The organism is Microbacterium sp. LWO13-1.2, from assembly GCF_038397725.1.
Taxonomy (GTDB): domain Bacteria; phylum Actinomycetota; class Actinomycetes; order Actinomycetales; family Microbacteriaceae; genus Microbacterium.
Genome location: NZ_CP151634.1, coordinates 680,262 through 793,334, shown reverse-complemented (window position 1 = coordinate 793,334; position 113,073 = coordinate 680,262). Strand labels below are relative to the sequence as shown.

Sequence of the window (113,073 nt, the reverse complement as noted above, 5' to 3'; positions counted from 1 at the left end):
CGAGCGGGTGTGCGAGGCCCATCAACATGATGTGGTTCGCACCCGGCTCGAGGGCCAGCTCACCCCCAGCAGGAATGACGAATCCCCCCTCGATCTGTCGCATCACCATCTCTCCGGCCTCGTTCTCGACCGTCTCGTGCAGCTCGATCATCGACGAGGAGTCGGATTCGACGGAGACGACCGTCACATCCGTGTCACCGGTGTTCTCGAGCATCCCGAAGGCGGCGGACATGCCGTCAGGGGCGGACTTCACCCACGCGTCCTCGATCGTCACGACATCACCTGCGGGTTTCGAATCCTCGGATGCCGGCGCAGCCGTTGTGGCGCAACCGGTCAGAGCGAGCAGCGAGACGGCCAGCAGTGCCGCAGCGCGAGAGAGGGTCTGGGAAGTGTTCATCGTGTAGTGCCTTTCACATATGTTCTGCCGCGTCATCGCCGGAGTCCGGCGGGGCGGCTGTCGCCTTCCGGCGACGGAGGAATCGGTAGAGGGCGAAGCTGGCTGCAGCGATCGCTGCGCCGCCTGCCCCGACGAGCAGCATCCGAACGACGCTGCTCGATTCGTCTGCGATCTGATCTGTTGTGGCGGCGTCACTGTTCGTCGCGCTGTCGCTGTTCCCGGCCGTGACCAGCGGAGCAGCGTCGCCGATCGTGAACGGGATCGCCCCCGAGATGGGATGCCCGTCCTCAGAGACGACCTGCCACCGCACCTGATAGCCCGCGACCGGCATGCCGGCTTCGAGCTGCGCGGTCACCGTGCGTCCATCGACGACGATCTCTCCCGAGACCCAGTCGCGTCCTGACGCATCGACGACCATGACCACCGCTCCCGTCATCGACGCATCGAGGACGATGAGATCGCCCGTGAACGTCATCACGACCTCGTCTGGAGCGGTCTCCAACGCTTCGCCTTCTGCCGGCGTACTGGAGGCCAATTGGTCGTGGGCGGATGCCGGTACCGCAGTCGCCAGCACGGCGATCAGGACGACCGCCAGTCCGGCACCGATTCGGCGCAATAAGGACATGAGAAAGCCTCTCGTCGGGCGCCGACAGGCGACGCCAACGGTTGTTCAGAAGCCCTGGGTGCGCACTGCGCCCGGGCGGGAACACACCGGTGTCAGATGAGAACCGGTGCGGATCAGATCGCGTGAGCCGCAGGTGGGGCGCGACCCCGAAGAGTCGCCAGTATCCGCGACTCGAGAGGGCGAGTGCGGTCCAGCGCCAGGCCGAGATCGCGCACGTCGAGGAGCTCGGGCGAGCCCAGCACAGCATCCACGCGACGGCGCACCCAGAGAACGGCCTGGACGGCGAGCTCACGAAGAGCGAACAGCATCCGCTCCCCGCGATGCGCGATGGCAACAGTGGCGATCGCGGCCAGCAGGTGACCGAACCACATCGTGCCGTCCGCGACAACGGCCTCCGTCATGCCGGCACCGCCGGACAGAACGATGGGAGCGCCGTGCACGTGACCGACTGCGATTCCGGAGGGCTCGATCATGCCGAGAACGAACAGGACGTGAAACAGGAGTTGGCTGATTGCGACGGAGATGCTCAAGCGGAGGACGGAGAGCTTCCGCCCCGCGAGCAGCACGCACACCATGAACGAGAAGATCCAGGGCACCACGATGCCCAACGGGCCGGGCATCTGCCCGCCACCCGTCACGTGACCCGCCAGTGCGGCGAATGTCGCCAGCGACGCCGCCGCGAAGCCGCGCAGAACGGCGGGCTTCCTCGACGGGGTCATGTCACCATCTTCCCATCAGCGCTGCGGTGACCCTGACTCTCCGCCTACTCGACGACAGGCGCAGCTCTCTCGTCAGACGATGCGGTCGGCCTCATTTCGGAGAGTCTTCAGGGTGCTGGTCCGAAGCCTGCCTGTCGCGATCGATGGCGTCGGCGAGCATGCTCCCGCCGCTGCGCAGCAGCGCACGTCGCCATGGCACGACGCCTTCGATCTCGATCTGGATGGAGATCGACAGGACGGTCCGGATCAGGACGATCAGGCCGAGGACCAGCGCGCTCTCGATGGATGGCTTCGACGTGATCGTGCGGATGAGGTCAGCGGCGACGAGGATCTCCAGTCCGAGCAGGATCGCTGAGCCCAGGGCGTTGCGCACCACTGCGAATGCCTTCCGGCCGCTCTCGCCGCGCCGAAGTGAGCGCACGCCGAGCACGACCGCGATCGCAAGTCCGACCACGATGGCGCCTGCGCCCAGCGCCTCGAACCCGATGGCCACAGCTGTGAAGACATCCTCGATTTGCATGCGGCCAGCTTAGAGGCGCGCTCCTCGGGCGGGACCGCTGCGGTGCGGTGGATCGAGGTGCGCGTCGAGATCGAAGGATCGACCGGATCGGTCTGATAGCACTTGTACCAGTACTCCGGTTCGCGGATCGAGCCTCGCGCCTCGCGGCCTGGTCAGGCCTTTTTCACGAGGCTCGATTTCAGCAGCATGGCTCCGAATCCATCAACCTTGCAGTCGACATCGTGCCCGTTCACAGGGTCGATGAGGCGGATGTTGCGGATTTTCGTTCCGGCCTTGATGCCCTGCGGAGAGCCTTTCACCTTGATCGAGGACGTCACCACGACTGTGTCTCCGTCGGCGAGCACGTTGCCGACCGCGTCTTTCACGACGAGGCCTTGCGGAGCAGTCTCGTTGTCTGACGGCGTGGACGCGGCCCATTCGAATCCGCACAGCGGGCAGACGTAGAGCGTGCTCATTTCGTAGGTGTGCTCACCGGAGCAGGAAGGGCAGAGAGGAAGCGCGTCGACCATGCTCTCCACGATACCGCGGCATGATGAACTCATCACACCGCAGGGCGGGTGAGGTCAGCCGAGCATGTGGCGGGGGAGCCATCCTTCGCGCCCGTCACGGGTGCGGCACCAGGATTGCCCGGTGTGCGGGTCGTCGACGACGACGGTGACGCGGTCGCCCTCGGTGGCATCGAGTTCGCTGGTGTCGTAGGCGAAGCGGATGACGGCCGTGGGGCGGTCGTTCGTGAGGTGGCGTGCGGGTACCCATCCGTGCCCGTCGGCGGTGAGGACGAACTCGAATCCTTGGCGTGGGTGATCGGGGGAGCCGACGTGGACATGGGCCCCGCGGCGGAGCTGGATAGGTTTCCCAGTCGGTGACTGATATGTGCAGGTCAGGGTGGCGCGGCGCACGTGCGGAAGCTCGCGGTGCAGTGTGGTGGGGTTAGCGTCGTTCACGGGAGGGAAGGATGAGCAGGGGGATCATCCAGGCCAGGGCAATGCAGAGCAGGCCGCCGATGAAGACAAGTGCCTGCCCGGTTGCGGCGGAGAACGCGGTGCCGAGGAGCCAGATCCCGAACAGCAGCAACCCTAGTGTGAGGGTGAGAGCGAAGGCGTTCTTCATCGCAAGTCCAATCGGTGCAGCGGTGCGAACAAGGAATGTGTATTTCCATCATATGATGGATTCATCAAACTGGAGGTGTTCTTGTGGCGGAGACGTGGGGTGCGCAGCGTCCGTTGTACGAAGTGAAGGCGAACCTGTTCAAGGGGCTCTCGCATCCGGTGCGGGTGCGGGTGCTGGAGGTGCTGTCTTCACAACCGGAGACCTCGGTGGCCGACCTGCTGGCTGATACGGGGCTGGAGGCGTCGCATCTGTCGCAGCACCTGTCGGTGCTCCGTAAGCATCATCTTGTTTCAGCCGAACGTCGAGGAAGCCTGGTGTTCTACCGGGTGGCGCATCCACAGGTCGTGGATCTTCTCGGCGCGGCCCGCGCCTTGCTGACCGAGGTGCTGTACTCGACTCAGCAGCAGCTGGTATCCGCCGCGTCGCTTCCCGACATTTCGCGCCCCGGCACGGCGTAACAGATCCCAGGGTCGCACCGATGACTCGAGGACTGGTCGGGCTGCTGCCCCGATGGGCGGACTACCGGGAGGTCCCGCGGTCGTGGCGGCGAGATCTGCTCGCCGGCGTGACGGTCGGCGTCGTGGCGCTGCCTCTCGCTCTGGCATTCGGGGTGTCCTCGGGTGCAGGCGCCGCCTCCGGTCTGGTGACCGCAATCATCGCCGGGGTCATTGCGGCCGTCTTCGGTGGGTCCAACGTGCAGGTCTCCGGCCCCACTGGGGCGATGGTCGTCGTTCTCGGCCCGGTGATCGCAACTCACGGGATCACCGTTCTCCCCTTGGTGTGCGTGATGGCCGGGGCTATCGTGCTCCTCGCGGGGATGCTGCGCCTGGGGAACGGGGTGACCTTCATCCCGTGGCCTGTCATCGAGGGCTTCACGCTGGGGATCGCGATCATCATCTTCCTGCAGCAGATCCCAGCTGCTCTCGGGGTGGTCGCCGGCCACAGCAGTAGCGCCGCTATCGCAGCCATCGAAGCAGCCGGGACGGTCGATCTGGGCCCGATGTGGTGGTCGCTGGCCGTCGCAGCTGGCGTCGCGGCGATCATGGTGCTGGCCCCGAAACTGCACCGGGCGCTCCCCGGCTCGATCATCGCGATCATCGTGGTCACCGTGCTGGTTGTGGTGTTCCGGGTTCCGGTGCCGACGATCGGGGAACTCCCCACATCGCTGCCCGCCCCGATCCTCCCGATCGGGGATCCAGCGACGGTGCTGGCGCTGGTGGGGCCGGCGTTCACGATCGCGGCGCTCGCGGCGATCGAGTCGCTTCTGTCCGCACGAGTCGCCGCCTCGATCTCCGACACCGGCCCGTACGACGCCGACCGGGAACTCGTCGGCCAGGGCCTCGCCTCCCTCGGATCCGGACTGTTCGGGGGGATGCCTGCGACGGGCGCGATCGCTCGCACGGCGGTGAACATCCGCTCCGGCGGCCGCACCCGCCTCGCGGCCATCGTCCACTCCTTGATCCTGTTGATCGTCGTCTACGTCGCCAGCACCGTTGTCTCGATCATTCCCCTTGCTGCCCTGTCGGGGGTGCTGATGGTGACCGCAATCCGGATGATCTCCCTCACCACCGTCCGCACGATCCTCCGCTCCACCCGCTCCGACGCGGCTGTATTCGTGATCACCGCGGTGATCACCGTAAGCGTCGACCTCATCTACGCCGTTGGGATCGGCATCCTCGCCGCTGCGTTCTTCACCTTGCGCCGCCTCGCGAACTCCGCTGGCGTCCACCGGGAAGAGCTTCCCCCGCCCGCGGAGCCCGGGGATGAACGCATCGCTGTGTTCCGCCTCGACGGGGCCCTGTTTTTCGGCGCAGCCGAGCGCATCGTCACCGGCATCGGAGCCATCCAGAACGTGTCCGTGGTGATCCTGCGCCTCTCCGGCCTGCAGGTCCTCGATGCCACGGGCGCCCAGGTCCTCACCGAACTCGTCCACACCCTCGAGCGCCGCGGGATCACAGTCCTCATCAAAGGGATCCCGCCCGAACATCTGCAGCTCGCCACCCGCATCGGCGTGATCGCGTCCCTCCGTCACCACAACCACCTCTACACCGACCTCGCGCCCGCGATCGCCCACGCCCGCAGCCACATCCACCGCGCCATAGGTACCGACTCCAAGCCTGCCTGACGTCACGGACGGAAATGAGACGTGCGGCGGCGCGGAGGCGTCCCTAGATTGGGGGTTCCGCGACGAAGGAGTGCCCCGTGCCCGAGATCCAGACCACGACCGCCGGCGATCAGCCGCGTCGCTCGTCCTGTCTCGGCCAGCGCGCGGAGGCCGGCTCCTCTTTGGTGAGCGCCGCCTGTCGATGTCGGCGAGTGAGCTGAGAGCCGCCCGCCATGATCGACGACGGCACGCGCACAGCCCAGCATCCATTCGACTCCCGGACCCGGTTCCACCTCGACCGGCCGGAGAGCCGTAAGTGGAGTCTGCACCCCGGACGCATCGGCGCCTGGGTGGCGGAGATGGACTTCGGCGTCGCCGCCGAGATCGCCGCGGCCATGCATCGCGCGATCGACGAGGAGAACCTCGGCTACCTCTCGCCCCCGGTGGCGGCGGAGCTCGGTGTCGCGACGTCGGACTGGATGCGCGACGAGTACGGCTGGGCGGTTGATCCCGAGCGTGTGCATCCCGTCTCCGATGTGATGGCGGTGCTCCGGGTGGCCGTCGAGGAGTACGCGCCGGCCGGGTCGCCGGTGATCGTGCCGACGCCGGCGTACATGCCGTTCCTCTCGTACCTGCCCGCGATCGGGCATCCGGTGATCGAGGTTCCTGGTGTCGAGGTCGACGGTCGCTGGCAGCACGATCTGCAGCGCATCGATGACGCGTTCGCCGCCGGTGCGCGCACCCTCGTGCTGTGCAACCCGCACAACCCCACCGGCACGGTAGCTTCACGGGCCGAGTTGGAAGCCATCGCTGAGATCGTCGAACGGCACGGCGGGCGGGTGTTCGCCGATGAGATCCACGCGCCGCTGCGCTTCGACGGGCGGCCGTTCATCCCGTACGCGTCGGTGTCGGATGCGACGGCCGCGCACACCGTGACCGGCACGAGCGCGTCGAAGGCGTGGAACATACCGGGGCTCAAGACCGCGCAGCTGATCACCTCGAACGACGCCGACCAGGAGCTCTACCGCGGGTTCGGGTTCTCGGTGCAGCACGGCGCGGCGACGCTGGGTGTGGTGGCGTCGACCGCCGCATACCGACTGGGGAAGCCGTGGCTCGACGGGGTTCTCGCGTATCTGGATGGATCGCGGTCGCTGCTCGGATCGCTGGTTTCGGAGCATCTGCCTGGTGCGGTGTATCGGGCGCCGGAGGCGACCTATATCGGGTGGATCGATACGAAGGCGCTGGGGATTGATGGACCGCCGGCGGAGTTCTTCCGCGAGCAGGCGGGGGTCGTGCTCACCGAGGGGCGGTTGCTCGGGCGCGGGTATGAGGACTATGTGAGGGTCGTGTTCGCTACGCCGCGGCCGATTCTGGACGAGGCGGTTGCGGCTATGGGGGCGGTGCTGGGGCGGGGCTGAGTTGGATGCCTCCGGCTGCGGATGCTGCGGCAGCCCCGGTGCACGTAGGAGTAGATCGTCCCGCGGCTCACTCAGTCGTTCGCGAAGGGGTCTCCGTCCCAGCCCTGGACCCGCGTCGCCTCTAGTACTGGCCCTTTGTGTGCGACGGAACACTGTTCAGACGGGATCAAGAGGTTGTGCGCTACTGCCGCTCTCTGCAAGAGGAGGCTGCAGGATCTGTTCGCGGTTGTTCGAATCGGCACGACACCGTTCACTAGTGTCAGTAGTGCTTGAGGATGTACCTCCAGGCAGATTCCATGGGTTCCCCCGTTCGCGGCAGCGCGTACTTCTTAAATAGCGCATTAAGCTCGCGCTTGACAGCCTTCATGGATGATTCCTTGGTAGTCCACTTCTCGTGCACCGCATGGCGCACGAGCGCGTCGACCTCTGCGGCAATCTGGCTGACCATCACAGTCATCCCGTCGGGGGTGTGCTCCTCGAAGATGCGGGTGAGCATCCCGACATTTGGGTCCGGCAAGTCGACGAGCACGCCGTCCTCGTCGGCCTCCTCGGCGGTCTTCAGGTCTGCGGCCACCTCGAACAGCTTCGTTAGCCACGCGATCGAATCATCCGCATCCGAGATCACCCTTTGCCGCAGTTGGTCCAGGCGTTCGGCGATCGAACTGTACGTTGCCGTGTTCGTTCCGTTACCTTCGAGCTTCTTGCGTATCCGGGCGGTAAGGCCGTCGACGATCTCCTGCGCGGATCTGCCCTCGTACTCAATCAGAACCGGCGGCAACTGACCGGAATCAGTCATCTTTCGGATCGTCTCGGCGTCCGCGATCACGACGGCGATGTTGCGGTCGTCGACGCTGAGGTTGCGCATGTGCTCGTGCACGAGCTGGCGGGTCTTCGGTCCCAACCGCTCCCAGAGGATGTCGTCCTCGTCCGCTTCGCTGGGGATGGCTGCGTAGACCTGGGCGTACCAGCGGTAGTCGGACTCCCAGGCTGTGAGCTGCTCGTCGGGTGCGATCGTCTCCCACAGCCCCTGCGCGTAGAGATACTCAGCTCGATACTCGGAGCGGTCTTCGCTGTTCTGGGGCAGACGCTCCAGAGCCGACTGCAGCGAATTCATTGAACCGTCCCGGTCGATCCCAACAAACCGGCGCCGCATCTCGCGCAATGCTGCCTCCAGGCTTGTCAGTAGGCCGTCCGTCTCGATTTGCCGTTGCGCGTGCTCGGGGTTGCTGGGAGCGATCGCGCGCGCGAACGCTCCGCCGAGGCCGACGTAGTCCACGATGGTGCCGTATCTCTTGACGAAGCCGGTCTGCGGGTTGCGCCATGGCCTGTTTGTGCGGGTGATGGTCTGGAACAGTGTGTGCAGCTTCATCGGTTTGTCCAAGTACAGGACGCCCTCGATGGGGGCGTTGAAACCGGTACCGAGCTTCGCCGTCACTATGAGGAATTTCAGCGAGTCATTAACGTCACGGAACCGGTCCAGCAGCGCCTCCTCCTCGCCGTCGGAGAGCTTGAAGGACTCGAACTCGGTCTTACCTGTGGCGGAGATCACCACGGCAACCTGGTCGTCGCGTCCAGTCTCGGCCAGTGTCTCCCGCAGAGCATGTTCGTACAGGATGCAGAGCTCTTGGTCCGCGACCACGACCTGCGCCTTCATGCCGTGCGGATCCATCGACGCGTAGAAATGGGCGACGATGTTGGAGGCGACCTTCTTGATCCGGTCGGGGTTGTGGAAGATCGCGCGAGCGTTGGCGACCCGGCGGGAGAAAGCTTCCTTCTGCTGGTCGCTGAGCTCTTCCTCTTCCGCGAGAGCATCGAACGCTGCGTCGAGCTCCTCCTTAGCTACCTCGAACCGGACGGGTCTGGGGATAACCCTCATCGGCACAGTTGTGCCATCGGCGATCGATCGATCAGAGTCATACGTGTCTAGCGCCCAGCCGGGATCTTGCTCGTCGCCGAACAACTGATACGTGTTGCGATCCAGGTCTGCAATTGGGGTGCCGGTGAACCCGAATCGGTGAGCGTTCGGCAGCGCCGCCCGCATGTCGGAGCCGAGTGAACCTTCTTGGGTGCGGTGGGCCTCATCCACCAGCAGAACGACGTTCTCCCGGTCGGTCAGGGCGCCAGCGCCGGCGAACTTGTGCACCGTGGTGGCAATGATGCCCCGCTCTCCCGTCCGCAGGGCCATCTGCAAGGCCGAAGTACTCTGAGCCCTGACTGGCTCGGGGATACCAACCGAGGTGAATTGGGAGAACGTCTGGGTGACCAGCTGCGTGCGGTCGGCGACCGCGACGATCGTCGGGTTGTGCATACGCGGATCGAAGTAGAGCCGGGTGGCCACCCACGACATGGTGAGCGTCTTTCCGGATCCCTGCGTGTGATAGATCAGGCCCCGAGAGCCGGCGTTGCACGTGGCACGCGCGACGATCTTCTCCACGGACTCGTATTGGAAGTACCGCGGCAGCAGCTTGACGGTGCGCACAGCGCCGTCATCGGACTGCCGATCGTACATCGCGTAGTGCTCGATGAGGTTCAGCACGACCTGGGGAGTTAGCAGACCTGCCACGCTCATCTCGACGCGGTCCCAACCCTCGATCGTAGCGGGCACCGCGCTCGATCCCCACCGCTGCCAGTGATCCAGCGGCGTCCGCACCCCCGCGTACCGGAAGTCCTTGCCTTCGGTGGCGAATGAGAGCAGATTGGGCGTGAAGAAGGCCGGCTGGTGCTCTTCGTATGCGACGTAGATGTCCTTCGCGCCGTCCTTCCAGCTCTTGATCATCGAGACCGGAGTCTTGGTCTCGCCGACCACGACTGGGATCCCGTTCACCCACAGCACCACGTCGAACCGAGCGCCCTGATAGGGAACTTCGTCCGACACAAGCAAAGAGTTTCTCGCTGGGTGCTCGAAGTCGATCAGCCGGAAGGGCTCGTCGTGATTGGTGTCGGGCATGAGCACCGTACCTCCGCCGCGAAGGAGCTTTGTGAACTCCTCGTTGGCGACCATGAGACCTTCAGATGATGCCGACAGAGCCACCTGGCGCACCTTCGCCAGGACCGCATCAGCCCTGCCAACCAGCCCCGGGTTCAGCCGCTCGACAGCCTCCCGGAGGTCGGCCTCGATGAAGACTTGCTGCGTTGTACGTGGGAGGTCCTTGCCTGCGATATACGTCCAGCCGGCGTCTCTCAACAGATCGACGAGCGCGGCCTGGACCGTACCCTTCTCGGTAAAACTGATCATGCCGCAGCCTCCTCGTTGAGGGTCAGGAATTTGTCGTAACTCGAGGGGATCTCGTGCTCACCAGACAGGAGCGCCGTGAGCAGGTTCGATCGCAGGGTGCGAAGGGCATCGGCGGTCGCGCGGGCTGCGTTGGCTGCTTCGTCGAGAGCCCAGGCCGACTGAAGCAGACTAGGGAGCCCATCGGATTCCCTGCTTCGAAGCAGCATTCGGCGAGCATTTCCCACACCGATGTTCAGAAGCTCGGTGCCTGTTGGGCGCCAGCGGCCCGCCTCGTAGCACCATTTTGCCCACATCGATGCGTACTGGGATGAGTACCTGTGGTTCTTCGATCGAACTCGGAGAACGTGGTTCTGGAAGATCACCGGAGAGGGGAGCTCGTTCCTCCATACTGCCGTTTTCCCGTATCCGAAACCGCCCTCGACGATGAGGACATCGCCCTCCAACAGCGAAAGCTTCTCCACATCTCGATCGGTGGCGTACATCACGTTGACATCGCTGACGTCGACCTGATTCGCGGAGAGATTCGCAGCTCGGATATACGGCACCCGATCACCGATTTGGACCGATCTCTGAAGCTGCTTGCCAGCGGCAATATCGTACGCTTCGCCGGCCAAGATCGTTTGCTCGTCCGCGCCAAACCACACCTCCCGCAAGCCTGCCGCAGCCGCGGAAGAAGCCGTGGCCTCCTCATTCGCCGTCTCGATGGCATCATCGACGGCCGCGATCAGATCCACGATCCGGCGTTGCTCCACGAGTGACGGGAAGGAGAACCGATACTCGTTGAACTGTGACTCCTTCCAGCGACGGCGACTCTTCGTCGTGCCTGTTGCCTGCGCCGCGATACCGGCCCATACCGACGGTTGCTGGAAATGAAGGCTCAAGTACTCGGGTAACATGACCGCGCAGTTCACATCGAACAGCGGGAACTCGTTGGAAACAACTCCGTCGGCATGGTCAGCGGCGACGAGCGCGAACGAGCCCTCAGTGACGAACATTCTGTTGTACACGAACTGGCCCGGCTTGACCCTGTAGAGACGTGTAGCCTTCATGTCAGCGCCGCGTTTCGGCTCGCGCTGGAACGTACCGCCGGCGTACCATTGCACGCCGAGGTTCGTATAGAACGCCTCGGGTTCCACGCTGATCGGTTCAACGTACTGAGTTGCCACATCCCCGAGCCGAACCTCGCGCCATCCCTCACGCATCGAAGCCAGCTTCCTTCAGCCGCAGGTCTAGCGCAGCGCGAGCCGCGTCTAGTGCTTCCTGCGACTCACGCAGCGACGCCAGTGCCGCGTCGACGTCAGCCTCTGCACGCGTCTCCGTCGGGATGTAGCGACCGATGTTCAGGTTATATGCGTGCTGGCGGATCTCGTCGCGGTGCACGAGCTCGAGGGAGAGTCCGATTTCGTCGTCGACGTCCTCGCCACGCTTGTAAGCCGCGTCGATCGCGTCGACATCGTCATCGCCGAGAGTGTTCTGGTTCTTGGCGGATTTGAATCGTGCGCGAGCATCGATGAAGAGCACATGATTCTTGCGCGCTGCACTCTTGTTGGCACGGAAGATCAGTAGGCACACCGGGATTGATGTGGAGTAGAAGAGGTTGTTCGGCAGGCCGATCACGGCCTCGAGCGCATCATTGTCGACGACCCACTGACGCATCTCAGCCTCGCGGCCGCCGCGGAACAGCACGCCGTGCGGCATTACGACTCCGACGCGCCCGACGATCGGGTCCATCACCGACAGCATGTGCTGGATCCACGCCCAATCACCGTTCTTCGCTGGCGGCACGATACTGCCCAGGGCGCGCTTGTGCGGGTCCTTCGCCCAGGTCTGCGACGGCCAGCTATCCAGTGAGAACGGTGGATTGGCGATGACGACGTTGAACTTCCGAAGCTTGCCCGACTCGTCCAGGAGCTTGGGCTCGCGGAATGTATCGCCGCGTTTGATCTCGAAGTCCTCCACCCCGTGCAAGTAGAGGTTCATGCGGGCGATGCCTGCGGTGGTGAGGTTCTGTTCCTGGCCGTAGAGGTTGATCGACCGCGGATTGCCACCGGCGAGCTTCACCGCCTCGACGGTCTCGACGAGCATGCCCGCGGAGCCACAGGCGGGATCGCATACCGAATCGCCGGGCTGCGGGTCGAGGATCTTGACTAGCAGGTGCACGACATGACGAGGCGTGAAAAACTCGCCCGCCTTCTTGCCCGAGGCTTCAGCGAACTCCCGCAGCAGGTATTCGTATGCGGACCCGAGCATGTCGCCGGAGACGTGTGCGGGGTCGAGGGTCAGCCTTTCGAACACCTGCATGAGCGACCGCAGCGCTTGTTGCGGGATGCGCTCTTGGTTGGACCAGTTCACGTCACCGAATACGCCGGCGAGCTTGCCGGGGTTGGCTTCCTGGATGGCGACGAGCGCCTTGTTTAGGTTCGTCCCGGTATTCTTCGTGACGTCGTACGTGTCGTCCCAGTGCGCACCTTCGGGGATGATGAAGGTCTGGTACTCCTCGTCTTCCTGAGCCTGTGACCAGTCTTCGCCGAGGTCGTCGACGGCTTCAATGTGGCGGTAGTCGTAAACGTCGCTTATCCATTTGTAGAACAGCACCGGGAATACGTAGGCCTTAAAGTCACCAGGATCCACCGGCCCGCGCAGCGCGTTCGCCGCACTCCACAGAGACTGTTCCAGTTGACGCTGCGTGAGGTGATCGGGATTGGCTGGCGCAAGCGTCATCGGTTCTCTCCTAGTTGCATCGGCGGGGTCGTGTCGGGCTCATCCCGCCGCACGATCCCACCGTAGTAGCCGCCACCGACCAGTAGGTGCCGCAATTGAGTCTCGCGCGACGGAACTGCACGCTCCCAACCAACGACATGTCGGCGATCGGACCCGGAGATGTCGGAATCAATACCGTCGAGCGATCAGCGGTCACTCGACAAAGGATCGGGCGTGATCTCGACTGGGCCGTGCGACGGGCACAACCAGGTCAACGAAAAGCGATTCGTCGGTGCGTCCAGGCTCGAGAGGTAATCCGCATGACGGGCAATCTTTCCCAACTGGAAGGCCGTCGGATCCTATGCCGTCAAAGCTCCAGGTCAACTGAGATCCGATCAGTGGTTGTCTATCGGTCGATTCGATGAGGTACACCCCTTCGCAGGCGCATCGCAGCGAGGTGGCGGTAGTCCGACGCGCACGTGCCCGCGATGCCCCGCGCGCACAGTCTTCAACGCATCGGACGCTTCCTAAACGCCTCGCGGCCCGGCAGAGATCATCGTCACTGCCACACCCATATAGCCAGCCCCACCCCTAACCCGGTAGCCAGCCGGCTGCTACGAACTCCCCGCAGTTCGTAGCGTCGAACTATGAGCAGAGCACCCCCGCGTGCAGGTCGAGAAACCCGCCGATGAAGCCGGACTCATCGATACGAACTCGCCTCACCTGCCCGTTGCAGAATGCACCAAAAGAAGGACTCACCTTGTCTGGAATCACCTCAGTTCGCCGCATCGTCGCCCGCTCGGCGGTCGCCGTCATCGCCGGCGCAGCCTGTTGCCTCGCCCTCACGGCCGCCAGCCTCCCCGGCGGCGTGAGCGCTGACCGTGGCGGGGTCAAGTCGATCATCAACGGCTCCCAGCCCACCGAGAAGTACCCGTTCATGGCCAGCATCCCGATCGAGGCTCCGCTCGCCGGCCTCAAGGACGGCAACTGCGGCGCAGCGCTGATCGACGCGGAATGGGTCGTGACCGCTGCACACTGCCTCGACGGGGAGATCGGATCGTTCGCCGAAGGGACCGTCCGCATCGGAAGCGAAAAGCGCACCTCCGGCGGAACCGTCCGCGACATCGCTCAGGTGTTCATGTCGCCGGACTACGCGCAGGGCCAGCCCAACCAGAACGACATCGCGCTCGTCAGGCTCGACCGCCCGGTCAAGAACAAGCCGATCGCGATCGCCGAGGCCGCAGGCGCTCCGGGAACAGACACGCGCATCCTCGGCTTCGGCATCACCAAGACCAACGAAGATCCTTCGAAGTGGAAGATGTCGAAGAAGCTCCGTGAGCTCGACACCGTCCGCGGCGACGTCGCCGACTGCGGGCCCGGCTACGCGGGAGATACCCGCCTGTGCACACTCAGCGAGACCCCCGACGCGATGGCCTGCAACGGCGACTCGGGTGGGCCGCAGATTCAGCGCGGCAGCGGCGGCCGCTGGGAGCTGATCGGCGTCACCTCCGGGCCCGGCGTGCAGAGCCCCTCGTGCGAGAAGGGCCCCGGCCTGTACACCGATGTGACTGCTTTCGGCAGCTGGATCACCGAGACCATCGCCGCCAACAAGTAATCACGGAACGGCCGGCGAGGATGCTCTCGTCGGCCGTTCACGCCTTCCCGGATTCGGTCATGCTCGCGATGCCGTCGAGGATGCGGTCGAGGCCGAACCGCCATGCGTGCCGGGCGTCGTAGGCGGCGTTGTGCTCAGCGCCGGCCGCGCTGCCGATCGCGTCGGCGAGGGGGAAACGCTCCGGTGTCACATGCTCGGCAAGCGCGGGGCCGGCGACCTGCCACCACCCGGGATCCGGCGCCACGGCCGCCGCGAGGTCGGCGGCGGATGAGCGAGCGAACCCGATGATGAGGCTGAGGCTCGCATCGGTGTCGACCGCAGAGAGGCCCAGCGGCATGATCGCCGCGAGCTCTCGTTCGTACTTGCCAATGACGCCCGGGCCGAGCGGCGGCGTCTCGGCGCGGATCGTGCCGAGCCAGGGATGGGCGAGATGCAGATCCAGGTTGTCGTGCGCGAGGCGGTCGAGCCGCGCGCGCCAATCCGGGTCGTCATAGTCGCCGTGGCGCATCGCCGCGGTGACTTGATCCGCCATGAGCGCGATCAGCGCGGACTTGTCGGGGACGTACGAGTAGAGCGACATCGCCGAACTCCCCAGCGCCGTCGCCACGCCGCGCATCGAGACGGCATCCGCCCCCTCGGCATCCGCGAGTTCGATCGCGGCCGAAACCAGTCTGTCGACCGTGAACCGGGGCTTCGGCCCTCGTCTCGGCGACGCCGTGCGCTCATGCCGCCAGAGCAGGGCGATCAAGCCGGGAATATCTTCGGTCATGTTCTCATTGTACCTAATTACGTACAGCGTACGTAATATATGAGAGGATGCTTCCCATGAACATCACCGAATCCGCAATCTCCCTCAACGTCGCCGACCCGGAGGCGTCCGGCGCCTTCCTGACCGAGCACTTCGGCTTCGAGATCGCCATGGCGGCCGACGGTTTCGTCTCGCTGCGGCGCGACGACGCCGGGTTCAACGTCATCTATCTGCGCACCGGGCTTGCGACCTTCAAGCCCGAGACGCACGCCGCCGCTGCGGGCGCCGGCCTGCTCGTCGTGTTCGTCGTCGACGACATCGACGCGGAGTGGGAGCGCCTGCAGAACCTCGTGCCCGTCGCGACCCCTATCGAGACGGAGCCGTGGGGCGAGCGCTACTTCCAGGTGCTCGACCCGAACGGCGTGCTGATCCAGCTCGTGCAGTGGGTCTGAGTCGGATGGCGTGACCCAACCGGCAGAACCCGATGCGGGGTCTCGGCAGCAGCCGGGGCCCCGCGTCTTCGTTTCGCTGTCTACTGGACGCCCGTCGGTGTGCCCAGGTACTGTGCGGAAGCAACGACTCTGAAGGCGGGTTCATGAGCATTGCATTCCTGATCACCACTCTCGTGGTCGTCGCCACTCCCGGCACCGGCGCCGTCTATTCGATCGCCGCGGGTCTCTCGCGCGGCACGAAGGCGGGCATCGTCGCTGCATTCGGTTGCACGCTCGGAGTAATCCCGCACATGATCGCCGCGATCACGGGTCTCGCCGCGATCCTGAACGCATCCGCCGTCGCATTCGAGACCATCAAATGGCTCGGCGTCGCGTACCTGCTGTTCCTCGCCTGGCAGACGCTGCGCGACAAGTCGGCGATCCAGGTCGACGAGGATGCTGCTCCGGTCTCGTTCTGGCGAGTCATCCGCACCGCTGTGCTCATCAACCTGCTGAACCCGAAGCTGACGATCTTCTTCTTCGCGTTCCTGCCCCAGTTCGTGCCGGCCGGTGCCGCGAACGGAACCTGGCAGATGGTCGGACTCAGCCTCGTGTTCATGGCGCTCACCTTCATCGTGTTCGCCATCTACGGAGTGTTCGCCGCGACGATGCGCGCCCAGGTCATCAGCCGCCCCAAGGTGATGACGTGGCTTCGTCGCACCTTCGCCGCGACCTACGTTCTTCTTGCGGGCCGCCTTGCGATCGAGAGCCGCTGACCGCGCACGCTCTCCTAGGCTCGAGACATGAGCGATGACGTCCGCAATGTAGAGACCGCCCTGTCCACGATCTCCGAGCACTGGCAGCCGCACCGCCTCACCAGCGTCAACGACTACGACGTCAAGGTGGTGAAACTGCAGGGAGAGTTCGTCTGGCACGCCCACCCCGACACCGACGAACTGTTCATGGTGATCCGCGGCGAGCTGACGATCCAGCTCCGTGATCGCGACGTCGTGCTCGGCCCGAACGACATCTTCGTCGTTCCGAAGGGCGTCGAGCACTGTCCGAAGGCGGCCGAAGAGGTGCACGCGATCCTGTTCGAGCCGAAGGGCACCGTCAACACCGGCGATGTCGGCGGCGACATGACGGCGCAGCTCCGCGAGTTCGACGAAGACGGGTCGGAAATGCCGTGACATACAATCGCGGAAACGACGGGCGCTAGGCCGGAATCCGGCCCGAGTGCTGAGGGAGGGGTCACGATGATCGGCAAGATGTTCAGCGGGATGTTTGACAAGTTGTTCGACTCGGTCAACAAGGACAGCGGTCTGATGGAGCAGCTCAGGCCCGACCTGAGTCGGGACTCGCTCGGCGTCGGGCCCGACTTCCCGGGCGTCACCCCGAATCCCGTCATGAGCAGCGATGCCCGCGCGCGCAATGCCGAACTGCGCGCGGGGACGCTTGCGCTCGGTGTTCTCGTCGACTGGCGAGAGGTCAACAGCAACCCGCGCCTGGTCCTGATGCTCGACGTCGAGACCGCCGACGGCCTCTCATTCCGCGGTATCGCAGACGAAGCCTTCACGATCACCGAGCTCACCCGACTCGCTCCGGGGCAGACGATGCCCGTGCGCTATCGGCCGGCCGTCATGGACCACTACGTCGCCCTTGCCCGCGACGCGGATCCGGCCGAGGTGCAGTTGCTCGCCGACAGGATCGCGAGCCGCAAGCGGGCCTGACCCGAAGCGCGGTGATACGGACCTCGGCGCAGGCATCCGCCCGGTTCTAGAGTGGTGCCATGAACCGTGCAGCGACGCTCGAATGGACGCAGGTCGACCTGGCCCGTCGCAGCGAGGTGACGGCGCAGCGGGTGACTGCGATCCTCGTGGCGCTGTTGGGTATCGGCGGGTTCGCACTGACTGTCCGGATGATCTTCGACTGGTGGGGGGTCGTGCTGGTGTTGCTCGGCTGCCTGATCATCGTGGCGCTCGGCGTCGGTCTCTGGCTCAACGCAGACGTCAACGCCGTGGCGGCCGCGAAGCTCAAAGAGGTCGGAACCACGGTCTCGTTGCCCGTGGTCGCGGCGTACGAGACGACCGATGAGAGCATCCGCTACCAACTTCAACTGCGGGTGCCGTCTGATGAGTTCGTCACGCACGCCTGCGGCCAGCCCGGGTGCGTCGCCGCCGCGCGCACCGCCCCGGACTCGTCGGTGCCCGTGCTGCTGAACGAGTCGACGAAGACCTGGGGAGTCATTCACGGCTCGCTCGAGCCGTGAATCACTTCGACAGATCAGCACCCTCCGCCGCCCCCACGATCCGCGCCGCCATCCCCGCGAAGATGAACCCGTGGAACGGCAGTACCGCGAGCCAGTAGAGGCGGCCGCCCAACCCGCGCGGAAAGAAGACCGCGCGCTGCTCATACCGAGCGCCGCCACCGTCGGGCACCGCACGCAGCTCGAGCCACGCTGATCCGGGCACCTTCATCTCGGCGCGCAGCCGCAGCAGCCCGCCGCGTCGCTCTTCGGCCGTCGGCCCGGTTCCCGGAACCTCCACGGCTTCGACGCGCCAGAAGTCGATTGCATCGCCGACCCGCGCCATCGCCCGGCTGCGGCGTCCGCGCTGCAATCCGACCCCGCCGACGAGCCGGTCCATCCAGCCACGCACCGCCCACAGCAGCGGCGATGAGTACCAGCCGTTCTCGCCGCCGATCCCGACGATCACCCGCCACAGATCCTCAACGGATGCCTCCGTCTTCACCGACCGCACATCGGTGAAGACCGTGCGCCCTGCCCAGTCCGGATCGCTCGGCAGCGGGTCGCTCGGAGCGCCGGACACTTCGGAATCCTGCCAGCTCGTCTCCACACTGTCGGCGCCCACGCGTCCGAGCGCGAGCGACACCGCCCGACGGTAGGGGGTGAGGCCCCCGGAAGGCGGCGGGATCAACTCGTCGACGGCGCGATCCTTCACGACGCACTCGTTCTGCAGCGACGCGACGAGCGGGCGCGCGATCGATCGCGGCACCGGCGTCACCAGGTTCACCCAGTGCGATGCGAGCCCCGGCGTCAGCACGGGCAGTGCGGCGATGGCGCGCTGGGGGAGCCCGGCCTCGACCGCATAGCCGTTCATCATCTGGCCGTAGCGCAGCACGTCGGGCCCACCGATGTCGACGGCGCGATTCACCTCGGGATCGACACGGGCGGCGCCGAGCAGATAGTGCAGCACGTCGCGCACGGCGATCGGCTGGATGCGGTTGCGCACCCACTTCGGCGCCGGCATGTACGGCAGCACATCGGTGAGGTGCCGGATCATCTCGAACGACGCCGACCCAGACCCGATCACGACGCCGGCCTGGAGCACGAGCGTCGGCACTCCCGACTCGAGGAAGATCTCGCCCACGCGCACGCGTGACTGCAGGTGCGGCGACAGCTTCACGTCGTCGGGATGCAGGCCGCCGAGGTACACGATCCGGCCCACGCCCGCCTCGGCCGCCGCCGTCGCGATCGTATGCGCGGCGAGATCGTCAGCCTCCTCGAACCCCTTGCCGGCGCTCATCGAGTGGATCAGATAGAAGACGACGTCGACATCGGCCATGGCTGTCGCGACAGCATCCGCGTCGGCGGCCTCGCCTTCGACCACCTCGCACTCGGCGCCCCACGGGAATGACGCCACGCGCGCCGCGTCTCGTGCCAGTACGCGCACGCGGTATCCGGCAGCCAGCAGGCGGGGCGTGAGCCGCCCGCCGATGTAGCCGGTCGCTCCCAGCACGAGTGCGCGCGGAGCGGATCCGTCTGGTCGGGGTGCAGCGCGAAGGGCGGGTTCGTGGCCGGTGGGCTGTGTGAGCTCGGTCATGCCCCGAGCGTATGAGGGATCTTCTCCCGCGCCAGGTCCCTTGCGGATAGGCGTGCTTGCGGGTACGGAGCCGCAACCCGGTGCAACTTGATGGTTGCAATAAGAAGGATGTTGTGCAACTCTGGAGTTGCAGATGGCCGACCGGCCGTCAAACACTCGCACGTAACGCTCGAAAGGATCCATCATGGTGAACATGACTGAAAACGAGGCATCCGTCGTCGATGAGAGCACCTTCTCGGTGCGCCGGACGATCCGCATCGCCGCCACCCCCGACAAGGTGTGGCAGGCCGTGACCGAGCCGGAGTACATCTCTCGCTGGTTCGGCCAGGCCGTGCTCGACGGTGCCGGCGTCGGCGCCACCGGAACGCTGACGTTCCCCGAGTACGGTTCGATCCCGCTGCGGATCGAGGCCCGCGAAGAGCCGAACCTCATCGCCTACCGCTGGGGCAACGACGATGCACTCGGCGGCCCGACCGCCGACCTCGAGGGCGGCTCGACCGTCTTCACCTTCACGCTCGAAGCGGTCGAGGGCGGCACGCAGCTCACCGTCGTCGAGACCGGCTTCGACCGCACCTCCGACCCGATCGCGAACCTCGAGAGCCACCGCACCGGATGGGACGAAGAGCTCGACAAGCTCGTCGCCCTGCTCGAAGGTGCCTCGTGACCACAGGCACCCTGGTTCCGATGTTCGCGGCACTCGGCGACGAGACCCGGTGGAGCATCCTGGCGGCGCTCGGCGAGGGGGATGCTTCGGCATCCGCCCTTGCCGGGCGCCTCCCGGTCACCCGCCAGGCCATCGCGAAGCACCTCGCAGTGCTGCAGGAAGTCGGTCTGGTCGAGCCCGTTCGCGTCGGCCGGGAGGTGCGGTTCCGGGTGATCGGCGCTGAACTCAGCGCCACCGCGCAGCGGCTCGACATGATCGGCCGCGACTGGGACCGCCGTCTCGCCGTGATCAAGGAGATCGCGGAAGGGCTGTAGTTTTCGGCGCAGGACGGGGCGGGGCTCTCGAGCTCGATCCTGGAACTACTCTCATCGGTTTCCGAGAACCGCGTAATGAACGCGATCCATCAGTGTCTCTCTCAGTGCAGGGGATTGTCCCCCGCCTGGTCATCCATACCCTGAGCCGGGGTTGATGATCGGGCGCCGCGATTGCGGTGTTGACGCAGGGACGCGTGTTTTCACACGTGTCCCTTTTTGTTGTTCTCTGGGGAGAATTTGATGTCTGAGTACATCGCGCCGCACTCGCGCGCGCGCACTTTCATGCACTGGTTGGCCGGAATCCTGGTCGCTTTGCTCGCTGTTGGCGGCCTCAGCACCCCGGCGTTTGCCGCGGGTGGCAAGGTCACCGTGATCCCGGTCGAATCCGGTAGCAGTCACAATGGCTCGCCCGTCCTCACCGAGGGAGGGACCTACGCGTTCCAGGTGGGCTACGGCAGCATGGATGACGGTGCCGTGGCCACCATCACGCTTCCGGAGGGGATCACGATCCCCGACGCCGCGCTGGTCGTGTCGGGCGGCAACACCGCCGTCGAATCACTCGTGGTCAACGATGCGGGTCAGCTCATCGTCACCTTCAAGGACCCGTTCCCCACCGATGTGAACCAGGGCGTCCTCGACCTGAGCTTCACCGTCGACGAGGTGGAGAACTCCGAGGTGCGCGACCTGGTCTGGAACGTGGATGGCGAAACCACCACTCAGCGCGTCATCGTGACCGAGCCGGGCAACACCCCGCAGGAGACCGGCACCTGGTCGAACAAGACGGTCGGCTGGGCCTCTATCCCGCACACGGTCGTCAACGGCGAGGTCGTCATCGACCCGAGCGTGCTCGACATCGAACTCGCCTACACAGTCACCGTGTCGAGCAAGGATGCCCGCGACGTCACCGTCAGCGACACACTCGGCGCGAACCTCGCGTTCGTCGACGGCTCGCTCACCGGCACCAAGGTCGTGCGCGATGCCGACGATCTCAACCCGGTCGGTACCGCCCTCGACGGCCTCCCGGTGATCTCGGGCACGAGCTTCACTCACTCGTTCGCAGCCGAGGCGAACTCTGTCTACGTCTTCACCTACAAGGCCACTATCGCGGATGCCGCGGCACTCGACGATGTGCGCGCCCAGCTGCAGCAGGCCTACGACGGCGTCGACAAGGTCAACGGCGGAGGCTACTCCGTCTCGCTCACCAACCAGGTCGACGTCAACGGCCAGGATCACTCGACGACCACGACGATCCGGGGCAACGTTCAGGGGCAGCAGCGCCCGGGCACCGGAACCGCGTTCGGCAAGAGCGTCGACCCGTCATCCGTGGCGCTCGACAAGCCCCTCGCAGCCGGGGCCACCCTCGGTGAGGGCATCGCGGTCACCTACACGCTTCGCGCCGACCTGACCGTCTTCGCCGACTTCGCCGACGGCCCGTTCGCGCTGTCGCGCAACGTCGTCATCCTTGACGCGCTGCCGGCCGAGGCATCCTGGAACACCGACGCCGAGAACTTCCTCGTCGTCACCGACCAGAACGGCGACGAGATCACCCTGACTCCGGCAGACGGACTCTCCGGCGACATCAGGACCACGATCGCCGCAGACGAGTACGTGCACACCTACGTCATCGATGGGCAGAACCTGTTCATCAACGTCGGCCAGGATGTCACCAAGACGTACACGCTGAAGGCCGAAGCGACCATCGACTCGCTGCCGCAGAACGTCAGCCACGAGTCGCAGTACGAGACCCAGTACCGCGTCGACAACAGTGCCTTCTTCGAGTACGCCGACGGGCGGTACGAGTGGAAGGGTGCATCCACGACGATCACCGCCCCCAAAGACACCACAGGGGGCGTCGACGACCCGCAGCGGTTCGACAAGTCCACCGCAGGCGGCGCCATCACGGTGACGAGCGGCACGTCCACCACCGTCCCGTACACGTTCACGATCGGGCGGGATGTCGGAGACGCGGCGTCCTCGCGCATCATCGACGTCGTCGACCACTCCGTCTTCGATGTGACCGAGGAGACGCTGCCGGCGATCCGGGCATCCATCACCGGGATGTACGAGTGGAACTACCCGCTCGACGGCGACACCTTCGACCTGTCGCTCGATGCCGACGGCAATCTCGTGATCGCCCCGAATGCGGCGTTCCCGAAGGATGCCGCGTGGGGCACCTCTGCTGCAGAGCCTCTGACGGGCACATGGACGATCACGCTCAAGCTGCCGACGCGCGTGCTGCAGGGCAAGCAGACCATCGAGATCGCCAATACCGCGCGCTACGAGGGCGAGGGGCAGGAGATCGTCTACACATCGAGCTCCAGCACGAAGGCCACCAGCTTCGGTAACGAGATGGAGGTCCGCAAGCGCGTCTACGACGCCGCGAACGACGCCTTCACCGGAAACCTGCGGGTCAAGACGGATGCGGAGGGAAACCTCGCACAGAGCGAGTTCGTCTACCGCGTCGAGCTGATGCCGCACGGCACGTTCACCAACATGGTCGAAGACGTCGTCGACTTCCTGCCTGCGGGTGTGGAGTTCGTCGGATTCGTCGCACCGGGTGACATCGCATCCGGCCAGACCGTCGACGGCACGAGCTACACGGTCCCCGGCTCGGCCATCACGGCCGTCTATGACGCGGATGCGGACACCGTCACCGTCGAGAAGGGTCGACTGGTCAGCGGTGAGACGCTCGCGGTCTACTTCAAGGTTCGACTCGTCGACTACAAGGCGAACGTCGGTATCACCAACATGATCGGCGCCGTCGGTGCCACGATCACTCCGACCAACGACTACCCGCTGAGCCTGCTCAAGCGCGACAGCACGGATGCCACCAAGCTGATCACCGACTCCGGCGCGCGGTTCTCCGTGTTGGCGGACGACCAGCAGTCCGTGGTGCTGAGTGACCTGCGCGTCGTCGACGGCAAGATCGTGACCGCCGAGGGGAAGACGCCGGTCGTCGCCGAGACCGGAACCTACTGGCTGCGCGAGGATGTCGCTCCGACCGGCTACGAGAAGACCGACCAGTTGAGCCCCATCACGGTCGAGGTGAGCGGAGCGTCCGAGGACGTCGTGCTCTTCAACACCCCGGGCGAGACCGTTGAACCGGACAAGACGTATGCCATCGGCGACGTCGTCTGGATCGACGCGGACAAGGACGGCCGGCAGGATGATTCCGAGCAGGTGCTGCCAGGTGTCACGGTCGAGCTGATCAAGGACGGCGAGGTCATCGCGACCACGACGACCGACGATCGCGGCCGCTACGTGTTCGACGAGCTGCCTGCAGGTGAGTACGAGGTCACGTTCACGCTGACCGAGACGCAGCAGAAGGTCTACGTCTTCACGCAGCAGGATGCCGGCTCGGACGACGCGATCGATTCGGACGCCGACCCGTCGACCGGAATCACTCAGACGATCGTGCTCGGGGAGGACAACATCCACCTCACGCACGACTACGAATGGTTCGACATCCGCGCGACCGAGGGCATCGATCCCACGTGGGATGCAGGTGTGATCGTTCGCGAGCCGGTGAAGCCGGTTGACCCGGTCGACCCGGTGGTGCCCGTTGACCCGGCTCATCCTGGCACTCCGGGTGTGAATGAGCTGCCGCAGACCGGTGGCGCGCTTCCGCTCGGCATTGCAGGGGTCGCGCTGCTTCTGATGCTGTCTGGCGCCGCGATGTTCGCCTGGCGCCGCCGCACCGCCTAGCAACCGCACCGAGAGGGCGCGGGTCGGATTCGCTCCGACCCGCGCCCTTTCGCGTACTTCGGCCTGAAATGCAGAATGACAATTTAAGCCTTGTGGTCTTGATCAAAATGTGAAGAACAATGCGAGCAGGAGTGTGCACATTTCTGTATGATTTGTCCCGTGGCCTCGCAACGCAGGATACTCATCGCACACCGATGAGTACACTTGCCCCCTCCCTCGCGCCCGCAACGACCGTCGCCGTCCTCGGCGCCGGTCGCCTCGGCGGCGTACTCGCTCGGGCTCTCCGCGCGGCGGGCATCGAGGTGCACGGGCCGATCCGGCGCACGGAGTCGATCCCCGACGTCGACATCGCCCTGCTCTGTGTTCCAGACTCGGCGATCGCTGACGCCGCTCTCGCGGCGCGGCCGCACGCCCGTCTCATCGGCCATGTCTCCGGAGCGACGCCGCTCGACGACGTGGACTTCAGCCTGCACCCGCTGCAGACCTTCACCGGCGCCGAGACGCCGGATGTGTTCCGCGGCATCGGCTGCGCTGTCGACGGGCGCACCGAGGACGCGCTCGCCGCGGCCATCGCGCTTGCAGAGATGCTCGGCGCCCGTCCGGTCCGTGTCGAGGACAGCGGACGTGCGGGCTACCACGCCTCCGCGTCTCTCGCCTCGAACCTCGTGCTCGCCGTGCTCGACGCCGCCGAGCAGGTTGCGAACGCATCCGGCATCCCGGCGAGCGACGCCAGGATGCTGCTCGCTCCGCTCGTCCGCCGCACCGTCGAGAACTGGGTCGATGCCGGCGCAGCGACGGCCCTCACCGGCCCGATCGCCCGGGGCGACGAGGCGACCGTGGATCGCCAACGCGCCGCCATCGCCGAGACGCAGCCCGAGTTGCTCGCGCTGTTCGACGAACTGTGTGACCGCACTCGCGTCATCGCCGCCAGCCGAGACGACGTCGCCGTCCGTGAAGAGGAGCACCGGGCATGAGGATCATCCGCACGATCGCCGAGATACGCGACGCCGTCCGCGCCGCGCGCGACACCGGCGCATCCGTCGGGCTGGTGCCGACCATGGGCGCGTTCCACGAGGGGCACCTCTCGCTCATGCGGCGTGCGCGCGAAGCATCCGACCTCGTTGTCGTCTCGCTCTTCGTGAACCCGACCCAGTTCGGTGCCAACGAAGACCTCGGCGCCTACCCGCGCGACGAAGCAGGCGACGCCGCTCTCGCTGAGGCGGAGGGCGCCGACATCCTCTTCGCTCCTGCCGTCGAAGAGGTCTATCCCGACGGCTTCGCCACGACGATCCACGTCGCGGGCCTCACCGAGGTGCTCGACGGCGCCAGCCGTGGAACGCACCACTTCGACGGTGTCGCCACGGTCGTCACGAAGCTGTTCGGCATCGTGCGGCCCGACGTCGCCTACTTCGGGCAGAAGGATGCGCAGCAGGTGCTCGTCGTGCGTCGTGTCGTGCGTGACCTCGACCTCGACGTGCGCATCGAAGCGTGCCCGATCGTGCGGGAAGCCGACGGGCTCGCCATGAGCTCGCGCAACGTCTACCTCGACCCGGCCTCGCGGCAGCAGGCGGCTGCACTGAATCGGGCGCTCGATGCGGCATCCGCTCTGCACCAGCACGGCGAGCGCGACAGCGAGCCGATTCTGGATGCCGCCCGCCGTGTGCTCGCAGACGCCGGCATCACCGCCGAGTACCTCGAGCTGCGAGACGCCGACGATCTGCACGAGATCACCCGCGTCGAGAACGACGCTCTGCTCGCCGTCGCCGCCCGTGTCGGCGCCGCTCGACTGATCGACAACCACATCCTGAGAGGGGACGCCTGATGCGTCGCGTCATGCTGAAGTCGAAGATCCACCGCGCCACGATCACCGGCAGCGACCTGAACTACGTCGGCTCGATCACGATCGACCCCGACCTGCTCGAGGCCGCCGACATCCTCGAGCACGAGCAGGTCCATGTGCTCGACGTCGACAACGGTGCCCGCTTCGAGACGTACACGATCGCCGGCGCGCGCGGCTCGGGCGTGATGCAGGTCAACGGTGCCGCGGCCCGGCTCGTGCACTCCGGCGACACGATCATCGTCGTCTCCTACGGCGACTACTCGCCGGAAGATCTCGAGACCTATGAGCCCGTCGTCGTGCACGTGGACCGCGGCAACGCGATCATCCAGGTCGACGCCGCGGTCGATCAGCTCCTGACGGCCGGCCGGGCATGAGCGCCCACGCCGCTCCCAAGAAGCGCATCACCCTCGGCGACCTCGCGGCGAAGAAGGCCGCGGGCGAGCCGATCGTGATGGTCACTGCCTACGACTACCCGAGTGCGCAGATCGTCGATGCCGCCGGCGTCGACGTCGTGCTCGTCGGCGACTCGGCCGCGATGACCGTACTCGGATACGACAGCACCGTGCCGGTCACGGTCGACGAGATGATCATGCTGACCGCCGCGGTGCGGCGCGGCTTGCAGGCGCCGTTGCTCATCGCGGATCTTCCCTTCGGGTCGTACGAGGCCTCTGATGCCATCGCCGTCGCGACAGCCCAGCGCTTCGTCAAGGAGACCGGGTGCGACCTGGTGAAGATCGAGCGCGGCGGCACCTCGGTCGATCGGGCCAGGGCGATCGTCGCCGCCGGCATCCCCGTCGTCGGACACGTCGGCCTGACGCCGCAGACCGCCACCTCGCTCGGCGGCTATCGCGCACAGGGCCGCACCGCCGAGGAGGCGCTGCGCCTGCGAGACAGCGCCGTCGCGCTGCAGGAAGCCGGATGCTCCGCGATCGTCCTCGAGGCGATTCCGAGTGACGTGACCGCGGCGATCATGCCGCTCATGGAGATCCCGGTGATCGGGATCGGCGCCGGTGCCGCCACCGACGGCCAGGTGCTCGTGTTCCACGACCTGCTTGGCATCTACGACGGCGGAGCGGCTCGCTTTGTAAAGCGATATGCCGACCTGCGCACCGCCGCGATCGCCGGCGTCGAGCAGTACGCCGCAGAGGTGCGCGAGGGTGTGTACCCGGCACCGGAGCACGGGTACGGGATGCCGGCGGCCGAGGCCGAACGGCTGCAGGACCTGTTGGCGGGGCGGTAGTCGGCAGCATCCGTGCGCCGGCCGAGCCGTGCGCCTGGCTCGGCCTTGTGCGCTTGCCTCGGCCGTATTCCCGGATTCTGGCCGAGGGAGGCGTACTTCTCCGAGGCAGGCGCACGCGGCCGTGTGACCTCCCCTCCCGATCGACCGCGGAGATTCAAAGCCCACCCCCAGGCTGAGCGATATATCGTTGAGTATCGTTCGAACCACTCACGGGAGGTCACCATGAACAACTCATTCCCCTCGAACCCGTTCGGCGGGTCCGGATTCGGCGGCGCCGGCGGTCCGGCATCCGCTCTCTTCGAAGCCATGGATCAGCTGCGGAAGACATTCGATCAGCGGCCAGGCGGCGGCTCCCGCATGGCGCGCGGCGACGTGCGCACAGCCGTGCTCACGCTTCTCGCCGAGAAGCCGATGCACGGCTACCAGATCATCAACGAGATCGCCGAGCGCAGCGGTGGATCGTGGAAGCCCAGCGCCGGCTCGGTCTACCCGACGCTGCAGCTGCTCGCTGATGAGGGACTCATCGAGGCGGAGGAGCAGAACGGTCGCAAGACCTACTCGCTCACCGAAGCCGGCCGCGCGGTCGCGGATGAGTCGAGCGACACCCCGGCACCCTGGGTGTCGTCGGCGGAGAAGGACGGCGGTCGCGACAGCGCGCGCTTCAGCGCACTGCCCAAGGCCGGTGTCGATCTCGCCGCTGCCGCCGCGCAGATCGGCCGAAGCGGAAGCCCGGAGCAGGTGCAGCAGGCCATCGAGGTGCTCGACGAGGCTCGCCGTAGGCTGTACTCGATCCTCGCTCAGGACTGATCGGGGTGGCGGAGTCAGGTTCCCGCGTTGAGGACCGGCGAGCAGGGGGTGGGTCGATGACGGATGCCGCAGGTATGCCCGAGCCTTCCCAGTCGCTGAGCGAGCAGGTCCCCGGCGGCCGGGACGACGCCCGGCTTCCGGCGGGGGAGGCGCATCCGGCCCCCGCGGCCGCCGATCCGCCTCGTTCGATTCCCGGTATGCCGGCGCCTCGCCGCTCTGCCGCCGGCTCGCTGCCACCGGCATCCGCCCACCGCGCCCGCTACCGCCGCATCCTCTCATTCGCGGCCCGCGAGTTCATCAAGATCTGGTGGTTCGAGCTCGTGCTGCCGCGCTTCGGCCTGAGCTCGGTGTCGGAGCGCACCCGCCCGGCGCGGATGCAGCGCTTTGCGCGGCGCTTCCACACGCTCGCCGTGAGTCTCGGCGGCCTGATGATCAAGGTCGGGCAGTTCATGTCCTCCCGGCTCGATGTGCTCCCGCCGGAGATCACCGCCGAGCTCGAGGGTCTGCAGGACGAGGTGCCCGCGGTGCCGTTCGCGGCCATCAAGCAGCTCGCTGAGGCCGAGCTGGGCGTGCCGCTGGAGCGTGCCTACGCCTGGTTCGATGAGGTGCCGGTCGCTGCGGCATCCCTCGGTCAGGTGCACCGCGCCCGGCTCTCCGCCCTCGACGCCGCCGACACCGGGCTCGGGAATGTCGTCGTAAAGGTGCAGCGGCCCGGCATCGACGAGATCGTCGCGGTCGACCTCGCGGCGCTCCGCCGGGTGGCCGGCTGGCTGCGGCGGGTGCGCATCGTCGCCGACCGGGTCGACGCCCCCGCCCTCGTCGAGGAGTTCGCGCAGACGAGCCGCGAAGAGATCGACTACCTGCACGAGGCGGCCAACGCCGAGCGGTTCGCCGCGAACTTCGCCGACGATCCGCGAGTCGACACTCCCCAGCTCGTCTGGGAGCGGATCACCCGCCGGGTGCTCACGCTGTCGGATGTCACGGCGATCAAGATCAACGACAAGACGGCACTGCGTGCGGCCGGCATCGACCCGTCCGAGGTGGCCGACGTGTTCGCCGAGGTCATGTTCGATCAGGTGTTCACGCACAGCTTCGTGCACGCCGATCCGCACCCGGGGAACATCTTCGTGACACCGGTCCCCGAGGCCACCCCGGGCGTCCAGAACTTCCGTCTGACGTTCATCGATTTCGGCATGATGGCCGAGGTCGCACCGAACCTGCGCGACGGCCTGCGCACCCTTCTCATCGCGGTCGCTGGACGCGACAGCAAGGGGCTCGTCGTAGCCGCCCGCGAGATCGGCGTGCTGCTGCCGTCGGCCGACACGGTCGAGCTTGAGCGCGCCCTCACCGCCTTGTTCGCGCGCTTCGGCGGCATGGGATTCGCCGAGCTGAGCAAGGTGGATCCGCGTGAGTTCAGCGACTTCGCCGACGAGTTCGGCGACATGGTGCGCTCGCTCCCGCTGCAGCTTCCGGAGAACATGCTGCTGCTCATCCGTGCGGTGTCGCTGACGTCGGGCATGTGCAGTGGCCTCAATCCGGCGTTCAACGTCTGGGATGCGGCCGAGCCGTACGCCGGGCGACTGCTGCGCGACGAGAGCGGCAACCTGGCCATGACGCTCGCGCAACAGGCGATGGAGACCGTCGCCGTCACGATGCGCCTCCCGAAGCGGATCGACGATGTCATCACGCGCATCGACGACGGCACGGTCACGTTCGACACGTCGCGGCTCGAACGACGGCTGGATTCGCTCGTGCGCATCGGGCGTCGTGCTGTCGCGGCCGTGCTCTTCGCCGGGATGCTGGTCGGTGGCGGAGTCCTGCTCACACCGAATCCCGTTCTCGGTACGGTGCTCATCGCGGCCTCCGCAGTGCCGCTGCTGTACGCGATGTTCGCCGGCATCGGGCGGCGCTGAGGGGCGGATGCTCGCGTCGGCAGTCATCCGCTTCCCATGGGAGCAATCCGCTCGCGTAGTCTGACCGGACGGTTGACGGATGAGAGGCCTCCATGGAACTCCGAGATCTTCTGGACGCGCTGAACGCGGGTGAGTCCATCCTGGGCGATTCGCCTCTGCATGCGGTGATGCTCCAGACGAGTCAGAATGCGATGCGCATCACGGGTGAGCTGAACAGCGGCTACCACGAGCCCGCTCGGGTGCGCGAACTGCTTTCCGAGCTGACGGGGCGCCCGGTCGACGAGACAGTCACCGTGTTCCCGCCGTTCACGGCCGACTTCGGCAAGAACATCGCCTTCGGCAGGCGCATCTTCATCAATGCGGGCTGCACCTTCCAGGATCAGGGCGGCGTGACGATCGGTGATGACTCCCTGATCGGCCACAACGTCGTCATCGCCACGCTCAACCACGACCTCGCGCCGAACAGACGTGGCGACATGCATCCGCATCCGGTGGTGATCGGCCGCAATGTCTGGGTCGGCTCCAATGCCACGATCCTGCCGGGCGTGACGATCGGCGATGACGCGGTCATCGGAGCGGCATCCGTCGTGACCAAGGACGTTCCCGCCGGGTCGATCGCCGTCGGGTCGCCGGCCCGGGTGGTGCGCTCGGTTACAGAGTGACGCGAATCGGGCGGATGCTCGCGGCGTGAGATGACGATCGGTCGCCTGCGCGCCACATTCCGTTCATTCACGCCCGGTATCTCTATCCCTCGGCCCGAACGTCCGCGGCCCTGCTCATCGGAGATCGCCGTGATTCCACAGTCCCACCCGCCCCGCTCACGAACGATCGCCTCCGCGGCCGTCGCACTCGGTGTCGTCGCCGCGCTCGCCCTCGCCGTTCCCGCGCACGCCGAGGAGCAGCCCTCCGACGACGGCTTCTACAGCAGCAAGCAGCCCTACATCGCTCCGACGCAGGCCGACATCGATGCCTATCAGGCCGCTCCCGCCGGGTACGCGCCGATCGCCACGGAATCCGTCGCGCGGCACGGATCGCGCGGACTCTCGGGCTACAAGTACGACGCGCTCCTGCACCTCGTCGCTGCGACCGCGCAGGCGGAGAACGGGTTCCTCACGCCCGAGATCGGCGCACAGTTCGTCGCAAACCTCGATGCCATCACCGCCGCGAACGTCGAGAACGGCTACGGCATGCTGACCGGCCAGGGGGAGACTCAGCACCAGGGCATCGGTTCGCGTGCCTTCGAGCGCAACACGGGCCTCTTCACGGACGCCGCTGCCGGCGGCGATCGCATCATCGCGGAGACCTCGGGCGAAGCGCGGGCGACCGAGTCGGGCGAGAACTTCCTGCTCGGCTTCGGCGACGCGGTGACGGATGCCGGAGCATCCGCCCCTGACCTCGCCGTGCCGCTGGAACCGCGCCCCGACCTGCTCTACTTCCACAAGGTCGAGAACCCCGACGGCACGGACAAGGCGGAGGGCAGCCCCGAGCGCGAGCGCGCGGAGGCGTACGAGGCGTACATCGAAGCCCAGACCGATGACGGCGGCACCATCGCCGCTGCGACGGACTACATCGAAGACCTGCCGCGCTCGGTGGAGGTCGCCGAAGACCTGCTGTCCGGAATCTTCACGCCCGAGTTCATCACCGCGATCGGCACGGATGATGCGCACATCTGGTTCAACACCGTGGATGGCACAGAACACGGTGCCGTCGCCTGCGCACCCGGCGCGGACCCGGCGGCCGACCCCGACGCCTGCGGCGACCCGGAGAAGTCGATCGAGAGCACCGTCGACGCGGCGATGACGCTGTACAACCTGTACATCATCGCCGTCGACATGGCCGAGGAGAACGTCGAGCCCCACACTTTCGACTTCAACGCCTACTTCGAGGGCCACGAGGCGGATGCCGAATGGTTCGCCTATCTCCTCGACTCCGAGGACTTCTACGAGAAGGGTCCGAGCCTCGCCGGCCACACCGAGACCTTCGCCATCGCCCAGCCGCTGCTCGACGACTTCTTCGCGATGATCGACGCGCGCGTCGCAGGTGGCGACGTGGCCGCGACCTTCCGCTTCGCACATGCCGAGACGATCGTTCCCTTCGCTGCCCTGCTGGGGCTGCCCGGCTCGACCGTCGCCGCGCCCGACAATGCCGCACCGGCTTCCGCCGCCGACATCTACGACTACGCGACGAACCCGTGGCGCGGTGCCGAGGTGACGCCGATGGGAGCGAACGTGCAGTGGGATGTCGTGGCCCGCGAGGGTATCGATCCGGCGACGGGGACCGCCTTCACCCCGCTCGTGCGGATGCTCTACAACGAGCGCGAGATCGCTTTCGCCGAGGGCTGCCGTCCGGTCGCCGACGGCTCGCACTGGGTCAAGCTCACCGAGCTCAAGCGCTGCCTCACGGGGGCGGCGATGGCCGAGAGCCCGCTGATCGGGGACACGACTCCGATCGATGACACCGTGCCGGGGTCGGAGCTCGCCGCGACGGGTGTCGAAATGGATGCGTTCACCGGGGGGATCGGTGTGCTTCTGCTCACCGCCGGTGCCGCTGCGCTGGTGGTCGCGCGCCGGAAAGTGGCTCGGGCGTAGCCGGGATCATCGGAGACACACGCTGGGCCGGTCGAGAACGACCGGGCCCAGCGTGTTCTGCGGTGAGCCGTTGGCTCAGTCCAGGCCGCTCATGAGCCGATCGCGTGAGCGTTCGATGTGCGTCCGCATCGACGTGGACGCTTTCTTGGTGTCGCCCGCAATGATGGCCGCGACCACGGCGGAATGCTCCGCGACGGTGTCGGCGACGTACGACCCGGTGTAGGCGAGACGGAACGTGTGCAGGTGGCAGTGCGTGCGCGAATACGCCTGCCGGACGGTCTCGTTGTGCGCCGCGCGGAACACGAGATCGTGCAGGCGGACGTCGTGCTGGGATAGCAGGCGGTACGCGTCATCCTCATCGATGGCGATGCGCCCCGCCTCGACTTCCTGCTCGAGGCCTTCGGCTTCGGCAGCGGAGCGTCGTGCGGCGGCACTGGCTGCGGTCTCGGGCTCGAGCAGCAGACGCAACTCGAAGAGCTCGCCGAGTTGCTGTCTATCCAAGAGGTCCGTTGTCCGATATCCGCGCAGCGGGAGCTTCTCCACGAGTCCATCCGACTCGAGTCGGGCGAGGGCTTCGCGCACGGGCGTGGGGGAGACGTCGAATCGTCGAGCGAGCTCTCCGGCGTTGATGCGCGCATCCGGCGGGACCGTGCCGTCGAGGATCGATTGCTGCAGCGCGAAATACACCTCGTCGCCCAGCATGGTCCGGGCTCCCACGCTGAAGGCGGGTAATTGATCCAGCGCAGACATCCGACCTCCTGCTTGACAAAGTGGCGACTCTCCCCGCATCCTATCCTTTGAAAGATCAAATACGATCTTTTACATTTAATTCTTCCCTGGAGGCTCAAAGATGCGCACCACACAGCACCTGCGGCTCGGCGCCGCCGTCGCGGCGGCCGCGGCACTCACTCTCGCTCTCGCGGCCTGCACCCCGCAGAATTCCGACTCGTCCGCTGGCGGCGGAGACGGCGCGAGCGACATGGCAGACGTTCGCGTCGCCCTGGTCCCGGGTGGCGCGCACCCGTACTTCCAGCCATGGATCGCGGCCGGCGAGAAGGCCGCAGAGGACTTCGGCCTGGGCGAGGTCACCTTCAACGAGACGGCGGAGTGGGACCAGACGAAGCAGAACGACGTCATCAACTCGCTCGTCGCCAACGGCTACAACGCGTTCGGGATCTTCGGTGTCTCGCCCACTGACATCAACTCCACCTTCAAGAAGCTGGCAGATGCAGGCATCGCGGTCGGCTCGATCGCCTCGTGTCCTGCCGGCGACGAGAACCTTGCTGCATTCTGTCTGTCGACGGACACCGAGGAAGCCGCCTACCAGGCGGCGGTCGCCGCCATCGAGGCGATCGGCGGCTCGGGTGCGATCGTGCACATGACCGGAAACAACGTCGATTCCAACACTCAGCGGCGCATCGCCGGTGTCGAACGCGCCATCGAAGAGACCGACGGCGCGGTGACGCTCCTGCAGAACATCACCGACGTCGACACCGACCTCGCGACGGCGCAGAAGGCGGCATCCGACCTCCTCGCCGCCAGCGGCTCCAAGATCAACGCGATCGTCACGACCGCGTACAACCCCGCTGTGGCGAGCGCCGAGGCGATCTCGGAATCCGGCCTCGACATCCAGCTCGTCGCGATCGACGATGACGCCACGATTCTCGACGGCATCCGCGACGGCTCGATCTACGGAACAGTCGCGCAGAACCCCACCGGACAGGCATATGTCGGCAGTTGGGTCCTCGCCCAGCTCGCGAGCGGAGCCTGTGAGATGGCAGACCCCGGCGTCGTGGTGGACTCCGGATCGTTCGTCGTCACGAAGGACAACGTGGAGACCTACGGTGACGAGCAGAAGGCGTTCGCCGACAAGGTGCAGAAGAAGTTCGAAGACGAACTGCTCACCTGCAAGTGATCTGCTGACACAGACCTGGAGATACCGATGGCCAGCACAATCACCGATGCCCGCGCGTTCCTCGTCGACGTCGCCGTCGAGAACGAACGCACGGATGCGGTGCAGAGATTCGTCTCCCAAGAGACGATCTTCGTCGAACTCGCGACGAGCGACGGCCTGCACGGCCTCGGGTACTCCTACACGATCGGCACAGGAGGTCGCGCGGTGCTCTCGATGCTGCGCGACCACCTGCTGCCGATCCTTGTCGGCCAGGAGGCTGACCGCATCGAGGCCGTCTGGTATCGCTTGTTCGCCTCGACTCGCGCGACGACGACCGGAGCGATCACGTCGCTGGCGCTCGCGGCCGTCGACACGGCGCTGTGGGACATCGCCGCACGCCGCGCATCGTTGCCGCTGTGGCGCCTGGCAGGAGGGTTCCGTCAGGACATCCCGCTCTACGACACCGAGGGCGGATGGTTGCACCTCGGCGTCGACGAGCTCGTGGAGGGGGCGCTCGCCTCGCAGCGCGCCGGGCTCAAGGGTGTCAAGGTGAAGATCGGCAAGCCGAACGGCCAGGAGGATCGCGAGCGCCTCATCGCCGTGCGGGAGGCCGTCGGATCGCATTTCGACATCATGGTCGACGCCAACCAGTCGATGACGAGCGCCGAGGCGATCCGTCGCGCCCGACTCTTCGATGGTCTCGACCTCGGGTGGATCGAAGAGCCGCTGCCGGCCGATGACATCGAGGGTCATGCACGGCTCGCGGCCGCGACGTCCACGCCGATCGCGGTCGGCGAGTCCATGTACTCGATCGCGCAGTTCCGCGAGTACCTCGATCGAGGAGCCGCCGGCATCGTCCAGGTCGACGTGGCGCGCATCGGTGGCATCACGCCCTGGCTCAAGGTGGCGCACCTCGCCGAGGCGTTCAACGTGCACGTCTGCCCGCACTTCCTCATGGAGCTGCACGTGAGCCTGGTGGCCGCGATCCCGAACGGCCGCTACGTCGAACACATCCCGCAGCTGCGTGCGATCACCAGGACCGGCATGACCATCGAAGACGGTCGGGCGCTGGCACCGGAGGTCGTCGGCCTCGGCATCGACTGGGACCGTAACGCGATGGATGACAGGACTGTGCTCTGATGTCGCGTCTCCGCGCCGCCGTCCGCGCCGAGTTGCGCTCGCCGCGTGCGCTGCTGCTGGTGCTCATCGTGGTGCTCTTCGTCGCCTTCGCCTCGCTGAAGCCCGCCTTCCTCAACGGCCCGTTCGTCATCGCGCCTCTTCTCACATCGATCGCGATCTTCACCGTGGTGGGGCTCTCACAGATGGTCGTGCTCTCCGTCGGACACATGAACCTGGCGGTGGGCCAGCTGGCGGGGGTCGGAGCGCTGGTCGCCGGTGCGTGCCTGGAGAACCTGGGGATGCCGCTGCTCGCAGGCCTGGCCGTCGGGGCGCTGGCGAGCACTGTGCTCGGAGGTCTCGCCGGATGGATCATCGCCAAGACTGGCGTGAACTCCTTCATCGTGACGCTCGCGATGAGCTTCACACTGCTCGGGCTGATCCCCACCTTGTATGAGCGTTGGAGCACCGGACAGGCCTTCACCACGCTCCCCGACGCCTTCCAGGCGGTCGGTCGCGGGACGTTCGCCGACGTCTGCCTTCTCGGATACTGCGGATCCGAGGCCATTCCGCTCATGATCCTTCCTGCGCTGGTCTGCATGGCCGCGATCTGGTACTTCTACACCTGCACCCAGGGCGGTCGCGAGGTGCTGATGACCGGGAGCAGCCTGCGGGCGGCGGAGCTCTCCGGCGTGCCGACCGCGCGTCGGATGATCCTGGTCCATGCGCTCTCCGGCCTGCTGGCCGCGATCGCCGGCATCCTGCTCGCAGCCAGCACCGGCTCGTTCACCCCGGCGATCGGCGGGGAGTTCATGCTCTCCTCGTTCCTGGGGCCGATCCTCGGCGGTACGTTGCTCGCCGGCGGCCTGGTCTCGATCGTCGGAACAGCGCTCGGCATCACGCTCACCTCCGTCATCCGCAAGGGCCTCGAGCTTTACGGCGTCGGTCTTGAGACCCTCAATGTGCTTCTGGGCTGCATCCTGCTGGCCGCGCTCGCGACGGACCGACTGCGCCTGATCTTCGCCCGGCGTCGTCCATCCATGAAGAACGAATCGGTCGCGACGCTGGCCGTCGAACTGGACGAGGCGGAGGCCATCCGATGAAACGCGTCATCAGTGCGAACAACCTGCTGCTGGTCGGCATCGTCGTTGCGGGAGCCGTGATCCTCGGGATCGCGACCTCGGGCCAGTTCTTCGGCCCGGTGTCGATGACGAGCTTCTTCCGCTTCGTCAGCGTTCCGATCCTGATCGGACTGGCGCAGATGATCACGCTCTGCGTGGGTCAGCTCAATCTCGCCGTCGGCGCCATCGGCGGAGTGTCCGCGTGCGTGACCGGGGTCATCGTCACCTCGTGGGGCGTGCCCCCGTGGATCGGCGCCCTCGTCGCGGTGCTCGCCGGTGCGCTCCTCGGGCTGGCGAACGGCCTGATCGTGGTCGGAACCCGCATCAACGGCTTCATCGTCACTCTCGCCATGTCGCAGATCCTGATCGGATTGCAGTACGCCCTCGTGGGCACCCGCACCATCGGACGTGACGCCTGGCCGGAGCTCGCCGCGTTCGGTCGCTCCGACATCCTGGGCATCCCGACGATCTTCCTCCTCACCCTTCTCGTCGCGGTCATCGTGGCCCTGTACTTCGCGCAGACCGTGTCGGGGCGCACTCTGCTCGCGAGCGGCGGCAACGCCTCTGCGGCGCAGCTCGCGGGGATATCGGCCGACCGCGCTGTCGTCGTCGCCCACACCCTGTCCGGCCTTCTGTGCGGCGTCGCTGCGCTGGTCAGCATCTCGTTCCTGCCCGGTGTCAACACCACCGTCGGCGGCGACTGGCTGCTGCCGAGCTTCGCGGCCCCCATCATCGGCGGGGTCGCGCTGGCGGGCGGCACGGTCGCCGTGCTCGGCACCGTGCTGGCGGCGATGGTCGTCCGGCTCGTGGATGCCGCGAGCCCGATCTTCCGCTTCGATGCCGAGGTCGTCAACTTCGTCGTCGGAGCAGTCGTCCTCGGCACGGTCGCGCTCGGCAAGCTGCGCGAGGTGCAGGCGTCACGGCACGCCAGCCGGATCAGATCGTTGCGCGCTGAGGCGGCGCTGGCGGAAACCCCTTTCGCGGAGGTGAAGCGATGAGCATCGCACTGGAGATCAAGAACCTGCGTAAGACGTTCCCCGGCGTCACGGCGCTCGCCGATGCGAATCTCGTCGTCGAGGCCGGTTCGGTGCACGCGTTGATGGGGGAGAACGGCGCCGGGAAGTCCACGCTCATCAAGATCGTCACGGGCGTGCAGGGCGCCGACTCCGGGGAGCTTCTCCTCGGCGGGGAGCCGGTGTCGTTCGCGAATCCGCTCGAAGCCCTGTCTGCTGGCATCGGCGTGGTGCACCAGGAGCGCAACGTCGTGCGGGAATTCACCGTCGGAGAGAACATCGCGCTCTCCGCGATGCCGCGTCGAGGCGGAATCGTCGACTGGCGCCGGGTCTGGCGAGAGGCGAAGCGCTGCCTGGACATGCTCGACCTCGAAATCGATCCGCGCACGCCGATGCGAGAGCTCTCCGCGGCGCAGATCCAACTCGTCGAGATCGCCCGTGGGCTCTATCGCAGCGCGAAGGTGCTTCTGCTCGACGAACCGACGGCGTCGCTCAGCAATGACGAGGCGGAACGCCTCTACCGCGTCGTCGGACAGCTCAGTTCCGAGGGCACCGCGATCGTGCTCGTGAGCCACAAACTCGACGAGGTGTTCGCGCATTGCGACGCGATCACCGTGCTCCGCGACGGAAGCACGGTGATGCCGTCGCAGCCGATCGCCACGACATCCCACGACGATGTCGTGGCGAAGATGGTCGGTCGCACGCTCGCGAACCTCGAGGTCGACGCGCGCCCGGTGGACCGTACTGCGACCCCCGCGCTCGAGCTCCTCGAGGTGAGCACGGCCGCCGGGCACCGCAAGATCTCGCTCGCCGTACATCCCGGCGAGGTGCTCGGCATGTACGGACTCGTCGGCGCCGGACGCACCGAACTCGCCCGCGCCATCCTCGGCCTCGACCGGGTCACCGGCGGCGAGGTGCGCGTGGAGGGCAAGGCGGTGCGGATCCGCTCGGTGCGCGATGCGCTCCGGCGCTTCCGCATCGGGTACGTCACCGAGAACCGCAAGGAGGAGGGCGTCTTCCTCCTGCAGTCCATCACCCGCAACATCGCGGTCACGATCTGGTCCGATCTCTCGAAAGTTCTCGGATTCGTGTCCGGACGTCGGGAGCGCGAGGCCGTGAGCGACTATGTGGATGCTCTCGACATCAAGATCTCGTCACAGGATCAGCTCGCCGGTCAGCTGTCCGGGGGCAATCAGCAGAAGGTGTCGCTCGCGAAGTGGCTCGCCGCCCGCACACGCGTCCTCATCGTCGACGAGCCGACGGTCGGCATCGACGTGCGCACGAAACGGGCGTTCTACGAGCTGTTGTGGCGTCTCGCAGACGACGGGATGGCCATCCTGCTGATCTCGAGCGACCTCGCCGAGATGGTCACGCTCGCCGACCGGATCGTCGTCATGGATCAGTTCATCGTCCGCGGCGCCGTGGAGAACACGCACGACTACTCAACGATGAGCGCCGAGGTCATGGCGCACATCCACGGGTCTGCTGTCGCCCGATGAACGCGATGCGGAACCAGCGAATGCGTGAACTCGGCACACTCGGCATGGGATGCGCCCAGATCGGAAACCTGTGGCACGCGGTCTCGGACGAGGAGGCGGAGGAGACGATTCGCGCCGCGTGGGATGCCGGCATCCGATACTTCGACACCGCCCCGCACTATGGGCTGGGACTCTCGGAACGCCGCCTCGGTCGCGCGCTCGCCGCGTACCCTCGCGACGAGTACGTCGTGTCGACGAAGGTCGGGCGTGTGCTCGTCCCGAGCCCGGAGACCGCGCACGAGCGGGATGCCGCGAACTTCTTCGACGTGCCTGCCGACCAACGGCGGGTGTACGACCTGAGCCGTGACGGCGTACTGCGCTCGCTCGAGGCGAGTCTCGAACGGCTCGGAATGGATCGCATCGACGTCGTCTTCATGCATGATCCGGATGACCACTGGGAGAGTGCGTCGACGACCGGGGCACGGACATTGGCCGGGCTCCGCGATGAAGGAGTGATCCGCGGCTTCGGAGCCGGGATGAATCAGGCGGAGATGCTCGCAGACTTCATCGAGCGGACCGACGTCGACATCGTCATGTGCGCAGGACGATTCACCCTCCTCGAGCAGGGGAGTGCGAGCAGGATGCTCGCGCTCGCGCACGAGCGCGGAGTGGACGTCGTCGCCGCTGCCGTCTACAACTCGGGACTCCTCAGCCGGGAGAGCGTGCCAGACGATGCGAGCTACGACTACGCCGAGGCTTCGCCGGAAATCCTGCGCAGGGCTCGCGACCTGGAACGCATCTGCCGCGAGCATGAGGCCTCCCTCCCGGCGGCGGCGCTGCAGTTCGCGTTGCGCTGGCCACAGGTCGTTTCCGTGGTCGTCGGAATGCGCGGCGCTCAGCAGGCGGAGGAAGCGGCTTCACGGATGGCCGCGTCGCTCCCGGAAGAGCTGTGGATCGCGCTGGAGAATGCGGGTCACATCACACTGTCACCGCCGTCTGTTTCCTAGGAGGAGAGAATGCGGATCGCCCTGCACTCCGTCATCGTGGATGGATCCATCGACCAGTACCGCTCGCGTCATGCCCGGATCCCCGACGATCTGCGCGCTCTGTTTGCCGAGGCCGGTATCCACGATTGGACCATCTGGCGGTCAGGCAGGAATCTCTTCCACGTGGTCGACTGCGCGGATTTCGATCGGGCGATGAGCGTCGTCGAGTCCGCACCGGCGAACGCCGCCTGGCAGAAGGACATCGGGCGCTTCGTCGAGGGCTTTTACGGGCCGGATGGAGAGGTCGGTTTTCTCCCGATCGAGCGGGTGTGGTCGCTGGAGGAGCAGAACAGGACGGCGCCCTGAAACGGACACTGGGCCCGGTCGAGAACGACCGGGCCCAGTGGTTTCTGCGGTGAGTCGTGTCAGCCGCCGTAGAGGCTGACGACGCCGGTGCGGTCGGCGCTCGTCATCGACAGGTCGTCGGACGTGCCGTTGCACTGCGGGTAGTGCATGATCGACGACGAGTCGTACGGCGTCAGCGGACGCCAGTTGGTGTCCTCGAAGCACGTGCCCGATTCGGGGCGGGTGTGCTCGTGGCGGAAGCCGAGAACGTGGCCGAGCTCGTGGCCGAGGATGTTCGTCGGCGTCCACGAGCCGGAGGACCAGATCGAGTCGTCGATGAGCACGTTCTGCTGACGGTCCGCGGTGCTCGGGAAGAACGCGCGAGCGATGTACTGCGACGTCTGCACCGGCTCGACCGAGAACAGGACCGACTTGTTGCGCGTGGTGCAGTTGCCGTCAGCGCTGCCGACGTACACGAAGTTGATCCTCGGGGATGCGGACTCCCAGAGCGCTGCACCGCTGGCCATCGCGCTCACGACATCGGCGTGACGCGTGCCGAATTTCGTACTGACGCAATAGGTGAGATTGCTCACCTGCGAGGCCGACCACTTGTCGTCGATGCCGCCCACCGTGTTGACGATGAGGCCGTCGGTCGGTGTCTCGGGGCCGATGAGAAGGTCGTAGAACTCCCGCAACTCCCCCCGATCCGAGAGGACTTCGTCGCCGTTGACGATGTAGCTGCCGTCGATGTCCCGGTAGGTCGACGCCGCGAACTCCTGGAAGGAGGGAACGTCGGAGTCGTCATCGACCGAGGTCGCGCCGGCAGCGGGGATGACCGCGCCGAGGGTGAGTACGGCTGCCGCAGTGGCGGCGAGCGCGAGTTTTCTCGTGAGTCGCATACAGTGATCCTTTTGATCTGAGCGATATCTGCTCGCCGGGTTGGTGAGCAGGCTGTGGAATGTCGAGGTCGGCTTCTTTGCTTCATCGACGGGTCCAAGCTCGCTCACGGTATTGGCGTCGCTTCGGCGAGGTCAAGACTCCTCGTGGCGCGCCGAGCACTTTCTGCACTCAGGTCAGAATTGTGTGAGGTGCGGGCTGGCCGAAGGTGTCTGTCCTGCCTCGACGAACGTCAGACTGTCGCCAGCGAGGCGAGTGACGTCATCGCCGCCGTCTCGATTGCTTCGATGTCTCGGAGCACTTCGGCTGCCTCAGTCAGGTGGTCCGCATCCCCCGTGCTGCCGGCGCGGGCGATCGATTCTGAGACGCGCGTCCAGAGCAGTGCGGATTCCGCGAACCGGGCTGCGCCCTCACCGATGATGTCCGCGTGGGATCTGCGTTCGACGCGTTCCGCGCTCTCGGTCAGGAAGTCCCGATACAGATTGCGGAACAGCGCCCCTCCTGTGCCCGCCCGCTCCATCAGCATCGCGATGACCGCGAGATCGCGAGCAGGGTCAGCGACCCGATCGAACCACAGGGGAATGCGCTTCGCCGTCGTGAGGATGCCCCGGTTGCCGATGTTGGCAATCGGGGGCGCGAGGAATTCCCTCGCGCAAGCCGTGATCGCAGGAGCGATCGATTCGCGGATCCGCTCAGGCCGTGTCGCTGCGACGGGCACGTCAACGGTGAAGGCGCGGTGGTGCGCAGACATCGGCCCGCGTGCTGCTCGAGCCCGCGCCAGGCTCTCCACGCTCGTCGAGACCTCGCCGCCCTGCTGAGCCGTGTCGACGAGGTATGCCCGCTCATCGTCGTACCCGTACATGGCGACGACGTGGCCGGCGAAATGCACGCGGGAGCCGAAATACTCCAGGTCGTGGCTGTCGAGCTGCAGGCCGACGGGGGTGCCATGGTCGATCGTCGTGCGCAGCCGATCCCACGCCTTCCGCGCCGAAGTCGTCTCCTCCGCACGCAGGGTTACTCCCAGGCGGGATGTCAGGGCTTGGGTGAGCGCGAACGGCTTGACCCGTCCGCCGAGGAATGGCAGGGCCTGCTGCTTGGAATCCCAATAGATGAACGACAGTCCTGCGCCCAGGCCGAACAGCATCGGCTCGGACAGTGAGAGTCCGGCGTGCGTCAGGAGAACGCCGAGTGCCGTTGTCTCGCAATGCAATCCGCCGGAGGTGGGGATGCCGTCGATGACCTGCCTGGCACTGCTCGTTCGAGGCGCTGATTCATTCATGAGGCACCTGGACCCGCGTCGCGAGCCACGACCTTTCTGCTTCGAGGAGGGTCAGTGAATACGAGAAGACTTCGCGGGCGGCGTGAGGCAGAGGGGCCTGGGAGTGCTCGGCAGCGATGACGGCGCTGATCCGCGCATCGATCCAGGCCAGGCGTCGTCGCAGTGCGTCGTGGTAGTCCTCGTCGGAGATCAGCGGCAGGTTGGCGAGCCCGACGAGCATGGGATGCGCAACGGTCCGCTGGTCGGCGATGCAGGCGACGGCGCCTTCTTCGGCGGCCTTTAGCCCGGCGGCGGTGGCGTGGAACACCCGCTTGGACTTGGCGCTGGTCTGCGTGTCGTTCGACGCGATGAGTCCGCGACCTTCGAGCTTCGTGAGCACGTAGTAGATCGACGAGAAACCGATCTCGGCCCAGCGGCGGATCCCGCGCTGTTCGATCACCTGTTCGAGGTCATAGCCGTGCCGCGGCTGCTCGGCGATGAGACCGAGGATCGTCAGTTCGGTCGGGGTCATGAGGGCTATTCTAGCGCTAGAATAAAACGCATGACCGGCCGACCTGTGAGGCGAGGGGCGAAGAGATCTCGCGGCGGGAGCTGACGCGACGAACTATGTCGTGCGCTTCTTCGGTCGCGAGATGAGCCAATCGATGAGCTTGTAGGCCGAACCCACCGCGAGGAGGAGGGCGACGATCCCGACACCGTTAATCAGCACGGTGGGGAAGCCCAAGACGTCGATGTTGACGAACGGGTACGGGTAGAAGCCCGTGACGGCGCCTTGCACGACCGTGACGATGATGAATGCGCCTGGCCAGATGAGTGCGAGGAACAACGCTTTCCAGCTCACGCGGGGGTGAGGGCCAAACAAGATCCAGCCGACGATGGCAAATATGGGCACGACGTAGTGCAGGCCGATGTTCGATGCTGAGGCGACGCCGGTGAAGTTCGCGAGCGGCGATAGGACGAAGTGGTACATGAGCAACGTCACCGTAATGCCGAACATCGCGGCGATGCGGAGGACGCGGAAGTACGCTCCGTCGCGATCCGGTCGTGCCGCGAGGAGGCCGGCGGCGATGCCGACGAAGATGTTCGACTGCACGGTGAAGTAACTGAAGAACTCGAACAGGCGCTGCCCCAGCGGAGCGTTCGAGGGACCGAAGCCGATGTTCACGTCGCCGATCACGAGCGCGAGCTGTGTGCCGACGGCGAGCAGGACGGTCAGGGCTGTGAGCGCGTGCCAGATGCGAGCGCCGGTCCGGCTGGGCACGATTCCGATCATGCGCTCAGCATATGGGTCGCCGGTTCGCCCTTTTTCGCCGAACTGTCGGTTCACCGGGGATGATCGCGTTTATCGATCATCCAATCTGCACCTCAGCGGCGGAACGCAGCACTGCCGAACCCCGCGGCGAAAGAAGTCCCATGAGAACTGTCGGAATCGCGGCGGGTTGACACTAGGTGTCACGCTGCAGGGCTACTGCCGGCGCCTCCCAGCCCGCTTTGTCATGACATTTTCTTGATCGGCACGCCTCCTGTGGCCAAGGTCGATCTCGACTGCGGTCTGTGGAGGCGGTACCCAACGGGTCAACCAAACCGTCAGAAGCCCTCGGCGATGGATATCGCTTCAGCAAAGTCGGATGTGGGCGATACAGTCGGCACAACAGGTGACGAGGGACGTCTGAACGGGGCGTTCTGGGATGATGTCAACGTGGAGTATCTGTCCAGAGCGCCCGGTCCGCCGCTCGACGGGCTGGTTGACGACCTCTACTACTTAGAGGGAACCCCGCCGTACTCTCGGTTGATGCTGCCGGCCGCGCCCGCGCCTCTGCTCATCGTCAACCTCGGAGCGCCGTTTTTCATCCGCGCCGGCGCCGAAGTAGAGGCCGTGGAATACGCTGACGGCTGCGCGGTCACCACGCCCACCCGTGCGTGGGAGTTCGGCTACCCGACTCCGACCCGGTCTGTGGGAGTCCACTTCAAGCCGTGGGGGCTGGCGCCGTTCCTTCCGATGTCCGCGGCTGAATTGTGCGACCGACCGGCGACCGTGGGGCAGCTCTGGGGCCAGTCCGCCACCGCCGAGTTGCGACACCGACTGACCTCGGCGGACTCGCCGCACGAAATGCTGAGGGTGCTCGAAGACGAACTGGTGCGAAGGCTGCGCCCGATCGACGGCCTGGACATCATCCGCCACATGAGCAGCGCCATCGAGGAAACCGGCGGTGCGGTGCCGATCAGCGAACTCGGCATGGCAGCCCGCGCCAGCAGCACCTACCTTGCGAAGCGGTTCAAGGAGGTCATCGGCGTCACGCCGAAGCGGCTGGCACGCAGCTACCGTTTCACCTCCACCGTGTTGGCGATCGACATCGATGCAGTGATCGACTGGGGCGACGTTGCGGCCCGCGCGGGCTACTTCGACCAGGCCCACTTCGTCCACGAGTTCCGGGGGTACACCGGGCTCACTCCGACCCGGTATGTCGAAGCCCGGCAACGCTTCCTGCGCGAGCATCCAGGCCACGCGCTGGAGGGTTGGCCGGTGCCGGCCGATTGATTTCTTACAAGAGCGACCTCCCACGGCACACGAGACTTGGGACTCCACACAGAGGAGCAACCAATGGGGAAAGTAGTCATGAATGCGTCGGTCTCGGTGGATGGCTTCATCGCGGCTGAGAACGACGATCCCGGCGCACTGTTCGAATGGCTGGTCAGCGGTGACGTGCCGCTGGACGACAGCGGCGTACTGAACGTGTCGCAAGCGTCCTACGACCACATCCGGCCGTACTGGGACCAGATCGGGGTGACGATCGCCGGACGCCACGTCTTCGACTTGACGGACGGTTGGGACGGCATCCCGCCGAGCGGTGTCGACCACGTGGTCGTCGTGACGCACCGGCCGCCGCCCGATGGGTGGGACCCCAACGCGCCGTTCCACTTCGTCGACGACATCGAGGCGGCCGTGACCAAGGCGAAGGAGCTCGCAGGTGACCGCACCGTCGAGGTCGCTGCCGGCGACGTCGGTGGCCAGTTGCTCGCAGCAGGCCTGATCAACGAGGTACGCATGGACGTCGCACCCGTCGTGCTCGGGTTCGGCAAACGCTACTTCGGCTCCGTCGACTCGCAGCACCTGCTGGAAGACCCAGACGTCGTTGTTCAGGGCAACCGGGTGCTTCACCTGCGCTATCGGGTGCGCCGTCCCGTGGAGGTCTCGATAAGTAGACGAGGTCGTGACATCGACGACGTCTAGGAACGCGCGCATTGAAGAATCGATGACTGACGGCGCCTTGTGAAACCATTCAATGGCCGCCAATATGGTTTCGTTGCACGCCGCAGCGCAGTTGCCGCCGCGGATTTGATCGGTGGCCTGCACGGGCTGGCCGTCTGCGGTCCGCTCGACGAGGAGAACTCATTGACCATCACCACGGATGACTTCGCGGAGGCGTTCTCCCCTGTGCGGCGGCTCTTCGCCGACTACATCGCGGGTGAACCCGGGTACAGCGCCCAGGCTCGTCTCGCACGCGAGTGCGCCATCACAGCAGAGCGAGCAGCATGACGACTGCAGGAGCGACAAAGACGAAGGCGGCATGGTGACCACTTCCCAGGACCCTCTTGAGGGCGCGGCATTCATCGCAGCGGTCGCTCCGGAGGGGGTGGCTCCGCGCTTCAGTCTCGAGGTCGCGCTGGAACGCCCGCGAAGTGAGGTGAGCGGAGCCCGGCTCCTCGCCACGGCGCACGGCGTGTACGAGGCATCCGTGGACGGCGTCGGCGTCACCGCTTCGGTGCTCAACCCCGGATGGACATCGTACGAGTGGCGTCTCGCGTATCAGGAGTACGACGTCACGGAACTGATCGGCCGAGGCTCCGGAAGCGTCCGTCTCGACCTGTTACTGGGCAACGGGTGGTATCGCGGGCGTCTCGGGTTCGCCAACGCCGACGCGAACTACGGAGAAGAGATCAGCGTCGCTGCCGTTCTGGAAGTCCGGTACGCAGACGGATCGACGCAGCGGATCGTCACCTCGGATGACTGGGTCGCCGAGGCATCGGACATCACGCGAAATTCGCTGTACAACGGCCAGACGATCGACGCGCGGCTTCGGGGCGGCGGTGAAACGCTCGACGTGCATACGGTCGATGTGGACCGCGCGGCCCTGATACCGCAGAGCTCCCCGCTGATCATTCGGAACGAGTCCGTCGCCCCGATAGGGATCTCGACATCGCCTTCGGGTCGCAGGCTCGTGGATTTCGGCCAGAATCTGGTCGGCTGGGTGCGATTCTCAGTCGTCGGAGAACGAGGCATCCGCATCCGCATCCGTCATGCCGAGGTCCTGGAGGACGGAGAACTCGGTGTCCGCGCGCTGCGCGCGGCGGAGGCGACGGACGAGTTCATCCTGTCGGGCGAGGTCGACTACTTCGAGCCGACGTTCACCTTCCACGGCTTCCGCTACATCGAGGTCGAGGGGTGGCCGGGTGACCTCGAGCTGGACGGTCTCGAGGCCGTTGTCGTGCACTCCGAGATGGAGCGGACCGGGTACTTCACCTGCTCGGAGCCACTCGTGAATCAACTCGTCCATAACTCTGTCTGGAGCCAGAAGGGGAACTTCTTGAGCGTTCCGACCGACTGCCCGCAGCGCGACGAGCGACTCGGGTGGACCGGGGACATCTCGGCCTACGCCGCATCGGCGAACTTCCAGTTCGACACCGCGGACTTCCTCGACGGATGGCTGCGGGACCTGCTGGAGGAGACACGTCATGCCGCCGGTCAGATCGTCCCGCTCATCGTTCCGGAGGTGCTGAAGTATGCGCATTTCCCGGAAGGGTTCTCGCTGCCCTGGCACCGCGCGACCGCTGTGTGGGGTGATTCGGCGGTCTGGGTTCCGCAAGCGCTCTGGTGGTCGTACGGCGACGCGGAACGACTTGCGGACTACTATCCGGCCATCGTCATGCACCTTGACTCCGTCGAGCAGGACGTATCGGAGACCGGGCTGTGGGATCGTGGCAACCAGCTCGGGGATTGGCTCGATCCGGATGCTCCGCCGGAGGACCCGGCTGCGGCGAAGGCTGACCCCTCGGTCGTCGCGACCTCCTGCCTGTATCGCTCCGCATCCTTCGCGGCGGACGCCGCCGACGTGCTCGGCAAGCACAAGGATGCGGAGCGCTGGCGTGCAATGGCTGAGCGCACCCGGGCGGCCTTCGTCGAGCACTACGTCGATGCCGAAGGCATCGTCCGATCCGACTGCGCCACGGTCTACGCCCTCGCGATCTCGTTCGGGGTGCTGAGCGGCGACCTCCGCGATGCGGCGGGACGTCGTCTTGCCGAACTGGTTCGGGCATCGGGGTACCGCGTGACGACCGGCTTCGCGGGCACACCGTTCGTCACATGGGCGCTGTCCGAGACCGGCCACCTGGAGGATGCCTACCGTCTGCTACTCGAGCGGCAGAGTCCGTCGTGGATGTATCCCGTCGCGATGGGAGCCACTACGGTCTGGGAGCGCTGGGACTCGATGCTCCCCGACGGGACGATCAACACGGGCGAGATGACGAGCTTCAACCACTACGCGCTGGGTGCAGTCGTCGACTGGGTGTACCAGGTCGTCGGCGGCATCCGCCCGGCCTCTCCTGGGTACGCGTCGGTGCGTATCCAGCCTCAGCCGGGACCTGGGATCAACTGGGCCGAGACCTCCTACCGCACCCCCCTTGGAGAAGTGTCCTGCTCTTGGCGTGTCGAAGGCGACCAGATGTTCGTCGACGTTGCCCTCCCGGAGCTGACACGTGCAGAAGTCGTTCTACCGGATGGTATCCGGCACGATGTGCAGGGAGGATCGCATCAATTCATCGGGTTGGTCGACCCACGGCACGTATGACTCAGGTTCCTCTCGCAGAGGTGACATTGAATGTCACTCCCCAGGCGTCTGATCAGCGGGGTTCCGCCTCGCTTGCCGTGACACTTTCCTGAATCATCACGCGTTCGTGTCGTCGTCGTGGCGACCGTTCCCCATCGGGTGCTTCCGCGCCGTCAACGAGTGACGTACTCCGAGAGCCGCTTGAGTGGAGGCTGCGATGCAGGATGCGCAACGGCTGCCGCGCCGACCGAGCATGCGGATTGGAGTGCGGCGGTCGGCGTCATGCCTGAGTGGATTGCGATGACGAGGGCGGCGCAGAAGGCGTCGCCGGCGCCGACGGTGTTGACAGCGGTCGTTGCGACGCCCGCAGCGCGCGAGACCTCCTTGCCTTGCGCGAGCAGGGCGGCTCCGTCCGCGCCATAGGTGACGGCGACCAGGCGCGCGTTGTCGAGTTCTGGCATGAGGGCGTATTCGCTCTCGTTGACGATGAACAGGTCGACGCGGTCGATGAGGCCAGCAGGCAGGGGCTGGGCGGGTGCGGCATTGACCGCGAGGTAGTTCGATGACGATGCAGCGAGGTGCTCAACGACGGCGAGGGAGATCTCCAGTTGCGCGAGAATCACCTCGTCAGGCTCGAGGGATAGGTCATCGGCCCGAACGCGAGCGTTCGCGCCGGGGCAGACGACGATCTGGTTCTCGGCATGCTTGTCCACAACGATGAGTGCGGTGCCGCTGGGATCGGGGACCTCTTTCACTTCTGATGTGTCGACTCCGGCTGCGGTGAGCTGGTCGCGAAGCCATCGTCCGTCCGCGTCCTCTCCGACCGCTCCGATCATGCGGACGGCGGCGCCGAGCTTCGCCGCGGCGGCTGCCTGGTTCGCGCCCTTGCCGCCGATCTCGCGGCTGAGGGTGCCACCTGCGATGGTCTCGCCAGGGGAGGGGAGCCTTTCGACACGACTGGTGATGTCGACGTTGATGCTTCCGACGACGGTGACGCGGGGGGAGGTCTGGGTGGTCATTGGGAGCCTTCTCAACTGGCGGTGGACTGGACGATGGACAGGCTGCCTACCTCGGGGGAGACGATGAACTTCGCGAGGTAGAGCGGGGTGCCCTCGTATTCTGCGGTCTGTGTGAGCACGAGGACGGGTGTCGACGGCTTCAGGCCGAGTTGGCCGCCTCGCGTCTCGCCCGCGACGTTGGCCGCCAGAGTGCAGACCCCACTGCTGAAGATGGAACCGAACCGGTCGATGATGGCGGCGAGCAGGGTCTTCGACTCGCCGGCCAGCGATTCGAGGCTTGTGGCGATCCCAGGGTGGATGTCGCTCAGGTACTTGCCTGCGGGCAGATGCTCCTGGGCGATGGCGATCGGTGTTCCGTCGCTGAGTATGACCGCCTCGCGGAACCAGGTGTTCGCGGCGGCGTCGAGGGAGAGCTTGTTGGAGGTGAAGTCAGTGGTCGACTGGATGCCGAACTCGAGTTGGCGCACCTCGATGCTCCGGCCCGATTCGGTGAGCGCGTGCTCGAGCGGCTGCAGCTCTTCCAGGCCGATGTGCGGGAGTTTGTCGACGACGAAGCGCCCGACGCCTCGACGGGTGACGATGAGTCCGTCCTCCTCGAGGAGCATCAGCGCCTCACGAACGACGGTGCGGCTCACGCCGATCGCAGTCGCGAGCTCCGTCTCCCGCGGGAGGGCCTGACCCAGCGGGAAGACGTTCGAACGGATTCCTTCCGCCAGTCGGGAGTACACGGCTACGCGCAACGGCTGCCCGACGGCTGTCGTCAACTGGTGGGCGAAGAACTGTTCGATCGTGCTCAAGGCGGATGCTCCTTTGCTCGCGAGGCGTTTGCTCCATCATCGCGCAGATGTCAGTCTTGCACATGTTCTACCTAAGAGGTATAACTTCATACAACCCGATTCAACGTAGTGCTACGACGAAGGAGTCTCACCGTGCACGCACAACCCCCCACCGCCGCGATCCGAACGGAACCCGGCGCTGACATCACTCTCGTGCGGGGTGGCCGCGCGGTCGCACTTGTTGTGACGCTCGTCCTTGGCGTGCTGTCCTACCAGTTGAACGCCAGCATGCTCACGCCGGCGCTCCCGCACATGGCGACAGAACTCGGCGTCGATGTCGGCGCCATCTCCCAGGTCTCCTCGCTGTTCTTCCTCGCCGGCGCGATCGGCGGAATCGTGCTGTCACGGTGGAGTGACTACATCGGCCGCCGACGCGCGCTGTTCATCGTGCTCGGGATCCTGGCCGTCGGCACTCTGCTGTGCCTCTTCGCTCCGAACCTGCCGCTCCTCCTGGTCGGCCGCGCGCTTCAGGGCGCATCGAGTGCGGCGTTCCAGCTCGCGTACATCATCCTCAGCGAGTCGTTGAGCGCCAAGGTGTTCGGTATGACCCTCGGCATCATCACCGCCGTGAACGGCGGTGTCGGCGGTGTCGACGGCTATATCGGTGGGCTGCTTGTCGAGAATTACGGATACCGATCGATCTTCGCGGTCATCTTCGTCGTTGGCATCCTCGCAGTCTTCTGCGTGATCGTCACTGTCCCGAAGGATGGCCCGGTGGTGACCACGGGAAAGATGGACTGGTGGGGAGCCGCCGCTCTGTCCATCGCTCTCATCTGCCTCACCTACTTCGTCTCCCAGGGGGGAAGTGCCGGATGGCTGGACCCGCTCGCCCTGGCGTACCTTGCAGGCGCGATCGTGGCCTTCGTCGTGTTCTGGTTCGTCGAAAAGCGGCGTCGTTCGCCGCTCATCGCCGTGCACCATCTCAAGTCCCGTCAGGTGTGGCCGGTCATCGCCACGACCGTGCTCACCCTCTCGAGCGTCTTCGCCGTCATCAACTTCACGGTGGTCGTGCTGAGCCAGACACCTGAGATCGGGTTCGGGCTCGACGCCCCCACTGCGGCAGCGCTGTTCCTCGTTCCGCCGGCCCTCATCGGCGTCGCGGCTGCGCCGCTGTCCGGCTGGCTGGCCGGGAAGCTCGGCTGGATACTGCTGCTGCGCGTCGGCCTCGTGGTCAGTCTCGCGGCCGTGGCTCTGATCGCCCTGTTCCCGCAGAACATGGGGGTCGTGATCACAGCGATCGCGATTCTCGGCATCACCTACAACGGTCTGGTCCTCACCACGGTCAACGGCTTGGGCGTGCTTCTCTCGCCCGAGGATGCACCGGCCGCTCTGCCGGGCCTCAACGGCGCCGCGTTCGGCATCGGTGCCGGCCTCGGCATCGGCATCGTGGCTCCGTTCGTCACGCAGATCACGACCGCCGGATTCGCCACCGCGCTGTGGATCTCGGCAGGGATCGTCGCCCTCGCCCTGATCGCCAGCCTGCTGATCGCTGCCCGCCCCGGGCAGCGGATGTGAGAGGACACAACATGACCATCGAAACCGCCGAGTCCGACCGCATCCCCGTCTACCTGGACTGCGACACCGGCATCGACGACGCCCTCGCGCTCACCTACCTCGCGACTTCTCCGGCCGTCCGACTCGTCGGAATCGGGACCGTCAGCGGCAACACGAGTGCCGAGCAGGCGGCGCGGAACTCCCTCGATCTGCTCGGGCTGATCGGCGCAACCGACGTGCAGGTGAGCCTCGGCGCTCGCGATCACCTCGCCAAGGCGTTCGACGGCGGTGTGCCCGAGATCCACGGCGCGAACGGGATCGGGGGCGTCGCGCTTCCGCGGTCGCTCCGCGAACCGGGAGCCGACAGCGCGGCAGACCTGCTCATCCGGCTGTCCCACGACCATCGCGGCGAACTCCGCATCGTCACCGTCGGGCCACTGACGAACGTCGCCCTCGCGCTGCGACAGGATCCGACCCTTCCGCAGCGGGTGCACAGCCTCACGGCCATGGGCGGCGCGGCGCTCGTGTCGGGGAACGTCACGCCCGTGGCGGAAGCGAACATCTGGAACGACCCCGAGGCAGCGGCCGAGGTATTCGCGGCGGACTGGGACATCACCCTCGTGCCGCTCGACGTCACGCTCGAGAACACCCTGGACGAGGACGATCGGGTCCGACTCCTCGAAGCCGAGAACCCGGCCGCGCGAGCACTCGGGGAGATGCTCGATCACTACTTCGAGTTCTACCTGCCCCTCTACGGCAAGCGCAGCTGCGCGCTGCACGACCCCCTCGCAGCCGCCGTCGCCGTGGGTGGCGTGACGCCCACACGGGCGCCCCGCGTTCCGATCACCGTCGACACGAGTGGAGGGCCTGGTCGTGGCCAGGTGATCGCGGACCTCCGGAACCAGCGGCTGGGACCGGTCGATCATCCGACAGCCCGGACCCGTATCGTCCTCGCCACCGATCGCCCGCTCGGGGCTCACCTCATCGAGACGGTCACCGTCGGGGCGCCACGTACGGAGGCTGCAGAATGCTGATCAACCTGCACACACACCTCGAGGGACGCGTGCGCCCCGCAACCGCTTTCGAACTCGCGCGCACGCTCAAGCTCCCGGGCGCCGACCGCGACTGGGAACACGCACTGCAGCTCGACGCCCCTGCCGACCTGACCGTGTACCTCGAGAAGGTGTCCTCGACGTACCCGTTCTTCGCAGACTACGAGTCATTGGCTCGGATCGCCCGCGAGGCCGTCGAGGATGCGGCCGCTGATGGCCAGAACTATCTCGAACTGCGCTTCGGCCCCGCCACGCATGTGAGCCCGAAGCTCTCCCTCGACGACGTCATCGCCGCGGTCTGCGAAGGCGTCTCCCAAGGAACGAAGAACAGCGGTATGCCCGCCGGCGTCGTCGTCGCCGCGCTCCGCCTGCACGGCGCCGAGCGCAATGAGCAGGTCGCCACCGCATCCGCTCGGTTTGCCGGACGCGGTGTCGTCGGATTCGACCTCGCCGGTGACGAGCTCCGCTTCCCGGACCTCGAACCCTACGTCAACGCGTTCGCCATCGCCCGCGCCGCAGGGCTCGGGCTCACCTGCCACGCCGCGGAAGCCGCGCCCGCCCACGCAGCGCTCGACGCGGTCGATCTCTTCGGCGTCACCAGGATCGGCCATGGCGCGCACCTCGCCGACGATCCTTCGGCGTTGCGGCGGATAGCGGACCAAGGCATCTACATCGAGATCTGCCCGACATCGAACCTCTACACCGGCGCCATCTCGACACGCCGCCAGCATCCCGCCCCCGAATTCCGTGAGGCGGGAGTCGCGCTCGTCCTCGGAGATGACAACCCCCGGCAGACCCAGTCCCCGCTGTCTGCCGAGCGAGCTGTCCTGCGCGACGAACTCGGATTCGATGCCGTCGCGCTCGATCGATTGGATGCAGACAGTGTCGAGGCTGCATTCGTCGACGACTCAGTCCGTGCTTTGTGGAGGAGTCGCCTTTTGAGTCCTCGTTGAACGACACGCTTTTTCCGAGTCGGCGAGGGCTGTGCCGATGATCGGTCGGGGTAGTGCGCCGCATAGGTTCGTCTCGACCGGGTACGTCGGCGAGCTGAGAAACCGAGCGCCCGCCCGTCGCAACCTTTGCAGGATTGTGAATTGGGTGGCGCGGGGTGGAGTCCGCTTGCGAACGCCCAGCGCACCGGCTTCGGGGGTGAAGTGGACGTTCGAGACCAGTAGGTGGGATGACGGGTGGAGACCATCGGTTGTAACGAAACGCTACGTACAGTACACTAGGCCAGGACTACTGAAGGAGTTGCCATGACAGATCAACGAGTCCGGGAGTACGGCGCATTCATCGATGGTGAGTTCCGCGCGCTCGGCCCGGTGTGGTTCGAGGCTCGCGAAGCGGCGACGGGCCAGTTGCTCGCGCGCTTGACACGCTCCGGTCCATCGGAGGTTGACGATGCTGTCGAGGCCGCCGACCGAGCTTTCCCGGCATGGGCCGCCTTCCCCGCAGAGCATCGAGCGGGCCTGCTCATGAAGTTCGCCGCGGCAGTCGAGGCGAACGCGGAGCGGCTCGCACGCCTCGAATCGGTCGACACGGGGCGCCATATCCGCGAGATGCGCGAAGACTATGCTGCGACCGTGACGCAACTGCGCTACTTCGCGTCAGTCGTTCTTGCGCACGAGGGATTCGGGCGTCAGCTCGCGTCGGGATACCTTGTGGCAAAGCGCGTTCCGCTGGGCGTGTGCGGACAGATCATCCCCTGGAACGACCCCGCGGTCATGATGGCGTTCAAGATCGCCCCCGCTCTCGCAGCAGGCAACACGGTGGTCCTGAAGCCGGATCGCAATGCGTCGGTGTCGGTGATGGAGATCACCCGCCTCGCCGCGGAGATCTTCCCTCCTGGTGTCCTGAACGTCGTCCCCGGGTACGGGACCGAGGTCGGGTCGGCGCTGACGGCGCATCCGAAGGTCCGCAAGCTCGCCTTCACCGGCAGCACCGAGACCGGTCGAACGGTGGCCAAGGCCGGGTCGTCACGGCTCGTCTCGTCGATTCTTGAACTGGGTGGGAAGAGCCCGAGCATCGTATTCCCCGACATTGAGGACATCGATGCTGTCGTGGCGAACGCGACCTTCGGTGTTCTCATGTGCAACGGTCAGTCCTGCCTCGCGGGAACGCGGCTCTTCGTCCACGCGGAGATCTATGACCGCTTCATGGAGAAGCTCGTCGCACGTTTCCGGTCGCTGCGGGTGGGACCGCCCCTCGACGAAGACACCGACCTGAGCGGCATGATCCACGCCGCGCATGCGGACAAGGTCATGTCGATGATCGAGGCGGGAATCGAAGAAGGAGCCAGGCTCGTGACGGGCGGGCACCGCGCCCATGTGGCCGGCTACGAGAGCGGCAATTTCATCGAGCCCACCATCCTTGAGGTTACGAATTCCATGACAGTCGCGCGGGAGGAGATCTTCGGACCGGTTCTCTGCGTCATCAAGTGGGATGACTACGAGACGATGATCTCGGAGGCCAATGACACGCCCTACGGATTGGCATCGGGGATCTACACCTCGAACCTGAAGAACGCGATGGAGACCGCTGACCGACTCGAAGCCGGAAGCGTATGGATCAATCAGTACTTCAACCTCTCCGGCGGCGTACCCTTCGGCGGATTCAAGGACAGCGGCCTCGGTCGTGAGTTCTGTTTCGAGACGCTGAACGAGTACACCCAGCTGAAGTCCATCACCGTCGCGACGTCGACACCGCCCTCCACCTAAACCCACGGTCGGGCGCCGCGCCCGAGCAGGGAGCCGTGACTACTTGACGGCTCCCTGCTCTTCGTGTGCCTTCCCTGGAGTAATCACATGACCGGTAATGATTCGGCACCTCCATCCGACGGATCCCCGATCGGCCCGATCCATTCCGGGCGATGGAAGTCATTCGCGCTCATTGCGCTCGGGGTCACGTCTCTGGCGCTCCGCCCCTCGCTGACCGCGATCGGTGCGCTGACGCCGGCGATGCTGGCCGGCGGGGAACTGTCCGTGGCGCAACTGGGCTTCCTGGGATCGGTTCCCCTCATCGTCTTCGCGATGTTCTCCTCGATGGTCCCCGCGCTGCTGCATCGGGTGCGGATCACCACGGCGCTGACTGTGGCGATGTCGGCTGTGGTGGTGGGGAGCCTGCTTCGCGTGGCACCCGGTGCTGCGCTTCTCTACGGGGGCACAGCTCTCATCGCTGCCGGGTTGTGCGTCGGGAACGTCCTCCTTCCAGTGGCAGCACGAGCGTTCTTCCCTCACCGCGTCGGCCGTGTGACGGGCATCTGCACGGCGTTGATCTCGGCCGGTGGTGGCGCAGGCGTCGCGCTTGCGCTTCCCCTCGCTGATGGGCTTCGGGCCGGATGGCGAGTGGCGCTCGCTATCACCGCAGCGACCGCGGCCGTCGCTGCGGTCGCCTGGCTGATGCCTGTCCTGCGTGTATACGAGGCCGGCAGGCCTCGTATACACCTTCCTTCTTCATCGACGAAGACGAAGGCGGACGCGAGCACCGTGGTGATGGCAGGTGCTTTTTTCGGCGCGCAGGCGTCGTTCTTCTACCTTGCGGCCTCGTGGCTGCTCCCGCTGCTCATGGAGAAGTCGAATCGCATCGAGCAGGCGACCTTCGGGGTCGGCGCGTTCAGCTTCGCCGGAGTCCTCACATGCCTCGTCGCGCCCTCGTTGGCGCTCGGGAAGGTGGGGCTGCGGGGGATGATCCTCGTCGTCTCGACTCTCCAGATCGTCGGCGCGACGGGCGTGTTCTGCGGAACCGGATTCGTCGCGCTCGGCGGAGCCGTCGTGCTGGCCGTCGGGGTGACCGCGGCGTTTTCTCTCAGCATCGTGATCTTCAGCATCGCTGCCGGATCCGCCCACGCGACGGTCGCTTTGTCGGGGCGAGCCCAGAGCCTTGGCTACACAATCGCCGCGGTCTTCCCCTTTGTCGCCGGCCTCGTGCGCATGCAGACCGGCTCGTGGCTGGTTGTGGAAGCGAGCATGCTCGTATTGGCGGCAGTGACCCTCATCAGCGGCCTCCTTCTCACGACCCGGCAGCGAGGTCTTGGGCGCCGAGACCTGTGAGAGCGTCCGCGTGCCGGAACGCGTCACGCAAACGGACGAGGCCGGTGCATGATGCACCGACCTCGTCCGAGAGTCGCGAGCTCGCGCCCGCGTGGTTGACGCCACGCGTCAGCTGAGCATCGCGAGCATCTCGTCGTAGTTGCCGTTCGCCTCCGCGTTCCGCAACCCCGAAGCGGCCTCGACGATGATCTCCTTGGCCTGCGGGTTCGCCTTCAGCAGAGCGATGACCTCATCGACGAAGGCATCCAGAGGCATAGCGGCCTCCGAGTTCTCCTGGCCCATCAGCGACGTACGGACCCCGGGAGGAGCGATTTCGATGACCTGGATCGAGGTGTCTGCCAACTGCACCCGCATGCTCTCCGTGAAGGAGTGAATCGCCGCCTTCGACGCGTTGTACGTCGGGGTCATCGGAAGCGGGACGAAGGCCAGTGCCGATGTGACCGTCACGATGGTGGCGGATTCCTTCTCGCTCAGGAACGGAATGAACTGCGAAGCGAGTCGGATGGTGCCCAGGATGTTCGTCGTCACCGTTCGCTCGGCGACCTGCAGAGAGTCCGCCGACTTCAGGTCCTCCGGGTACATGATGCCGGACATCGTCACGAGCACGTTGAGCTCCGGGTATGACGACGTGACCTTCTCGAATGCACGCGTGATGGATGCCATGTCGTCGACATCGATTTCGACCGCTCCGAGCTCGGGATGTGCTGCTGTGATCTCATCGAGGCGGTCGCGTCGGCGGCCGCCGACGATGACCTTGTTGCCTTCGGCCGAGAGGCGAATCGCCAGTTCGAGTCCGATTCCGGAGGTTCCGCCGGCGATGAAGATCGTGTTGTCAGAGATTCTCATTTGTCTGTTTCCTTGCTGTTGTGAAGAGAGAAGTGGCTAGTGGGGCTGGATGGTTTCGGGGGGCGGAGACCCTCCCGGGATGATGACCGCTAATGAAGGCCGCCGCCGATGACGATGGTCTCCCCGGTGAGCCAGGACGACTCGTCGGAAATCAGGAAGCAGGCCGCGCCGGCCAGATCGGCAGGAACGCCGATGCGGCCGAGTGGCGTCCGTGCTTCGATCTCGCGCGTGAACGCTTCGGCGGAGAACTCGCTTCGCCGCATGCCGGGGGTCGAAGTGAGTCCGGGATTGATCGAGTTGACCCGGATCCCGCGGGGACCGAGTTCGTTGGCGAGGGTGCGTGTGATCGCGTCCACAGCTCCCTTACTCGCGTTGTAGACCACCGAGCCGGCGGGAGTGAAGGAGGAGACGCTCGACCCGATGTTGACGACACTCGCACCAGCCGTGGAGAAGATCGCGACCGCCTCTCTGATCGCGTGCGTCAAACCGAAGACGTTGAGCGCGAAGTGGTACGCGAATGAATCGTCGGTGACCTCCTCGAGCGGAGCGGTCGCGAAGACCCCGGCTGAGTTGACGAGCGCGTCGATCGTGCCGACATGCGTCGTTACTCGATCGAACAGGTCGTGCACGCCTTCCTCGGTGGCGAGATCGGCCTGGAACGCCGCCGCGCCCGGGGTCAGCGCCTCCAATTCGCCCAACGTGGATGCCGCTGCTGCATGATCTCCGCCGAATGCGATCAGCGTCCTGGCTCCGCGGGCGGCCGACGCGCGAGCGATCTCCTGACCTATGCCCTTGTTTCCCCCGGTGATGAGTATGGTCTTGCCCTCAAGGCTCGTCATTTCTCGCCTCCTTTTGTCGATGTCTGACTTCAACTGTACTGTACGTAGTGTTCACATACAAACGGGAAGGCGCCACGCCATGGGTCGGCGGTCGGCGATACTTGACTCGAGGCCCACGAGGGCGCCAAGCGCGAGGAGAATCCATGGGGCATCAGACTCCCGCCGATGTCAGGGCTGAAGTTTCACGCCTTCCCCAGGGAGCTCGGAGTGCCGCCGTCCACCAGAAGGCATTGAACGCAGCTGCCGATCTGCTCGTCTCCGGTGGTTTGAAGGCGGCGACGGTCGAGGCAGTCTCGGACGTTTCCGGGGTGAGCAAGGTCACGTTGTATCGGCACTGGCCGTCGCGTCAGGCCATCGCCGCCGAAGCTTTCGGTCAACTCATGAGAGAGCACCTCGTGGTGCCGAGGACGGACGATCCGCCCGCCGATCTCGTCTCCTATCTTGTGGATATCGGCGCCTTCTACCGCGGGCCACTGGGCGTCACCTTCGCCGAGCTGGTCGGTGCGTGCGCGAACGATCCGACGACCGCGGCATACTTTCGCACCTTCTTCCTGGACGAGCGTCGCAAGGGGTTCGCCACCTTGGTCGAGCGCTGCGTCGAGTCGGGGTACTTTCGAGCCGATGCCGATATCGACGAGGTGATCGATCTGTTCTTCGGTCCCCTCGTTTATCGCACCCTCGTCGGGCATGCGAGCGTTGATGACAGGGCCGTGAACTCGATCATCAACCATGCGATCCGAGGGCTCAGGGCCGACCCGGGGCCGGCGTGATCCAGTAGCTCCGTGTGGCTTCAGAGAATGCTCGAAAGATCGAGGGCGACGGGCTCTCGCGCGTGACGCGTCGGGGTTGATCGAATCGACGGCGAGCCGTACCCGGCCTCAGCGGTGAGCGCATCGACTCGATGTCCGCATTCCAGTCGAGGGCGGAGCCGCACTGTGCGGCGTGTCCGTGATCGCGCCACCCGGGTTGGTCGTGCTCCAGGTTTCCGATCGCTTCGGGCTGTGTGGGCGTTCGCGCGCGTCCAGCGCAGTGACGCCTTCGGAATGCAGGTCATCCGGAGTCCTCGCGCCGCCAAAGAACCTCTTGACACGGCATCCGCCCCGTCGTAACCTACAACCAAATGGTTGTACAAAGAGAACTCAGCGAAGCGGAGATCGACCGTGTGTTCCACGCATTGGCGGCCTCGACCCGACGGGACATCCTCCGCCGGACGATCGAGCGAGAGCAGTCGGTGTCGACCCTCGCGGTCGACTACGAGATGTCGTTCGCGGCGGTGCAGAAGCACGTGGCTGTGCTCGAAGCCGCGAATCTCATCGTCAAGCGCGCCGAAGGACGCGAGCGGCTCGTCCGCGCGAATCCCGAGATGATCGCCCGCGCCAAAGCGCTCCTCGCCCGCTACGAAGAGCTCTGGCGGGCACGTATCGCCCGCCTCGACGATCTGCTGGCCGAACCGCCGGCATCCCCCACCGCACGAACCGAACAAGGAGAGTGAAATGCCTGTCACCGATGTCACCACCGACACCGAGAACCTGACCATGACGGTCACCGCGGATTTCGCAGCACCCGTCGAGCGGGTCTGGAGCGCCTACAGCGACCCGCGCCAGCTCGAGCGCTTCTGGGGTCCTCCCGGATGGCCGGCGACGTTCACCTCCTGGGACCACACCGTCGGCGGCCGCGCGAACTACACGATGAACGGGCCGCGGGGCGAGCGCTCCTCTGCGTCGTGGGAGTTCCTCGCGATCGAGGCACCGAGCCGTTTCGAGGTGATCGACACTTTCGCCGATGAAGACGGCAAGCCGCTCGCGGACTTCCCCGCAACGCGCATGACGTTCGACTTCGAGCCGACCGCCGAGGGCACCCGCATGGTCTCGACGAGCCACTTCCCCTCCGTCGAAGCGATCGAACAGCTCGTCGGAATGGGCATGGTCGAGGGTCTGAAGATGTCGATGGCCCAGCTCGACACCGTCCTGCAGGACCTCCGCGACTACGCGCAGGGCAAGGGCACCCGGGTCGAGCTGCTCGACGACACCCACGTGCGCATCACGCGTCTCGTCGACGGTCCGCGCGAGTTGGTCTGGCGCGCGTTCAACGAGGAGGAGCTGATGCGCCGGTGGATGCTCGGGCCGGACGGATGGGAGATGACCGAGTGCGTCATCGGCACCGAACCGGGCCAGAGCTACCGCAATTCCTGGGTACCCGTGGGCGACACCGAGGGGCAGCCCTTCGGGTTCGAAGGCGAAGTACTGCTCATCGATGCCCCGCGCCGGGCCGTCACCACCGAGCGGATGCAGGGCATGGCGAGCCCCGAGACGCTGAACGACCTCAACCTCTACGAGGAGGACGGCGCGACGCTCATCACCGCCCTCATCGAGTACCCCGACAAGGAGACGCGCGACATGATCCTCGCCACCGGCATGGCCGACGGCATGGAGGCCTCGTACGCTCGCCTCGAGCGGGAGCTGCTCACGGTCTGACCGTTCACAACTCCTCAGAATCCGGCCGGTTCCCTCGGGAATCGGCCGGATTTCTGCGTCTACCGCCAGATTCGTGAGGACCCGGAGTGCACCCTGCCCGGATACTCTCGGCGCCGCTTCCGCCGAAAGACGCAACCGCGCCCTCCACCGATCCCAAACCCGTGCATCTTCAGAGCCGACGGTGCCGCCCTGGGGCGACCGGGTTCCATCTCACGCCGGAAGTCCGGCCCCCTCGCCGATTCGTAGCTTCGAGTCGCGGCACCAAAGACGGTCCGCGAAACCAACGATCGGAGATTCACATGGGTTGGCTCAAATGGGCGAAGAAGATCTACGAGCTGGTCAAGTACATCGGTGGCAAGGTCGGTTCGTGGGGCGCTGCCAAGACCAAGAAGATGATCGCCTGGGTCTGGGACAACAAGGGCACCATCTACAAGTGGCTTGAGCGCGGCTCGACGATCGCCTGGATCGCCGGCGAGATCTACCGCCGCCTGTTCGGCTGAGCATGTCGACTCGGTGCGGCCGGTTGCAACTCACCGGCCGCACCGAATCATCCTTACGACGGTAGAACGACGACGAGCAAGGACGAATGATGGTACTCATGACGACGGACCGGATGACAGACGCGGATGCCGCGGTGCGACACCGCATTCCTGGACCGCAGAGCCACGGCACACACCGCCTCGCACCCGCAGCATTGCGCTACCAGAACACGTCCGACATCATCCTCGCCGCCGTCGGCACCCCGCTTCTCGCGGCGGCCACGCTGCTCATCCCCGACCTGACCTGGCGCCTGTGGATCCTCATCGGTCTGGGCCTCTTCACCGTCGTCGGACTCGTGATCGACATCCCGTTCGTGAACAGGTGGGAAGTGCGCAACACCTCATACACGGTCACACCAGAGGTTGTCTTCATCCGCCGCGGACTCCTCGTGCGCCGCACCACCACCCTCTCCACCGCGCAGATCCTCAACGTCGAGATCGTGCAGGGGCCGCTGCTGCGGGCGTTCGACCTCGTCAAGGTGCGCTTCACCTGCATTGCCGATGTCGAGGGCGTCACCGGTGTCACCGAAGACGCCGCCCGCGAGATCCGAGACACCATCCTCGCTTCGCAGAACGGCACCGACCGTGTCTGAACGACCTTCCGCCCCGACCGAGGCGTCCGAGCGGCTGCCGCTGTCCTACCTCGGCGCTTCGTATCTCGCTCATGCTGTCACCACGATCGGCACGGTCGTCGCCATCACCGTGTTCCTCCTGAACCCGGATATCTGGCCGGGGCAGTGGGCCATCGCCGTCTTCGGCGCCATCTTCCTGTTCCGGATGATCGACCCCATCTACGAATGGGGCACGACCCGCATTCGCCTGTCGGCGGACGAACTGACCGTGACGAACGGCTTGATCAACCGCCGCACTCGCAGCATTCCTTGGCACGCGGTCCGCACGGTCGAGAGCACAGCGCCGTGGGCGCACCGCCTCTTCAGCCTCGTGCGGGTGCGCATCGCGCAGGGTGGCGATCTCAGCACCCAGGTCACGCTCGCCGGAATCACCCGCGAACTGCGTGACACGATCCTCGAGTACTCGCCTGTGCCTGACACCGGCGCCGTCGAACCCGAAGCGGATGCCGACGACGATCGGCCGGAACGCGAGTTCTCCGCGCAGAACGCCGCTGCGGCCCTGAACGCCGCTGCCGCCGCTCGAACGGTTCGCGACGAGGCGACGCGTCGGCCCGCGAGCGTCACCGGCACCCCAGACACCGTGCTCTACCGAGCGACGCTCCTCGATCTCGTGGTCGCCAGCATCCTCTTCGGCCGCTTCGCCTTCATCGGCGTCGCGATCGCCTTCGCTCTCTACGAGCAACTCGAAAGGTTCGGCCTCCTGGGCATCCTGACGTTCTTCCAGGGTGGTGGAGCGATCGGATTCGCGGTGTTCGTGGCACTCGTGATCATCGGGATCGGCATCACCGCCAGCGTCGTCCGCTACGCACGCCTGGAGGTACGTCGTGTCTCCGATGGCGCCATCATCGTCACGTACGGACTCGTCGAGACGCACGAGCGCGTCATCGATACCGCCGCCATCACCGGAGTCGTGCTGCAGCGGAACATTCTCGAGATGCTCCTCGGGCGGGTCCGGTTGGCTCTGCTTACCACCGACACCAGTCAGCAGTTCGGCGCGAATCTCCTGCTGCCCTCGCTGCCCCGCGCCACCGTCGCGCGTATCCTCGCCGCCGGGTTCGGCGACCGGGTGCCGGAGAGCAACCTTGCCACTCGTCGCCGACTGCCACTGCTGCCCGCACTCGTGTTCGCAGTCGTCACTGCTCTCGCGTCTGCTCTCGGCTGGTGGCTGCACAGCACCGGCGTGGCTCTCGGGCTCGCGATCGTCGCGGGTCTGATCGGCTGGGCCGTTCTCGTCGTCTTCGCGAGACCTCTCGTCACGCGGCTCGATTACGACACATCCCGCGGCACGGTCGCGCTGCGGGCGTTGTTCATCGTGGACCGCGAGACCTACCTCGATGCGCTCGCCATTCATCTCGTCAACAGCACGGTCTTCGGCGGACGCACCCGATACGTCACCGTGCACTACTACGCGGGAGAGGCCCGTCAGCGCGGGAGCGTGTGGTTCTCCGAGCAGGAGATCGACGCGCTGCAGAACCGACTCGGCGATCGCGAGCAGCGCGCGGAGCGCATCCGCCGGGCGCGCGAGAACGCTGCTGCACGGCGGGAGGCGCTGAGCGAGATCGACGCGCTGGTCGGCGCCAAGGAGTGAGCGGCGACGTCAGGAGATGTCGACGAGGCCGGCCTTGGCGGCCTTGACGAGCACCTGCACGCGATCGCGCACGTTCCATTTCGTCATGATGCGACGCAGGTGCGACTTGACCGTCGCCTCCGACAGGAAGAGCTGCTGGGCGATCTCGGCGTTGGACATGCCGTCTGCGAGCAGTTGGATGACATTCTGCTCGCGCTGCGAGACCGTTTCCGAGGCGCTCAGTGGAAGCGACGCCCGCACCGCGGCGTGCTTCGATACGGAGCGAACCAGCTCCTGCGCGACAGAGGGCGAGAGCACGTAGCCACCCTCTTGGGCGTTCCGGATCGCCGACACGATCTGGTCGGGCTCGGTGTCCTTGACGAGGAAACCGACGGCGCCGGCGTTCAGCGCCTCGATCACCGCGTCATCCGAGCTGTACGTGGTCACGGCGATCACTCGTGTCCCCGGTACCTGCTCGCCGAGCTGCCGGATAGCGGTCAAGCCGTCTCCTCCCGGCATCCGGAGGTCCATCAGCACCACATCCGGCTGCAGTTCGAGGCACCGGGCGACGGCGGACGGTCCGTCCTGCGCCTCGCCGACCACGTGCATGCTCGGGGCAGTGTCGACGAAGATCGTGAGCGCGCGACGGACGAGAGCTTCGTCATCGACGATGAGTACACGGACGTCACGCACGTGCACAGTTTAGGCAACGGGTTGACGAGAACATATGGGGAGAAGTCCCCAGGGGCCGACCGGGCGCCGCAGCGGACCGGTCGCGGGCGAGAATGCGTCGAAAGGATGAATCGGGCGGCGCCGGCTCCATGCCAGGATCATGCATGGCGGACCGGACCGGTCGGCTATCGGAACACCCGAAGGAGCGTGCCGTGATCTTCATCGTCCCCGCCAAGAACCAGATGTGGCCAGTCATCTGCCAGTGGCTGCGGATCTGCTACTGAGCGAAGACCGCCCGGTCGCGTTGCTGCGACCGGGAACGGCGCTCCGCGTCGACTTCTGGAGGTTCGTCCCGCTGGCACGCTCGGTGCGGGTCGTGCTGGTCATCCTCGTCGCGGTGACTGCGGCGATCGAGGCGTTGCTGCGCGCGTCGGGGGAGCTGGGTGGAGGGGCGCTGTCGTTCACGTCGTCGTTGCTGGTCACATTCAGTCTGCTGCTGATGGCGTGGTGTCCGCCGGTCTCGGCAGCTGCCCTTCTCCTCTCCGGCTTCGTGGCCGTGGCAGCGGGGGAAGGCGGGAGCTATCTCACGGCGCTCTCAGCCGGCGTCGGACTCGTTCTCTTCACCTGCAGCGTCGGACTCTCGTTCGCGTTCTGCGCGACAGGTCTGGCCTGGATCGTCGCCGTTGCAGTGATACCCCCAGGGCTCCGCACGGGTGGCGTGCTCACGGTGTTCGTCATCGCCCTGTCGTCGGCGGTTATCGGCCGGGGCATCCGGATGGTCGTCGACCGCAACTACTCCCTGCGACGGGAGCTCGACTCGCAGGCCGAGCGGCTCGCTCTCGAGCTGCAGGCCGAGCGAAATCGCATCGCCGACGAACTGCACGACGTCATCGCTCACGACATCGCCATCGTCGCCATGCACGCCCGGGTGCTCGAGCGCTCGGACGACGCTTCGGTGCGTTCCGCCTCGCAGCGGGCGATCTCGGATGCCGCCGGGCAGGCCCTCGCCGACACCAGGCGCATCCTCCATCTGATCCACGGCAGTACCGATGTCCCGGAACCCTCCCGCGCCGCGACGGCCGATATCCGCACGGTTCTCGGGGAACTGGAAGGAGAGCTGCGCGCCCTCGGCGACGACGTCGTGGTCGAGATCAACGATGGGCCCGCGCTCGCGAAGAGCATCGACGCAGCACTGGCGCGGGTGGCGCGGGAAGCAGTCCTGAACATCGTCAAGCATTCGGCGTCGCCGCGCACCGTCGCGCTGCTGCTGACGTTCCCCCGCGACGCCGTGACGTTGCGCGTCGTGAACAGTCCGCACCGCCCGGGCACGCCCTCCCTCTCGTCGTCCGGGTTCGGGCTCGCGCGACTCAGGGAACGTGCGGCGCTCCTCGGGGGGAGCTTCCATGCCGGCGCCGCCGAGGGAGTCTGGTCCGTGGTCGCGACCCTGCCGCAGCGCTGAGGTCGAGCGGTTCGCGCGGCCGGCCGGATTCGGTCAGCCCGGCAGGATCTCGCGGATCTGCACCGCGATCTCTTCGACGATCTCATCGATCGAACGCTCGGCGTTGACGGTCGCAGCCATGCTGACGAACATGATCGCCGAGACGACATGAGCGAGCGTGCGAGCCGCTTCGGGGGTCACCCGTCCGTCACGCACGATGACCTCGGCGAGGAGCTCCTCGGTCTGGTACGTGAGGCTGAGGGCCGTGCTGTGGTGCGGCTCCTCCGGATCGCCGAAGATCATCTCGCGGAGGTAGGTGCGTCCATTGTCGATCTGCTTGCGGTTGCACTCGACGACCGGACGGATGACGGCCAGGGCGCCGTCATGCACGGTCTGCGTGGCCGCGGCATCGGTGCGACCCTGCTCGAGCGCCGCGGCGTACATCGAGTTCTGCACGAGCAGCAGGAGCTCGCCCTTCGTCTTCGCGTAGAGGAAGAGCGTTCCGGTGCCGATGTCGGCGCGGTCGGCGATCTCCTGCGTCGTGACATCGTCGACCCCGCGGTCTGCGAAGAGTTCGCTCGCCGCCGCGGTGATGCGCTCGAGCTTGTCGAGCTTGTTGCGCTCGCGCCGACCCAAAGCGGGGGTGTCGACAGTCATTGGTGTCCTCGAGAACGGTATCGATAGCGTCTGACGATTCTCCCACGGCGGTCGAGCGGGCCGAACTCGGCTCTCGCGTCGTGGGATGCGCGAGTCATCGGGTGAGGAACTCGACTGCTGTCGGCGCGAACTGCTCGTGGTGCTGGAAGATGCCGCCGTGGCCGGAATTCGGGTAGATGACGAGTTCGGAACCGGCGATGCGCCGATGCAGATCCTCGGACAGCACCGAGGGGACCATCCGGTCGTTGTCGCCGTTGGCGATGAGCGTCGGCTGCGTGATCCGCGACAGATCGGATGGAGCCGAGCGACCGAAACGCTGGATCGCCTTGAGCTGAGTCTGGAACGCCTTCGTGCCGATCGCCGCATCCCGATCCACCGTGCGCTCGGAGAGACGCCGGATGAACGCCTTGCCGGCACGCTTGCCCGAGGCATCCCGGTTGAAGAAGAGGAACTCCTTCGGATCCGAGCGGGTCAGCGTCGCCCGGACGATATCCCCGTACGTTGTGCGGGCGACCTTGTCCATGTCCTTGCCACCCCGAGGGCCGGTGCCGGTCAGGATCAGCCTTCGCACCAGATTCGGATGCTTGATGACGAGATCCTGAGCGATCATGCCACCCATCGAGAACGAGAACACGTCGATCGTGTCGTAGCCCAACGCCGTGATGAACGCGTACGCGTCGTCGGCTGCCGCCTCCAGCGTGCTCGGCACCGTGCCGCTCGAGGCGCCGACGCCGCGCTGGTCGAAGGTGATGACGTGCCGGTGCTCGGCGATGGGGTCGATGATCCGGGGATCCCAGTTATCGAGCGTCGCGGCGAGGTGGACGAAGAACACGACCGGGATGCCGCCCTTCGGGCCGAGCTCGCGGTAGGCGTAGGTGACGCCTCCGGCGGTGATGGTCTTGGCCGGTGCCTGGGCGTACGACGTGATGACAGGTTTGTTCGAGGTGCTGTTCATGATGGTGCTCCTTGCTCGTGGGATGGTGTGGGGTGCGGGCGCTGCAGAGGTACGATCAGGGGTTGCTGATCACGGCCTTGCCGCGGATGCCGCCGGCCGTCAAAGACTCGAGGGCCTGGACGGTCTCGTCGAAGGGGAAGACGCGTCCGACGACGGGACGGATGGCGCCGCCGTCGATGAGCGCCGTGATCTCGCGCAGCTGTTCGCCGCTCGCGCGCATGAACAGGAACTGATAGCTGACGCCGAGTCGCTTCGCCTGCTTCCGGATCTTGCTGCTCAATCCGGCGACGGCGATCCGCAGCAGCGGGTTGAGTCCGGATGCTCTGGCGAACTCGGGTGTGGGCGGCCCGGCGATGCTGATGGCCTTTCCGCCGGGGCGCAGGACGCGGAGCGACTTCTCGAGGTTCTCGCCGCCGAGGCTGTCGATGACGAGGTCATAGCCGCTGAGTGCCTGCTCGAAGTCCTCACTGCGATAGTCGATGACCCGGTCGGCGCCGAGTTCCCGGACGAACGACGCGTTCGACGCGCTGGCCGTGGTCGCCACGTACGCACCCAGATGCTTCGCGAGCTGGATCGCGATGGAACCGACGCCGCCTGCCCCGGCGTGCACGAGCACCTTCTGGCCGGCGTGCACGTCGCCGATTTCGACCAGTGCCTGCCACGCCGTCAGTGCGACGAGCGGCAGCGAACCGGCCTCGTCCATGATGATCGATGCCGGCTTGAGCGCGGCATCGTCTTCGTGGATGGCGATCCGTTCGGCGAAGCCTCCGATGCGTCCGTCGTGGGTCCTCGCATAGACCTCATCGCCGGGCGTGAACCGGCGGACGGCGGCACCCACTCGAATGACGACGCCGGCCACGTCGTGGCCGAGAGTGATCGGCAGCCGGTAGGGCAGGATCGCCGTGAACTCACCCAGGCGGATCTTCTCGTCGAGCGGGTTGAGCCCGGCGGCCTGCACTCGAACGAGAATGTCGTGCTCGCCGACGACGGGTTCCGGCACATCCGCCTCGTGCAGTGGGGTCTTGTACTTCGAGAGGATGAACGCTCTCATGGCTGATGCTCCTTCGGCTCCGCGGATGCGGGTTCGATCAAGATAACGAGTGAACTCAATTATGAGTAAACTCAGTTATCTTGTCAAGAAGGGCCGCCTGCCCATCGGATGCCGTCGGCTTTCCGGGCGCGCCGAAGGGGTCGCCGACGGTGCCCGTGGTGACGAGGGTGTGCTCGGGGTGAACCCGAGGCTCAGATCAAGCGGCGCAGTGCCTCTTCGAGGGAGACGCCCTGGGCGGCAGCGCGATCCTGCAGGCGGGCGTGCTCGGGGCCGGAAAGTGTGAGGCGCAACTCGATCGGATCCGCCAGGGGGGCATCGAGGCCGTCGAGGAGATCGGACATCTCCGCCCAGAGCGGTGCTGCTGCCGCAACGGATGCGGATGCGGATGCTGCGGGGTGCTGCCCGGAGGCGGCGCCGCGATCGGCCGAAGTCTCGGCATCCGCTCGTGCGGTGGCTGCCCCGGCCGCGACGGGCGCCGATGCCGCGACCGCGGCACCCGCGCCTCCGGCGCCGACGAACCCGGGTCCGCGGCGGGGTTCCTGCTTCTGCTGGTACGCCTTCGCGGCGGCGTTCGCCCGCTCATCGGCGGCCTCGTTCAGCGGGTGCCCGGCGTGCCCCTTCACCCACTCGAAACGGATGTCGCGTCCGCGCATCGCCTCGTCGATACCCTCGATCAGCTCGCGGTTGAGCACCGGCCCACCATCGGCCTTGCGCCATCCGCGGCGCTTCCAACCCGGCATCCACTTGGTCACCGAGTCGATCACGTAGCGGCTGTCGCACTCGATCACGAGCTTCTCGTCACTGCCGGCTGTCGCCCGAAGCAGTTCGAGCACGGCCTGCAGCTCGCCCTGATTGTTCGTGCCGTGCGGCGATCCGCCGGCCGCCCAGTTCGCGTCGTCGATGTACCAAGCCCAGCCGTTCGGGCCCGGATTGCCCAGGGCGGAGCCGTCTGCGGCGGCGGTGATCGTCATCCCTCCACCGTAACGGTGGCCGGGTGGGTGCTCCGGCGCGTCCGGGCGTGCGCTTCCCACGGAGAATCGCACCTACTTCGCAGGAATTCCTCGGATTCGTGCGAAGAAGGCGCAGAAGTCCGGCAGAGCGCAGAGCGCGCCGCGGGCTCAGTCCTCGGGGTCCTTCGGCTCGGCATCCTCGATCACGACCGCCTCCGGTGCGGGCGGCGCGACGGGGAACACGATCGAGCTGACCGAGGCGCCGAGCCCCACGGTCAGCGGGTCGACCGACGAGGTCGAGAGCGTGTCGACCTGGTCCTCGTCGCCGCGCGGCTCCGCGGGCAGGCCGGCCCACACGTTCTCTTGTTCTTCCGGTCGGTTCTGGAACAGTCCCATGAGTCCATTGTGCGCCGTCAGCGGCGTTGCGGGCCGAACTCCCGCGCCGGCGCCGTGAGGGGACGCACCTGGTCGCATCGTTCGCCCAGTGGTGACCATCTGCGACCCTCGTGTGGAGGGTGCGCGCCGTGAGGGGACGTACTTGGTCGCGTCGGCGGTCGAGAGGCGACCATCTGCGACCCGCGCATGGAGGAAGCGCACCGGGAGAGGACGTACTTGGTCGCATCATTCGCCGAGAGACGACCATCTGCGACCGTCGCTGCGCCGGCCGCTGACTCAGAGCAGTTCGTAGATGGTGGCGTTGGCCATGCCGCCGCCCTCGCACATCGTTTGCAGTCCGTAGCGGATGCCGTTCGCGCGCATGTGGTGCAGCAGCGTCGTGGTGAGTCGTGCGCCGGATGCTCCGAGCGGATGCCCCAGTGCGATCGCACCGCCGCGCGGATTGACCTTCGCCGGGTCCGCGCCGGTTTCCTGCAGCCAGGCGCCGAGCACGGACGCGAACGCCTCGTTCACCTCGAACGCTCCGATGTCGTCGACCGAGAGCCCGGCCCGTTGCAGCACCTTCGCGGTCGCCGCGATCGGACCGGTCAGCATCATGATCGGGTCCGATCCGACCACGGCGACGCTGTGCACCCGGGCGATCGGCGTCAGTCCCAGAGACGCGGCCTTCGCGCTCGTCATCATGAGCACGGCCGCCGCACCGTCGGAGATCTGCGAGGCGTTGCCCGCCGTCACGAGCCCGTTCTCGACGAACGGGCTCGGCAACGTCGCCAGCTTCTCGAGCGTGCTCCCGGGGCGGATGCCCTGATCCGTGACCACGTCACCGACGGGAACGATCTCCTCTGCGAAGAGTCCGCGCTGCACGGCATCCGCCGCCCGCGCATGCGACTCGACCGCGATGCTGTCGAGATCGGTGCGGCTGAGACCCCACTTCGCGGCGATCAGCTCGGCGCCGACGCCCTGATTCCCCAGGTTCGGGTACCGCTCGTGCATGAGCGTGCCGAAGGGGTCGAGGCCTCCGGTGCTGGAGAACATCGGCGTACGAGACATCACCTCGACGCCGCCGGCGATCACGACGTCGGCGTATCCGGCGATGAGCGATGCCGCGGCATCCTGGATCGCCTGCTGTGAGGACCCGCACTGTCGATCGACCGTCCGGCCCGGCACTGACTCCGGAAGCCCGGCCGCGAGCACGGCGTTGCGCCCGACGTTGAAGGACTGCTCGCCGACCTGCGACACGCACCCCCAGATGACGTCGTCGATCAGTGCCGGATCGATCCCGGTCTCGGCGAGGACGGCGCGGATCGGGTAGGTGGAGAGATCGACCGAATGGATGCCGGACAGAGCGCCCTTCTCGGGCTTGCCGACGCCGACCGCGGTACGTTTCGCGGCGACGATGACCGCGTCATTCGTGCTCATGGGGGCGAGCCTACTCGCCCGTTCAGAGTCCGAGGCCGCGCGCGATCAGCATCAGCTGGACCTCGGTCGTGCCCTCGCCGATCTCGAGGATCTTCGAGTCGCGGTAGTGCCGAGCGACCGGGTACTCGTTCATGAAACCGTTGCCGCCGAAGATCTGCGTCGCGTCGCGGGAGTTGTCCATCGCAGCCTCGCTCGCGACGAGCTTCGCGATCGCCGCCTCCTGCTTGAACGGCTTGCCGGCCAGCAGCAGAGCAGCCGCCTGGTAGTAGGCACGTCGGGCGACGTGGGCGCGCGCCTCCATCCGAGCGATCTTGAAGGCGATCGCCTGGTGACTGCCGATGTTCGTGCCGAAGGCGTGGCGCTCCTTCGCATAGCGGACGCTCTCGTCGACGCATCCCTGCGCCGCACCGACCGCGAGCGCGGCGATCGCGATGCGCCCCTCGTCGAGGATGCGCAGGAAGTTCGCGTAGCCGCGGCCGCGCTCGCCGAGGAGGTTCTCGCTCGGGATCCGCAGGTCGTCGAAGGCGAGGCCATGCGTGTCGGAGGCGTTCCAGCCGACCTTGTCGTAGGGCGGAGCGACCGTCAGCCCCGGGGTGCCGGCGGGAACCAGGAACGTGGAGATCTCCTTACCCTTGGCGGTCTCGCCGGTGACCGCGGTGAGCGTGATGAGAGAGGTGATGTCGGTGCCGGAGTTCGTGATGAACTGCTTGCTGCCGTTGATCACCCACTCGTCGCCGTCTTGCTTCGCGGTGGTGCGGGTGCCGCTGGCGTCGCTGCCGGCATCCGGTTCGGTCAGGCCGAAGGCCCCGAGCGCCTCACCCGAGGCGAGCTGGGGGAGCCACTGCTGCTTCTGCTCCTCGGTGCCGAAGCGGTACACCGGCATCGCACCGAGCGAGACGCCGGCCTCGAGGGTGATCGCCACGCTCTGGTCGACCTTCGCGATCTCTTCGAGGGCGAGGCAGAGGGCGAAGTAGTCGCCGCCCATGCCGCCGTACTCCTCGGGGAACGGCAGGCCGAACAGGCCCATCTCGGCCATCCCGGCCACGACCTCGTAGGGGAACGAGTGCTCCCGGTCGTGCTTCGCAGAGACGGGAGCGACGACCTCGTTCGTGAAGTCGCGCACGGCCGCCGACAGCTGGCGGTACTCGTCGGGAAGCTCGGACTGCAGCGACTCGGACATGGGGACCCACTTTCCCTCGGGCACGCTTGGTAAACGATCGATAACTGAAATATAGGTTATCGACCGTTTACCGGAATGTCCAGGGGGCGGTAGCATCGGGACGTGATGGCAACGGCGCGAGCAACGGGGAAGGCGCGGACGCGCCGGCGGTTCCTCGACGCCGCCGCGCGGCTCTTCGCTGAGCGCGGATTCCACGCCGTCTCCATCGGTGAACTCGGGGCGGCGATCGGCGTCAGCGGACCGGCGCTCTACCGGCACTTCCCGAGCAAGGAGGCGATGCTCGAGGAGATCCTGCTCGGCATCAGCGAGTACCTCCTGCAGGGGGGCAAGGACATCGTCGAGAAGCCGCACGATTCCGACGAGGCGCTGCTGCGCGACCTGGTCGACTTCCACCTCGAGTTCGCGCTCGCGCATCGCGACATCATCCGCGTGCAGGATCGAGAGCTCGGTACTCTCCCCGACGAGGCGAACCGGCGCGTGCGGATGCTGCAGCGCCAGTACCTCAACCTCTGGGTTGACGTCGTCAGCCGCATCCGCCCCGCCGTGCCGACCGCGCACCTGCAGATCGTCATGCACGCGGTCTTCGGCCTGCTCAACTCGACCTCGCACAATCCCGACAACGCCGAGTCTGATGACGTGCGCGACATCCTCGCGTCGTCGGCTCTCCGGGTGCTCGCCGCGTCCTGAGGTCTCTGGGCTCTCTCTCCTCGGGAGGGGTCGCGTATTGCCGCCTCACGCGACCGGAAGCGGCAATCTGCGTCCCCTGTTGGCTTCGGGTGCGACACGAACTTCGCAGATCTGCGCGAACTTCGCAGAGATTCGGCGGATGCCTGCGAGATTGCTGCTGTTCTGCGAGATTGCAGGCAGGCAGGTGAGCGCGGGACTAACGCCCGAGGATGGCGCGGGCCTGGCGCAGCACGGGCTCGTCGACCATCTTCCCCTCGAAGCGGAACACCCCGGGCTGCACGGCGGCCTCGGCGAGCACGCGCTCGGCCCATGCGGCCTCTTCCGGCGTCGCGGCGAATCCGTCGCGGATGACGGCGGCCTGCGACGGGTGGATGCAGGCCGTGGCGTCGAAGCCGCTGGCGGCGGCATCCGACACCTCGTCCTGAAGACCGGAGGTGTCCGCGATGTCGACGTGCACTGCGTCGATGGCGAGCTTCCCGGCGGCCTTCGCGGCGATGAGCACCCGCGAACGCGCGTAGCGGGCGACGTCGCGGTAGCGGCCGTCGTCGTATCGACTCGAGCGCCCGCCCATGCTCGCGATCAGATCTTCCGCACCCCACATCAGGCCGATCACGGCCGGATGCGCAGCGATCTCGCCCGCGCGCTCGACGCCGGTCGCCGTCTCGCAGAGCGCGAGCACCCGGTAGCCGCCGGCGTGCAGAGCATCGAGGTCGGTGGTGCTCTCGGTCTTGGCGAGCATCACGGTGCGGTACTCGGTGCGAGCCAGCGTCTCGAGGTCGAGCGGATGCTCGGCGGTGGTCGCCGGATTCACCCGCACGATCACGCGGGCGGGATCGAGAGCGGATGCCGCCACCTGCTCCCGCGCGGCGGGCTTGTCGTCGGGCGCCACGGCGTCTTCGAGGTCGAGGATGACCGAGTCGGCCGCTGCGAGCGCCTTCTCGTACCGGTCGCCGCGGTCGCCGGGGCAGAACAGGAGAGCGGGACCGTTCATCAGGACTCCTCGGATGCCGGCTCGGCGTCGGATGCCGGCTCGGCCTCGGATGTCGCAGGCAGGCACTGCATCAGCGTCGACCTGGTCGCGACCGCGACGACCGTGCCGTCCTGGTTGCGCATGGTGTGCTCGAACTGCACGATGCCCTGGGTGGGCCGCGACGACGAGCGCCGCTTCGACACGATCAGCGTCTCGGCGTACAGGGTGTCGCCGACGCGGACGGGCGCGGGGAACGACACGTCGCTGAAGCCGAGGTTCGCGACGATCGTGCCCATGGTCAGCTGCGACACCGAGAGTCCGACCAGGGTCGACAGGGTGAACATGCTGTTCACCAGCCGCTCGCCGAACTCGGTGCCGGCGCTCCACGCGGCATCCAGATGCAGCGCCTGCGTGTTCATCGTGAGCGTCGTGAAGAGAACGTTGTCGGCCTCGGTGACCGTGCGGCCAGGGCGGTGCAGGTACACCGAACCCTCTTCGAACTCCTCGAAGTAGAGTCCGCGCTGCTCGATGCGCTGGCCACTCATCGCTGCTCCCTCTCGTCACTGTCGTCGGCGTCACCGGCATCGGCGGATGCCGCGGGGGTGATGACGGCGAGCGTCTGCCCTCGCGACACGGTATCGCCCTGAGCGGCGCGCAACGACACGGTGCCGGAGACGCCGGCGCGCAGCACGTGCTCCATCTTCATGGCCTCGACGACGATCACCGGGTCGCCCTCCTCGACATGCGCGCCGTTCTCGACCGACACCAGCACGACCGTGCCCGGCATCGGCGAATCGAGCTGGGGGACGCTGGCCGCATCCTCGCCGGCGCCGTGCGCGAGGCGCTCGACGGCGACGTCGAAGACCGCGCCGCCGTGTGCGACCGCGACCCGGCCGGTCGACGTCATCGCAGAGATCGTGCGCGCCTCGCCGGCGATGTCGATCGTGTATCGGTGGTCGCCGCGGGGGCGGACGGATGCCGCGACAGGGGCGGCGTCCGCCGTAGGCTCGTCGCCGACCGGCTCGACCCGCACCGAGAGTCCGGTGCCCGATCCGGACACGAAGGCCACGCGACGGTGCACGCCGGAGTGCAGCGCATAGCGCCGCGGCGCAGCATCCCCGAGGCGCCAGCCGTCATGCCGCCGCCACGGGTCACCGCCGACCGGTGCCGCAGAGTCGAGCAGTAGTGCCGCCTCGGCGAAGACCCGGTCGCCGGCCTCGGCGAACGCGATGTCGTCGAGCCGTCGGGCGATCAGGCCGGTGTCGAGATCGCCGGCGACCACCTCGGGCAGCTCGAGCAGCAGGCGCATGAACTCCACGTTCACCGGGAACCCGAAGACAGCGGTCTCATCGAGCGCGCGCACCAGGCGACGACGGGCCTCGTCGCGGGTCGCGCCCCATGCGATGACCTTGGCGAGCATCGGGTCGTAGTCGATCGAGACGTCGAGTCCGGTGTCGATGGCGGTGTCCACCCGGATGCCGGGCCCGGCCGGATGCGAGACCAGGTCGACGTGACCGCCGGTGGGCAGGAAGCCCGCCGGCGGGTCCTCCGCGTAGACGCGCGCCTCGATGCTGTGGCCGTTCAGCACGACATCGTCCTGGGCGATGGCGAGGACCTCGCCCGCTGCGATGCGCAGCTGCTGCTCGACGAGATCGATGCCGGTGATCTGCTCGGTGACCGGATGCTCCACCTGCAGCCGCGTGTTCATCTCCATGAAGAAGAACTCGTCCGGCCGAGTCGCCTCGACGATGAACTCGACCGTGCCGGCGCCCTCGTAGGCGACACTGCGGGCGGTCTCGCAGGCGGCGAGACCGATCGCGGCGCGGGTCGTCGCGTCGAGCAGCGGCGACGGCGCCTCTTCGATGACCTTCTGATGGCGTCGCTGCAGCGAGCACTCGCGCTCGCCGAGGTGGATCACATTGCCGTGCCGGTCGGCGAGCACCTGCACCTCGATGTGCCGGGGCGTCGTGAGGTAGCGCTCCAGGAACAGCGAGTCGTCGCCGAAACTGGCCTGTGCCTCACGGCGCGCGGCGGCGATCGCCGCCGCCAGTTCTCCGGCTTCGGAGACGACGTGCATGCCCTTGCCGCCGCCGCCGGCAGAAGGCTTGATGAGCAGTGGGTAGCCGATGCCCGGCGCCGCGTCGATGAGGTCGGCGTCCGCCAGCCCGACGCGCGCGATGCCGGGGACTGTCGGTACATCGCGGGCGGAGACCGTGTTCTTCGCGGTGATCTTGTCGCCCATCGTGCGGATCGCCTCGGGCGTGGGCCCGATGAAGACGATGCCGGCGTCGGCGCACGACTGCGCGAACTCGGCGTTCTCGGCGAGGAAACCGTAGCCCGGATGGATCGCCTGCGCCCCGGTCTCGCGGGCGGCGGCGATCACGGCGTCGATGCTCAGGTAGCTCTGCGCCGCAGGAGCCGGACCGATCCGGATGGCGACATCGGCCAGCGCGACATGGCGAGCACCGGCATCCGCGTCGCTGTAGACGGCGACCGAGCGGATGCCGAGACGCCGCAGCGTCGCGATGATGCGGCAGGCGATCTCGCCGCGATTGGCGATGAGGACGGTATCGAACACTTCACTCACATCCTGAAGACGCCGTAGCCCGGCTGGTCGAAGGGGGCCCGCATGATGACGTCGAGCGCGAGGCCGAGCACGTCTCTGGTCTGGTCCGGCTCGATGATGCCGTCATCCCACAGGCGAGCGGTGGAGTAGTACGGGCTGCCCTGCGTGTCGTAGGCGGCGCGGATCGGAGCCTGGAAGTCGGCCTCGTCTTCGGCCGACCAGGTGCGGCCGGCGGCCTCGATCTGGTCGCGACGGACGGTCGACAGCACGGATGCCGCCTGCGGTCCGCCCATCACCGAGACGCGCGCGCCGGGCCAGAGCCAGAGGAAACGCGGCGAGTAGGCGCGGCCGCACATCGAGTACGTGCCGGCGCCGAAGGAGCCGCCCACGACGACGGTGAGCTTCGGCACGGTGGCGCAGGCGACGGCGTTGACCATCTTGGCGCCGTGCTTGGCGATGCCGCCGGCCTCGTACTCGCGGCCGACCATGAAGCCGGTGATGTTCTGCAGGAACACCAGCGGGGTGCGGCGCTGGTCGCACAGCTGGATGAAGTGCGCGCCCTTCTCGGCCGATTCGCCGAAGAGCACGCCGTTGTTCGCGATGATGCCGACCCGGTGCCCGTGGATCCGTGCGAACGCCGTGATCAGCGTCGTGCCGTACTCGCGCTTGAACTCGGCGAACTCGCCGCCGTCGACGACTGCGCGGATGATCTCGCGGGCGTCGTAAGGGACGGTCAGCTCGACCGGGACCACATCGAGTAGGTCGACGGACGCCGGTGCGGCGACCTCTTCTTCGGGGGCGACGACGTAGGCGGGCGACGGCGGGAGCGTCGCAACGATGTCGCGGACGATCTGCAGCGCATGGGCGTCGTTCTCGGCGAGGTGATCGGCGACACCGGAGACGCGGGTGTGCACCTCGCCTCCGCCGAGTTCTTCCGCCGTGACGACCTCACCGGTCGCGGCCTTCACCAGGGGCGGTCCGCCGAGGAAGATCGTGCCCTGGCCGCGGACGATCACTGTCTCGTCGCTCATCGCGGGGACGTAGGCGCCGCCGGCGGTGCTCGAGCCGAGGACGGCCGCGATCTGCGGGATGCCGTCGCGGGACATCCGCGCCTGGTTGTAGAAGATGCGCCCGAAGTGATCGCGGTCGGGGAAGACCTCGTCCTGCATCGGCAGGAAGGCGCCGCCGGAATCGACCAGGTAGACGCAGGGGAGCCGGTTCTCGGCGGCGATCTCCTGCGCGCGCAGGTGCTTCTTGACCGTGATCGGGTAGTAGGTGCCGCCCTTCACCGTGGCGTCGTTGGCGACGACCATCACGTGCAGGCCGTGGATCAGTCCGACGCCGGCGACCACGCCGCCGGATGGGCAGTCGCCACCGTAGAGGTCGTAGCCGGCGAGCGGGGCGACTTCGAGGAAGGGGCTGCCGACGTCGAGGAGCTGGTCGACGCGGTCGCGCGCGAGCAGTTTGCCGCGGGCGACATGCTTCTCGCGGGACTTCGCGGGCCCGCCGAGGCGGGCGGTGGCCGTCCGTTCGCGGAGCTCGTCGACGAGCTCACGGTAGGCAGACGCGTTCGGCACGGTGATCCTCCATCGGCAATGATCGGACGGAATTTAGATTACTGATCATTAACCGAAATGTCTACGTGCGCAGAAGAGGGCCGCAGCGCCGGGGTCGGCGACGGCGGCGTCAGACCCGGCGGAAGGTGAAGTAGCCCGCCACGGCGCCGTGGTTGACGACACCCGTTCCGGTGCTCAGCATCCGGGCCGAGGTCGTGGCTCCTGCTTCGACGAAGGTGTATCCGGTGTGCTCGAGACGCCAGCCGATTCCCTCGACCTGGCTGAGGAAGTAGCCGATGCTCTCGTTGCTCGCGAGGGCGTTCTCGGCGGAGCCCCACGACGACGCCTCGCCGGTGAGGCGGCTGACCTCGACCTGCAGGTGGAGGAGCAGATCGCCTCGGGTGCGGGCGTCTGTCGCATGCTGAAGGAGGCGGGTGGCTTCGTCGGCGGTGAGCATTCGATCTCTCTTTCCTGGTCCGTCACGGATTCCAGGAACAGCGTAGGCCGCTCAGCCCTTCGCCTTGCGCACCGCATCGACGAGCTCGCGCCACGGGCCGGAGAGCTCCGAATCCGGGACGTCCTGCTCCCTGCGCTCTGACGGCGTCCTGGCGCGGATGCTCCAGACGAATCGGTCGGCGCCGGGCTGGTCGTTCAAGGTCTGATCCCAGGGGCACTGGTCGATGAGCGCGATCCACTGGGGGGCCTCGGCGGGCTCGGCTTCGACCTGCCAACGACGAGAGATGCCCGCGATGCCGCCCATGCGCACGACCGCGATGACGACCGTGCCGCCCTGGCCGGAGGGCTTCCGTCCGCGCGCCGGTCCGAGGTCGTCCGGTTCCCGCTCCGCTGCGGGCTGGCGCTCCTCTGCGGGCTCGCGCTCCGCAGTCGGCTCGCGCTCCTCACCGAGTGGAGGGGACTCGCTCATCCTCATAGACTCCCACGGCGCGCCACGCGCGTCGAGCGGCATCCGCGGTCTTCGCCCGTCCGGCGGGATCGCTCCCGTGCGCAGAATCGAGCGCGGAGGCGGCCGCGACCGTGGCGTCGGCGAACTCCGTGAAGGTCGCCGTGCTCGACAATCCTCCGGTCAACGCGCGGTACCAGACGGTTCCGGCCCGCTCCCAGGCGTTGCCGCCGAGGTCGCGCGCGAACAGGGCGAAGGCGCGATTCGGGATGCCGGAGTTGATGTGCACGCCGCCGTTGTCTTCGGTGGTCTGCACGAAGTCGCTCATATGCGCCGGCTGCGGATCCTTGCCGAGCTCATCGTCGTCGTAGGCGGTGCCCGGCTCGAGCATGGAACGCAGTGCCTTGCCCTCGACGGCGTCGGTGAAGATCTCGGCGCCGATCAGCCATGTCGCCGCATCAGCCGTCTGGTCGAGGAGGAACTGCTCGGTCAGCGCGCCGAGGACGTCGGCGATCGACTCGTTCAGAGCGCCGGGCTGGCCCTGATACTCGAGGTTCGCGGTGTGCTGGATGACGCCGTGCGCCAGCTCGTGCCCGATGACCGTGATTGAACCGGTGAACCCGCGGAACACCTCGCCGTCGCCATCGCCGAAGACCATGCGCTCGCCGTCCCAGAAGGCGTTGTCGTAGTCGACGCCGTAGTGCACCGCGGCATCGAGAGGGGCTCCGGCGTCGTTGAGCGAGTTGCGGCCGAAGGCCGAGAGCAACAGCTCGAAGGTCGCACCGAGGCCGTCGAACGCCTCGTTCACGGAGGTGTCGGCCACCGGCGGATCGTCTTCGTTGCGCACCACGGCGCCCGGAAGCTGCTGCGTGTTCCCGGCATCGCTGATCGTGCGGTTCGGGGCGTCGGAGAGCTGTGCGACGAGGTCGCCGTTCTCGTCGATCGAGAGGTCGATGCGTGCCCGGAAAGGAGGGCGTCCGCTGGTCAGCGTCTGTCGCGCTGCGGCGGCGGCGCGGGGGAACCGGCCGGATTCGGCGAGACGCGCGAGCAGGTAGGACGGGACGACCCCGTGACGTTCTGCAGATGCTGAGCTGCTCATGCTCCGACCCTACGCCGGGCCTCCGACTTCGCCGCTCGGTCATCCGCGAGTCGTCGGGTCGGCGGTCGAAAGCGACGACGCCACCCTCACCGAATTGATATTGATAACCCTTCTCAATAAGGTGGGCATTCTATGCATCGCATCGCTCACCGCCGCCTCGTTCTCCTGCCCGCCGCGCTCCTCACGGCGTTCGCCGTCTCGGCGTGTGCGCCGTCTGCTGCACCGACGCCCGACGCCGCGCCGCGCACCAGTGACATCGAAGGGGTCGGCGAGATCGCAGAGCCGGCACGTGCCCTGGTCGTCGGCGACGAGAACGGCGAACTGACTCTCATCGACCTGGCGACTCAGGACCGTTCGGTGCTCGCGAAGGCTCGAGCAGGCGTCGCGAGCGTCCAGGGCGATGGGCGCTTCATCGCCGTCACCCGCCAGGACGGCGCGCGCACTGCCGTCGACGTCGTCGACACCGGTCGCTGGACCATGCCTCACGGAGACCACTCGCACTCGTTCCAGACCGAGGCGCGCACCCTCGGGGCGATCGACGGCGCAGGCGCGGTCACCGTCGGCATGGGGGACCGTCGTATCGTCGCGTTGTTCGGCGAAGACGGAGACCTCGTCGATCTCACCCACGACGACCTCGACGGTGATCTCGTCGACCCGCCGCGCAGCGCTGCCCCGCTCGCACCCGCTGGCCCGGTTCTTCCCTTCGCCGGACATCTGCTCGTGGCATCCGATTCCGACACGGTCGAGGTCGTCGACGACTCCGGTGCCCTCCAGCCGGATCGGGGGATGCCGTGCCCGGGAGTGACGGATGCCGACACCACCCGTGTGGGCGCGGTCTTCGCCTGCACCACCGGCGCCGTGCTCTTCACTCGCGAGACCGGTGGCGAGGTCGTCGCTGAAGGCATCCCGTACCCCGAGGGGGCGACCCCGGTCACCGAGCTGTCCGGCCGCCCCGATCGGCCCGATCTCGCCGGCGTCGCCGGTACGCAAGGCGCCTGGCTCCTGGACGTGCGGCAGCGCACCTGGACGCTGCTTCCCTCGGACGAACCTCTGGTGCGCGCCGTGGCCATCGGCGACGACGCCGATCGGACGGTCGTGGTCGACGCCGGCGGACGCGTACGCGTGCTCGCCGCCGACGGCACCGTGCTCGCCCGCACCGAACCGCTGGTCGCCGCATCCGTCAGCGACCCCGCCCTTCGCGAACGCGTGCGACTGATCGTCGATGCCGACCACGCCTACCTCACCGACCCCGCTGCGGGAGCGGTCCATGAGATCGATCACCGCGACGGCGCGGTCGTCGCCCGCACCTTCACCGACCTGCAGCCCTGGTTCCTCCAGCAGGTCGGCTGAGACGCCGCGCCTCCACACCACAGAAGAAAGAGAGAACACCATGTTCCGACCTGCCCGCACCCGCTTCGCGGCCGGGGCCGTCGCGGCCTTCGCCGTCGTCGCGCTCGCCGGATGCGCGACTCCGGCGCCATCGGCATCCGGCGATCCCGACGCCTCCGCCGAGCACCAGCACGAAGGCGACACCCGCGTCGCGGTCTCCTTTGACGGCGGCATCCTCGTGCTCGACGGCGAGACCCTCGAAACCGTCGGCGGCGTGGAACGCGATGGATTCCTTCGCGTCAACAGCGCCGGCGACCACGACGGACACGTCTTCGTCACGGCGGAGGACGGTTTCCATGTGCTCGGCACCGGCCTCGCCTCCGGAGAGGTGGAGTTCACCGGAGAGGTGTTCGATGCCATCGCGGCCGGCCACGTCGTTCCGCACGCCGGCCGCACGGCGCTCTTCGACGACGGCACCGGCGAGGTGCGCATCTTCGACACCGACGACATCGGCGGCGGCACGCTGCCTGAGATCGACACGCTCTCCTCGGAAGCCGCTCACCACGGCGTCGCGATCGAGCTCTCCGACGGCACCGTGCTCTCAACGATCGGAACGCCCGATACCCGCAGCGGTGTGCGCCACCTCGCCGCGGACGGCTCCGAACTCTCCCGCAACGAGCAGTGCCCGTCCGTGCACGGCGAAGGTGCGCTGAAGGGTGAGGTCATCATGCTCGGCTGCGAGGACGGCGTGCTGCTCTTCGCCGACGGCGCGTTCACGAAGCTCGACGCGCCCGATGAGTTCGGCCGCACCGGCAACGCCTACGTCACCGAGACGAGCTCCGTCGCGGTCGGCGACTACAAGTCCGATCCCGACCAGGAGGGATACCTGCTCTCCGAACTCGCCATCGTCGACACGAAGGCGAACGCGCTGTCCGTCGTCGAGCTGCCCGAGGGAGTCGAGTACACCTGGCGCGGTGTCGGCCGCGACGGCCATGACAACATCGTCGTGCTGGGCGCGGACGGTTCGCTGTACCTGCTCGACGAAACCGGCGCGGTTCAGGATTCGTGGAGCGTCATCGAGCCCTGGGAGAGCCCGAAGGAGTGGCAGCAGCCGCACCCCGGCCTGCGCGTGGTCGGCGACATCGCGTACGTGACCGAACCGGCGGCGAAGAAGATCCACGCGATCGACCTGCACACCGGTGAGTCCGTGGCCACGGCCGATCTGGACGTCGTGCCGAACGAGTTCGTCGTGGTCGGCGGTGCCGGTCACTGAGGTCGACGCTGAATCGAGAGGGCGGGCGCCGGGGAACCGGGCCCGCCCTTTTGGGTGCTCGGGTGAACCGTCGTCAGTCCCGCTCGATCCTCACGACGGTGGTCCGGATCACGCCGCCATCGGCCGGAGCCTCGTAGCGCACCGGCATCCCCGGGTGCGCGATCGAGAACCAGAACGTCTCCGGCTCAGCGTCCGGCGCATCGCGCGTGACGTAGCGCAGGCACTCCACTCGACCGATCGGCAACTCCAGGGTCTCGGTCGACAGGGTGGTGCGCTCGGCGGAGAAAGCAGCGTGGGCCTGGAGCTCGACCCACGTGACGCGCCCCGAGGCGACGTCATCCGGTGTTTCGCTGTTCCAGCGGTCGAGCGTCGCGCCCTCGGCATCCGTCTCCCGAAACCGGTTCACCCGCTCGAAAGACGATCCGTCCGGCAGTTCGACGCGCAGTCTGATCGTCTTTTCCGCGCCGGTGGCGTCGCGGATCGCGGCGGCGGTGAAGGGGGTCGGAAGCAGGCCGGGGCCGATCACGTGCGAGTCGGGTGTGCTCATGGAGACATTCTGCGTCAGCGTCCGCGGGTGAGCCAGAGCGGGTCTGCTGCTCGTTGCCGAGCACGGCTTGGCTGATCGCCACAGCCGCCCGGCTGACTACGAATGGGCGGCTTCCGTCGATGGTCGAGATTGCTGCCACGGCGGTGCGACGCCCCAACCCCACCGTGGCACCGGGGCGCGGCGGGGTGGCGTCGCGTCCGGCTGTGAGTTCGCGAGAGCGATACGGGTGCCCCATTCGATGTAGCCGGCGAACGCGGCACGGAACTCGGGGTCGTCGGGCAGCCCGACTTCGTCTGCGGTATCGAAAAGCAGCATCGCCCAGCGGCGCCGTTGCTCAGGCGTGATCGCCTTCCCCACGTGGTGGGCGAGCATGTTCGGGTATCCGCCACGCTGCTCCGTGTACAGGGCGGGGCCGCCGAAGACCTCGCCGAGCCACAACGAAACGTGGTGGGCGTGCCGTGAATCCATGGAGGCGAACATCGGCGCGAGGACGTCGTCGCCCGCAACTTTTTCGTAGAAGCGGGAGAAGAGTCGCTCGAACGCTTCCGGCCCGCCGGCCCATTCGTACAGCGTGGGAGGCGCGGGCTTTCCGCCGCCGTCGCCGACGACGTCGGCCACCTCGTAGTGACGCATTTCCTCGATGGCGGAGACAAAGGGCTTCACGAAGGAGAAGAACTTCTGGAACTGTGAGCTCTGGCGGAAGCCCGAGAGGTGCCCTTGCGGCGAGTCCCACTCGATGCGCAGAGTGAACAGCTCGGGCTCTTCGGTGTTAGCCGCCAGCTCATAGTTCAGGCAGTGCGGTGACTCGCGCAGAGCCTCGGCAGCTTGACGATAGGCCGCACGGAACTCGTCCGCTTTCTCGGCCTGGATGCGGTACCGAACGTACTCGACGATCATCCTCCACCTCTCGACGCGGGGAACTATACCCCCATAAGAAGTACAAATCCCTCCTCCCCAACGGGCGAGCATCCAGAAGGCACCTCTTGACAACCTCTGCGTTTTGTATACAGAATACGAGTGCATCCTGAAACGGATGAGAGTTCTGCCCGAACAGGCTCTTCCAAAGACGAAAGAGGTAGCGAGATGGTACGTGCGAACGCGACGCGGTATCTGGCTCTGGGCGCTGCCGGTGCCCTGGCGCTGGGGCTGGCCGGATGCAGTGGCGGCGGCGGTGGGGCCGCGGACGATGGCACTGCCACAGTCGTCTGGTCGACGTGGGGCAGCGCCGATGAACTCAAGCGCTATGACGCGTTCAACAAGGAGTTCATGGAGCGTCACCCCGAGATCACCGTCAAGATGCAGCCGGTCGCCGGCTACGGCGACTACCACCCGAAGCTGCTCGCGCAGTTGGCCGCCAACAAGGCGCCGGATGTCTTCTACATCGGCGACGATCAGATCGGTCAGTTCATCGACTCGGGCCGCCTCATGCCGATGAAGGAGCTCATGGAGTCGGACGCGAGCGACACAGCTCCCGACGATTTCTTCCCCGGCCTGTTCGGCGCGGCCGAGAAGGACGGCGACTACTACGGCGCCCCGAACGACTCCAACCCCGACGTCCTCTGGTACGACAAGTCGACTCTCCAGGCGGCCGGCATCACCGAGGATCCCGCGACCCTGGCCGAGAACGGCGAGTGGACCACCGAGAAGTTCCTCGAGATGAACGACAAGCTCGCAGCCTCCGGCATCGGCGGGACGATCTTTTGGAACTACTGGGCTACGCACTGGAGCTGGCTGGCTTCCCAGGGCGCGGCGGCGCCGTACGACAAGTCCGGCGCGTTCGTCGCGAACGACGACGCCGAGTCCGTCGAGCTGATCCAGGAACTGGGCGACCGCGTCCAGGACGGCCAGTTCATCGTCGCCGACACCCTCCCCGACGGTGCAGGTGCCGACAGCCTGTTCGTCACCGGCAAGGCCGGATTCTTCATCCAGGGCCGTTACACGATCAGCACGGTCGAGGAAGCCGGCACGGCCGACAACGTCGACGTCGTGCGCTGGCCTACCCCGGATGGCGCTGAGGCGCCGACCGGTGTCGCCGTGTCATACCTCGCGATCAACAACGCGACGAAGGCGAAGGATGCCGCGTTCACGTTCTGGACGGAGTTCCTGAGCGCGGAAGGCCAGATCTCTCGTCTCTCCGGCGGTGGTAACGCTGTTCCGTCGATCGCGGGAGCCGACGAGGTCGTGCTCGAAGAGGACTACCCGGCCCACGCGCAGACCATGCTCGACATGCGCGACATCGGCTTCGTCGACTACGCCGCCGAGGCGAAGGTGCCCAACCTGCCCACCGACATCGCCGAGATCTTCCTCAAGCTCTATGAGGGCAAGCAGGACGCGCAGGCCACGCTCGATGAGGTCGCCGATCTGGTCGCGGAGAAGACGGGCGAATGACGACGTCCGGCATCGAGGGGGCGGTCGCTGAGGCGGTCGCCCCCTCGGGGGCGCGCCCCGAGCCGCCTCGGAGGGCGGAGTCGACCTGGCGGCGCCGCGATCGCCGCTGGGGCTGGCTTTTCGTCGGCCCCCAGCTCATCGGCATGGGCGTTTTCGTGGTCCTGCCGTTCTTCGCGAGCCTCGTACTCGCCTTCGCATCATGGAACGGGCTCACCGAGCTGGAGTGGGTCGGATTCGACAACTTCGCCGACCAGTTCCAGGACGAGCTGCTCTGGCGCTCCATTGCCAACACGCTCTTCATCGCCATCGTCACGGTGCCGATCGGCCTCGGGCTGGCCGTGGTCATCGCTGTCGCGTTGGAGAAGCTCAAGACCCGCACCCTGTACCTCGTACTGTTCTTCGCCCCCGTGATGACCTCGACGGTCGCCGTGGCGATGATCTGGCAGCAGATGTTCCGGGCCGACGGCATCATGTCGGCGGCGATCTCGAAAGTGTTCGGCATCGCGCCCCCGGACTGGCTGGGCGACCCGAAGCTCGCACTCATCGCCGTGTGCATCGTGACGATCTGGGCATCGCTCGGACTCAACGTCGTCATCTTTCTCGCCGGTCTTCAGAACATCTCGCCCGGGATCATCGAGGCAGCCCGCATCGACGGTGCCGGCGCCTGGCGGATCTTTTGGAGCATCCGTCTGCCGCTGCTGTCGCCCATCATCTTCTTCTCCAGTGTCGTCGCGTTCATCTCGTCGCTGCAGACCTTCGACACCGTCTACGTGCTCGTGCAGGATGCCGGACCGGACAACGCCACGCGCACGATCGTCTACCACATCTTTGATCTCGGCTTCCGGCGGTTCGAATTCGGGCCGTCGAGCGCGGCATCGATCATCCTGCTCGTGATCACCCTGATCATCACCGCGATCCAGTTCGGTGCGCAGAAGAAGTTCGTGCACTACGAGGAGGACGCCGCGTGAGCATCCCCGTCACCCGTCTCACCGACGGCACCCAGCCGGCCGCTACCGGCTCCACGGTGGCCATCGTCGCCCCCGGTCGTCGCCAGCGCAACGCGCCGGTGCGGGATCGCGCCAAGCGGCGGATGAACTCCACCCTGCTGCACGTGCTCCTCGTCGTCGGCGCCATCGGCATGGTGTTCCCGTTCGTGTGGATGCTGCTGACGTCGTTCAAGACGCTGCCTCAGCTGCTCAAGGACCCGCTGTCGATCCTCCCGAGCCCGTGGACCGTCGACAATTACACCGAGGCCTGGAACTCGGTGCCGTTCGGACAGGCGTACATCAACAGCATCTACATCGCGGTGCTGGTCGTGATCGGCACGCTGATCACCGCTTCGATGGCGGGCTACGCCTTCGCCCGCATCCCGTTCCGGGGGAGCAAGGTGATCTTCATCGTGTTCCTGGCGACCCAGATGATCCCCGCGCAGGTCACGCTGATCCCGTTCTATCTGCTGATGTCGCAGTTCGGCTGGGTCGACTCCCACCTCGCATTGATCGTGCCCGGGCTGATGGCCAACCCCTTCGCGGTGTTCCTCATGCGCCAGTTCGTGCTGTCGCTCCCGAGAGAGCTCGAGGAGGCGGCGATCATCGATGGAGCAGGCCGCTGGCGCATCTTCTGGAGCGTCATCCTGCCGAACCTGAAGCCGGGCCTCGCCGCACTCAGCATCATCGTGTCGCTCGGCGTGTGGAACGCCTTCCTGTTCCCGCTCGTGCTGCTGAATACGCCAGATCTCTTCACCGTGCCGCTGCTGCTGACCGCGTTCCAGGGGCAGTTCGGGTCCGTCAACTACGGTCTCGTGACCGCGGCGTCGGCGATCTCTACCATTCCGATGCTGATCGTGTTCGTGATCGGGCAGCGCAAGATCCTGAACAGCATGGCCGCCTCGGGACTGGGAGGGCGGTGACGGTGACGGATGCTGCTGCGCTCGCCGCGCTCGCCGGGCGCCACCTCGACCTGATCTCGGCACCGTTCACGCTTCCGCGCTCGCGCGTGCTGGTGTTCCGCTCTGAGGACGGCGTGCGCGTGCACACTTCGGAGTATGAGCGCCGGCTCTCGGATTGCCGGGTGCTCGATTCGCTCGTGGTGATGGATGCCGAGGGCGAGGAGCTGCCGGTGGCCGACGTGCTGCCGGGGAAGGTGACGTTCGGCCGGACGGAAGGGCGCGATTCGTCTCGCTTCGCTCGCTCAACGACCAGTGGGGATTCCCGGTCGTTGAGCGAGCGAAGCGACGAGACGAAACGCGTGGATCCGCCGTCGACGTCCGAGGCGGAGGTGACGCTGACCTTCGCCGATCCTTCGACGCTGAGCCTCGGAGGTCCTGCCGGGTCGCGGGTGCGGCTGCAGCATCCGGACGGGCGGGCCGAGGAGCATCCGCTCGAGCGCGGCATCCGGCTGCACGTCGCCGCCGACCGCTCCGTTTCCGTCGAACCTGGCGACCACACCGCGGCGCTCGCCGCCACCGACCGGATCTGGAGCGACTGGTTCGCGAAGTGCCCGCTGGTGCGTGACGACCTGCAGGAGATGGCCGCGTTCTGCTGGTGGGTGCTCGGCGCGAACATCGTCGAACTCCCGTCGCTGGGCGACGCGCGGGCCATCGTCCCGTCGAAGATCGGGTACGTCGGTCTCTGGCAGTGGGACGCCTACTTCATCGCCGTCGGGCTTCGCCACGGCGACCCCGAGCTCGCCCGCGAGCAGCTCGAGATCGCGTTCCGGTTCCCCGGCGCGGATGGGCAGCTGCCCGACGTCGTGCACGAACTCGGCGTGCTGGCCACGAGCGACGACCTGCCGGAGAGCGACCGCGCCAACCTGCGTCGGGCCGGCTCGCAGATCGCCGATCCGAGCGCCCCGGTGCCGCTGACCAAACCGCCGCTCGCCGCCTGGGCGCTGCGCAAGGTGCTCGAGGCCGAGGATGCTCCGGACTGGGCGCGCGAGCAGCTCGCCCGCGTCATCCGCTCCCAGGAATGGTGGTTCTCCGGCAGCGACCTCGATCACGACGGTATGCCGGAGTACGGGCATCCGTACTCCTCGGGTCTCGACGACAGTCCGATCTTCGACGGTCAGCTTCCGACGGCTGCGCCCGACCTCGGCGCATACCTGGTGCGTCAGGATCTCGAGATCGCCGCGCTCCTGGAGCAGTACGAACCCGGTGCCGACGTGACACGGTTCCGCGAGCGCGCCGCCGTCACGCAGGACCTGCTGCTGCAGATGTGGTCTTCCGATCGGGAGCGATTCCTCGCCTACGGCGGTGGGGAGCCGCAGCTCAGCGACACGATCGTGGGACTGATGCCGCTGCTCACCGGGACGCTGCCGGGCACGATCGCTTCCGCATTGCATGCGGCCATCGACGACCCATCCCGGTACGCGCTGGCGTGGGGGCTGCCGACGGTCGCAGCATCCGATCCGGACTTCTCGGCCGAGCGCATGTGGCGCGGCCCGATCTGGGTGAACACCAACACCCTGATCGCCGAGGGGCTGGAGGCATCCGGGTACCCCGAGCGGGCCCGCGAGCTGCGCGAGCAGACCGTGGCGCTTGTCGTCCACGGCGGCGGTCCGCACGAGTACTTCAATCCGCGCACCGGCCAGAAGGCCGACCGTGCGACCACCGCCTTCGGCTGGTCGGCCGCGCTGTTCATCGACCTCGCTGTGGGGCTGTCGCGGTAGCCGCCCTCCCGCGTTCACAGAGCGCAAAGGGCTCGATTTTGCTCCGGAATCGAACCCTTTGCGCTCTTTGAACGGGGCGGATGCCGAGACGGATGCCGGGGCAGAGTCCGGGATGCCTATATATAGCAGGACGATTTACTAAAACGGGCCCTCGGGTCCCAGGCCTCTGCTTAGATGATCGGGTGCAGAAGATGGATGAGACCCGGAGCGCGGGTGTCGGGGCGTTGCTGTGGTTGGCCGTGGCGACCTTCTCGATGGGGATCGACGGGTATGTGCTCGCCGGGCTCCTGCCGCAGATCGCCGACGACTTCGAGGTCACCGAGGCGGCTGCCGGGCAGCTCATGACGGTGTTCGCGTTCACCGGTGCCGTCGCCGGACCTCTGCTCGGCGCGCTGACCGGGCGCTGGGAGCGCAAGGCCACCATCATCGGTTCGCTGGCCGTGTTCGTCGTCGGCAACCTCATCGTCGCCCTCGCGCCTTCCTACGCGTGGGCGATGACCGGTCGCGTGATCTCCGCCCTGGGCGGCGGGCTGCTGAACGCCGTGATCGCCGCCTACGTGATCGCGAAGGCGCGGCCCGAGCGCCGCGGGCGCGCGTTGTCGCTCGTCATGGGCGGATGGCTGGCGGCGACCGCGCTGGGTGTGCCGATCGGGCTCGTGGTCGGCCAGCAGGACTGGCGCGTTCCATTGTTCATGGTCGTGGGTGCCGGAACCGCAGCACTCGTCGGGATCATCCTGAGAGTGCCGCGCCTGCACCTTCCGCCGCTGAAGTTGCGGGAATCCCTTCGGCCGTTGACGCAGGGGAACATTCTCTTCGCCCTGCTGATTCCGGCTGGCCTCATGTGCGCGAGCTACTTCTGCTTCACCTACGCGACGCTGATCTTCGTCCCCCGGGTGGGAGACGGATTCGGGATGATCGCCGTGATGTTCGGGTACGGGATCGTGAGCCTGGCCGGCAACATCATCTCGGGGCACCTCACCGACCGCATCTCGCCGACCCGCGTGATCACCCTGATCATCGGCTCGCTCATCGTCGCGGCGCTCCTGGGCGCGGCCGGACTCCTCCTTCCTGGTGTGCTCGGAGCGACCGCCGCGGTGCTGTGGTTCGTCGCCTGCGCGTTCTTCAACGGCGGATCCGGGGTGCCGCTGCAGGCGCGTCTGGGCGCGATGGCGCCCGAATCGGCGGCGTTCGTGCTCGCGCTCAACGGCAGCGCGATGTCGATGGGCAGCGCATTGGGCAGTGCCCTCGGCGGGCTGGCGCTGACCGTCGGAGTCGCCGCCGACCGGCTGCCGCTGCTGTCTGCCGGAATCGTCGCGCTGACCCTGGTGCTGCACCTGATCAGCGTCCGGTCCGTGGCGCGGGCCGATGCGCGTGACGTCAGTCCGCTCGGCGCGTCGGTCTGAGTCTTCCTCGGGGGCGGGGCGTGAGCCCGCTCAGCGCGTCGGTGCGAACTACGCCGTGAAGTAGGAGCTCGTGGCGTTGTCGAGGATGCGCTTCATGCCGTGCATCCAGTTCACCTTCAGCGCCTCCACGGCGGCCGGAACGTCGCCGGCGGCGAGGTGCTTCGCGATCGCGGCGTGCTCGGCGGCGACGCGCTCGACCTTGACGTCTTCCGGCACGAGCAGCGACTCATAACGATGGAACGAGCTGCGCACGCTCTCGATCACCGCGAGCAATCGTGAGTTCGGGCAGGCCGAGAGCATGACCGAGTGCCACTCGTCGTCCTTGGTGATCACGAGCTGATGCTCGACGAGTTCGTCGGCGAATGAGGCAGCGAGCTCTTCCAGCTGCTTCCCGATCCGGCGCAGGTCGTCGGGCGGGGTGAGCTCGAGGGCGAGGCTCTCCAGCGCAGCCATCACCGGCGCGAGGTCTTGGAACTCCGAGGCGCTCAGCGGTACGAAGCGGAAGCCCTTGCCGTTCTCGCTCTCGATCTGTCCTTCGGACTCCAGAGCGATGAGCGCTTCACGCAGAGGGGTGCGGCTGACGCCGAGCTCCGTGGCGAGCTGGACCTCGTTGATGCCCTCGCCCGGCTGGACGAGCCCCGACCTCATGCGGGCCAAGAGCTCTTCGCGAACCTGCGAGCGCAGGTTCTTGCGTTCGATGGCCATGGCATCCCTTCTGCGTCATGCCTGCCGTCAGCCTATGGGTTGACGACCCTGGGGTGACGATCTAGTGTGGTGTATACAGAATACAGCGGCCTCGACGAATGCGCCAGAGCAATGTCGGAGCGGCGAAAGACTCAGAGAGGAGCCGTCGTGGCCGAACCCAGCGGTGACCAGTCGATCCGGCGCGTGCGACTGAACGCTCTTGCCTACGGCGGTGACTACAACCCCGACCAGTGGTCGGAGGAGACCTGGCACGAAGACATCCGTCTGATGCGCGAAGCCGGCGTCAACATGGTGAGCCTGCCGATCTTCAGCTGGCCGCAGCTCGAGCCCGAGCCCGGCGTCTACGACTGGGAGTGGCTCGACCGCATCATCGATCTGCTCTGGGATGCCGGAATCGCGATCGACCTCGCCACGGCCACCGCCACGCCGCCGTCCTGGCTGCTTCGGGCGCACCCGGAAATGGCGCCCTGGGATGCCGACGGGCACCGACTGGAGTTCGGCTCGCGCCAGACCTACTGCCCCTCGTCGCCGATCTGGCGCGAGAACGTCGCCCGCATGACGCGGGCCATGGCCGAGCGCTACGGCAAGCATCCGGGACTTGCCATGTGGCACATCTCGAACGAGTACGGCGACCACACCTCCCGCTGCTGGTGCCCCGAAACGGCGAAGCACTTCCGCCGCTGGGTGGAGAACCGTTACGGCGACCTCGACGGGCTCAACGAAGCCTGGGGCGTGAACGTATGGGGTCAGCGATACACCTCGTGGGAGCACATCGAGACGCCGAAGAAGGCGCCGGGGCCGATCAACCCCACCCAGCTGCTCGACTTCGAACGGTTCAGCTCGGATGCTCTGCTCGAGCTGTTCCAGATCGAGATCGACGTGCTGCGCGAAGTCACCCCCGACATCGCCGTCACCACGAACTTCATGAGCATGTTCCGCGACCTGGACTACTGGGACTTCGCCGCCGTCGAAGACGTCGTCACCGACGACGCCTACCCCGAACCCGCCGACCCGACCTCGCACGTCGGCGCCGCCCTCAACTACGGCCTGATGCGCTCGCTCAAGGGCGGGCAGCCGTGGCTGCTGCTGGAGTCCTCGGCGAGCGCGACGAGTTGGCGCGATGTCAACGTTCCGAAGGCGCCGGGCAAGATCCGCGTCGAGAGCCTGCAGGCCGTCGCGCACGGGTCGGACGCCGTGATGTTCTTCCAGTGGCGCCAGGCCAAGTACGGCCAGGAGAAGTTCCACTCCTCGATGCTCGGCCACCGCGGCGAGAAGTCCCGCAGTTTCCAGGAGACCAAGGCGCTGGGCGCCGAGTTGAAGCTGCTGGAGCCCGTCCGCGGCACCCGGGTGCGCTCCCGCGTCGCGCTCGTGGTCGACTGGGACTCGTGGTGGGGCTCCAGTGCCACCGAGTCGCTGCCCTCGCAGCGGTTGCAGTGGGCGCGCCAGGCGAGGGAGTGGCACCGGGCGCTCTACACGCTCGGGCAGCCGGTGGATGCTGTCCGTGCCGTCGGCCCGTTCGACGCCTACGACGTGGTCGTGGTGCCGAACCTCTACATCGTCGAGCAGCCGCAGGCCGATGCGCTCCGCACCTTCGTCGAACGCGGCGGGCACCTCGTGGTCGGTCCGTTCTCGGGCGTGGCGGACGCCACCGAGAAGGTGCACGACGGTGGTGCTCCCGGTCTGCTGCGCGATCTTCTCGGCATCGAGGTCGACGAGCAGTGGCCGATCGCCGACGGCCTCACCGAGCAGATCGACTACGCCGGCGAGACCCTCACCGTTCCGAGCTGGAGCGAGTGGATCGAGGCGGATGCCGACGTCGAGGTGCGCGGTCGCTACACGAGCGGCGAGCTGGACGGCCTCCCCGCGGTGACCCGACGCCCGGTGGGGAACGGCTCTGCCTGGTACCTCAGCGCGATGGTCGACCCGGACGGGATGCTCCCGCTCTTCCGCGACGTGCTGCGCACCGCCGGCATCCCGGCCCGTGATGCGACCGACGTGGACATCGAAGTCGTCACCCGTGCCGACGACACCACCGACTACACGTTCGTCCTGAACCACGGACGCAACCCGGTGACGTTCCACCTCGACATGCCCGGCACCGACCTGCTCACAGGCATCCGTCATGAGGACCGTCTCGAGCTCGGCCGCTTCGGCGTCGTCGTGCTCGCCGCGCCGCGCTCCGCGGCCATCCCCTTTCCGACCCTCATCTGCACACCCGTGAAGGAGGACGCATGACGACTGAAGCTTTCGTGCATCCGTACATCCCCAACACCGCCCCCGACGTCAAGCAGGCGATGCTCGACGCCGTGGGTGCGGCATCCGTCGAGGACTTCTACGCCGACGTCCCGGAGAAGCTGCGTCTACGCCGGCTGCTCGATGTTCCGGCTCCACTTCCGGCCGAGCAGGATCTCGCGCGCCATGTGCGCGGCATCCTCGCGAAGAACCGCTCGACCGAGGAGCGACTGAGCTTCCTCGGCGCGGGGACGTACAACCACTACGTGCCCGCCGTGGTCGACGAGGTGATTCGGCGGAGCGAGTTCCTGACCGCATACGCGGGCGAGCCGTATGAAGACCACGGGCGATTCCAAGCGCTCTTCGAATACCAGTCGCTGATGGCTGAGCTGCTCGCGATGGATGTCGTGAACGTGCCGACGTACGACGGCTATCAGGCCACCGCCACCGGACTCGCGATGGCCGGCCGGCTGACCGGCCGCCGCCGGGTGCTCGCGCTCAGCGACGTGCTGCCGGAGAAGCTCTCGAAGGCGCACGACTACACCCGCACGGGCCTCGACATCGAACTGATCCCCACGGCAGACGGCACCGCCGACCTCGTGGCGCTGCGGAGCCGTCTGGATGACGAGGTCGCCGCCGTCTGGATCGAGACGCCGAGCGCGACCGGCGCCGTCGAGACGCAGCTGAGTGTGATCGCGGAGGCCGCGCATGCGGTGGGCGCGATCGTCGTCGTCGGCACCGACCCGATCGGGTACGGCGTGCTGACCCCGCCCGCGATGCAGGGTGCCGACATCGTCACCGGCGACATCCAGTCCCTCGGCCTGCACCAGTGGTTCGGCGGCGCTCACGCCGGATTCATCGCCGTGCACGACGACCCGCGTTTCGTGATGGAGATGCCGTCACGACTGTTCGGTTTGGAATCCACTGACGTGCCGGGTGAGTACGGCTTCGGCGACGTCGCCTACGAGCGCACCTCGTTCGCCCAGCGCGAGGAGGGCAAGGAATGGGTCGGCACCGCAGCGGCACTGTGGGGGATCGCCACCGGCGTATACCTCGCGCTGATGGGCCCCGCCGGCATGGCCGAGCTCGGTGAGCTGCTTCTGGCGCGCACCCGCTACGCGCAGCAGAAGCTCGCCGCGATCCCCGGTGTGACACTCGGCGACACCGCGCTGCACCTGCGCGAGTTCACGGTGCGGTTCGCCCGCGTTCGCGCCGCCGACATCGTCACCGCGCTGCGGGCGCAGGGCATCGAACCGGGCGTCGTCGTCGACGAGCAGACGCTGCTCGTGTGCGTGACCGACGCGACCTCTGCCGCCGACATCGATCGCCTCGCGGCAGCACTCACGGACGCGCTCGATACCCACGGCACCACTGACACCTCGAAGGAGCACGGCGCATGAGCCTTCCCGTCGCACCCAAAACCAGCCCGCGCCGATTCCAGCAGGCCAGCTGGGACGAGCCGATCGTGTTCGAGCTGTCCACCCCCGGCGAGCGCGGCATCGCGATCACGCCCGTGGAATCCGCCGTGCGCGACGCGGTCGGTGATGTCGTGGCATCCCTGCCCGAAGGGATGCGCCGCCCGGCGCCGCCCGCGCTGCCCGAGATCGCGCAGATGCGGGTGCTCAAGCACTACCTGCGCTTGTCGCAGGAGAACCTCGGGTCCGACCTGAACGTCGACATCGGCCAGGGCACCTGCACCATCAAGTACTCCCCGAAGATCAACGATCAGCTCATTGAGGTGCCGCAGCTGCGTGCGCTGCATCCGGAGCAGGACCCCGCCGACACCCAGGGCGCGCTGGAGATGATCTGGCGCCTTGAGCGGTTGATGGCGGAGATCTCCGGGATGGATGCCGTCTCACTGGCCTCCCCCGGCGGATCGGCCGGGATCTGGACCAACATCGCGATGATCCGCGCGTACCACGAGTCGCGTGGCGAAGGCGATCAGCGCGACGAGGTCATCACGACGATCTTCAGCCACCCCTCCAATGCGGCGGCCGCGAAGGTGGCGGGGTACAAGATCATCACGATCTACCCCGACGCCGACGGCTACCCCGATCTGGACGCGCTGAAGGCCGCCCTGTCCGAGCGCACCGCGGCGATCATGGTGACCAACCCCGAGGACACCGGCATCTATAACCCGGCCATCACCGAGTGGGTCGATGCCGCGCACGCCGTCGGAGCCCTCGCCTCCTACGATCAGGCCAATGCCGCCGGCATCCTCGGCATCACCCGCGCGCGCGACGCGGGCTTCGACGTGTGCCAGTTCAACCTGCACAAGACGTTCTCGGCGCCGCACGGAAGCGGCGGACCGGGCGCGGCGGCCAACGCCGTCACGGCCGAGCTCGCGCCCTTCCTGCCCGGCCCGCGCGTCGAGCAGGTAGACGGCCGCTTCGTGGTCCGCGAGCCCGGCGACCTGTCGATCGGGCACGTCGCTCCGGCGCACGGCGTCATCCTGCATGTGGTGCGCGCCTACGCCTGGATCATGGCGCTCGGGGCGGAGGGCATGCTGACCGCCTCGCAGATCGCCGTCCTGAACAACAACTACCTGCTGAAGAAGGTGCTCGAGATCCCGGGTGCATCCGCGCCCTACGCGACCGGACGCCGCCGCATCGAGCAGGTTCGCTACTCATGGCAGGAGCTGTTCGAGGACACCGGCATCACGTCGGAGGAGATCGGCATCCGCATGGCCGACTACGGCTTCCACTACTGGACGAGCCACCACCCCTACGTCGTGCCGCAGCCGTTCACCCTGGAGCCCACCGAGTGCTACTCGAAGGCGGAGATGGACGAGTACGTCGCCGCCCTCGCCCGCGTCGCCCAGGAAGCGCGGGAGAACCCGGAGCTCGTGCGCACGGCCCCGCACAACCAGACCGTGCATCACACCCATCACGACGATCTCGACGACCCGGAACGATGGGCGGTCACCTGGCGCGCCTACCGTCGCAAGTACTTCGGCGAAGTGCGGGCGGATGCCGTGGTGCAGCCGATCCCCGAGGGCGTCGGCGTCGCGTGATCGGACTGGTCGTCAATCCTGTCGCCGGAGTCGGCGGGCCTGCGGGCCTCGCCGGCTCCGACGGCGCGGATGTGCAGCGCCTTGCGGCAACGCGAGGTGCGCATTCGCGCGCGCAGGAGCGGACGGCCACGGCGCTGGCGGTTCTTCGGGCGCAGCATCCCGGGCTCGTCATCCTGACGGCCGCCGGCGCGATGGGGGCGGATGCCGTGCGCGTTGCCGGCCTCGTGCCGCGGGTCGTGTACGCGGCAGGCTCTACGACCGCGGGCGCAGCCGCCCTGCCGACCGATGCTGCCGACACGACGGCTGCGGTCGCCGCCGTCGCCGCCTCCGGGGCCGACCTGGTGCTCGTCGTCGGTGGCGATGGGACGCTGCGCGATGCCGCGGCAGCACTCGTCCGGCCGCGGCTTTCGGGTGCGGATGCGACGGCCGCCCCGTTCATAACTCAGGAAGAATCGCCCGAGCTGGACCGTTCTCGGGCTGATTCGGCCGATTCCGGCACGTCTTTCCGGAGTCATGAACACCCGGCAACGGAAGCCTTTTCCTGGTCGTTGAGCGAGGGAGCCCTCGGCGACCGAGACGAAACGCGTCATTCAGCGTCGGACGCCGATCCGTCGCCTTCCGACGTGTACCACGTGCAGGACGAAAGAACAGATGCAGGACGAAACGCCGAAGGATCGTCCGACATCCGTGCATCCGTCCTGCAAGTGGCACAGGAGGCCGGGATGCCGGCGGCGACCGGGATCGTCCCGGCGGCCGGTATCGTCCCGGCGACCGGTATCGTCGCGCCGGCGGTCCTCGGCATCCCTGCCGGGGTGAAGATGTACTCGCCGGTGTTCGCTGTCAGCCCCTCGGCGGCCGGAGCGATCGCGGCCGATTGGGTCTCGCAGGGCGGCCTGCCCACCGCCGATCAGGAGGTGCTCGACATCGACGAGGCGGCGATGCGTCGTGCCCGGGTCGAACCCGTTCTGCACGGGATGCTCCGGGTACCGTTCCGCAGCGGTCGCACACAGGCACGCAAGGCCGCGACTCCCACGAGCGAAGCCGCCTCCGTGGCGGCGGCCGCCCGCGGAGTCGTCGGACTGATGCGACCGGGCATCCGTTACCTGCTCGGCCCCGGCGGCACCACCGCCGAGGTCGCCAGACAGCTCGGCATCGAGGGCACCCCGCTCGGCGTGGACGTGGTCCTCGACGGCGTGATCGTCTGTGCGGGCGCCAGTGAGAACGAGCTCCTCGACGAGATCGCTCGGGGGCCGGCGCAGGCCGTGATCACGGTCATCGGCGGCCAGGGCTTCCTCCTCGGCCGAGGCAACCAGCAGCTCTCGGCATCCGTGCTCTCCCGGCTCGGCGATGACCCGCTTGTCGTGGTCGCACCCGAGCAGAAGCTCATCGACCTGCACGGTCGGCCTCTCATCGTCGACACCGGCGACCTCGACCTCGATGCGCGGCTGTCCGGACACATCCGCATCGTCACGGGCGTCGGCACCAGCAGTCTGTACCCCGTCATCGCGCCGGAGCTGCAACTCGCGGCATCCGCGCTGAACCACTGAACCCCTGAAAGGAACCATCATGCGTCTGGAGAACAAGAAGGCCATCGTCACCGGCGGAGCCGGCGGCATCGGTCGCGCCACCTGTCTCGCGCTCGCCGCGGAGGGCGCATCCGTCGCCGTCGTCGATCTCAATGCCGAGGCCGCCGAGGCCGTTGCGGCCGAGATCCGCGCCGCAGGCGGAACGGCGATCGCCATTGCCGCCGACGTCTCCAGCGAGGCCGACATCGAGCGCGTCGTGGCCGCCTCCGTCGCCGAGTTGGGCGGCGTGAACGTCGTCTTCAACAACGCCGGCATCATCCGTCGCACCACCGCGGTCGAGACCACCGTCGAGGAGTGGGACCGCGTGTTCGGCGTCAACGTGCGCTCGATCTTCCTGATGTGCAAGCACATCGTGCCGATCATGGAGGCTGCGGGCGGCGGCTCGATCATCAACACGGGTTCCGGATGGGGGCTCAAGGGCGGCGGCCAGGCGATCTCGTACTGCGCATCCAAGGGCGCCGTCGTGAACATGACCCGCGCCCTGGCGATCGACCACGGTCCGGCCGGCATCCGCGTCAACTCGGTCAACCCCGGCGATGTGAACACCGGAATGCTCAGTGAGGAGGCCCGTCAGCTGGGGCAGGACCCGACCTCATTCCTCGCCGAGGCCGCCGACCGTCCGCTGCGCCGGATGGGCGAGCCGGGCGAGGTCGCCCAGGCCGTGGTCTGGCTCGCGAGCGACGAGTCCTCGTACGTCACCGGATCGGCTCTGGTCGTCGACGGCGGCGGGATCGCCTAGCGACCATTCCCGTGCTCGTTCCCGTCGCAGTTCGTGCGGGTGTGCGGCCGGCCGGGCGACGTCAAGGGCGACCGGAGCGGGGCGCGGCGGATGCGGTGGGGATGCGCGGGCGGGCCGGATCCGTGACATTACTCCAGTCTTATGAGTATCTTTGTTTGATCAACGGAACAAGATGATTCGAGGACACCGTGACCCCGGCGACACAGACCCTGCATTCCGAGGGCGAGCTCTTTCGGCTGGTGCGCACCGGCCGTGCCCAATCCCGCGCTGATCTGGCGCGCCTGACCGGACTGTCGGCGTCGACGGTCGCGCTCCGGGTCGAGGAGCTCATCTCCCACGGCTTCATCGAGGAGAACGGCCAGGGCGAATCCCGGGGAGGGCGTCGTCCGCGAGTGCTGGCAGTGAAGGGCGGCGGCAGCGTCGTCGCCGGCGTCGACCTCGGTGAGCGCCACGCGACGATCGCACTCCTCGACCGCCGGGCGGACATCGTCGCATCCACCGTCGTGCAGGTCTCGCTGTTCGACGGTGTCGAGAGCGTCGTCAGCCAGGTCTGGGAGTTCGCGCAGCAGTTGGCGGCGGAGCACGATGGCCTGCGCATCGAGGGGATCGCGATGAGCCTGCCCGGTCCCGTGGATTCGCGCACCTCGCGGCTGCTCGCCCCCACCCGGATGCCGGGTTGGAACGGTGTCGACGTGGGCGAGGTCCTCGGATCCGTCACCGGTCTGCCGTACCTCATCGACAACGACGCCAACGCCATGGCCGTCGGCGAGTACATCGAGCGGGGCGGCGACGAGAAGCAGCTGGTCTTCGTCAAAGCCGGCAGCGGAATCGGCTGCGGGATCATTCTCGATGGCGCGGTGTACCGGGGGTTCCGCGGGGTCGCCGGCGACATCAGCCACGTGGCGTTGCACAACGCCCCACCGATCATCTGCTCCTGCGGTCGGGTGGGCTGCCTCGACGTGGTCGCGAGCGGAGCGGCGATCGTCGATGCGTTGAAGGAAGCGGGCGTGTCGGTGGAGACGCTCGACGACGTCCTCGCCCTCGCGCAGGACGCGCACCCCAAGGCCACGTCGCTGCTGCGAGAGGCCGGCGCTCGAACGGGCGAGGTGCTCGCCACCATTATCAACTTCTTCAACCCGCAGGCGCTGGCGCTCGGCGGACGGCTCGCCACGGCCGACGCCTTCGTCGCGGGAGTCCGGCAGGCGCTGTTCACGCTCTGCCTGCCGATGTCGACCGATTCGCTCGAGATCGGCGTGAGCCGAGCCGGTGCACTTGCCGGCGCGCGCGGCGTCGGCTGGGAGCTGTTGGAGCGGATGCTCGACCCGGCGCGAATCGATGAGGAACTGCGCACACCGGCATAAAGTGCGGCAATCGATCTAAGTTTTCGCGGATTCGGATCAAGTATTGCGTTTGGCTTCGAGTGGAGCCCTAAACTCGTAGGCATGACGGAAACCCCCTCGCGCCCCCGCATCGCGATCGCCGGCATGGCGATCGAGTCCAGCACCTTCTCGCCGCATCGAGCCGGCGAACGGGACTTCCAGCGCGTCGAGGGCGACGATCTGGTGAATCGCTACGACGCCCTGCGCGACGGTGAGCTCACGGACCGTGCCGATTGGCTGCCCGTCTACTACGCGCGATCGATTCCCGGCGGTGCGGTGCTCCGCGAGGTCTACGACAGCATCAAGGCGCGGATCTGCGACGGTCTTGCCGAACTCGTCGCCGACGGTGCGACGCTCGACGGATTGTTCTTCGACATCCACGGCGCGATGAGCGTCGTCGGGATGGATGACGCCGAGGGCGACCTCATCAGCGCCATCCGCGCGGTGATCGGACCCGACGTCGTCGTCTCCGCATCGATGGACCTGCACGGCAATGTTTCGCGGACCCTCGTCGAGAACGTCGACATCATCACCTGCTACCGCCTCGCCCCGCATGAGGACACCTGGGAGACCCGCGACCGCGCGATCCGAAACCTCGTCCACGCTCTGGAGGACGGCGTCACGCCGCACCGAGCCTGGGTGCGTGTGCCGATCCTGCTTCCCGGCGAGAAGACCAGCACTCGCGTCGAGCCGGCCAAGAGCCTGTACGCCCGCATCCCGGAGATCGAGGCGCGTCCCGGCATCACGGATGCCGCGATCTGGATCGGCTACGCCTGGGCGGACGAGCCGCGCTGCCACGCCACCGTGGTGGTCACCGGCGACGACGAGGCGGCGACCGCGAGTGCTGCCGAGGAACTCGGGCGGGCGTTCTGGGATGTACGCGACGACTTCGAGTTCGTCGGCCCTCCGGGAACCCTCGATGAGGGAGTGGCCGCGGGGCTGGCGGCATCCGACACTCCGTACTTCATCAGCGACTCGGGCGACAACCCCGGCGCCGGCGGCACCGGCGACGTCACCTGGACGCTCGCGCAGCTGCTGCAGAAGCCGGAGCTCACCTCTGACGATGCGCCGGTGACGCTCTGCGCATCGGTGTTCGACAAGGGCGCCATCGACGTCCTGCGCGCCCATGGGATCGGGGATCGGGTCTCGGTCGAAGTCGGCGCGCGCATCGACAGCGGGCCGCATGGTCCCGTGGTCGTCGACGGGATCCTGCACAGTCTGCAGGAGGGGGACGTGGATGCCGGTGGCATCGCCGTGATCCGGGTGGGCGGCCTCCACGTGATCGTGACGGAGTTCCGCAAGGCGTACCACGACGTCTCGGACTTCACGTCGATCGGACTCGACCCGGCATCCGCGCAGATCGTGGTGACGAAGATCGGCTACCTCGAGCCCGAGCTCTACGCCATCATGCGCGGCTGGACGCTGGCGCTCACCCCCGGTGGCGTCGATCAGGATCTGGATCGACTCGGTCATCACCGGATCGAGCGGCCGATGCACCCCTTCGATGCTTTCGCGGAGTCTCCGGACCTGAAGGCCGAGATCGTTCGCTGAGCGAAGCCGTCGAGTTTCTTCGATTGCGAACTAAGTAAGTTACTCAAACGTAACAAGGCTGACCATTTTCCCGTACTTACTTCGGGCATGATGCAAAGTACGTCACATTTCGGACGAACGTCTCCCCGGTGAGGCGTTGAACAAGGAGGTTTCTATGCGAACTCAGTCGCTGCGTCGCCGGTTGCTCGCCCCGCTGGGCGCGCTTGCCGTCGCGACCCTCGCCCTGACCGCCTGTCAGGCGGGCACGCAGGGCGGCAACGGAGCAGAGTCCGAGAAGGACTCGGTCAGCTTCGCGCTCCAGGTGGGCACCGGACCGAACTGGATCCTGCCGATCTCGTCGCCCGACAAGATGGCCACGCACAACAGCGCCATCAAGGCGACGATGTGGCCGCGCCTGTTCGAATACAACGGCGTCGACGGAGAGATGGGCTGGGACGAGCTCGCCTCCGCCGCGAAGTCCTACGAGTTCTCCGAGGACCAGAAGACCATCACCATCACGCTCAACGACCTCGACTGGTCTGACGGCGAGCCCGTCACCTCTCGTGACGTGGAGTTCTGGTACAACCTCGTGCGCTTCAACGGCGAGCGGACCGGCGGTTACTCGGCCGGTCTCATGCCTGACAACATCGTCGCGTTCACGACCATCGACGAGAAGACCTTCTCGCTGACGATGGACAAGGTCTACAACGAGGAGTTCCTCCTCGGCAACCAGCTCAGCCTCATCTACCCGATGCCGCAGCACGTCTGGGACAAGACGAGCGCCGACGGCGAGATCGGTGACCACGACCGCGACGCCGCCGGTTCGACGCAGGTGCTCGACTACCTCTTCTCCGAGGCCGAGGACATGAAGACCTACGCCACCAACGAGCTGTGGAAGACCGTCGCCGGCCCCTACACGGTGAAGAGCTGGTCGGACTCCGGCCTCGTCGAGCTCACCGCGAACAAGAAGTACACGGGTGAAGACAAGCCCAGCATCGAGAACGTGGAGTTCCTGCCGTTCACCTCGGCAGACGCCGAGATGAACGTCGTGCGTTCCGGCGATGTCGACTACGGCTACGTCACCAGCTCGCAGCTGACGAACGAGAAGCAGTTCACAGACCTGGGTTACAGCATCGAGCCGTGGGCCGGTTGGTCGATCACGTACATGCCGTACAACTTCGCCAACCCGACCAAGGGCGCCTTCTACAAGCAGCTCTACGTGCGTCAGGCGCTGCAGCAGGCCATCGACCAGGAGACCATCTCCGAGGTCGTGTGGCACGGTGCGGCCACCCCCGACTACGGTCCCATCCCGCAGACGGCGGACTCCATCGGTCTGTCCGACGTGCAGAAGAACAACCCGTACCCCTTCGATGTGAAGGCGGCCGCGAAGCTCTTCACGGACAACGGCTGGAAGAAGAACTCCGAAGGCACCCTCGAGTGCGTGGATGCCGGAGCCGGCGCCGGACAGTGCGGCGAGGGCATCGCTGCCGGTGAGAAGGCGGAGATCGTCGTCACCACCCAGAGCGGCTCGCAGGAGACCGACAACATGATGGCGGAGATCCAGTCCTCGCTCGGCAAGGTCGGCGTCAAGATGACGATCGACTCGAAGCCGCTGGACAGCGTTCTCACCCAGGCCCAGGAGTGCAAGACCGGCACCACCTGCACGTGGGAGCTCGTCTTCTTCGGCACGGCAGGCAGCTGGTACTTCCCGCCCTACGCCACTGGTGAGCGCGTCTTCGCGAAGGACACCAAGTGGAACGCGGGACAGTACGACAACGCCGAGGCCGAGGAGCTCGTCCAGGCGATGGCGTTCTCGACCGACCCCGAGATCGCCAAGAAGTACTCGGAGTTCCTCGCCACCGACCTTCCGGTCATGTGGATGCCGAACCCGGTCTACCAGGTCTCGGTCGTCCGCGACGGACTCGACATCGCCCACCAGGACCCGGGTGCGTCGTTCCTGCCGCAGCGCTGGTCCTGGACCAAGTAACAGGTAGGTGACATGAGCGTGGTGGAAGCAGCGCCGAGCGCGCAGAAGAAGGAGAGGGCCGGCGGCTCTCGGTTCTGGTGGTACCTGTTGCGACGGGTCGGCCAGGGCGGGATCGTCATCCTCATCGTGACGCTGATTGTGTTCGCGCTGCTCCACCTCGCCATGCCGCAAGGGCCTGCGGCCGGCATCCTCGGGATGCAGGCGTCGCAGGAGCAGATCGACGCGTTCAATCGTGAGAACGGGTTCGACCTGCCTCTCTGGCAGCAGTACTTCAACTTCCTCGGGCAGCTGGTCCAGGGCGATCTCGGCGATTCGTTCAAGCTCAATCGCCCGGTGGCGGATGCCATCGGCCAGCGGCTCCCGAAGACGCTGATCCTCGCCCTCATCTCGATGCTGGTCGCGCTCATCGTCGCGATCCCGATGGGCATCTTCCAGGCGGTTCGCCGCGGCAAGACCGCGGACTACGTGCTGACGACCTGGAACTTCATCGTCTACTCGACGCCGTCGTTCTTCCTCGGGTTGATCCTCGTGATCGTGTTCGCGCAGTGGCTGCGGCTCGTGCCCGCGCAGGCGCCGCAGGGAGAGACCATCGGCGACGTGCTGGCGAATCCGGCCGGTCTGGTGCTTCCGGTGCTCACCGCCGCGCTCGGCATCATCGCCACGTTCTCGCGGTACATGCGATCGGCCACGATCGACAACCTCTCCGAGGACTACGTCCGCACAGCGCGGGCGAAGGGCACCTCGGTGCGCGTCGTGATCACCCGTCACGTCGTCCGCAACTCGCTGACGCCGGTGATCGCGATGCTGGGCTATTACCTGCCCGTGATGTTCGGCGGCATGATCGTCGTCGAGTCGCTCTTCAACTACCCCGGCATGGGTCTGCTGTTCTGGACATCGGCCCAGACATCCGACTACCCCGTCCTGCTCGGCTGCATCCTGGTCATCGCGCTCGCGACGGTCATCGGCTCGCTGCTCGCCGACATCATCCAGGCGCTGCTCGACCCGCGCACCCGTGAGGAGCTCTCGTGAGCACGACGACCATCCTGACCCGCACGCTGACCCCGCGTCAGCGCGGCATGCGGCGCTTCCTGCAGAACAAGCTCGCGGTCTTCGGCATCGTGACCATCGTGCTGTTCCTGCTCTTCTGCTTCCTGGGCCCGCTCGTGCACCCGACCGATCAGATCCACACGGACCTGCGCAGCACGATGCTTCCTCCCGGAACGGCCGGTCACCCGCTGGGCACCGACGATGTCGGCTACGACGTGCTCGGTCGCCTGATGATGGGCGGGCAGGTGTCGATCCTCATCGGTCTCGCCGCCGGTGTGCTCGCCACGGTCATCGGAACGCTGTGGGGAGCCATCGCCGGATACGTCGGCGGTGCGGTCGACACCGTGATGATGCGCGTCGTCGACGCCGGCATCGCGATCCCGGCGACGTTTCTGCTGCTCATCCTCTCCGCGATCCTGCGGCCGAGCGTGCCGCTGATGATCTGCGTCATCGGACTCGTCTCCTGGCTCGTGCCTGCGCGCCTCGTGCGTGCAGAGTCGATCTCGCTGAAGTCGCGGGAGTACGTGCTGGCCTTGCGCGCGATGGGCGGCACCCACCCCCGTGCGGTTCTCAAGCACATCGTGCCGAACACGGTCGGCACGATCGTCGTCAATGCGACGTTCCAGGTCGCCGACGCCATCCTGCTCGTCGCGTACATCTCGTTCCTCGGCATGGGCCTGCAGAAGCCGGCCACCGACTGGGGTGCCATGCTCACCAGCGGCATCACGTACACCTACGCCGGCGCGTGGTGGCTGATCTTCCCCGCCGGTTTCTGCATCGTCCTCACCGTGTGCGCGTTCAACAGCATCGGTGACGGGCTCCGTGACTTCTTCGACGTGAAGGGGCGTGCCGCATGAGCGACGCACTGCTGTCGATCACCGACCTCGAGGTCACCTTCCGCACTGAGGACGGTCCCGTCCAGGCCGTGAAGGGGATCGACCTCGAGGTTCATCCGGGCGAGGTCCTCGCTCTCGTCGGCGAGTCGGGTTCCGGCAAGTCGGTCACGGCCATGGCGGTGCTGAAGCTGCTGCCGCGCTCGGCCACCGTCACCGGTTCGATCCGCCTCGGCGGGCGCGAACTGCTGCCTCTCGGCGAGTCCGAGATGAACGCCGTGCGCGGCGCCGAGATCTCGATGGTGTTCCAGGAGCCGATGACCGCGCTGAATCCCAGCATGCGGATCGGTGACCAGATCACCGAGGCGATCCTCAACCACAGTCCCGTCTCGAAGGCCGCCGCGTGGGAGAGCGCCGTCGAGCTCCTGCAGCGGGTCGGAATCCCCGAGCCGGTCCGTCGGGCCAAGAGCTACCCGCATGAGCTGTCCGGGGGACAGCGTCAGCGCGTCGTCATCGCGATCGCCCTCGCGTGCGAGCCCCAGTTGATCATCGCCGACGAACCGACGACCGCGCTCGACGTCACCGTGCAGGCCGAGATCCTCGACCTCATCCGGCGCCTCGCGGCGGAATCGGGAACGGCGTTCCTGCTCGTCACGCACAACATGGGCGTCGTCGCCGACATCGCCGATCGCGTCGCCGTGATGTTCCGCGGCACGATGGTCGAGGTGGGCGACACCCGCACTGTCCTCACTGCGCCACGCGAGGAGTACACGAAGAAGCTGTTGAGCGCCGTGCCGTCGCTTCCCGATCTCGCCTCCGTCGTCGAGCGGAGCGTCGAAGTCCCCCAGACGGCGGCCGTGCTCGAGCTGGTCGACGCGAGCGTGACGTATCGCCGCGCCGGACGCCCGTTCCTCGCGCTCGACGGCGTGAGCCTGCGCATCCAACCGGGAGAGATCCTCGGACTCGTCGGTGAATCCGGGTCCGGTAAATCGACGCTCGGACGCGCTGCCCTCGGCCTGCTGCCGCTGTCCGGTGGCGAGATCACGCTGTTCGGCGAGAAGGTCGGCCGCGGCGGAGCATCGCGTCGCCGCGAGCGCGAGCTCCGCGGACGCGTCGGTGCGATCTTCCAGGACCCCGGTTCGAGCCTGGACCCGCGGATGACCGTCGGCGAAGCGATCGCGGAGCCGATGCTGGTGCAGCGACGGAAGTTCCCCACGACGGCCGCGCAGCGCCGAATCCGGGTGGCCGAGCTGCTCGACGCGGTCGAGCTGCCGACGAACTACGCGACCCGGTACCCGCATGAACTCTCCGGCGGCCAGCGTCAGCGCATCGGCCTCGCCAGGGCGATCGCGCTGGAGCCGGAGCTCATCATCGCCGACGAACCGACCTCGGCCCTCGACGTCTCCGTGCAGGCGGCGGTGCTCGAGGTCCTGCGCACGCTGCAGGAGAAGATGCACTTCGCCTGCCTCTTCATCAGCCATGACCTCGCCGTCGTGCACGAGATCTCCGATCGCGTCGCCGTGATGCTGAAGGGAGAGATCGTCGAGACCGGCTCTGCCGACGACGTGCTCCTCGCGCCGCAGCATCCGTACAGCCGTCGACTGCTGGCATCCGTCCCCGTTCCCGACCCGGACAAACAAGCGCTGCGGCGGGAGGCCCGGGCCGCAGCCCGGGCGATGGCGTCGTGATCGGCGCTGCCACCGACGCGACGAAGGGCCCGGAGGGACGAACGGCCGCCGAGCACGGCGGGTCCGCCGTGCTCGGCATCGACGTCGGCGGATCGAGCGTCAAGCATCTGCTCGCCAGGGCGGATGCTTCGATCGCCGAGCCTCCCGTACCGCTGGCCCGTGGACGGAACGCGACGCCGAAGCGGGCGCCGGTGGACGGGCTCGCCGCGATCGCCGAGGCGGTGCGAGGCGAACGGACGCTGACCCGGCTCGTCCTCTCGATCCCGGGGATCGTCGACGAACGCAACGGCGTCGTCGTGCGGTCCACGAACATCCCCGCCCTCGACGGGTGCGCCCTCGGCGAGCGGCTCGGAGCAGAACTCGGAATCCCGGTGGATGTGATCAACGACGGCCATGCCGCCGCCATCGCCGAAGCGTCATGGGGTGCGGGGAAGGGCGTCGAGGATATCTTCGTGCTCGCGCTCGGCACCGGTATCGCCGGTGCGCACGTGGTCGACGGCCGGGTCGTGCCCGGCGCTCACGGGTCAGCCGGCGAACTCGGGCACATCACGATCGACCCGGCCGGAAGCATGTGCTCGTGCGGAAGGCTCGGCTGCCTGGAGACGATCATCGGTGCGCCGGCGCTGCATGCCGCCTGGACGGCAGCCGGCGGCTCGGGCGGAACGGAATCGCTCTTCGCCGCGTTCGGTGCGGGCGACAGGGCTGCGACGACGATCGTGCAGCATGCTTCGTCGGCGCTCGCCGAGGCGATCCTCACGCTGTGCGCTCTCGTGGACCCGGGAGGCATCGTCATCGGTGGCGGTCTCGCTCAGGCGCCGCACCACCTGGTCACGCTGGCGGAACGGTACGTCGCGGAGCGTGCGACGTTCCACCGCGTGCCGCCGATCATCCCGGCATCCCTCGGGGAGTGGGCCGGCGTGAACGGGACCGTCCTCACCGCGCTTCGTCGGCAGCGCGCGCTGGGCTGAGCGGGCCCGCGGCGCGCTGCGCGTTCTTCGCAGGTCTGCACGTTCTTCGGACGAATTCGGCCACATCGTGCGAAGAAGCTGCTGATCTCCGAGATCCGCGCTGGCAGGCGGCGCTCTCGGACGGACCGAACGCCCAGCTCAGTCGCGTAAAATCGGCACAATGACCGACGCCCCGACTGCTCCCGCTGACGACGGCGCCGGCATCGACCCCGAAGACCTCGCCACCGCGTTGCGCGTCCTCACGCAGATGGACCAGCTCGACGAGGAGCATCCGGACTTCGTCACCATGCGCCGCGCGACAGCCGCGATGTTCAAGGCCGTCAAGCGCGTCCGGCGCAAGCAGATCCGGGATGCCATCGCCGAGGCCGACAAGGCCGTGGTCGCGCGCACCGCGACCGGCGCTCCGGACCGCATCGACGACGAGACGCGCGGCAACGACCTCGCGACCAGTGTCATCGACGCACCGATCGCCGGCGAGCTGCTGAAGCCCCGCAACTGCTACATCTGCAAGCAGCCGTACACGCTCGTCGACGCCTTCTACCACCAGCTGTGCCCCGATTGCGCGCGCTTCAGCCACGGCAAGCGCAACGCCCACGCCGACCTGACCGGCAAGCGCGCGCTGCTCACCGGCGGCCGCGCGAAGATCGGCATGCACATCGCGCTGCGGCTGCTCCGCGACGGCGCGCACACCACGATCACGACGCGCTTCCCGCGCGACGCCGTCCGTCGATTCTCGGCGCTGCCCGATTCGGGTGAGTGGCTGCACCGCCTGCGCGTCGTGGGCATCGACCTGCGCGATCCCGCTCAGGTGATCGGCCTCGCCGACTCCGTCGCCGCCCAGGGGCCGCTCGACATCCTCATCAACAACGCGGCGCAGACCGTGCGGCGCTCGCCCGGTTCCTACTCGCTGCTGGCGGATGCCGAGCTGCAGCCGCTTCCCGACGGTCCCCTGCCCGAGATGGAGACCTTCGGGCACACGAACGATCAGCATCCTCAGGCGCTGCAGGCGTCCGTCGATGCGCATCCGCTACTGTCTGTCGCCGCCCTCGGCGGCACCGTCGCCGAGCAGGGCGGCCAGTCGCTCACCGCCGAGGACCTCGCGCGGCTCGCGATGGCTCCTGGGTCGTCGTCGCTGGCGAAGCACGCGGACGGCACAGCGATCGACGCGGGCGGACTCGTTCCCGACGTGAACCGCGTGAACAGCTGGGTGCAGTCGATCGACCAGGTCGATCCGCTCGAGATGCTCGAGGTGCAGCTCTGCAACACCACGGCGCCGTTCCTGCTGATCAGCCGACTGCGGCCCTCGATGGCAGCATCCGCTGCGCACCGGAAGTACGTCGTCAACGTCTCGGCGATGGAGGGGCAGTTCTCGCGCCGCTACAAGGGCCCGGGGCATCCGCACACGAACATGGCGAAGGCCGCGCTGAACATGCTCACCCGCACCAGCGCCGGCGAGATGCTCGAGACCGACGGCATCCTGATGACCGCCGTCGACACCGGTTGGATCACCGACGAGCGTCCGCACTACACGAAGGTCCGCCTCGCCGAGGAGGGTTTCCACGCCCCGCTCGACCTCGTCGACGGCGCGGCTCGGGTGTACGACCCGATCGTGCGCGGCGAGGCCGGCGAAGACATCCACGGCGTGTTCCTGAAGGACTACGAGCCCAGTCCCTGGTGAGTGTCGCTGCTTCGGGCGCGATTCGTCGGCGAACACCGCAAGAATCGTCAAACCAAGGCGGGCAGGCTGAAGCCATGACAATCACACAGGAGCAGTTCACCGTCGTCGGCCTTCCCCTGCGCACGAACAACCGGGAGGCCGCGGCGACGATCCCGCCGCACTGGGCGGCATTCGTGCAGGCGGATGTCGCGGGCAGGACGGATGCCGGAGGAGACGTCTACGCCGTGTACGCCGATCACGAGCACGCGGGTGTCGACAACCTCGGGGACTACACGCTCATCATCGGCCACCGTGTCGCCGATGGGGCCGCCGTTCCGGAGGGGCTGGCCTCCGTGGTGGTGCCGCGATCCGAACGCGAGGTCGTCGAGCTGGAAGCAGGCCGCCCCGATCTCGTCGGCGAGGCATGGCAACGGATCTGGGCACGAGAAGACCTGGATCTCAGCTATCTCGCCGACTACGAGCGGTACGCGGCTGATGGCGGCATCGAGATCTCGCTGGGTCTACGCTCGGCATCGTGAGAGCCACGCAGTACCACCAGCAACTCGATGAGGTGACCGCGTACATCTACGAGCATCTCGATGACGATCTGGACCTCGAGATCCTCGCGGAGGTGGCGAGGTTCTCGCCGTATCACTGGCATCGCGTCTACCGTGCGGTGCGTGGAGAGACCGCGGCTCAAGCCGTGCAGCGGCTTCGGCTCGAACGTGCAGCCTCAATGCTGGTCGAGACGGACCTGTCGATCCCGCGGATCGCCCGTCGGGCCGGCTTCTCGGGGGTGGAGACGTTCACCCGTGCGCTGTCGCGCGGTTACGGCATGCCGCCCGGTCGCTTTCGCGAAGACGGTGCGCACGCGGTCTTCCGGACAGCCCAGGCGGAGCGCCTCGATGCGCATCCGTTGGAGATCCGCGAGACGGAGGAGCTCGTTCTCGCCGTCTCCCCGCATCGAGGGGCGTACATCGACATCGGCCAGGCGTTCGCGCGCGTGCGGGACCGGATGGGTGACAGTCGACGGATGATCGCGATCTACGAGGATGATCCCGAGGCCGTTCCCGTCTCCGCACTGCGTTCGGCGGCGGGAGTCGTCCTCACCGAGGATGCCGCAGTTCCGGCGCCCCTGGAACGAAGGACGATCCCGGCCGGGCGCCACGCGGTCATGCGCTATGTCGGGCCGTACGCGTCGATGCACCGGGCCTACCTCTGGCTGTACGGTCAGTGGCTGCCCGCATCGGGCGAAGAGCCTCGCGATCATCCGGTGTTCGAGGCGTACCTCACCGACCCGGCGGTCACCGCGCCGAATGACGCTGTCACCGAGATCCTGCTCCCGCTGGTCGGCTGATGATCTCGTGCCACTTGTCGGACCATGTTGCGATTGTCGGACCGATCTCGACGAATCGTCCTGCAGGTGCAACGTGGTCCGACAAGTGGCGCAGATCACTGTGTCGGCGAGGCTCAGCGGAGTTCGCGAATAAACGCTCGCACGTCGGACACGAGCATCTCGGGCTCCTCGAGAGCGGCGAAGTGTCCGCCGCGCCCTTCGACGTCGGTCCAGCGGACGATGTTGTTCGTCTTCTCCTCGGCGAAGCGCAGACCGACGTCGTGCGCGAAGACGATGACGGCGGTGGGGACACCCGAGCTCTCGGGCTGCGCGCCCCACTCGGCATCCTGCGCATAGCCGACATAGGCGGACGTGCCGCCTGAGGATGTGAACCAGTACAGCGAGGCGTTCTCGAACAGGAAGCGCTCGCCGACGATCTCGGCCGCGGGCTTCTCGGCCGGATGCGTCCACTCCTGGAACTTGTCGAGAATCCAGGCGAACTGCGCGACCGGACTGTCGGCGAGCATCGCGCCGATCAGGCCAGGGCGCGTCGACTGGATCGCGATGTAGCCGAACTCCTTCTGCATGAACTCGGAGACCCGGCGCAGGCGGTCGTGTTCCACGGGCTTCAGCGATGCGGCGGTCTCCTCGTCGAGTTCGCCCAGGAACGTTCCGAGCGAGCCGTTCGCGTGCACCCCGATCACCCGTTCCGGAGCGAGGCGCGCCATCTCCGGAGCGACACCCGCACCCACGTCGCCGCCCTGCACCGCGAAGCGCTCGTATCCGAGTCTGGTCATCAGCTCGAGCATCACGACGGCGATGTCGCCGCGCCCCCAGTCCGTGCCGACCAGGGGCATCGAGAACCCGAACCCCGGATGCGACGGGATCACGACGTCGAAGGCGTCGGAGGCGTCTGCGCCATGGGCGACCGGATCGGTGAGCGGGCCGATGAGTCCTTCGAACTCCAGGAAGGATCCCGGCCAGCCGTGCATCAGCAGCAGGGGTGTCGCATCGGGGTGCGGAGATTTCACGTGTACGGCGTGGATGTTCTGGCCGTCGATGTTCGTGATGATCTGCGGCAGCGCGTTCAGCCGCTCCTCGGTCGCGCGCCAGTCGTGCTGCGCCCATCGAGTCACGAGGTCACGCAGTTCGGTGGAGGGGATACCGGTGCTCCCGTTATCCACCGGGAGCGGGTCGGCGAAGCGCGCGTTCTGCAGCCGCGAGCGGAGGTCGTCGACCCCCGTCTCGGGGATCTCGATGTGGAAGGGGCGGATGCGGCTGTCGGTCTGGTTCGTGTTCATGTCTCCAGAATCTCGCCATAACCGGCCATAATATGTCCTGATAGCGAAAGAGACTCGGAGCATGACACGGACGACCGGACGCACTCTCGAACTGCTCTCGCTTCTGCAGGCACGACGGGAATGGAGCGGGGCG

The 113,073-nt window shown here is 66.9% G+C and carries 107 protein-coding genes (2 of these 107 running past the window's edge); 67 read left to right on the top strand and 40 right to left on the bottom strand.

What is annotated here, in order from left to right; genetic code table 11:
* The 7 genes from MRBLWO13_RS03715 to MRBLWO13_RS03685 all read right to left on the bottom strand — a co-directional run.
* Positions 1–397, bottom strand: partial view of a copper chaperone PCu(A)C gene (locus MRBLWO13_RS03715; RefSeq protein WP_341976447.1) — the 5' portion only. The gene continues 137 nt to the left of window position 1, outside the view; only the first 397 of its 534 coding nucleotides appear in the window; the start codon lies at positions 395–397; its stop codon lies beyond the left edge, outside the window.
* Positions 398–410: 13 nt separating this feature from the next.
* Positions 411–1,022, bottom strand: coding sequence for a copper resistance CopC family protein (locus tag MRBLWO13_RS03710; protein WP_341976446.1), 612 nt, complete (start codon positions 1,020–1,022; stop codon positions 411–413).
* Positions 1,023–1,135: 113 nt separating this feature from the next.
* On the bottom strand, positions 1,136–1,741 hold the full coding sequence (locus MRBLWO13_RS03705; protein ID WP_341976445.1) for a hypothetical protein: 606 nt from the start codon (positions 1,739–1,741) through the stop codon (positions 1,136–1,138).
* Positions 1,742–1,832: 91 nt separating this feature from the next.
* Positions 1,833–2,261: a DUF1622 domain-containing protein gene (locus MRBLWO13_RS03700; RefSeq protein ID WP_341976444.1), complete on the bottom strand. Its 429-nt coding sequence runs from the start codon at positions 2,259–2,261 to the stop codon at positions 1,833–1,835.
* 152 nt (positions 2,262–2,413) lie between these two features.
* Complete coding sequence (locus MRBLWO13_RS03695; RefSeq protein ID WP_341976443.1) at positions 2,414–2,770, bottom strand: zinc ribbon domain-containing protein YjdM; 357 nt, start codon at positions 2,768–2,770, stop codon at positions 2,414–2,416.
* 54 nt (positions 2,771–2,824) lie between these two features.
* Positions 2,825–3,205, bottom strand: coding sequence for a hypothetical protein (locus MRBLWO13_RS03690; protein WP_341976442.1), 381 nt, complete (start codon positions 3,203–3,205; stop codon positions 2,825–2,827).
* Positions 3,192–3,371, bottom strand: coding sequence for a hypothetical protein (locus MRBLWO13_RS03685; RefSeq protein ID WP_341976441.1), 180 nt, complete (start codon positions 3,369–3,371; stop codon positions 3,192–3,194). Before MRBLWO13_RS03685 ends, MRBLWO13_RS03690 begins: the two co-directional genes overlap by 14 nt.
* A gap of 113 nt (positions 3,372–3,484) precedes the next feature.
* Here MRBLWO13_RS03685 and MRBLWO13_RS03680 point away from each other — a divergent pair, with 113 nt between their 5' ends.
* The 3 genes from MRBLWO13_RS03680 (at position 3,485) to MRBLWO13_RS03670 (ending at position 6,893) form a co-directional block, all read left to right on the top strand.
* Positions 3,485–3,829: a metalloregulator ArsR/SmtB family transcription factor gene (locus MRBLWO13_RS03680; protein ID WP_341976440.1), complete on the top strand. Its 345-nt coding sequence runs from the start codon at positions 3,485–3,487 to the stop codon at positions 3,827–3,829.
* A gap of 20 nt (positions 3,830–3,849) precedes the next feature.
* Positions 3,850–5,496, top strand: coding sequence for a SulP family inorganic anion transporter (locus tag MRBLWO13_RS03675; RefSeq protein ID WP_341976439.1), 1,647 nt, complete (start codon positions 3,850–3,852; stop codon positions 5,494–5,496).
* Positions 5,497–5,708: 212 nt separating this feature from the next.
* On the top strand, positions 5,709–6,893 hold the full coding sequence (locus MRBLWO13_RS03670; protein ID WP_341976438.1) for an aminotransferase class I/II-fold pyridoxal phosphate-dependent enzyme: 1,185 nt from the start codon (positions 5,709–5,711) through the stop codon (positions 6,891–6,893).
* Between the two features lie 259 nt (positions 6,894–7,152).
* Here the strand turns inward: MRBLWO13_RS03670 and MRBLWO13_RS03665 are convergent, their stop codons facing one another.
* Genes MRBLWO13_RS03665 through MRBLWO13_RS03655 form a run of 3 tightly spaced genes read right to left on the bottom strand, consistent with a single transcriptional unit; the run spans position 7,153 to position 12,849 of the window.
* Entirely contained in the window at positions 7,153–10,128 is a 2,976-nt protein-coding gene (locus tag MRBLWO13_RS03665; RefSeq protein ID WP_341976437.1) for an HsdR family type I site-specific deoxyribonuclease, read from the bottom strand.
* Positions 10,125–11,294, bottom strand: coding sequence for a hypothetical protein (locus MRBLWO13_RS03660; protein ID WP_341976436.1), 1,170 nt, complete (start codon positions 11,292–11,294; stop codon positions 10,125–10,127). Before MRBLWO13_RS03660 ends, MRBLWO13_RS03665 begins: the two co-directional genes overlap by 4 nt.
* A 28-nt stretch (positions 11,295–11,322) precedes the next feature.
* Positions 11,323–12,849 carry a class I SAM-dependent DNA methyltransferase gene (locus MRBLWO13_RS03655; protein ID WP_341976435.1) on the bottom strand — a complete coding sequence of 509 codons (1,527 nt, stop codon included), beginning with the start codon at positions 12,847–12,849 and terminating at the stop codon, positions 11,323–11,325.
* Positions 12,850–13,588: 739 nt separating this feature from the next.
* On the opposite strand from MRBLWO13_RS03655, the gene MRBLWO13_RS03650 reads away from it, so the two are divergent.
* Positions 13,589–14,443, top strand: a complete 855-nt coding sequence (locus tag MRBLWO13_RS03650) for a serine protease (protein WP_341976434.1) — start codon at positions 13,589–13,591, stop codon at positions 14,441–14,443.
* 37 nt (positions 14,444–14,480) lie between these two features.
* Here the strand turns inward: MRBLWO13_RS03650 and MRBLWO13_RS03645 are convergent, their stop codons facing one another.
* On the bottom strand, positions 14,481–15,212 hold the full coding sequence (locus MRBLWO13_RS03645; protein ID WP_341976433.1) for a TetR/AcrR family transcriptional regulator: 732 nt from the start codon (positions 15,210–15,212) through the stop codon (positions 14,481–14,483).
* Positions 15,213–15,268: 56 nt separating this feature from the next.
* Here MRBLWO13_RS03645 and MRBLWO13_RS03640 point away from each other — a divergent pair, with 56 nt between their 5' ends.
* From MRBLWO13_RS03640 to MRBLWO13_RS03620, 5 genes are all read left to right on the top strand, one after another.
* Entirely contained in the window at positions 15,269–15,643 is a 375-nt protein-coding gene (locus MRBLWO13_RS03640) for a VOC family protein (RefSeq protein WP_341976432.1), read from the top strand.
* 143 nt (positions 15,644–15,786) lie between these two features.
* On the top strand, positions 15,787–16,398 hold the full coding sequence (locus MRBLWO13_RS03635; RefSeq protein ID WP_341976431.1) for a LysE family translocator: 612 nt from the start codon (positions 15,787–15,789) through the stop codon (positions 16,396–16,398).
* 27 nt (positions 16,399–16,425) lie between these two features.
* Entirely contained in the window at positions 16,426–16,812 is a 387-nt protein-coding gene (locus MRBLWO13_RS03630; RefSeq protein WP_341976430.1) for a cupin domain-containing protein, read from the top strand.
* 90 nt (positions 16,813–16,902) lie between these two features.
* Positions 16,903–17,352, top strand: a complete 450-nt coding sequence (locus MRBLWO13_RS03625) for a hypothetical protein (RefSeq protein WP_341976429.1) — start codon at positions 16,903–16,905, stop codon at positions 17,350–17,352.
* 59 nt (positions 17,353–17,411) lie between these two features.
* Entirely contained in the window at positions 17,412–17,891 is a 480-nt protein-coding gene (locus MRBLWO13_RS03620; protein ID WP_341976428.1) for a hypothetical protein, read from the top strand.
* Between the two features lies 1 nt (position 17,892).
* On the opposite strand, the gene MRBLWO13_RS03615 is transcribed toward MRBLWO13_RS03620, so the two are convergent.
* The gene (locus MRBLWO13_RS03615; protein ID WP_341976427.1) at positions 17,893–19,464 is read right to left on the bottom strand and encodes an SDR family oxidoreductase; all 1,572 of its coding nucleotides are present in this window, start codon (positions 19,462–19,464) and stop codon (positions 17,893–17,895) included.
* Between the two features lie 193 nt (positions 19,465–19,657).
* Between MRBLWO13_RS03615 and MRBLWO13_RS03610 the strand changes: the two genes are divergently transcribed.
* The 11 genes from MRBLWO13_RS03610 (at position 19,658) to MRBLWO13_RS03560 (ending at position 32,535) form a co-directional block, all read left to right on the top strand.
* Positions 19,658–20,128, top strand: coding sequence for an SRPBCC domain-containing protein (locus MRBLWO13_RS03610; RefSeq protein ID WP_341976426.1), 471 nt, complete (start codon positions 19,658–19,660; stop codon positions 20,126–20,128).
* Positions 20,125–20,442: a metalloregulator ArsR/SmtB family transcription factor gene (locus MRBLWO13_RS03605; RefSeq protein ID WP_341976425.1), complete on the top strand. Its 318-nt coding sequence runs from the start codon at positions 20,125–20,127 to the stop codon at positions 20,440–20,442. Before MRBLWO13_RS03610 ends, MRBLWO13_RS03605 begins: the two co-directional genes overlap by 4 nt.
* A 240-nt stretch (positions 20,443–20,682) precedes the next feature.
* Positions 20,683–24,147, top strand: coding sequence for an SdrD B-like domain-containing protein (locus tag MRBLWO13_RS03600; RefSeq protein WP_341976424.1), 3,465 nt, complete (start codon positions 20,683–20,685; stop codon positions 24,145–24,147).
* 194 nt (positions 24,148–24,341) lie between these two features.
* Complete coding sequence (locus MRBLWO13_RS03595; protein ID WP_341976423.1) at positions 24,342–25,121, top strand: Rossmann-like and DUF2520 domain-containing protein; 780 nt, start codon at positions 24,342–24,344, stop codon at positions 25,119–25,121.
* Positions 25,118–25,969 (top strand): pantoate--beta-alanine ligase, encoded by an 852-nt coding sequence (panC, locus tag MRBLWO13_RS03590; RefSeq protein ID WP_341976422.1) that lies wholly within the window; start codon positions 25,118–25,120, stop codon positions 25,967–25,969. The genes MRBLWO13_RS03595 and panC overlap by 4 nt, the downstream gene beginning before the upstream one ends.
* Entirely contained in the window at positions 25,969–26,361 is a 393-nt protein-coding gene (gene panD / locus MRBLWO13_RS03585; protein WP_341976421.1) for an aspartate 1-decarboxylase, read from the top strand. The genes panC and panD overlap by 1 nt, the downstream gene beginning before the upstream one ends.
* Positions 26,358–27,227, top strand: a complete 870-nt coding sequence (gene panB, locus MRBLWO13_RS03580) for a 3-methyl-2-oxobutanoate hydroxymethyltransferase (RefSeq protein ID WP_341976420.1) — start codon at positions 26,358–26,360, stop codon at positions 27,225–27,227. Before panD ends, panB begins: the two co-directional genes overlap by 4 nt.
* A gap of 222 nt (positions 27,228–27,449) precedes the next feature.
* A complete protein-coding gene (locus MRBLWO13_RS03575) occupies positions 27,450–28,034 on the top strand; it encodes a PadR family transcriptional regulator (protein ID WP_341976419.1) in 585 nt (194 codons plus the stop codon).
* 197 nt (positions 28,035–28,231) lie between these two features.
* Positions 28,232–29,947: an AarF/UbiB family protein gene (locus MRBLWO13_RS03570; protein ID WP_341978270.1), complete on the top strand. Its 1,716-nt coding sequence runs from the start codon at positions 28,232–28,234 to the stop codon at positions 29,945–29,947.
* A 92-nt stretch (positions 29,948–30,039) separates the two neighbouring features.
* Complete coding sequence (locus MRBLWO13_RS03565) at positions 30,040–30,609, top strand: sugar O-acetyltransferase (RefSeq protein ID WP_341976418.1); 570 nt, start codon at positions 30,040–30,042, stop codon at positions 30,607–30,609.
* A gap of 129 nt (positions 30,610–30,738) precedes the next feature.
* A complete protein-coding gene (locus MRBLWO13_RS03560) occupies positions 30,739–32,535 on the top strand; it encodes a histidine acid phosphatase (RefSeq protein ID WP_341976417.1) in 1,797 nt (598 codons plus the stop codon).
* A gap of 75 nt (positions 32,536–32,610) precedes the next feature.
* Here MRBLWO13_RS03560 and MRBLWO13_RS03555 read toward each other — a convergent pair whose 3' ends face one another.
* Entirely contained in the window at positions 32,611–33,285 is a 675-nt protein-coding gene (locus MRBLWO13_RS03555) for a GntR family transcriptional regulator (RefSeq protein WP_341976416.1), read from the bottom strand.
* A gap of 100 nt (positions 33,286–33,385) precedes the next feature.
* Here MRBLWO13_RS03555 and MRBLWO13_RS03550 point away from each other — a divergent pair, with 100 nt between their 5' ends.
* Genes MRBLWO13_RS03550 through MRBLWO13_RS03520 form a run of 7 tightly spaced genes read left to right on the top strand, consistent with a single transcriptional unit; the run spans position 33,386 to position 40,509 of the window.
* Positions 33,386–34,450, top strand: a complete 1,065-nt coding sequence (locus MRBLWO13_RS03550; RefSeq protein WP_341976415.1) for a substrate-binding domain-containing protein — start codon at positions 33,386–33,388, stop codon at positions 34,448–34,450.
* A 27-nt stretch (positions 34,451–34,477) separates the two neighbouring features.
* Complete coding sequence (locus MRBLWO13_RS03545; protein ID WP_341976414.1) at positions 34,478–35,569, top strand: mandelate racemase/muconate lactonizing enzyme family protein; 1,092 nt, start codon at positions 34,478–34,480, stop codon at positions 35,567–35,569.
* Positions 35,569–36,648, top strand: a complete 1,080-nt coding sequence (locus MRBLWO13_RS03540) for an ABC transporter permease (RefSeq protein WP_341976413.1) — start codon at positions 35,569–35,571, stop codon at positions 36,646–36,648. The genes MRBLWO13_RS03545 and MRBLWO13_RS03540 overlap by 1 nt, the downstream gene beginning before the upstream one ends.
* Positions 36,645–37,664, top strand: coding sequence for an ABC transporter permease (locus tag MRBLWO13_RS03535; RefSeq protein ID WP_341976412.1), 1,020 nt, complete (start codon positions 36,645–36,647; stop codon positions 37,662–37,664). The genes MRBLWO13_RS03540 and MRBLWO13_RS03535 overlap by 4 nt, the downstream gene beginning before the upstream one ends.
* Positions 37,661–39,178 carry a sugar ABC transporter ATP-binding protein gene (locus MRBLWO13_RS03530; protein ID WP_341976411.1) on the top strand — a complete coding sequence of 506 codons (1,518 nt, stop codon included), beginning with the start codon at positions 37,661–37,663 and terminating at the stop codon, positions 39,176–39,178. Before MRBLWO13_RS03535 ends, MRBLWO13_RS03530 begins: the two co-directional genes overlap by 4 nt.
* A gap of 5 nt (positions 39,179–39,183) precedes the next feature.
* A complete protein-coding gene (locus tag MRBLWO13_RS03525; protein ID WP_341976410.1) occupies positions 39,184–40,164 on the top strand; it encodes an aldo/keto reductase in 981 nt (326 codons plus the stop codon).
* 9 nt (positions 40,165–40,173) lie between these two features.
* On the top strand, positions 40,174–40,509 hold the full coding sequence (locus MRBLWO13_RS03520; RefSeq protein WP_341976409.1) for an L-rhamnose mutarotase: 336 nt from the start codon (positions 40,174–40,176) through the stop codon (positions 40,507–40,509).
* Between the two features lie 59 nt (positions 40,510–40,568).
* Here the strand turns inward: MRBLWO13_RS03520 and MRBLWO13_RS03515 are convergent, their stop codons facing one another.
* The 4 genes from MRBLWO13_RS03515 to MRBLWO13_RS03500 form a co-directional block, all read right to left on the bottom strand.
* The gene (locus MRBLWO13_RS03515) at positions 40,569–41,387 is read right to left on the bottom strand and encodes a M57 family metalloprotease (protein WP_341976408.1); all 819 of its coding nucleotides are present in this window, start codon (positions 41,385–41,387) and stop codon (positions 40,569–40,571) included.
* 230 nt (positions 41,388–41,617) lie between these two features.
* Complete coding sequence (locus MRBLWO13_RS03510) at positions 41,618–42,664, bottom strand: BtrH N-terminal domain-containing protein (protein ID WP_341976407.1); 1,047 nt, start codon at positions 42,662–42,664, stop codon at positions 41,618–41,620.
* Positions 42,657–43,175, bottom strand: coding sequence for a PadR family transcriptional regulator (locus MRBLWO13_RS03505; protein WP_341976406.1), 519 nt, complete (start codon positions 43,173–43,175; stop codon positions 42,657–42,659). The genes MRBLWO13_RS03510 and MRBLWO13_RS03505 overlap by 8 nt, the downstream gene beginning before the upstream one ends.
* Before the next feature lie 93 nt (positions 43,176–43,268).
* The gene (locus MRBLWO13_RS03500; RefSeq protein WP_341976405.1) at positions 43,269–43,937 is read right to left on the bottom strand and encodes a Pr6Pr family membrane protein; all 669 of its coding nucleotides are present in this window, start codon (positions 43,935–43,937) and stop codon (positions 43,269–43,271) included.
* A gap of 330 nt (positions 43,938–44,267) precedes the next feature.
* Between MRBLWO13_RS03500 and MRBLWO13_RS03495 the strand changes: the two genes are divergently transcribed.
* From MRBLWO13_RS03495 to MRBLWO13_RS03480, 4 genes are all read left to right on the top strand, one after another.
* Positions 44,268–45,203 (top strand): AraC family transcriptional regulator, encoded by a 936-nt coding sequence (locus MRBLWO13_RS03495; RefSeq protein WP_341976404.1) that lies wholly within the window; start codon positions 44,268–44,270, stop codon positions 45,201–45,203.
* Positions 45,204–45,266: 63 nt separating this feature from the next.
* Entirely contained in the window at positions 45,267–45,896 is a 630-nt protein-coding gene (locus tag MRBLWO13_RS03490) for a dihydrofolate reductase family protein (protein WP_341976403.1), read from the top strand.
* A 162-nt stretch (positions 45,897–46,058) separates the two neighbouring features.
* Positions 46,059–46,202 carry a hypothetical protein gene (locus MRBLWO13_RS03485; RefSeq protein WP_341976402.1) on the top strand — a complete coding sequence of 48 codons (144 nt, stop codon included), beginning with the start codon at positions 46,059–46,061 and terminating at the stop codon, positions 46,200–46,202.
* A gap of 34 nt (positions 46,203–46,236) precedes the next feature.
* The gene (locus tag MRBLWO13_RS03480; protein ID WP_341976401.1) at positions 46,237–48,510 is read left to right on the top strand and encodes a family 78 glycoside hydrolase catalytic domain; all 2,274 of its coding nucleotides are present in this window, start codon (positions 46,237–46,239) and stop codon (positions 48,508–48,510) included.
* 152 nt (positions 48,511–48,662) lie between these two features.
* Here the strand turns inward: MRBLWO13_RS03480 and MRBLWO13_RS03475 are convergent, their stop codons facing one another.
* Together MRBLWO13_RS03475 and MRBLWO13_RS03470 are read right to left on the bottom strand one after the other, a co-directional pair.
* Positions 48,663–49,508, bottom strand: a complete 846-nt coding sequence (locus MRBLWO13_RS03475; RefSeq protein WP_341976400.1) for a ribokinase — start codon at positions 49,506–49,508, stop codon at positions 48,663–48,665.
* A gap of 11 nt (positions 49,509–49,519) precedes the next feature.
* Complete coding sequence (locus MRBLWO13_RS03470) at positions 49,520–50,305, bottom strand: GntR family transcriptional regulator (RefSeq protein WP_341976399.1); 786 nt, start codon at positions 50,303–50,305, stop codon at positions 49,520–49,522.
* 132 nt (positions 50,306–50,437) lie between these two features.
* On the opposite strand from MRBLWO13_RS03470, the gene MRBLWO13_RS03465 reads away from it, so the two are divergent.
* The 5 genes from MRBLWO13_RS03465 (at position 50,438) to MRBLWO13_RS03445 (ending at position 56,939) form a co-directional block, all read left to right on the top strand.
* Positions 50,438–51,859 carry an MFS transporter gene (locus MRBLWO13_RS03465; protein WP_341976398.1) on the top strand — a complete coding sequence of 474 codons (1,422 nt, stop codon included), beginning with the start codon at positions 50,438–50,440 and terminating at the stop codon, positions 51,857–51,859.
* An 11-nt stretch (positions 51,860–51,870) separates the two neighbouring features.
* Positions 51,871–52,872, top strand: a complete 1,002-nt coding sequence (locus MRBLWO13_RS03460) for a nucleoside hydrolase (protein WP_341976397.1) — start codon at positions 51,871–51,873, stop codon at positions 52,870–52,872.
* Positions 52,866–53,843 (top strand): adenosine deaminase, encoded by a 978-nt coding sequence (gene add, locus MRBLWO13_RS03455; RefSeq protein WP_341976396.1) that lies wholly within the window; start codon positions 52,866–52,868, stop codon positions 53,841–53,843. Before MRBLWO13_RS03460 ends, add begins: the two co-directional genes overlap by 7 nt.
* Before the next feature lie 303 nt (positions 53,844–54,146).
* Positions 54,147–55,607 (top strand): aldehyde dehydrogenase family protein, encoded by a 1,461-nt coding sequence (locus MRBLWO13_RS03450; RefSeq protein WP_341976395.1) that lies wholly within the window; start codon positions 54,147–54,149, stop codon positions 55,605–55,607.
* 87 nt (positions 55,608–55,694) lie between these two features.
* Positions 55,695–56,939, top strand: coding sequence for an MFS transporter (locus MRBLWO13_RS03445; RefSeq protein ID WP_341976394.1), 1,245 nt, complete (start codon positions 55,695–55,697; stop codon positions 56,937–56,939).
* A 108-nt stretch (positions 56,940–57,047) separates the two neighbouring features.
* Here MRBLWO13_RS03445 and MRBLWO13_RS03440 read toward each other — a convergent pair whose 3' ends face one another.
* Together MRBLWO13_RS03440 and MRBLWO13_RS03435 are read right to left on the bottom strand one after the other, a co-directional pair.
* The gene (locus tag MRBLWO13_RS03440) at positions 57,048–57,785 is read right to left on the bottom strand and encodes an SDR family NAD(P)-dependent oxidoreductase (protein ID WP_341976393.1); all 738 of its coding nucleotides are present in this window, start codon (positions 57,783–57,785) and stop codon (positions 57,048–57,050) included.
* Positions 57,786–57,874: 89 nt separating this feature from the next.
* Positions 57,875–58,624 (bottom strand): SDR family oxidoreductase, encoded by a 750-nt coding sequence (locus tag MRBLWO13_RS03435; RefSeq protein ID WP_341976392.1) that lies wholly within the window; start codon positions 58,622–58,624, stop codon positions 57,875–57,877.
* A gap of 143 nt (positions 58,625–58,767) precedes the next feature.
* Here MRBLWO13_RS03435 and MRBLWO13_RS03430 point away from each other — a divergent pair, with 143 nt between their 5' ends.
* From MRBLWO13_RS03430 to MRBLWO13_RS03405, 6 genes are all read left to right on the top strand, one after another.
* On the top strand, positions 58,768–59,394 hold the full coding sequence (locus MRBLWO13_RS03430; RefSeq protein ID WP_341976391.1) for a TetR/AcrR family transcriptional regulator: 627 nt from the start codon (positions 58,768–58,770) through the stop codon (positions 59,392–59,394).
* A gap of 350 nt (positions 59,395–59,744) precedes the next feature.
* The gene (locus MRBLWO13_RS03425; protein ID WP_341976390.1) at positions 59,745–60,116 is read left to right on the top strand and encodes a transcriptional regulator; all 372 of its coding nucleotides are present in this window, start codon (positions 59,745–59,747) and stop codon (positions 60,114–60,116) included.
* 1 nt (position 60,117) lies between these two features.
* Complete coding sequence (locus MRBLWO13_RS03420) at positions 60,118–61,098, top strand: SRPBCC family protein (RefSeq protein ID WP_341976389.1); 981 nt, start codon at positions 60,118–60,120, stop codon at positions 61,096–61,098.
* A 299-nt stretch (positions 61,099–61,397) separates the two neighbouring features.
* Entirely contained in the window at positions 61,398–61,598 is a 201-nt protein-coding gene (locus MRBLWO13_RS03415; RefSeq protein ID WP_341976388.1) for an aureocin A53 family class IId bacteriocin, read from the top strand.
* Between the two features lie 98 nt (positions 61,599–61,696).
* Positions 61,697–62,230 carry a PH domain-containing protein gene (locus MRBLWO13_RS03410; RefSeq protein ID WP_341976387.1) on the top strand — a complete coding sequence of 178 codons (534 nt, stop codon included), beginning with the start codon at positions 61,697–61,699 and terminating at the stop codon, positions 62,228–62,230.
* On the top strand, positions 62,223–63,857 hold the full coding sequence (locus MRBLWO13_RS03405; protein WP_341976386.1) for a PH domain-containing protein: 1,635 nt from the start codon (positions 62,223–62,225) through the stop codon (positions 63,855–63,857). The genes MRBLWO13_RS03410 and MRBLWO13_RS03405 overlap by 8 nt, the downstream gene beginning before the upstream one ends.
* A 9-nt stretch (positions 63,858–63,866) precedes the next feature.
* Here the strand turns inward: MRBLWO13_RS03405 and MRBLWO13_RS03400 are convergent, their stop codons facing one another.
* Positions 63,867–64,529 carry a response regulator transcription factor gene (locus MRBLWO13_RS03400; protein ID WP_341976385.1) on the bottom strand — a complete coding sequence of 221 codons (663 nt, stop codon included), beginning with the start codon at positions 64,527–64,529 and terminating at the stop codon, positions 63,867–63,869.
* Between the two features lie 241 nt (positions 64,530–64,770).
* On the opposite strand from MRBLWO13_RS03400, the gene MRBLWO13_RS03395 reads away from it, so the two are divergent.
* A complete protein-coding gene (locus MRBLWO13_RS03395) occupies positions 64,771–65,967 on the top strand; it encodes a histidine kinase (protein WP_341976384.1) in 1,197 nt (398 codons plus the stop codon).
* A gap of 33 nt (positions 65,968–66,000) precedes the next feature.
* Here the strand turns inward: MRBLWO13_RS03395 and MRBLWO13_RS03390 are convergent, their stop codons facing one another.
* The 7 genes from MRBLWO13_RS03390 to MRBLWO13_RS03360 all read right to left on the bottom strand — a co-directional run bounded on the left by MRBLWO13_RS03390 (position 66,001) and on the right by MRBLWO13_RS03360 (position 72,554).
* Positions 66,001–66,603, bottom strand: a complete 603-nt coding sequence (locus MRBLWO13_RS03390) for a helix-turn-helix domain-containing protein (RefSeq protein ID WP_341976383.1) — start codon at positions 66,601–66,603, stop codon at positions 66,001–66,003.
* A gap of 94 nt (positions 66,604–66,697) precedes the next feature.
* Complete coding sequence (locus MRBLWO13_RS03385; protein WP_341976382.1) at positions 66,698–67,558, bottom strand: alpha/beta hydrolase; 861 nt, start codon at positions 67,556–67,558, stop codon at positions 66,698–66,700.
* A gap of 55 nt (positions 67,559–67,613) precedes the next feature.
* Entirely contained in the window at positions 67,614–68,609 is a 996-nt protein-coding gene (locus MRBLWO13_RS03380; RefSeq protein WP_341976381.1) for an NADP-dependent oxidoreductase, read from the bottom strand.
* A 191-nt stretch (positions 68,610–68,800) separates the two neighbouring features.
* Positions 68,801–69,580: a ribonuclease H gene (locus MRBLWO13_RS03375; RefSeq protein WP_341976380.1), complete on the bottom strand. Its 780-nt coding sequence runs from the start codon at positions 69,578–69,580 to the stop codon at positions 68,801–68,803.
* A 147-nt stretch (positions 69,581–69,727) separates the two neighbouring features.
* Entirely contained in the window at positions 69,728–69,955 is a 228-nt protein-coding gene (locus tag MRBLWO13_RS03370) for a hypothetical protein (protein WP_341976379.1), read from the bottom strand.
* 276 nt (positions 69,956–70,231) lie between these two features.
* Positions 70,232–71,374: a thiolase family protein gene (locus MRBLWO13_RS03365; protein ID WP_341976378.1), complete on the bottom strand. Its 1,143-nt coding sequence runs from the start codon at positions 71,372–71,374 to the stop codon at positions 70,232–70,234.
* 22 nt (positions 71,375–71,396) lie between these two features.
* Positions 71,397–72,554 carry an acyl-CoA dehydrogenase family protein gene (locus MRBLWO13_RS03360; protein WP_341976377.1) on the bottom strand — a complete coding sequence of 386 codons (1,158 nt, stop codon included), beginning with the start codon at positions 72,552–72,554 and terminating at the stop codon, positions 71,397–71,399.
* A 105-nt stretch (positions 72,555–72,659) separates the two neighbouring features.
* On the opposite strand from MRBLWO13_RS03360, the gene MRBLWO13_RS03355 reads away from it, so the two are divergent.
* On the top strand, positions 72,660–73,241 hold the full coding sequence (locus MRBLWO13_RS03355) for a TetR/AcrR family transcriptional regulator (RefSeq protein ID WP_341976376.1): 582 nt from the start codon (positions 72,660–72,662) through the stop codon (positions 73,239–73,241).
* Positions 73,242–73,437: 196 nt separating this feature from the next.
* Here the strand turns inward: MRBLWO13_RS03355 and MRBLWO13_RS03350 are convergent, their stop codons facing one another.
* From MRBLWO13_RS03350 to MRBLWO13_RS03320, 7 genes are all read right to left on the bottom strand, one after another.
* Positions 73,438–74,232, bottom strand: a complete 795-nt coding sequence (locus MRBLWO13_RS03350; protein ID WP_341976375.1) for a CoA ester lyase — start codon at positions 74,230–74,232, stop codon at positions 73,438–73,440.
* Complete coding sequence (locus MRBLWO13_RS03345; RefSeq protein ID WP_341976374.1) at positions 74,232–74,756, bottom strand: MaoC family dehydratase; 525 nt, start codon at positions 74,754–74,756, stop codon at positions 74,232–74,234. Before MRBLWO13_RS03345 ends, MRBLWO13_RS03350 begins: the two co-directional genes overlap by 1 nt.
* A complete protein-coding gene (locus MRBLWO13_RS03340; protein WP_341976373.1) occupies positions 74,753–76,789 on the bottom strand; it encodes a biotin carboxylase N-terminal domain-containing protein in 2,037 nt (678 codons plus the stop codon). The genes MRBLWO13_RS03345 and MRBLWO13_RS03340 overlap by 4 nt, the downstream gene beginning before the upstream one ends.
* Before the next feature lie 5 nt (positions 76,790–76,794).
* Positions 76,795–78,354, bottom strand: a complete 1,560-nt coding sequence (locus tag MRBLWO13_RS03335; RefSeq protein WP_341976372.1) for a carboxyl transferase domain-containing protein — start codon at positions 78,352–78,354, stop codon at positions 76,795–76,797.
* Between the two features lie 109 nt (positions 78,355–78,463).
* Positions 78,464–78,790 (bottom strand): hypothetical protein, encoded by a 327-nt coding sequence (locus tag MRBLWO13_RS03330; protein ID WP_341976371.1) that lies wholly within the window; start codon positions 78,788–78,790, stop codon positions 78,464–78,466.
* A 51-nt stretch (positions 78,791–78,841) separates the two neighbouring features.
* A complete protein-coding gene (locus tag MRBLWO13_RS03325) occupies positions 78,842–79,258 on the bottom strand; it encodes a protealysin inhibitor emfourin (RefSeq protein WP_341976370.1) in 417 nt (138 codons plus the stop codon).
* Positions 79,233–80,333 carry a M4 family metallopeptidase gene (locus tag MRBLWO13_RS03320; protein WP_341976369.1) on the bottom strand — a complete coding sequence of 367 codons (1,101 nt, stop codon included), beginning with the start codon at positions 80,331–80,333 and terminating at the stop codon, positions 79,233–79,235. The genes MRBLWO13_RS03325 and MRBLWO13_RS03320 overlap by 26 nt, the downstream gene beginning before the upstream one ends.
* Positions 80,334–80,465: 132 nt before the next feature.
* Here MRBLWO13_RS03320 and MRBLWO13_RS03315 point away from each other — a divergent pair, with 132 nt between their 5' ends.
* Complete coding sequence (locus MRBLWO13_RS03315) at positions 80,466–81,683, top strand: hypothetical protein (protein WP_341976368.1); 1,218 nt, start codon at positions 80,466–80,468, stop codon at positions 81,681–81,683.
* A gap of 40 nt (positions 81,684–81,723) precedes the next feature.
* Positions 81,724–82,935, top strand: a complete 1,212-nt coding sequence (locus MRBLWO13_RS03310) for a hypothetical protein (protein ID WP_341976367.1) — start codon at positions 81,724–81,726, stop codon at positions 82,933–82,935.
* 73 nt (positions 82,936–83,008) lie between these two features.
* On the opposite strand, the gene MRBLWO13_RS03305 is transcribed toward MRBLWO13_RS03310, so the two are convergent.
* On the bottom strand, positions 83,009–83,482 hold the full coding sequence (locus tag MRBLWO13_RS03305) for a hypothetical protein (RefSeq protein WP_341976366.1): 474 nt from the start codon (positions 83,480–83,482) through the stop codon (positions 83,009–83,011).
* A gap of 96 nt (positions 83,483–83,578) precedes the next feature.
* Positions 83,579–84,379, bottom strand: a complete 801-nt coding sequence (locus MRBLWO13_RS03300; RefSeq protein ID WP_341976365.1) for an antibiotic biosynthesis monooxygenase — start codon at positions 84,377–84,379, stop codon at positions 83,579–83,581.
* A gap of 186 nt (positions 84,380–84,565) precedes the next feature.
* On the opposite strand from MRBLWO13_RS03300, the gene MRBLWO13_RS03295 reads away from it, so the two are divergent.
* From MRBLWO13_RS03295 to MRBLWO13_RS03275, 5 genes are all read left to right on the top strand, one after another.
* Entirely contained in the window at positions 84,566–85,870 is a 1,305-nt protein-coding gene (locus tag MRBLWO13_RS03295; RefSeq protein ID WP_341976364.1) for a sugar ABC transporter substrate-binding protein, read from the top strand.
* Complete coding sequence (locus tag MRBLWO13_RS03290; protein WP_341976363.1) at positions 85,867–86,838, top strand: sugar ABC transporter permease; 972 nt, start codon at positions 85,867–85,869, stop codon at positions 86,836–86,838. Before MRBLWO13_RS03295 ends, MRBLWO13_RS03290 begins: the two co-directional genes overlap by 4 nt.
* Entirely contained in the window at positions 86,835–87,779 is a 945-nt protein-coding gene (locus MRBLWO13_RS03285; protein ID WP_341976362.1) for a carbohydrate ABC transporter permease, read from the top strand. Before MRBLWO13_RS03290 ends, MRBLWO13_RS03285 begins: the two co-directional genes overlap by 4 nt.
* Before the next feature lie 2 nt (positions 87,780–87,781).
* A complete protein-coding gene (locus MRBLWO13_RS03280; RefSeq protein ID WP_341976361.1) occupies positions 87,782–89,536 on the top strand; it encodes a hypothetical protein in 1,755 nt (584 codons plus the stop codon).
* Positions 89,537–89,727: 191 nt separating this feature from the next.
* Positions 89,728–90,939 (top strand): MFS transporter, encoded by a 1,212-nt coding sequence (locus MRBLWO13_RS03275; protein ID WP_341976360.1) that lies wholly within the window; start codon positions 89,728–89,730, stop codon positions 90,937–90,939.
* 48 nt (positions 90,940–90,987) lie between these two features.
* Here MRBLWO13_RS03275 and MRBLWO13_RS03270 read toward each other — a convergent pair whose 3' ends face one another.
* Complete coding sequence (locus tag MRBLWO13_RS03270; protein WP_341976359.1) at positions 90,988–91,644, bottom strand: GntR family transcriptional regulator; 657 nt, start codon at positions 91,642–91,644, stop codon at positions 90,988–90,990.
* Between the two features lie 147 nt (positions 91,645–91,791).
* Between MRBLWO13_RS03270 and MRBLWO13_RS03265 the strand changes: the two genes are divergently transcribed.
* The 15 genes from MRBLWO13_RS03265 (at position 91,792) to MRBLWO13_RS03195 (ending at position 111,660) form a co-directional block, all read left to right on the top strand.
* A complete protein-coding gene (locus MRBLWO13_RS03265) occupies positions 91,792–93,879 on the top strand; it encodes a beta-galactosidase (protein WP_341976358.1) in 2,088 nt (695 codons plus the stop codon).
* Positions 93,876–95,276, top strand: coding sequence for an aminomethyl-transferring glycine dehydrogenase subunit GcvPA (gcvPA, locus tag MRBLWO13_RS03260; protein WP_341976357.1), 1,401 nt, complete (start codon positions 93,876–93,878; stop codon positions 95,274–95,276). Before MRBLWO13_RS03265 ends, gcvPA begins: the two co-directional genes overlap by 4 nt.
* A complete protein-coding gene (gene gcvPB, locus MRBLWO13_RS03255; protein WP_341976356.1) occupies positions 95,273–96,889 on the top strand; it encodes an aminomethyl-transferring glycine dehydrogenase subunit GcvPB in 1,617 nt (538 codons plus the stop codon). Before gcvPA ends, gcvPB begins: the two co-directional genes overlap by 4 nt.
* On the top strand, positions 96,886–98,436 hold the full coding sequence (locus tag MRBLWO13_RS03250; RefSeq protein ID WP_341976355.1) for an NAD(+)/NADH kinase: 1,551 nt from the start codon (positions 96,886–96,888) through the stop codon (positions 98,434–98,436). The genes gcvPB and MRBLWO13_RS03250 overlap by 4 nt, the downstream gene beginning before the upstream one ends.
* A gap of 19 nt (positions 98,437–98,455) precedes the next feature.
* Entirely contained in the window at positions 98,456–99,214 is a 759-nt protein-coding gene (locus tag MRBLWO13_RS03245) for an SDR family oxidoreductase (RefSeq protein ID WP_341976354.1), read from the top strand.
* Between the two features lie 188 nt (positions 99,215–99,402).
* Positions 99,403–100,575: an ROK family transcriptional regulator gene (locus tag MRBLWO13_RS03240; RefSeq protein WP_341976353.1), complete on the top strand. Its 1,173-nt coding sequence runs from the start codon at positions 99,403–99,405 to the stop codon at positions 100,573–100,575.
* A gap of 81 nt (positions 100,576–100,656) precedes the next feature.
* A complete protein-coding gene (locus MRBLWO13_RS03235; protein ID WP_341976352.1) occupies positions 100,657–102,144 on the top strand; it encodes a M81 family metallopeptidase in 1,488 nt (495 codons plus the stop codon).
* A 154-nt stretch (positions 102,145–102,298) separates the two neighbouring features.
* Positions 102,299–104,110 (top strand): peptide ABC transporter substrate-binding protein, encoded by a 1,812-nt coding sequence (locus MRBLWO13_RS03230; protein ID WP_341976351.1) that lies wholly within the window; start codon positions 102,299–102,301, stop codon positions 104,108–104,110.
* A 12-nt stretch (positions 104,111–104,122) separates the two neighbouring features.
* The gene (locus MRBLWO13_RS03225; RefSeq protein ID WP_341976350.1) at positions 104,123–105,139 is read left to right on the top strand and encodes an ABC transporter permease; all 1,017 of its coding nucleotides are present in this window, start codon (positions 104,123–104,125) and stop codon (positions 105,137–105,139) included.
* Positions 105,136–106,014 (top strand): ABC transporter permease, encoded by an 879-nt coding sequence (locus MRBLWO13_RS03220; RefSeq protein ID WP_341976349.1) that lies wholly within the window; start codon positions 105,136–105,138, stop codon positions 106,012–106,014. The genes MRBLWO13_RS03225 and MRBLWO13_RS03220 overlap by 4 nt, the downstream gene beginning before the upstream one ends.
* Positions 106,011–107,678, top strand: a complete 1,668-nt coding sequence (locus MRBLWO13_RS03215) for an ABC transporter ATP-binding protein (protein WP_341976348.1) — start codon at positions 106,011–106,013, stop codon at positions 107,676–107,678. Before MRBLWO13_RS03220 ends, MRBLWO13_RS03215 begins: the two co-directional genes overlap by 4 nt.
* A complete protein-coding gene (locus MRBLWO13_RS03210) occupies positions 107,675–108,646 on the top strand; it encodes an ROK family protein (protein ID WP_341976347.1) in 972 nt (323 codons plus the stop codon). The genes MRBLWO13_RS03215 and MRBLWO13_RS03210 overlap by 4 nt, the downstream gene beginning before the upstream one ends.
* Positions 108,647–108,806: 160 nt before the next feature.
* Positions 108,807–110,324: an SDR family NAD(P)-dependent oxidoreductase gene (locus tag MRBLWO13_RS03205; RefSeq protein ID WP_341976346.1), complete on the top strand. Its 1,518-nt coding sequence runs from the start codon at positions 108,807–108,809 to the stop codon at positions 110,322–110,324.
* 74 nt (positions 110,325–110,398) lie between these two features.
* Positions 110,399–110,842, top strand: coding sequence for a GyrI-like domain-containing protein (locus tag MRBLWO13_RS03200; protein ID WP_341976345.1), 444 nt, complete (start codon positions 110,399–110,401; stop codon positions 110,840–110,842).
* A complete protein-coding gene (locus MRBLWO13_RS03195) occupies positions 110,839–111,660 on the top strand; it encodes a GyrI-like domain-containing protein (protein ID WP_341976344.1) in 822 nt (273 codons plus the stop codon). Before MRBLWO13_RS03200 ends, MRBLWO13_RS03195 begins: the two co-directional genes overlap by 4 nt.
* Before the next feature lie 113 nt (positions 111,661–111,773).
* Here the strand turns inward: MRBLWO13_RS03195 and MRBLWO13_RS03190 are convergent, their stop codons facing one another.
* Complete coding sequence (locus MRBLWO13_RS03190; protein WP_341976343.1) at positions 111,774–112,940, bottom strand: epoxide hydrolase; 1,167 nt, start codon at positions 112,938–112,940, stop codon at positions 111,774–111,776.
* A 61-nt stretch (positions 112,941–113,001) separates the two neighbouring features.
* Here MRBLWO13_RS03190 and MRBLWO13_RS03185 point away from each other — a divergent pair, with 61 nt between their 5' ends.
* Positions 113,002–113,073 carry the beginning of a YafY family protein gene (locus MRBLWO13_RS03185; protein ID WP_341976342.1) on the top strand. 891 nt of this gene lie beyond the right edge of the window, so only the first 72 of its 963 coding nucleotides appear in the window; it begins with the start codon at positions 113,002–113,004; its stop codon lies off the right edge, out of view.

Bases quoted from the DNA above. Each gene is read 5' to 3' on its own strand.
- MRBLWO13_RS03625 (WP_341976429.1), top strand. From the start codon at position 16,903: ATGTTTGACAAGTTGTTCGACTCGGTCAACAAGGACAGCGGTCTGATG.
- MRBLWO13_RS03305 (WP_341976366.1), bottom strand. From the start codon at position 83,482: ATGAGCACACCCGACTCGCACGTGATCGGCCCCGGCCTGCTTCCGACC.
- MRBLWO13_RS03410 (WP_341976387.1), top strand. From the start codon at position 61,697: ATGACGACGGACCGGATGACAGACGCGGATGCCGCGGTGCGACACCGC.
- MRBLWO13_RS03380 (WP_341976381.1), bottom strand. From the start codon at position 68,609: ATGAGAGCGTTCATCCTCTCGAAGTACAAGACCCCACTGCACGAGGCG.
- MRBLWO13_RS03360 (WP_341976377.1), bottom strand. From the start codon at position 72,554: ATGTCCGAGTCGCTGCAGTCCGAGCTTCCCGACGAGTACCGCCAGCTG.
- MRBLWO13_RS03190 (WP_341976343.1), bottom strand. From the start codon at position 112,940: ATGAACACGAACCAGACCGACAGCCGCATCCGCCCCTTCCACATCGAG.
- MRBLWO13_RS03445 (WP_341976394.1), top strand. From the start codon at position 55,695: ATGACCGGTAATGATTCGGCACCTCCATCCGACGGATCCCCGATCGGC.
- MRBLWO13_RS03430 (WP_341976391.1), top strand. From the start codon at position 58,768: ATGGGGCATCAGACTCCCGCCGATGTCAGGGCTGAAGTTTCACGCCTT.
- MRBLWO13_RS03525 (WP_341976410.1), top strand. From the start codon at position 39,184: ATGCGGAACCAGCGAATGCGTGAACTCGGCACACTCGGCATGGGATGC.
- MRBLWO13_RS03245 (WP_341976354.1), top strand. From the start codon at position 98,456: ATGCGTCTGGAGAACAAGAAGGCCATCGTCACCGGCGGAGCCGGCGGC.
- MRBLWO13_RS03635 (WP_341976431.1), top strand. From the start codon at position 15,787: ATGAGCATTGCATTCCTGATCACCACTCTCGTGGTCGTCGCCACTCCC.
- MRBLWO13_RS03330 (WP_341976371.1), bottom strand. From the start codon at position 78,790: ATGCTCACCGCCGACGAAGCCACCCGCCTCCTTCAGCATGCGACAGAC.
- MRBLWO13_RS03545 (WP_341976414.1), top strand. From the start codon at position 34,478: ATGGCCAGCACAATCACCGATGCCCGCGCGTTCCTCGTCGACGTCGCC.
- MRBLWO13_RS03310 (WP_341976367.1), top strand. From the start codon at position 81,724: ATGTTCCGACCTGCCCGCACCCGCTTCGCGGCCGGGGCCGTCGCGGCC.
- MRBLWO13_RS03450 (WP_341976395.1), top strand. From the start codon at position 54,147: ATGACAGATCAACGAGTCCGGGAGTACGGCGCATTCATCGATGGTGAG.
- MRBLWO13_RS03685 (WP_341976441.1), bottom strand. From the start codon at position 3,371: ATGAAGAACGCCTTCGCTCTCACCCTCACACTAGGGTTGCTGCTGTTC.
- MRBLWO13_RS03375 (WP_341976380.1), bottom strand. From the start codon at position 69,580: ATGACGATCACCGCCGCCGCAGACGGCTCCGCCCTGGGCAATCCGGGC.
- MRBLWO13_RS03630 (WP_341976430.1), top strand. From the start codon at position 16,426: ATGAGCGATGACGTCCGCAATGTAGAGACCGCCCTGTCCACGATCTCC.
- MRBLWO13_RS03540 (WP_341976413.1), top strand. From the start codon at position 35,569: ATGTCGCGTCTCCGCGCCGCCGTCCGCGCCGAGTTGCGCTCGCCGCGT.
- MRBLWO13_RS03385 (WP_341976382.1), bottom strand. From the start codon at position 67,558: ATGAACAGCACCTCGAACAAACCTGTCATCACGTCGTACGCCCAGGCA.
- MRBLWO13_RS03460 (WP_341976397.1), top strand. From the start codon at position 51,871: ATGACCATCGAAACCGCCGAGTCCGACCGCATCCCCGTCTACCTGGAC.
- MRBLWO13_RS03710 (WP_341976446.1), bottom strand. From the start codon at position 1,022: ATGTCCTTATTGCGCCGAATCGGTGCCGGACTGGCGGTCGTCCTGATC.
- MRBLWO13_RS03510 (WP_341976407.1), bottom strand. From the start codon at position 42,664: ATGAATGAATCAGCGCCTCGAACGAGCAGTGCCAGGCAGGTCATCGAC.
- MRBLWO13_RS03355 (WP_341976376.1), top strand. From the start codon at position 72,660: ATGGCAACGGCGCGAGCAACGGGGAAGGCGCGGACGCGCCGGCGGTTC.
- MRBLWO13_RS03550 (WP_341976415.1), top strand. From the start codon at position 33,386: ATGCGCACCACACAGCACCTGCGGCTCGGCGCCGCCGTCGCGGCGGCC.
- MRBLWO13_RS03435 (WP_341976392.1), bottom strand. From the start codon at position 58,624: ATGACGAGCCTTGAGGGCAAGACCATACTCATCACCGGGGGAAACAAG.
- MRBLWO13_RS03365 (WP_341976378.1), bottom strand. From the start codon at position 71,374: ATGAGCACGAATGACGCGGTCATCGTCGCCGCGAAACGTACCGCGGTC.
- MRBLWO13_RS03235 (WP_341976352.1), top strand. From the start codon at position 100,657: ATGACGGAAACCCCCTCGCGCCCCCGCATCGCGATCGCCGGCATGGCG.
- gcvPA (WP_341976357.1), top strand. From the start codon at position 93,876: ATGACGACTGAAGCTTTCGTGCATCCGTACATCCCCAACACCGCCCCC.
- MRBLWO13_RS03425 (WP_341976390.1), top strand. From the start codon at position 59,745: ATGGTTGTACAAAGAGAACTCAGCGAAGCGGAGATCGACCGTGTGTTC.
- MRBLWO13_RS03700 (WP_341976444.1), bottom strand. From the start codon at position 2,261: ATGCAAATCGAGGATGTCTTCACAGCTGTGGCCATCGGGTTCGAGGCG.
- MRBLWO13_RS03615 (WP_341976427.1), bottom strand. From the start codon at position 19,464: ATGACCGAGCTCACACAGCCCACCGGCCACGAACCCGCCCTTCGCGCT.
- MRBLWO13_RS03205 (WP_341976346.1), top strand. From the start codon at position 108,807: ATGACCGACGCCCCGACTGCTCCCGCTGACGACGGCGCCGGCATCGAC.
- MRBLWO13_RS03475 (WP_341976400.1), bottom strand. From the start codon at position 49,508: ATGACCACCCAGACCTCCCCCCGCGTCACCGTCGTCGGAAGCATCAAC.
- MRBLWO13_RS03695 (WP_341976443.1), bottom strand. From the start codon at position 2,770: ATGGTCGACGCGCTTCCTCTCTGCCCTTCCTGCTCCGGTGAGCACACC.
- MRBLWO13_RS03370 (WP_341976379.1), bottom strand. From the start codon at position 69,955: ATGGGACTGTTCCAGAACCGACCGGAAGAACAAGAGAACGTGTGGGCC.
- MRBLWO13_RS03295 (WP_341976364.1), top strand. From the start codon at position 84,566: ATGGTACGTGCGAACGCGACGCGGTATCTGGCTCTGGGCGCTGCCGGT.
- MRBLWO13_RS03350 (WP_341976375.1), bottom strand. From the start codon at position 74,232: ATGAACGGTCCCGCTCTCCTGTTCTGCCCCGGCGACCGCGGCGACCGG.
- MRBLWO13_RS03595 (WP_341976423.1), top strand. From the start codon at position 24,342: ATGAGTACACTTGCCCCCTCCCTCGCGCCCGCAACGACCGTCGCCGTC.
- gcvPB (WP_341976356.1), top strand. From the start codon at position 95,273: ATGAGCCTTCCCGTCGCACCCAAAACCAGCCCGCGCCGATTCCAGCAG.
- MRBLWO13_RS03490 (WP_341976403.1), top strand. From the start codon at position 45,267: ATGGGGAAAGTAGTCATGAATGCGTCGGTCTCGGTGGATGGCTTCATC.
- MRBLWO13_RS03520 (WP_341976409.1), top strand. From the start codon at position 40,174: ATGCGGATCGCCCTGCACTCCGTCATCGTGGATGGATCCATCGACCAG.
- MRBLWO13_RS03440 (WP_341976393.1), bottom strand. From the start codon at position 57,785: ATGAGAATCTCTGACAACACGATCTTCATCGCCGGCGGAACCTCCGGA.
- MRBLWO13_RS03665 (WP_341976437.1), bottom strand. From the start codon at position 10,128: ATGATCAGTTTTACCGAGAAGGGTACGGTCCAGGCCGCGCTCGTCGAT.
- MRBLWO13_RS03290 (WP_341976363.1), top strand. From the start codon at position 85,867: ATGACGACGTCCGGCATCGAGGGGGCGGTCGCTGAGGCGGTCGCCCCC.
- MRBLWO13_RS03530 (WP_341976411.1), top strand. From the start codon at position 37,661: ATGAGCATCGCACTGGAGATCAAGAACCTGCGTAAGACGTTCCCCGGC.
- MRBLWO13_RS03270 (WP_341976359.1), bottom strand. From the start codon at position 91,644: ATGGCCATCGAACGCAAGAACCTGCGCTCGCAGGTTCGCGAAGAGCTC.
- MRBLWO13_RS03200 (WP_341976345.1), top strand. From the start codon at position 110,399: ATGACAATCACACAGGAGCAGTTCACCGTCGTCGGCCTTCCCCTGCGC.
- MRBLWO13_RS03570 (WP_341978270.1), top strand. From the start codon at position 28,232: ATGCCGGCGCCTCGCCGCTCTGCCGCCGGCTCGCTGCCACCGGCATCC.
- MRBLWO13_RS03640 (WP_341976432.1), top strand. From the start codon at position 15,269: ATGAACATCACCGAATCCGCAATCTCCCTCAACGTCGCCGACCCGGAG.
- MRBLWO13_RS03225 (WP_341976350.1), top strand. From the start codon at position 104,123: ATGAGCGTGGTGGAAGCAGCGCCGAGCGCGCAGAAGAAGGAGAGGGCC.
- MRBLWO13_RS03495 (WP_341976404.1), top strand. From the start codon at position 44,268: ATGGATATCGCTTCAGCAAAGTCGGATGTGGGCGATACAGTCGGCACA.
- MRBLWO13_RS03670 (WP_341976438.1), top strand. From the start codon at position 5,709: ATGATCGACGACGGCACGCGCACAGCCCAGCATCCATTCGACTCCCGG.
- MRBLWO13_RS03300 (WP_341976365.1), bottom strand. From the start codon at position 84,379: ATGATCGTCGAGTACGTTCGGTACCGCATCCAGGCCGAGAAAGCGGAC.
- MRBLWO13_RS03675 (WP_341976439.1), top strand. From the start codon at position 3,850: ATGACTCGAGGACTGGTCGGGCTGCTGCCCCGATGGGCGGACTACCGG.
- MRBLWO13_RS03600 (WP_341976424.1), top strand. From the start codon at position 20,683: ATGTCTGAGTACATCGCGCCGCACTCGCGCGCGCGCACTTTCATGCAC.
- MRBLWO13_RS03420 (WP_341976389.1), top strand. From the start codon at position 60,118: ATGCCTGTCACCGATGTCACCACCGACACCGAGAACCTGACCATGACG.
- MRBLWO13_RS03230 (WP_341976351.1), top strand. From the start codon at position 102,299: ATGCGAACTCAGTCGCTGCGTCGCCGGTTGCTCGCCCCGCTGGGCGCG.
- MRBLWO13_RS03610 (WP_341976426.1), top strand. From the start codon at position 19,658: ATGACTGAAAACGAGGCATCCGTCGTCGATGAGAGCACCTTCTCGGTG.
- MRBLWO13_RS03655 (WP_341976435.1), bottom strand. From the start codon at position 12,849: ATGACGCTTGCGCCAGCCAATCCCGATCACCTCACGCAGCGTCAACTG.
- MRBLWO13_RS03390 (WP_341976383.1), bottom strand. From the start codon at position 66,603: ATGACTGTCGACACCCCCGCTTTGGGTCGGCGCGAGCGCAACAAGCTC.
- MRBLWO13_RS03415 (WP_341976388.1), top strand. From the start codon at position 61,398: ATGGGTTGGCTCAAATGGGCGAAGAAGATCTACGAGCTGGTCAAGTAC.
- MRBLWO13_RS03275 (WP_341976360.1), top strand. From the start codon at position 89,728: ATGGATGAGACCCGGAGCGCGGGTGTCGGGGCGTTGCTGTGGTTGGCC.
- MRBLWO13_RS03565 (WP_341976418.1), top strand. From the start codon at position 30,040: ATGGAACTCCGAGATCTTCTGGACGCGCTGAACGCGGGTGAGTCCATC.
- MRBLWO13_RS03555 (WP_341976416.1), bottom strand. From the start codon at position 33,285: ATGTCTGCGCTGGATCAATTACCCGCCTTCAGCGTGGGAGCCCGGACC.
- panB (WP_341976420.1), top strand. From the start codon at position 26,358: ATGAGCGCCCACGCCGCTCCCAAGAAGCGCATCACCCTCGGCGACCTC.
- add (WP_341976396.1), top strand. From the start codon at position 52,866: ATGCTGATCAACCTGCACACACACCTCGAGGGACGCGTGCGCCCCGCA.
- MRBLWO13_RS03575 (WP_341976419.1), top strand. From the start codon at position 27,450: ATGAACAACTCATTCCCCTCGAACCCGTTCGGCGGGTCCGGATTCGGC.
- MRBLWO13_RS03705 (WP_341976445.1), bottom strand. From the start codon at position 1,741: ATGACCCCGTCGAGGAAGCCCGCCGTTCTGCGCGGCTTCGCGGCGGCG.
- MRBLWO13_RS03215 (WP_341976348.1), top strand. From the start codon at position 106,011: ATGAGCGACGCACTGCTGTCGATCACCGACCTCGAGGTCACCTTCCGC.
- MRBLWO13_RS03345 (WP_341976374.1), bottom strand. From the start codon at position 74,756: ATGAGTGGCCAGCGCATCGAGCAGCGCGGACTCTACTTCGAGGAGTTC.
- MRBLWO13_RS03620 (WP_341976428.1), top strand. From the start codon at position 17,412: ATGAACCGTGCAGCGACGCTCGAATGGACGCAGGTCGACCTGGCCCGT.
- panC (WP_341976422.1), top strand. From the start codon at position 25,118: ATGAGGATCATCCGCACGATCGCCGAGATACGCGACGCCGTCCGCGCC.
- MRBLWO13_RS03315 (WP_341976368.1), top strand. From the start codon at position 80,466: ATGCATCGCATCGCTCACCGCCGCCTCGTTCTCCTGCCCGCCGCGCTC.
- MRBLWO13_RS03320 (WP_341976369.1), bottom strand. From the start codon at position 80,333: ATGAGCAGCTCAGCATCTGCAGAACGTCACGGGGTCGTCCCGTCCTAC.
- MRBLWO13_RS03515 (WP_341976408.1), bottom strand. From the start codon at position 41,387: ATGCGACTCACGAGAAAACTCGCGCTCGCCGCCACTGCGGCAGCCGTA.
- MRBLWO13_RS03535 (WP_341976412.1), top strand. From the start codon at position 36,645: ATGAAACGCGTCATCAGTGCGAACAACCTGCTGCTGGTCGGCATCGTC.
- MRBLWO13_RS03505 (WP_341976406.1), bottom strand. From the start codon at position 43,175: ATGACCCCGACCGAACTGACGATCCTCGGTCTCATCGCCGAGCAGCCG.
- MRBLWO13_RS03325 (WP_341976370.1), bottom strand. From the start codon at position 79,258: ATGAGCGAGTCCCCTCCACTCGGTGAGGAGCGCGAGCCGACTGCGGAG.
- panD (WP_341976421.1), top strand. From the start codon at position 25,969: ATGCGTCGCGTCATGCTGAAGTCGAAGATCCACCGCGCCACGATCACC.
- MRBLWO13_RS03645 (WP_341976433.1), bottom strand. From the start codon at position 15,212: ATGACCGAAGATATTCCCGGCTTGATCGCCCTGCTCTGGCGGCATGAG.
- MRBLWO13_RS03500 (WP_341976405.1), bottom strand. From the start codon at position 43,937: ATGATCGGAATCGTGCCCAGCCGGACCGGCGCTCGCATCTGGCACGCG.